This window comes from Tumebacillus avium, assembly GCF_002162355.1.
In the GTDB taxonomy this organism is placed as follows: Bacteria; Bacillota; Bacilli; order Tumebacillales; family Tumebacillaceae; genus Tumebacillus_A; species Tumebacillus_A avium.
On the sequence record NZ_CP021434.1, the window covers coordinates 4,432,914 to 4,544,281 of the forward strand.

At 56.1% G+C, this 111,368-nt stretch carries 121 protein-coding genes, 8 tRNA genes and 3 riboswitches (2 of these 132 cut by a window edge); of the genes, 24 read left to right on the top strand and 105 right to left on the bottom strand.

What is annotated here, in order from left to right; translation table 11 throughout:
- From CBW65_RS20400 to CBW65_RS20435, 8 genes are all read right to left on the bottom strand, one after another.
- Window positions 1-432 carry the 5' end (the start) of an aminopeptidase gene (locus CBW65_RS20400; protein WP_087459314.1) on the bottom strand. It extends 792 nt beyond the left edge of the window, so only the first 432 of its 1,224 coding nucleotides appear in the window; the start codon lies at window positions 430-432; its stop codon lies off the left edge, out of view.
- An 89-nt stretch (window positions 433-521) separates the two neighbouring features.
- Window positions 522-2,750: an ATP-dependent helicase gene (locus CBW65_RS20405; RefSeq protein WP_087458416.1), complete on the bottom strand. Its 2,229-nt coding sequence runs from the start codon at window positions 2,748-2,750 to the stop codon at window positions 522-524.
- A gap of 43 nt (window positions 2,751-2,793) precedes the next feature.
- Complete coding sequence (locus tag CBW65_RS20410) at window positions 2,794-3,030, bottom strand: hypothetical protein (protein WP_087458417.1); 237 nt, start codon at window positions 3,028-3,030, stop codon at window positions 2,794-2,796.
- A 25-nt stretch (window positions 3,031-3,055) separates the two neighbouring features.
- Window positions 3,056-4,006: a hypothetical protein gene (locus CBW65_RS20415; RefSeq protein ID WP_087458418.1), complete on the bottom strand. Its 951-nt coding sequence runs from the start codon at window positions 4,004-4,006 to the stop codon at window positions 3,056-3,058.
- Window positions 4,007-4,092: 86 nt separating this feature from the next.
- Entirely contained in the window at window positions 4,093-4,551 is a 459-nt protein-coding gene (locus tag CBW65_RS20420) for a SprT family protein (protein WP_087458419.1), read from the bottom strand.
- 17 nt (window positions 4,552-4,568) lie between these two features.
- Window positions 4,569-5,054 (bottom strand): NUDIX hydrolase, encoded by a 486-nt coding sequence (locus CBW65_RS20425; protein ID WP_087458420.1) that lies wholly within the window; start codon window positions 5,052-5,054, stop codon window positions 4,569-4,571.
- Window positions 5,055-5,163: 109 nt separating this feature from the next.
- Window positions 5,164-6,858 carry a methyl-accepting chemotaxis protein gene (locus tag CBW65_RS20430; protein ID WP_087458421.1) on the bottom strand — a complete coding sequence of 565 codons (1,695 nt, stop codon included), beginning with the start codon at window positions 6,856-6,858 and terminating at the stop codon, window positions 5,164-5,166.
- 151 nt (window positions 6,859-7,009) lie between these two features.
- Entirely contained in the window at window positions 7,010-8,284 is a 1,275-nt protein-coding gene (locus CBW65_RS20435) for a rhomboid family intramembrane serine protease (RefSeq protein ID WP_157722088.1), read from the bottom strand.
- 34 nt (window positions 8,285-8,318) lie between these two features.
- Between CBW65_RS20435 and CBW65_RS20440 the strand changes: the two genes are divergently transcribed.
- Window positions 8,319-9,011: a metallophosphoesterase gene (locus CBW65_RS20440; RefSeq protein WP_087458423.1), complete on the top strand. Its 693-nt coding sequence runs from the start codon at window positions 8,319-8,321 to the stop codon at window positions 9,009-9,011.
- 36 nt (window positions 9,012-9,047) lie between these two features.
- On the opposite strand, the gene CBW65_RS20445 is transcribed toward CBW65_RS20440, so the two are convergent.
- From CBW65_RS20445 to CBW65_RS20470, 6 genes are all read right to left on the bottom strand, one after another.
- Entirely contained in the window at window positions 9,048-10,001 is a 954-nt protein-coding gene (locus CBW65_RS20445; RefSeq protein ID WP_087458424.1) for an NAD(P)H-dependent flavin oxidoreductase, read from the bottom strand.
- A gap of 88 nt (window positions 10,002-10,089) precedes the next feature.
- Complete coding sequence (folE, locus tag CBW65_RS20450; RefSeq protein ID WP_087458425.1) at window positions 10,090-10,653, bottom strand: GTP cyclohydrolase I FolE; 564 nt, start codon at window positions 10,651-10,653, stop codon at window positions 10,090-10,092.
- 209 nt (window positions 10,654-10,862) lie between these two features.
- Window positions 10,863-13,355 carry a transglycosylase domain-containing protein gene (locus tag CBW65_RS20455; RefSeq protein WP_087458426.1) on the bottom strand — a complete coding sequence of 831 codons (2,493 nt, stop codon included), beginning with the start codon at window positions 13,353-13,355 and terminating at the stop codon, window positions 10,863-10,865.
- Between the two features lie 217 nt (window positions 13,356-13,572).
- Complete coding sequence (locus CBW65_RS20460) at window positions 13,573-14,028, bottom strand: hypothetical protein (RefSeq protein WP_087458427.1); 456 nt, start codon at window positions 14,026-14,028, stop codon at window positions 13,573-13,575.
- A 33-nt stretch (window positions 14,029-14,061) separates the two neighbouring features.
- Entirely contained in the window at window positions 14,062-14,655 is a 594-nt protein-coding gene (locus CBW65_RS20465) for a YkoP family protein (protein WP_087458428.1), read from the bottom strand.
- Between the two features lie 142 nt (window positions 14,656-14,797).
- Window positions 14,798-14,995: a cold shock domain-containing protein gene (locus tag CBW65_RS20470; RefSeq protein WP_087458429.1), complete on the bottom strand. Its 198-nt coding sequence runs from the start codon at window positions 14,993-14,995 to the stop codon at window positions 14,798-14,800.
- Window positions 14,996-15,147: 152 nt separating this feature from the next.
- Here CBW65_RS20470 and CBW65_RS20475 point away from each other — a divergent pair, with 152 nt between their 5' ends.
- Window positions 15,148-15,528, top strand: coding sequence for a hypothetical protein (locus tag CBW65_RS20475; RefSeq protein WP_087458430.1), 381 nt, complete (start codon window positions 15,148-15,150; stop codon window positions 15,526-15,528).
- 35 nt (window positions 15,529-15,563) lie between these two features.
- Here the strand turns inward: CBW65_RS20475 and CBW65_RS20480 are convergent, their stop codons facing one another.
- From CBW65_RS20480 to CBW65_RS20500, 5 genes are all read right to left on the bottom strand, one after another.
- A complete protein-coding gene (locus tag CBW65_RS20480; protein ID WP_232463382.1) occupies window positions 15,564-16,331 on the bottom strand; it encodes an SDR family NAD(P)-dependent oxidoreductase in 768 nt (255 codons plus the stop codon).
- 5 nt (window positions 16,332-16,336) lie between these two features.
- Window positions 16,337-16,678, bottom strand: a complete 342-nt coding sequence (locus CBW65_RS20485; RefSeq protein ID WP_087458431.1) for a rhodanese-like domain-containing protein — start codon at window positions 16,676-16,678, stop codon at window positions 16,337-16,339.
- Between the two features lie 5 nt (window positions 16,679-16,683).
- Window positions 16,684-17,616, bottom strand: coding sequence for a cysteine synthase A (cysK, locus tag CBW65_RS20490; RefSeq protein ID WP_087458432.1), 933 nt, complete (start codon window positions 17,614-17,616; stop codon window positions 16,684-16,686).
- Between the two features lie 64 nt (window positions 17,617-17,680).
- Entirely contained in the window at window positions 17,681-18,388 is a 708-nt protein-coding gene (locus CBW65_RS20495) for a C40 family peptidase (protein WP_157722089.1), read from the bottom strand.
- Between the two features lie 97 nt (window positions 18,389-18,485).
- On the bottom strand, window positions 18,486-18,842 hold the full coding sequence (locus CBW65_RS20500; RefSeq protein WP_087458434.1) for a Lin0512 family protein: 357 nt from the start codon (window positions 18,840-18,842) through the stop codon (window positions 18,486-18,488).
- Window positions 18,843-18,988: 146 nt separating this feature from the next.
- Here CBW65_RS20500 and CBW65_RS20505 point away from each other — a divergent pair, with 146 nt between their 5' ends.
- Window positions 18,989-19,747 (top strand): TRM11 family SAM-dependent methyltransferase, encoded by a 759-nt coding sequence (locus CBW65_RS20505; RefSeq protein ID WP_087458435.1) that lies wholly within the window; start codon window positions 18,989-18,991, stop codon window positions 19,745-19,747.
- A 3-nt stretch (window positions 19,748-19,750) separates the two neighbouring features.
- Here the strand turns inward: CBW65_RS20505 and nth are convergent, their stop codons facing one another.
- Window positions 19,751-20,422: an endonuclease III gene (gene nth / locus CBW65_RS20510; RefSeq protein ID WP_087458436.1), complete on the bottom strand. Its 672-nt coding sequence runs from the start codon at window positions 20,420-20,422 to the stop codon at window positions 19,751-19,753.
- 347 nt (window positions 20,423-20,769) lie between these two features.
- Here nth and CBW65_RS20515 point away from each other — a divergent pair, with 347 nt between their 5' ends.
- Window positions 20,770-21,228 carry a hypothetical protein gene (locus CBW65_RS20515; RefSeq protein WP_087458437.1) on the top strand — a complete coding sequence of 153 codons (459 nt, stop codon included), beginning with the start codon at window positions 20,770-20,772 and terminating at the stop codon, window positions 21,226-21,228.
- Between the two features lie 50 nt (window positions 21,229-21,278).
- Here the strand turns inward: CBW65_RS20515 and CBW65_RS20520 are convergent, their stop codons facing one another.
- Window positions 21,279-22,073, bottom strand: coding sequence for an MmgE/PrpD family protein (locus CBW65_RS20520; protein WP_087458438.1), 795 nt, complete (start codon window positions 22,071-22,073; stop codon window positions 21,279-21,281).
- 148 nt (window positions 22,074-22,221) lie between these two features.
- Here CBW65_RS20520 and CBW65_RS20525 point away from each other — a divergent pair, with 148 nt between their 5' ends.
- Window positions 22,222-23,448 carry an MDR family MFS transporter gene (locus tag CBW65_RS20525; protein WP_157722090.1) on the top strand — a complete coding sequence of 409 codons (1,227 nt, stop codon included), beginning with the start codon at window positions 22,222-22,224 and terminating at the stop codon, window positions 23,446-23,448.
- A gap of 23 nt (window positions 23,449-23,471) precedes the next feature.
- On the opposite strand, the gene CBW65_RS20530 is transcribed toward CBW65_RS20525, so the two are convergent.
- From CBW65_RS20530 to CBW65_RS20545, 4 genes are all read right to left on the bottom strand, one after another.
- Window positions 23,472-24,833, bottom strand: a complete 1,362-nt coding sequence (locus CBW65_RS20530; protein ID WP_087458440.1) for a TldD/PmbA family protein — start codon at window positions 24,831-24,833, stop codon at window positions 23,472-23,474.
- A gap of 7 nt (window positions 24,834-24,840) precedes the next feature.
- Window positions 24,841-26,229, bottom strand: a complete 1,389-nt coding sequence (locus CBW65_RS20535; protein ID WP_087458441.1) for a TldD/PmbA family protein — start codon at window positions 26,227-26,229, stop codon at window positions 24,841-24,843.
- A 113-nt stretch (window positions 26,230-26,342) separates the two neighbouring features.
- Window positions 26,343-26,531: a S1C family serine protease gene (locus CBW65_RS24970; protein WP_087458442.1), complete on the bottom strand. Its 189-nt coding sequence runs from the start codon at window positions 26,529-26,531 to the stop codon at window positions 26,343-26,345.
- A gap of 104 nt (window positions 26,532-26,635) precedes the next feature.
- Complete coding sequence (locus tag CBW65_RS20545) at window positions 26,636-28,069, bottom strand: P-loop ATPase, Sll1717 family (RefSeq protein WP_087458443.1); 1,434 nt, start codon at window positions 28,067-28,069, stop codon at window positions 26,636-26,638.
- A gap of 877 nt (window positions 28,070-28,946) precedes the next feature.
- On the opposite strand from CBW65_RS20545, the gene CBW65_RS20550 reads away from it, so the two are divergent.
- Complete coding sequence (locus CBW65_RS20550) at window positions 28,947-29,855, top strand: AbiTii domain-containing protein (protein WP_232463561.1); 909 nt, start codon at window positions 28,947-28,949, stop codon at window positions 29,853-29,855.
- 500 nt (window positions 29,856-30,355) lie between these two features.
- Here the strand turns inward: CBW65_RS20550 and CBW65_RS20555 are convergent, their stop codons facing one another.
- From CBW65_RS20555 to CBW65_RS20560, 3 genes are all read right to left on the bottom strand, one after another.
- The gene (locus CBW65_RS20555; RefSeq protein ID WP_087458445.1) at window positions 30,356-31,651 is read right to left on the bottom strand and encodes a helix-turn-helix domain-containing protein; all 1,296 of its coding nucleotides are present in this window, start codon (window positions 31,649-31,651) and stop codon (window positions 30,356-30,358) included.
- A gap of 234 nt (window positions 31,652-31,885) precedes the next feature.
- Window positions 31,886-32,053: a hypothetical protein gene (locus CBW65_RS24400; RefSeq protein WP_157722091.1), complete on the bottom strand. Its 168-nt coding sequence runs from the start codon at window positions 32,051-32,053 to the stop codon at window positions 31,886-31,888.
- Between the two features lie 3 nt (window positions 32,054-32,056).
- Window positions 32,057-33,388: a tetratricopeptide repeat protein gene (locus CBW65_RS20560; protein WP_087458446.1), complete on the bottom strand. Its 1,332-nt coding sequence runs from the start codon at window positions 33,386-33,388 to the stop codon at window positions 32,057-32,059.
- A gap of 450 nt (window positions 33,389-33,838) precedes the next feature.
- Between CBW65_RS20560 and CBW65_RS20565 the strand changes: the two genes are divergently transcribed.
- The gene (locus tag CBW65_RS20565; RefSeq protein ID WP_087458447.1) at window positions 33,839-34,678 is read left to right on the top strand and encodes an RES family NAD+ phosphorylase; all 840 of its coding nucleotides are present in this window, start codon (window positions 33,839-33,841) and stop codon (window positions 34,676-34,678) included.
- Window positions 34,679-34,936: 258 nt separating this feature from the next.
- Here CBW65_RS20565 and CBW65_RS20570 read toward each other — a convergent pair whose 3' ends face one another.
- Window positions 34,937-35,683 carry a S1C family serine protease gene (locus tag CBW65_RS20570; RefSeq protein WP_087458448.1) on the bottom strand — a complete coding sequence of 249 codons (747 nt, stop codon included), beginning with the start codon at window positions 35,681-35,683 and terminating at the stop codon, window positions 34,937-34,939.
- 138 nt (window positions 35,684-35,821) lie between these two features.
- Between CBW65_RS20570 and CBW65_RS20575 the strand changes: the two genes are divergently transcribed.
- On the top strand, window positions 35,822-36,667 hold the full coding sequence (locus CBW65_RS20575; protein WP_087458449.1) for a HoxN/HupN/NixA family nickel/cobalt transporter: 846 nt from the start codon (window positions 35,822-35,824) through the stop codon (window positions 36,665-36,667).
- A gap of 47 nt (window positions 36,668-36,714) precedes the next feature.
- Here CBW65_RS20575 and CBW65_RS20580 read toward each other — a convergent pair whose 3' ends face one another.
- The 7 genes from CBW65_RS20580 to CBW65_RS20610 all read right to left on the bottom strand — a co-directional run bounded on the left by CBW65_RS20580 (window position 36,715) and on the right by CBW65_RS20610 (window position 40,520).
- Window positions 36,715-38,214, bottom strand: coding sequence for a leucyl aminopeptidase (locus tag CBW65_RS20580; RefSeq protein WP_087458450.1), 1,500 nt, complete (start codon window positions 38,212-38,214; stop codon window positions 36,715-36,717).
- Between the two features lie 97 nt (window positions 38,215-38,311).
- Window positions 38,312-38,644, bottom strand: coding sequence for a DUF1450 domain-containing protein (locus tag CBW65_RS20585; RefSeq protein ID WP_157722092.1), 333 nt, complete (start codon window positions 38,642-38,644; stop codon window positions 38,312-38,314).
- Window positions 38,645-38,758: 114 nt separating this feature from the next.
- The gene (locus CBW65_RS20590; protein WP_087458452.1) at window positions 38,759-38,992 is read right to left on the bottom strand and encodes a hypothetical protein; all 234 of its coding nucleotides are present in this window, start codon (window positions 38,990-38,992) and stop codon (window positions 38,759-38,761) included.
- A gap of 96 nt (window positions 38,993-39,088) precedes the next feature.
- The gene (gene iscX, locus CBW65_RS20595; protein WP_087458453.1) at window positions 39,089-39,283 is read right to left on the bottom strand and encodes a Fe-S cluster assembly protein IscX; all 195 of its coding nucleotides are present in this window, start codon (window positions 39,281-39,283) and stop codon (window positions 39,089-39,091) included.
- Window positions 39,284-39,295: 12 nt separating this feature from the next.
- Complete coding sequence (locus CBW65_RS20600) at window positions 39,296-39,538, bottom strand: hypothetical protein (RefSeq protein WP_087458454.1); 243 nt, start codon at window positions 39,536-39,538, stop codon at window positions 39,296-39,298.
- Window positions 39,539-39,570: 32 nt separating this feature from the next.
- Window positions 39,571-39,945: a sirohydrochlorin chelatase gene (locus CBW65_RS20605; protein WP_157722093.1), complete on the bottom strand. Its 375-nt coding sequence runs from the start codon at window positions 39,943-39,945 to the stop codon at window positions 39,571-39,573.
- A 23-nt stretch (window positions 39,946-39,968) separates the two neighbouring features.
- Window positions 39,969-40,520 (bottom strand): NADPH-dependent FMN reductase, encoded by a 552-nt coding sequence (locus tag CBW65_RS20610; protein WP_157722094.1) that lies wholly within the window; start codon window positions 40,518-40,520, stop codon window positions 39,969-39,971.
- 127 nt (window positions 40,521-40,647) lie between these two features.
- Between CBW65_RS20610 and CBW65_RS24405 the strand changes: the two genes are divergently transcribed.
- The 4 genes from CBW65_RS24405 to CBW65_RS20625 all read left to right on the top strand — a co-directional run bounded on the left by CBW65_RS24405 (window position 40,648) and on the right by CBW65_RS20625 (window position 44,424).
- Window positions 40,648-40,812 carry a hypothetical protein gene (locus CBW65_RS24405; protein WP_157722095.1) on the top strand — a complete coding sequence of 55 codons (165 nt, stop codon included), beginning with the start codon at window positions 40,648-40,650 and terminating at the stop codon, window positions 40,810-40,812.
- A gap of 128 nt (window positions 40,813-40,940) precedes the next feature.
- On the top strand, window positions 40,941-41,477 hold the full coding sequence (gene lepB / locus CBW65_RS20615) for a signal peptidase I (protein ID WP_087458457.1): 537 nt from the start codon (window positions 40,941-40,943) through the stop codon (window positions 41,475-41,477).
- Between the two features lie 113 nt (window positions 41,478-41,590).
- Entirely contained in the window at window positions 41,591-43,399 is a 1,809-nt protein-coding gene (locus CBW65_RS20620; protein ID WP_198299676.1) for an HSP90 family protein, read from the top strand.
- A gap of 11 nt (window positions 43,400-43,410) precedes the next feature.
- Window positions 43,411-44,424: a hypothetical protein gene (locus CBW65_RS20625; RefSeq protein WP_087458458.1), complete on the top strand. Its 1,014-nt coding sequence runs from the start codon at window positions 43,411-43,413 to the stop codon at window positions 44,422-44,424.
- Between the two features lie 32 nt (window positions 44,425-44,456).
- On the opposite strand, the gene CBW65_RS20630 is transcribed toward CBW65_RS20625, so the two are convergent.
- Together CBW65_RS20630 and CBW65_RS20635 are read right to left on the bottom strand one after the other, a co-directional pair.
- Window positions 44,457-45,737 carry a helix-turn-helix domain-containing protein gene (locus CBW65_RS20630; RefSeq protein ID WP_269767971.1) on the bottom strand — a complete coding sequence of 427 codons (1,281 nt, stop codon included), beginning with the start codon at window positions 45,735-45,737 and terminating at the stop codon, window positions 44,457-44,459.
- A gap of 2 nt (window positions 45,738-45,739) precedes the next feature.
- On the bottom strand, window positions 45,740-46,057 hold the full coding sequence (locus CBW65_RS20635) for a hypothetical protein (protein WP_157722097.1): 318 nt from the start codon (window positions 46,055-46,057) through the stop codon (window positions 45,740-45,742).
- Between the two features lie 136 nt (window positions 46,058-46,193).
- On the opposite strand from CBW65_RS20635, the gene CBW65_RS20640 reads away from it, so the two are divergent.
- Window positions 46,194-46,436 (top strand): YuzB family protein, encoded by a 243-nt coding sequence (locus CBW65_RS20640; RefSeq protein ID WP_087458461.1) that lies wholly within the window; start codon window positions 46,194-46,196, stop codon window positions 46,434-46,436.
- A gap of 74 nt (window positions 46,437-46,510) precedes the next feature.
- Here the strand turns inward: CBW65_RS20640 and CBW65_RS20645 are convergent, their stop codons facing one another.
- Window positions 46,511-47,329 carry a DUF2797 domain-containing protein gene (locus tag CBW65_RS20645; RefSeq protein WP_087458462.1) on the bottom strand — a complete coding sequence of 273 codons (819 nt, stop codon included), beginning with the start codon at window positions 47,327-47,329 and terminating at the stop codon, window positions 46,511-46,513.
- A 53-nt stretch (window positions 47,330-47,382) separates the two neighbouring features.
- Entirely contained in the window at window positions 47,383-48,336 is a 954-nt protein-coding gene (locus CBW65_RS20650; protein ID WP_157722098.1) for a GNAT family N-acetyltransferase, read from the bottom strand.
- Window positions 48,337-48,411: 75 nt separating this feature from the next.
- Between CBW65_RS20650 and CBW65_RS20655 the strand changes: the two genes are divergently transcribed.
- Together CBW65_RS20655 and CBW65_RS20660 are read left to right on the top strand one after the other, a co-directional pair.
- A complete protein-coding gene (locus CBW65_RS20655; protein WP_087458464.1) occupies window positions 48,412-49,404 on the top strand; it encodes a DNA-3-methyladenine glycosylase family protein in 993 nt (330 codons plus the stop codon).
- Window positions 49,405-49,409: 5 nt separating this feature from the next.
- Window positions 49,410-50,642 (top strand): S-layer homology domain-containing protein, encoded by a 1,233-nt coding sequence (locus CBW65_RS20660; protein WP_087458465.1) that lies wholly within the window; start codon window positions 49,410-49,412, stop codon window positions 50,640-50,642.
- A gap of 60 nt (window positions 50,643-50,702) precedes the next feature.
- Here CBW65_RS20660 and CBW65_RS20665 read toward each other — a convergent pair whose 3' ends face one another.
- The 4 genes from CBW65_RS20665 to glpK all read right to left on the bottom strand — a co-directional run bounded on the left by CBW65_RS20665 (window position 50,703) and on the right by glpK (window position 54,450).
- The gene (locus CBW65_RS20665; protein WP_087458466.1) at window positions 50,703-51,062 is read right to left on the bottom strand and encodes a hypothetical protein; all 360 of its coding nucleotides are present in this window, start codon (window positions 51,060-51,062) and stop codon (window positions 50,703-50,705) included.
- 24 nt (window positions 51,063-51,086) lie between these two features.
- A complete protein-coding gene (locus CBW65_RS20670) occupies window positions 51,087-51,392 on the bottom strand; it encodes a hypothetical protein (protein WP_087458467.1) in 306 nt (101 codons plus the stop codon).
- A gap of 29 nt (window positions 51,393-51,421) precedes the next feature.
- Window positions 51,422-52,837, bottom strand: coding sequence for a leucyl aminopeptidase family protein (locus tag CBW65_RS20675; protein ID WP_198299677.1), 1,416 nt, complete (start codon window positions 52,835-52,837; stop codon window positions 51,422-51,424).
- A gap of 104 nt (window positions 52,838-52,941) precedes the next feature.
- Window positions 52,942-54,450 (bottom strand): glycerol kinase GlpK, encoded by a 1,509-nt coding sequence (glpK, locus tag CBW65_RS20680; protein ID WP_087458469.1) that lies wholly within the window; start codon window positions 54,448-54,450, stop codon window positions 52,942-52,944.
- A 193-nt stretch (window positions 54,451-54,643) separates the two neighbouring features.
- On the opposite strand from glpK, the gene CBW65_RS24625 reads away from it, so the two are divergent.
- Window positions 54,644-54,808: a hypothetical protein gene (locus tag CBW65_RS24625; protein ID WP_165898202.1), complete on the top strand. Its 165-nt coding sequence runs from the start codon at window positions 54,644-54,646 to the stop codon at window positions 54,806-54,808.
- Window positions 54,809-54,874: 66 nt separating this feature from the next.
- Here the strand turns inward: CBW65_RS24625 and CBW65_RS20685 are convergent, their stop codons facing one another.
- Entirely contained in the window at window positions 54,875-55,525 is a 651-nt protein-coding gene (locus tag CBW65_RS20685) for an SIR2 family NAD-dependent protein deacylase (RefSeq protein ID WP_087458470.1), read from the bottom strand.
- 78 nt (window positions 55,526-55,603) lie between these two features.
- Here CBW65_RS20685 and CBW65_RS20690 point away from each other — a divergent pair, with 78 nt between their 5' ends.
- Together CBW65_RS20690 and CBW65_RS20695 are read left to right on the top strand one after the other, a co-directional pair.
- Entirely contained in the window at window positions 55,604-56,524 is a 921-nt protein-coding gene (locus tag CBW65_RS20690; RefSeq protein WP_087458471.1) for a YIEGIA domain-containing protein, read from the top strand.
- A 3-nt stretch (window positions 56,525-56,527) separates the two neighbouring features.
- Complete coding sequence (locus tag CBW65_RS20695) at window positions 56,528-56,719, top strand: capping complex subunit for YIEGIA (RefSeq protein WP_087458472.1); 192 nt, start codon at window positions 56,528-56,530, stop codon at window positions 56,717-56,719.
- A 56-nt stretch (window positions 56,720-56,775) separates the two neighbouring features.
- On the opposite strand, the gene CBW65_RS20700 is transcribed toward CBW65_RS20695, so the two are convergent.
- The 4 genes from CBW65_RS20700 to CBW65_RS20715 all read right to left on the bottom strand — a co-directional run bounded on the left by CBW65_RS20700 (window position 56,776) and on the right by CBW65_RS20715 (window position 59,447).
- On the bottom strand, window positions 56,776-57,066 hold the full coding sequence (locus CBW65_RS20700; RefSeq protein WP_087458473.1) for a tetratricopeptide repeat protein: 291 nt from the start codon (window positions 57,064-57,066) through the stop codon (window positions 56,776-56,778).
- Window positions 57,067-57,198: 132 nt separating this feature from the next.
- The gene (locus CBW65_RS20705; protein WP_087458474.1) at window positions 57,199-58,371 is read right to left on the bottom strand and encodes a tetratricopeptide repeat protein; all 1,173 of its coding nucleotides are present in this window, start codon (window positions 58,369-58,371) and stop codon (window positions 57,199-57,201) included.
- 68 nt (window positions 58,372-58,439) lie between these two features.
- Window positions 58,440-59,117 (bottom strand): MBL fold metallo-hydrolase, encoded by a 678-nt coding sequence (locus tag CBW65_RS20710; protein WP_232463383.1) that lies wholly within the window; start codon window positions 59,115-59,117, stop codon window positions 58,440-58,442.
- A 117-nt stretch (window positions 59,118-59,234) separates the two neighbouring features.
- Complete coding sequence (locus CBW65_RS20715; RefSeq protein ID WP_087458475.1) at window positions 59,235-59,447, bottom strand: helix-turn-helix domain-containing protein; 213 nt, start codon at window positions 59,445-59,447, stop codon at window positions 59,235-59,237.
- A 239-nt stretch (window positions 59,448-59,686) separates the two neighbouring features.
- On the opposite strand from CBW65_RS20715, the gene CBW65_RS20720 reads away from it, so the two are divergent.
- Together CBW65_RS20720 and CBW65_RS24410 are read left to right on the top strand one after the other, a co-directional pair.
- Complete coding sequence (locus CBW65_RS20720) at window positions 59,687-61,003, top strand: tetratricopeptide repeat protein (RefSeq protein WP_087458476.1); 1,317 nt, start codon at window positions 59,687-59,689, stop codon at window positions 61,001-61,003.
- Between the two features lie 14 nt (window positions 61,004-61,017).
- Window positions 61,018-61,170, top strand: coding sequence for a hypothetical protein (locus CBW65_RS24410; RefSeq protein WP_157722099.1), 153 nt, complete (start codon window positions 61,018-61,020; stop codon window positions 61,168-61,170).
- A 48-nt stretch (window positions 61,171-61,218) separates the two neighbouring features.
- Here the strand turns inward: CBW65_RS24410 and CBW65_RS20725 are convergent, their stop codons facing one another.
- The 6 genes from CBW65_RS20725 to CBW65_RS20750 form a co-directional block, all read right to left on the bottom strand.
- Window positions 61,219-62,031: a histidinol-phosphatase HisJ family protein gene (locus CBW65_RS20725; protein WP_087458477.1), complete on the bottom strand. Its 813-nt coding sequence runs from the start codon at window positions 62,029-62,031 to the stop codon at window positions 61,219-61,221.
- 48 nt (window positions 62,032-62,079) lie between these two features.
- Entirely contained in the window at window positions 62,080-62,859 is a 780-nt protein-coding gene (locus CBW65_RS20730; RefSeq protein WP_087458478.1) for a thiazole synthase, read from the bottom strand.
- A 31-nt stretch (window positions 62,860-62,890) separates the two neighbouring features.
- The gene (gene thiS / locus CBW65_RS20735) at window positions 62,891-63,094 is read right to left on the bottom strand and encodes a sulfur carrier protein ThiS (protein ID WP_087458479.1); all 204 of its coding nucleotides are present in this window, start codon (window positions 63,092-63,094) and stop codon (window positions 62,891-62,893) included.
- On the bottom strand, window positions 63,091-63,726 hold the full coding sequence (thiE, locus tag CBW65_RS20740) for a thiamine phosphate synthase (protein ID WP_087458480.1): 636 nt from the start codon (window positions 63,724-63,726) through the stop codon (window positions 63,091-63,093). Before thiE ends, thiS begins: the two co-directional genes overlap by 4 nt.
- Before the next feature lie 73 nt (window positions 63,727-63,799).
- Window positions 63,800-63,918, bottom strand: a riboswitch (TPP riboswitch).
- A gap of 49 nt (window positions 63,919-63,967) precedes the next feature.
- Complete coding sequence (locus tag CBW65_RS20745; protein ID WP_087458481.1) at window positions 63,968-64,450, bottom strand: hypothetical protein; 483 nt, start codon at window positions 64,448-64,450, stop codon at window positions 63,968-63,970.
- Window positions 64,451-64,673: 223 nt separating this feature from the next.
- Complete coding sequence (locus CBW65_RS20750; protein ID WP_087458482.1) at window positions 64,674-65,099, bottom strand: CoA-binding protein; 426 nt, start codon at window positions 65,097-65,099, stop codon at window positions 64,674-64,676.
- Between the two features lie 389 nt (window positions 65,100-65,488).
- Between CBW65_RS20750 and CBW65_RS20755 the strand changes: the two genes are divergently transcribed.
- Window positions 65,489-66,052 (top strand): YhcN/YlaJ family sporulation lipoprotein, encoded by a 564-nt coding sequence (locus CBW65_RS20755; RefSeq protein WP_087458483.1) that lies wholly within the window; start codon window positions 65,489-65,491, stop codon window positions 66,050-66,052.
- 32 nt (window positions 66,053-66,084) lie between these two features.
- On the opposite strand, the gene CBW65_RS20760 is transcribed toward CBW65_RS20755, so the two are convergent.
- The 24 genes from CBW65_RS20760 to CBW65_RS20870 all read right to left on the bottom strand — a co-directional run bounded on the left by CBW65_RS20760 (window position 66,085) and on the right by CBW65_RS20870 (window position 88,353).
- On the bottom strand, window positions 66,085-67,833 hold the full coding sequence (locus tag CBW65_RS20760) for an ATP-binding protein (RefSeq protein ID WP_087458484.1): 1,749 nt from the start codon (window positions 67,831-67,833) through the stop codon (window positions 66,085-66,087).
- Window positions 67,830-68,552, bottom strand: coding sequence for a response regulator transcription factor (locus CBW65_RS20765; protein WP_198299678.1), 723 nt, complete (start codon window positions 68,550-68,552; stop codon window positions 67,830-67,832). The genes CBW65_RS20760 and CBW65_RS20765 overlap by 4 nt, the downstream gene beginning before the upstream one ends.
- A 70-nt stretch (window positions 68,553-68,622) precedes the next feature.
- On the bottom strand, window positions 68,623-69,816 hold the full coding sequence (ccsB, locus tag CBW65_RS20770) for a c-type cytochrome biogenesis protein CcsB (RefSeq protein ID WP_232463384.1): 1,194 nt from the start codon (window positions 69,814-69,816) through the stop codon (window positions 68,623-68,625).
- Entirely contained in the window at window positions 69,813-71,366 is a 1,554-nt protein-coding gene (resB, locus tag CBW65_RS20775) for a cytochrome c biogenesis protein ResB (protein WP_198299679.1), read from the bottom strand. The genes ccsB and resB overlap by 4 nt, the downstream gene beginning before the upstream one ends.
- 5 nt (window positions 71,367-71,371) lie before the next feature.
- A complete protein-coding gene (locus CBW65_RS20780) occupies window positions 71,372-71,917 on the bottom strand; it encodes a TlpA disulfide reductase family protein (protein ID WP_087458486.1) in 546 nt (181 codons plus the stop codon).
- A gap of 158 nt (window positions 71,918-72,075) precedes the next feature.
- On the bottom strand, window positions 72,076-72,654 hold the full coding sequence (locus tag CBW65_RS20785; protein WP_087458487.1) for a YhcN/YlaJ family sporulation lipoprotein: 579 nt from the start codon (window positions 72,652-72,654) through the stop codon (window positions 72,076-72,078).
- A 51-nt stretch (window positions 72,655-72,705) separates the two neighbouring features.
- A complete protein-coding gene (locus CBW65_RS20790) occupies window positions 72,706-73,434 on the bottom strand; it encodes a pseudouridine synthase (RefSeq protein ID WP_087458488.1) in 729 nt (242 codons plus the stop codon).
- Window positions 73,435-73,519: 85 nt separating this feature from the next.
- Window positions 73,520-73,861, bottom strand: coding sequence for a hypothetical protein (locus tag CBW65_RS20795; protein WP_087458489.1), 342 nt, complete (start codon window positions 73,859-73,861; stop codon window positions 73,520-73,522).
- A gap of 108 nt (window positions 73,862-73,969) precedes the next feature.
- Window positions 73,970-74,506 carry a spore maturation protein gene (locus CBW65_RS20800; protein WP_087458490.1) on the bottom strand — a complete coding sequence of 179 codons (537 nt, stop codon included), beginning with the start codon at window positions 74,504-74,506 and terminating at the stop codon, window positions 73,970-73,972.
- The gene (locus CBW65_RS20805; protein WP_087458491.1) at window positions 74,503-75,102 is read right to left on the bottom strand and encodes a nucleoside recognition domain-containing protein; all 600 of its coding nucleotides are present in this window, start codon (window positions 75,100-75,102) and stop codon (window positions 74,503-74,505) included. Before CBW65_RS20805 ends, CBW65_RS20800 begins: the two co-directional genes overlap by 4 nt.
- Before the next feature lie 19 nt (window positions 75,103-75,121).
- Window positions 75,122-76,312: a D-alanyl-D-alanine carboxypeptidase family protein gene (locus CBW65_RS20810; RefSeq protein WP_232463385.1), complete on the bottom strand. Its 1,191-nt coding sequence runs from the start codon at window positions 76,310-76,312 to the stop codon at window positions 75,122-75,124.
- A 121-nt stretch (window positions 76,313-76,433) separates the two neighbouring features.
- Window positions 76,434-76,904 carry a GerW family sporulation protein gene (gene ytfJ, locus CBW65_RS20815; RefSeq protein ID WP_087458492.1) on the bottom strand — a complete coding sequence of 157 codons (471 nt, stop codon included), beginning with the start codon at window positions 76,902-76,904 and terminating at the stop codon, window positions 76,434-76,436.
- Window positions 76,877-77,614, bottom strand: coding sequence for a DUF2953 domain-containing protein (locus tag CBW65_RS20820; protein ID WP_157722100.1), 738 nt, complete (start codon window positions 77,612-77,614; stop codon window positions 76,877-76,879). Before CBW65_RS20820 ends, ytfJ begins: the two co-directional genes overlap by 28 nt.
- A gap of 91 nt (window positions 77,615-77,705) precedes the next feature.
- On the bottom strand, window positions 77,706-78,296 hold the full coding sequence (gene scpB, locus CBW65_RS20825; RefSeq protein ID WP_087458494.1) for an SMC-Scp complex subunit ScpB: 591 nt from the start codon (window positions 78,294-78,296) through the stop codon (window positions 77,706-77,708).
- A 17-nt stretch (window positions 78,297-78,313) separates the two neighbouring features.
- The gene (locus tag CBW65_RS20830; RefSeq protein WP_087458495.1) at window positions 78,314-79,078 is read right to left on the bottom strand and encodes a segregation and condensation protein A; all 765 of its coding nucleotides are present in this window, start codon (window positions 79,076-79,078) and stop codon (window positions 78,314-78,316) included.
- The gene (locus CBW65_RS20835; RefSeq protein ID WP_087458496.1) at window positions 79,079-79,723 is read right to left on the bottom strand and encodes a site-2 protease family protein; all 645 of its coding nucleotides are present in this window, start codon (window positions 79,721-79,723) and stop codon (window positions 79,079-79,081) included.
- A 108-nt stretch (window positions 79,724-79,831) separates the two neighbouring features.
- On the bottom strand, window positions 79,832-81,310 hold the full coding sequence (locus tag CBW65_RS20840; protein WP_232463386.1) for an MDR family MFS transporter: 1,479 nt from the start codon (window positions 81,308-81,310) through the stop codon (window positions 79,832-79,834).
- A 169-nt stretch (window positions 81,311-81,479) separates the two neighbouring features.
- On the bottom strand, window positions 81,480-81,644 hold the full coding sequence (locus CBW65_RS24415) for a hypothetical protein (protein WP_157722101.1): 165 nt from the start codon (window positions 81,642-81,644) through the stop codon (window positions 81,480-81,482).
- A gap of 126 nt (window positions 81,645-81,770) precedes the next feature.
- Complete coding sequence (gene ribH / locus CBW65_RS20845; protein WP_087458497.1) at window positions 81,771-82,238, bottom strand: 6,7-dimethyl-8-ribityllumazine synthase; 468 nt, start codon at window positions 82,236-82,238, stop codon at window positions 81,771-81,773.
- A gap of 34 nt (window positions 82,239-82,272) precedes the next feature.
- Complete coding sequence (gene ribB, locus CBW65_RS20850) at window positions 82,273-83,415, bottom strand: 3,4-dihydroxy-2-butanone-4-phosphate synthase (protein WP_087458498.1); 1,143 nt, start codon at window positions 83,413-83,415, stop codon at window positions 82,273-82,275.
- A gap of 15 nt (window positions 83,416-83,430) precedes the next feature.
- A complete protein-coding gene (locus tag CBW65_RS20855) occupies window positions 83,431-84,087 on the bottom strand; it encodes a riboflavin synthase (RefSeq protein ID WP_087458499.1) in 657 nt (218 codons plus the stop codon).
- Between the two features lie 3 nt (window positions 84,088-84,090).
- The gene (gene ribD / locus CBW65_RS20860) at window positions 84,091-85,191 is read right to left on the bottom strand and encodes a bifunctional diaminohydroxyphosphoribosylaminopyrimidine deaminase/5-amino-6-(5-phosphoribosylamino)uracil reductase RibD (protein ID WP_408646513.1); all 1,101 of its coding nucleotides are present in this window, start codon (window positions 85,189-85,191) and stop codon (window positions 84,091-84,093) included.
- A gap of 155 nt (window positions 85,192-85,346) precedes the next feature.
- A riboswitch (FMN riboswitch) is annotated at window positions 85,347-85,510 on the bottom strand.
- A gap of 61 nt (window positions 85,511-85,571) precedes the next feature.
- A complete protein-coding gene (locus CBW65_RS20865; RefSeq protein ID WP_087458500.1) occupies window positions 85,572-86,942 on the bottom strand; it encodes a TrkH family potassium uptake protein in 1,371 nt (456 codons plus the stop codon).
- Window positions 86,943-86,982: 40 nt separating this feature from the next.
- Window positions 86,983-88,353, bottom strand: a complete 1,371-nt coding sequence (locus CBW65_RS20870; protein WP_087458501.1) for a TrkH family potassium uptake protein — start codon at window positions 88,351-88,353, stop codon at window positions 86,983-86,985.
- 133 nt (window positions 88,354-88,486) lie between these two features.
- On the opposite strand from CBW65_RS20870, the gene CBW65_RS20875 reads away from it, so the two are divergent.
- Window positions 88,487-89,701 carry a D-alanyl-D-alanine carboxypeptidase family protein gene (locus CBW65_RS20875; RefSeq protein WP_198299680.1) on the top strand — a complete coding sequence of 405 codons (1,215 nt, stop codon included), beginning with the start codon at window positions 88,487-88,489 and terminating at the stop codon, window positions 89,699-89,701.
- A gap of 183 nt (window positions 89,702-89,884) precedes the next feature.
- A complete protein-coding gene (locus tag CBW65_RS20880; RefSeq protein ID WP_087458503.1) occupies window positions 89,885-92,176 on the top strand; it encodes a lamin tail domain-containing protein in 2,292 nt (763 codons plus the stop codon).
- A 50-nt stretch (window positions 92,177-92,226) separates the two neighbouring features.
- Here CBW65_RS20880 and CBW65_RS20885 read toward each other — a convergent pair whose 3' ends face one another.
- The 14 genes from CBW65_RS20885 to CBW65_RS20945 form a co-directional block, all read right to left on the bottom strand.
- A complete protein-coding gene (locus CBW65_RS20885; RefSeq protein ID WP_232463387.1) occupies window positions 92,227-92,700 on the bottom strand; it encodes a cell wall hydrolase in 474 nt (157 codons plus the stop codon).
- Between the two features lie 138 nt (window positions 92,701-92,838).
- Complete coding sequence (locus tag CBW65_RS25195; protein WP_269767972.1) at window positions 92,839-92,967, bottom strand: hypothetical protein; 129 nt, start codon at window positions 92,965-92,967, stop codon at window positions 92,839-92,841.
- A gap of 66 nt (window positions 92,968-93,033) precedes the next feature.
- Window positions 93,034-94,371: a diaminopimelate decarboxylase gene (lysA, locus tag CBW65_RS20890; protein WP_087458504.1), complete on the bottom strand. Its 1,338-nt coding sequence runs from the start codon at window positions 94,369-94,371 to the stop codon at window positions 93,034-93,036.
- 150 nt (window positions 94,372-94,521) lie between these two features.
- Window positions 94,522-94,711: riboswitch (Lysine riboswitch) on the bottom strand.
- A 77-nt stretch (window positions 94,712-94,788) separates the two neighbouring features.
- Complete coding sequence (locus CBW65_RS20895; RefSeq protein ID WP_087458505.1) at window positions 94,789-96,294, bottom strand: spore germination protein; 1,506 nt, start codon at window positions 96,292-96,294, stop codon at window positions 94,789-94,791.
- Window positions 96,278-96,859: a stage V sporulation protein SpoVABEA gene (locus CBW65_RS20900; RefSeq protein ID WP_087458506.1), complete on the bottom strand. Its 582-nt coding sequence runs from the start codon at window positions 96,857-96,859 to the stop codon at window positions 96,278-96,280. The genes CBW65_RS20895 and CBW65_RS20900 overlap by 17 nt, the downstream gene beginning before the upstream one ends.
- A 38-nt stretch (window positions 96,860-96,897) precedes the next feature.
- Window positions 96,898-97,248: a stage V sporulation protein AE gene (spoVAE, locus tag CBW65_RS20905; protein WP_087459324.1), complete on the bottom strand. Its 351-nt coding sequence runs from the start codon at window positions 97,246-97,248 to the stop codon at window positions 96,898-96,900.
- A gap of 13 nt (window positions 97,249-97,261) precedes the next feature.
- Entirely contained in the window at window positions 97,262-98,281 is a 1,020-nt protein-coding gene (spoVAD, locus tag CBW65_RS20910) for a stage V sporulation protein AD (protein ID WP_087458507.1), read from the bottom strand.
- A gap of 31 nt (window positions 98,282-98,312) precedes the next feature.
- The gene (gene spoVAC / locus CBW65_RS20915) at window positions 98,313-98,771 is read right to left on the bottom strand and encodes a stage V sporulation protein AC (RefSeq protein WP_087458508.1); all 459 of its coding nucleotides are present in this window, start codon (window positions 98,769-98,771) and stop codon (window positions 98,313-98,315) included.
- A 313-nt stretch (window positions 98,772-99,084) separates the two neighbouring features.
- Complete coding sequence (gene sigF / locus CBW65_RS20920; protein WP_087458509.1) at window positions 99,085-99,834, bottom strand: RNA polymerase sporulation sigma factor SigF; 750 nt, start codon at window positions 99,832-99,834, stop codon at window positions 99,085-99,087.
- An 11-nt stretch (window positions 99,835-99,845) separates the two neighbouring features.
- A complete protein-coding gene (gene spoIIAB / locus CBW65_RS20925) occupies window positions 99,846-100,283 on the bottom strand; it encodes an anti-sigma F factor (RefSeq protein ID WP_087458510.1) in 438 nt (145 codons plus the stop codon).
- A complete protein-coding gene (spoIIAA, locus tag CBW65_RS20930; RefSeq protein ID WP_087458511.1) occupies window positions 100,284-100,631 on the bottom strand; it encodes an anti-sigma F factor antagonist in 348 nt (115 codons plus the stop codon).
- A gap of 136 nt (window positions 100,632-100,767) precedes the next feature.
- On the bottom strand, window positions 100,768-102,105 hold the full coding sequence (locus CBW65_RS20935; RefSeq protein ID WP_087458512.1) for an FAD-dependent oxidoreductase: 1,338 nt from the start codon (window positions 102,103-102,105) through the stop codon (window positions 100,768-100,770).
- A 93-nt stretch (window positions 102,106-102,198) separates the two neighbouring features.
- Window positions 102,199-102,732 (bottom strand): TlpA family protein disulfide reductase, encoded by a 534-nt coding sequence (locus CBW65_RS20940; RefSeq protein WP_157722103.1) that lies wholly within the window; start codon window positions 102,730-102,732, stop codon window positions 102,199-102,201.
- Between the two features lie 69 nt (window positions 102,733-102,801).
- The gene (locus CBW65_RS20945) at window positions 102,802-103,830 is read right to left on the bottom strand and encodes a cell wall-binding repeat-containing protein (protein WP_087458514.1); all 1,029 of its coding nucleotides are present in this window, start codon (window positions 103,828-103,830) and stop codon (window positions 102,802-102,804) included.
- Window positions 103,831-104,088: 258 nt separating this feature from the next.
- On the opposite strand from CBW65_RS20945, the gene CBW65_RS20950 reads away from it, so the two are divergent.
- Entirely contained in the window at window positions 104,089-105,381 is a 1,293-nt protein-coding gene (locus CBW65_RS20950) for a helix-turn-helix domain-containing protein (RefSeq protein ID WP_087458515.1), read from the top strand.
- Between the two features lie 82 nt (window positions 105,382-105,463).
- On the opposite strand, the gene CBW65_RS20955 is transcribed toward CBW65_RS20950, so the two are convergent.
- The 12 genes from CBW65_RS20955 to CBW65_RS21010 all read right to left on the bottom strand — a co-directional run.
- Complete coding sequence (locus CBW65_RS20955) at window positions 105,464-106,258, bottom strand: endonuclease/exonuclease/phosphatase family protein (protein WP_087458516.1); 795 nt, start codon at window positions 106,256-106,258, stop codon at window positions 105,464-105,466.
- A 116-nt stretch (window positions 106,259-106,374) separates the two neighbouring features.
- Window positions 106,375-106,449 (bottom strand) — tRNA-Gly (locus CBW65_RS20960).
- A 113-nt stretch (window positions 106,450-106,562) separates the two neighbouring features.
- A tRNA-Thr gene (locus CBW65_RS20965) sits at window positions 106,563-106,638 on the bottom strand.
- 5 nt (window positions 106,639-106,643) lie between these two features.
- Window positions 106,644-106,719 (bottom strand) — tRNA-Asn (locus CBW65_RS20970).
- A gap of 4 nt (window positions 106,720-106,723) precedes the next feature.
- Window positions 106,724-106,799 (bottom strand) — tRNA-Ala (locus tag CBW65_RS20975).
- A gap of 19 nt (window positions 106,800-106,818) precedes the next feature.
- Window positions 106,819-106,895 (bottom strand) — tRNA-Leu (locus CBW65_RS20980).
- A gap of 7 nt (window positions 106,896-106,902) precedes the next feature.
- A tRNA-Tyr gene (locus CBW65_RS20985) sits at window positions 106,903-106,986 on the bottom strand.
- Window positions 106,987-106,995: 9 nt separating this feature from the next.
- Window positions 106,996-107,072, bottom strand: a tRNA-Met gene (locus CBW65_RS20990).
- A gap of 19 nt (window positions 107,073-107,091) precedes the next feature.
- Window positions 107,092-107,184, bottom strand: a tRNA-Ser gene (locus tag CBW65_RS20995).
- A gap of 205 nt (window positions 107,185-107,389) precedes the next feature.
- Window positions 107,390-107,593, bottom strand: a complete 204-nt coding sequence (locus tag CBW65_RS21000) for a cation transporter (protein ID WP_087458517.1) — start codon at window positions 107,591-107,593, stop codon at window positions 107,390-107,392.
- A 14-nt stretch (window positions 107,594-107,607) separates the two neighbouring features.
- Window positions 107,608-109,809 (bottom strand): heavy metal translocating P-type ATPase, encoded by a 2,202-nt coding sequence (locus CBW65_RS21005; RefSeq protein WP_087458518.1) that lies wholly within the window; start codon window positions 109,807-109,809, stop codon window positions 107,608-107,610.
- Window positions 109,810-109,979: 170 nt separating this feature from the next.
- Window positions 109,980-111,368, bottom strand: partial view of a methyl-accepting chemotaxis protein gene (locus CBW65_RS21010; protein WP_087458519.1) — the 3' portion only. It continues 75 nt past the right edge of the window; 1,389 of the gene's 1,464 nt are visible here — the last part of the coding sequence; its start codon lies beyond the right edge, outside the window — the gene reads right to left on this strand; it ends in the stop codon at window positions 109,980-109,982.

Here is a 111,368-nt window from a genome sequence, read left to right on the forward strand (position 1 = left end):
CATCACCATCGACCAGCTGGTTTTGCTCGCTTGCTGCAAGTCGCGCTGGCGGCGCATCGCTTTGCCCAGCGCCTGGAAGTACTTGCCGATCCGCGCAGCATCGATGCCGGTCAGATGACCCGGCTTCGGCGCGTAGATGCCGAGCATCGCGCCGCCCTCTTCCATCGTGCCGATAAAATCATCGACATACCCTTGCGGCACGAAATCAATCGACTCCTCCGGCGCGTTTGCCATGCGGATGCGCAGCAAGTCATCGTCCGTCCAGTCGATCATCACGTGCGCGGCTCCTGCCTCGTACGCTTTTTCGACCGCCTTGCGCACAAACGGCGCCGCGTCGACCGGACCGCGCACGATCACCTTTTGCCCCGGCTGCACGTTGATCCCCTGGCGGACGGCCAGTTCTGCATAAATGTTCAATTGTTCTGGTGTCATCGTCATTTTCTATCTCCTCCTGCTTGTCCCCATGTTTAGAGTAAGCATAATCGAAATAGACAAAAAAGACCAGCAGGATTGCCTGCCGGTCACACTTTTACAGGAGAGCTTAACAGCCCGAGATACAAACACAGCTCCAGATGCAAGTCGTGCACTTTCTCCTGCCCTGGGAACTTGAGCAGCACACGGCGTCCGCTGTCGCCGGAGAGGATTTTCAACTCTTGGATCAGTCCGGGGCCCAAGTCCTTGTGGTGCAGCGTGTCGCCGACCTCGAATGCGGTGCCGCCGTGTTGTTCCATCGCGGCTTTCATCCGATCACTGGCCGGGACTTTCAGCACCACAGGCTCTTTTTTAACCGACGATTGCTGCCCTTTTGCAGGCGGGGTGATCGCTGTGCGTTTCGGGCGCGGCAAGAGTCCCGTTTCATAGAGGAACGGGGACGGCTCCGCGCGGCGGCCGTGGTAGCGCAGCGGGGCAGACAGCGTAAGATAGCGTTTGGCGCGGGTCATGCCGACGTAGAACAATCGGCGTTCCTCTTCGACCGCCGCCGACTGCTTGTCCCCTTCTGCCTGTAAGGCTTTCGGGTGCGGCAGCATGTCCTCGACCAGCCCGATGCAGTAGACATGCTTAAATTCCAGCCCTTTTGACTTGTGCATCGTCATCAGCTGGATGCCTTCGCCTTTGCCTCGTGAACGGCGCACCGTCTCTTTGACCTCTTCGACATGCGCGAGGAAATCAAGCAGCGTGCGGTGGCCGATCACCGCCTGTTCCAGTTCGTCGAGCGGCTCGCTGACCTGATTCACATCGTTGCCCGTCTTCGCCGCGAACTCTTCCAGATAGCGGTCGTAGCCGATCTCTTTGCGAATCTTGTGCAGAGCCTGCACCGGTGTGGACAGGCGCAGCGCAAGCAGGTCTTTGATCAGCAGTTCGACTTTCGTGCGCTGATACGGTTCCAAGCCTTCCACCTGGGCCAGCGCTTCCAGATAGGTGATGTTTTTCGTGCGGCGCAGCATGTGCACCTCATCGACAAATCGGTCCGGATAGAGGTAGCGCTTGGGGCGGTTGATGATCTGCACGATGCCGTCGAGATCGTCCGGGTTGTAGGCGAGCTTGAAATAGGTCAACACATCGCGCACCTGCCAGCGTCCGTAAAAATCGCCGTCCGCGTCGTGCAGCGTAAACGGCAGCCCTTTTTGCACCAGCCCGTCGATCATCGCCCGCACCTGAATGTTCGTGCGGTACAAAATCACGATCTCCTGCGGCTCCAGCTCCGCATCGGACTCCAGCAGCTCCGCCACTTGGGACAAGATCTGTTCCGCCTCGTCCTTCTCCCCTTCCGGCCGCAGCACGACCGGCTTGTCACCTTGCCTGCCCGTACCGCGAATCAGCTTGCTCTGGCGCACCCGGTTGTGCAGGATCACGCGCGACGCCGTGTCGATCACATCGTCTGTCGAGCGGTAGTTCACCGCCAAGATCACTTTTTTCGCGCCGGGGAAGGTCGTTTCAAAATCGAGCAAAAATTCGACCCGCGAGCCTCGGAAGCGGTAGATCGACTGGTCATCATCGCCGACGATGCAGAGGTTGCCGTGCCCGGCCAGCATCTTGATCACTTCGTACTGGGCGAGGTTGGTGTCTTGAAACTCGTCGACCAAAAGATACTCGAATCGACGCTGGTAGTATTCGCGCACAGACGGGTTGTGTTTGAGCATCGCATGGGCGGCGACCAGAATGTCGTCATAATCCCAGCGGTCTTCCTGCTGTTTCACCCGCTCGTAGCCGGCAAACAGGTCGCGGAACTTTTGGTTCTCCGGCTTGCTGGCTTTGATGCGGTCGGGCATGATCAGGTTGTTTTTGCACAGCCCGATCTTGGACAGCACATCGGCCACCTGTTCGTCATCGCCGTCTTCCCCTTGTTCTCGCAGGAGCGCCTTGATGATCGTGCGCTGCTGGTACTCTTCCATCAGCTGGGGCAGTTGCCCGCCGTTTTGCTGCATCAGCATGCGCATAAACACCGAGTGAAACGTGCCGATCTCGGCTGCGCGGATGCTCTGCTGCCCGATGCCCGGCATCGCCGCCAAACGGGCCTGCATTTCGGCCGCTGCGGCGCGGGTGAAGGTAACGATCAGCATCTTCGCTGCCGGAACCTGTTCGACTTGTAACAGATAAGCAGCCCGGCAGGTCAAGACGGTTGTCTTGCCGCTGCCAGGCCCCGCAAATACGACGAGAGGCCCTGCCATATGGCAGACCGCCTCTCGCTGTTCGTCATTTAATGCAATGCCATATTGGCTGATGTTCGCCATGAAATCGCTTGCTAACATTGAACAACCTCCTAGGAATCTACAGAGGTTTGCTTACTCCTCATCACCTGCCAAGCGTGTTTGCAACCGGCTCCCAGCGTTCAATAAATTCCTTGGTGTCGGGAATCAAACGCGCCAATTGACGCTTCTCCTCAAGCAGCTCGCGGATCGAGCCGAGGTCTTGCGCGTCAAACAGAGCCACAACTTGGTCAGGCAATTGATTATAGCGAATCTCCCACGCGGTGACAATCTCCCGCAAGCGGTCAAATCGCAGATCCAGACGCTCTGGCGGTACCAACATCACTCAGGCTGTCCCGACCGTACTTCTATTCTTCGCTCCATTTAGTAACAAACAGAGCCAAGTCGTCCGCCAGCGCCCCGACGCGCTTGCGCTCGCTCATCAGCGTTTCGATCCCGGCCAGGTCTTCCGAATTGAACAGGTTCAGCACCTCATTCGGGATCCCCTGATTGCGGCGCGTGAGTTCCGCGCTGACATCGGACAGCTGTTGCAAAACGGCAGCGACCAGTTCAGAGGTCGCAATCTTCGAAAGGTCGGCAGCGGGTGCGGTTACAATGGTTTGTTCAGCAGTCGTCATGGTTTCTTCCTCCAATTTCATACCAGTATCAAGAGTCGTCGCCGCCGCTTCCGGCTCGACGAGCAGACATTCAACAACAGTTCCGGCCAAAGCAAACCGCGGGTCGTATTCCGGGTAAAAAATGCGGCTTTGCTCAAGCCCGGACTCGTCTTCCGCATGTTCCTTCACCAGTTGAAGCAGTTCGGCGATCTCCGCCCGGCGCCGCCCCTGTTCGACCATCAGTCTGGCGATGGTGTCATTGGCAGGCTGCCACTCGGTCAGGAGCCATTCGCCCCCGTCGAGGCGGGCAAAGCGCGGGTCGCAGTCCAGATCGACGCGGGACATCAGTTCCCCGCGTCCGCGCCCGGTCACCTGCTGCAGATGGCGCAGGATGTCACCGTGCTTTTGCGGACGGCCCGTCGCTTTCAAAAACTCATACGCATGATTCTGCAAATCGTCGCCCGCCGTCTGGCGCAGCGTATATTTATCGCCGCCGACGGAGGAAAACGCTCCGTTTGCCGCTTTCAGCGAGGCGCGAACGCGAGCGGCGATCGATTCGCGAGAATGCTCCGGCCCGGCCCAGTCGGACAGAACGGCCTCGACGAGTCCTTCTTCTGTCAGCGGGCATGGCGCACAGTGCAACACACGCTTCAAAAATCCTTCCAAACTGTAGCGAAACGTCCAAGAGCTTTGTTGCAGCATGTTGCCTTCATCCCCTTTTCTTTCAAAAAAAACTGCCGCTACTCTACTTTATAGAGTTCGACAGCATGCGGATTATTCCTGTCTTGCTAAGAAAAGGATTGTATCAATTTTAGCTTGCCCCGGCAGCGTCCGCAGCCGTAGCGTCTGACGTCGATTTTGCGCTTGCGCTCATAGCGCTGCTCACAGCTGGCACAGGCGTAGACGTAACGCGTTTTAACTTCGCGTCGCAGCCCTGTGTCCGGGCAGTAGCGCGACCCGCCGACTTTTTGAAGCAGTTCTTTGAAGTCTTTGTCCTGATGCCGGTAGCCGCGCTTTTGCAGGTGCAAGTGGTAGTGGCAGAGCTCGTGCTTGATCGTGCCGATCATCGACTCCAGGCCATGTTTTTCATAGTGGTGCGGGTTGATCTCGATGTCATGCGTGCGCAGCAGATAGCGCCCGCCCGTCGTGCGCAGCCGCCCGTTGAACGTCACGCGGTGCACAAACGGCCAGCCGAAAAATTGCTGCGAGATCTGCTCGGTCAGCGCCTGCAGTTCCTGGTTGTCCACTGCTGGTGTTCACCTCGCTATTCTTCATCGTCCTCGTCCCGATGGATCACATGCTCCGGATGTTCCGGGAGCTGTTGCAGCTTTTCTTTTAAAAACGTCGGGAACAAGCGCAGACTCGGCAAGTCTTCCAGACGGAACCATTGATAGATCAAAGGCTTGCCAAACTCCGTCCCCTGATGCACCTTGTCTTTCACATAGATGGGCTGAGTTTTGTCGGCTTCCAGCAAGTAATAGAAGCCGATTTCATGATACTGATGCTCATCATTTGCAAAGTAGACCTCCGCAACAAACAGCAGGCGCTCCACCGTCACATCAAGGCTGATCTCTTCTTGCATCTCGCGGATGAGCGCCTGCTCCGTATTCTCCATAAACTCAACGCGTCCGCCGGGCAGCGCCCAAAAATCATCAGAAGCCAAGCGGTGCAGGAGCACATATCCTTCATCGACAAACACCCCGGCCGTCCGGTGGTTGAAGCGTTTGTTCCCAGTGTCAAACGTGATCATCACAAGCCTCTCCCCCTCGCCAAATCAGTATTCCTACTCTATCCAATAACCTTCCCGAATGCAAGACAAAAAGAAGAGGCGTTACGCCCCTTCTTTTCTGTGCACTGCGCTAGATTTTAAATTGACCTATCGTATCATGCAAATCCTGCGAGACATCGGTCAGCACCGCCATCGAGGTGGTGATCTCCTGAATCAGCGCCAACTGCTCCTGCGAAGAAGCGGCGACGTTGTTCGAAGATGCGGCCGACTGGCGCGCGATGCGCGTCAGCTCTTCCACCGTGGTGGTCACCTGCACCGAACCGGCCGACATTTCTTCTGAAGCGGAGGAGATGTCAGCGACCTGATCGGCAACGTGCTGGGCAGCGGAGAGGATCTTTTGGAACGCCTCCCCTGCTTCATCAACGATGCAGATCCCGGCCTGCACTTCGGACGAGCCTTTTTCCATCGCCTGCACCGCACGGGCGGTGTCGGTGCGGATGTGCTCGATCAGCTTGGCGATCTGCCCGGCTGACTGTTGCGATTGTTCCGCCAATTTGCGAACCTCGGTGGCCACGACGGCAAACCCTTTACCATGCTCGCCCGCGCGGGCTGCTTCGATCGCCGCGTTGAGCGAAAGCAGGTTGGTCTGCGAAGCGATGTCGGTGATCACTTCCACAATTTTGCCGATCTGCTGCGAGTGTTCGTTGAGTTGCTGAATCACGACGCCGACATTGCTGGTCTCGGCGTGAATCGTGTCCATCTGGCGGACCGCTTTTTGAATCGATTCGTTGCCGTGCACCGCTTCCTGCTCGGTGATCTGCGAAGCTTCCGCGACCACGCCGGTCGTTTCGGCGATGCGCTTGATGCCTTCTGCCATCTCTTCCATCGACGCGAGGCTGTCTTCCGCGCCGCGCATCTGCGTTTCCGCGCCGCTGGCCACCTCTTGGATCGCTGCGGCGATCTGTTCCGTGCTCTGGGAAGTTCGTTCCGCATGAACCAACAGCTGTTGCGAAGACGCCGCCACCTGAATCGTCGTGTCGTTCGCCTGCCGGATGATCTGGCGCAGACTGGCTGCCATCGTGTTGACCGCCTTCGCCGTCACGCCGACCTCGTCGTCGTGCTGGACATGGATCTCTTCGATGCGCAAGTCGCCCGCGGCGATCTTTTCGGCCGCTTCCATCACTTCCTGCAGCGGCTTGGTGATGCGCCGGTTCAGCATGTAGCCGGTGGCGACCGCCGCAACCAGCGTCAAGCCTACCACGACGTTGATCCAGTTCAAGATGTTGGCCGTCTTGCGGGAAGCCACATACGCTTCCTCAGCCGAACGCTCGTTCATCTTGGTCTCAAACGTCAGCAGCGTGTCGGAAATCTGCTGCTTCTCGCGCTCGTACTCTTCCCCAAAGAGCGCGGCGCGCGCCCCGTCAAACTTCTGTTCATCGGCAAGACGGAGCGCCGTTTCTTCCCGTGTGCCAAGCGTTTCTTGTGCCTGCAACACCTGTTTGATCAAGTCCAGTTCTCCTTGCGGAGCTCCCATTTCCACCAGACGTCCCATGACCTTTTGCCCCGTTTTCACGGTGTTGGCTTCGCGGAGGTACGCGTCCTTATGCGCCGTTTCCCCAAACTGCACATACGCGCGCGCCTCATTCGTCAACCGGTCGGACGCCTCCATGAGTTCAACTCCCAACTGCTTGAACTCGAACTTGCGGTCGACCATCTTCAGTTCCGCCTGGTACGACACATACAGCCAGAACAGGCTGGCTGCGTTGACCAGTGACAGGATCAGGACGATCGCGCACATTCCCTTGATCAGTTTTGACAACTTCATAGTCCCCTTTTTCCCCCTTGTGTAGTGTTAAACTACTGTTTCCCCCAGCGTAAATCATGCAAAAATATACTCCCCACTATATAATAATAGATTGATATTAGTTAATCAACAGCGAAAGAGTTTCACTATAACTTAAAAACCCCTTCCGCTGTTAGCGAAAAGGGGTTGTCAGACCGATCCATAAGGCCAGCGCTGCAAACGCCGCATAGAGCAGTGCAAACAGCCAGCGTTTCGTATTGGGCGTGTTCGGCACGCCCAGCGCCATCGCCGTTAAAAAGCCGCCGATCAGCCCGCCGATGTGGGCGAAGTTGTTGACGTTAGGCATGATGAAGCCAAAGATCAAGTTGATCGCGAGCAGCGCGTACACCGAGGTGCCGATCGTCATCGCAAACGCTTTGCGGTTGAACTGGCCAAAAGCGAGCAAAGCGCCAAACAGGCCAAACACCGCGCCGGATGCGCCCAGCGAATTGTGCGGGCTAAACGCGACTGACAGCAGACTGCCGGCGATGCCGGCCAGCACGTAAATGACAAAAAAGCGCGGCATGCCGAAGATCCGCTCGGCGATGCGGCCGAAGAAGTACAAGGTCACCATGTTAAACATGATGTGCGTCAGGTCGTAGTGCAGGAACACCGACGTCAACAGCCGCCACCATTCCCCGATCCGCACCGCTTCCGGGATCAACAGAAACGCGCCAAGCACCGTTTCCGGGAACTGCACGCCAAACAGCCAGACGAGGATGGTCAGCACAAGAATCGTGGTCACGGCGGGCGTCTTTTGGTTCGGCTTGAGCGTTTCCGCCACTTCTTCGCGCTTCGCCTGCGAGAGCACCAACATCTGCTCCATCCATTCGTCCTGCGTGCGCAGGGGCTGTTCGGGCTCTTCCACGCCTTGTGCTGCGTTCTCTTCCGCCTCGGCATATTGCTTGACCAGTTCAGCCAGTCCTGCAAGGTTGATGTCTTCAGCGGCCGGCCCCCACGGAGCAGGTCCAAACACGCCGCGCGCCAGATCGACGCCGACGGCGACCGCGCCGGTCGTTTTGCCCATCCCGGCATAAGCGCCGGTGCGGGCGATCGCGTTCAGATTGTCATCGGAGCGCCAGTGGGTGAAGATAAACAAGGTCAGCGAGTACATTTTGCGCACGCCGTTTTGCCGTTTGGCCTGGCGCAGGTACAACGCTTCCTGCACCAGCATCTGCTCGATCTGTCCGGTGCCGATCCGGTCGGCCGGCAGCAGGCGCACAACTTGCGCCGTGTTCCATTTGCGGCGCACCAGCACCAGCGGACGAATCCCGCTGTCTGCGAATGTTTCTTGCTCCGCTTGGGAAACTTGTGGCAGAATAGAAAAATCATCATGTTCGATCAGCTTCTGTGCCATCTGGTATAACAAGGAAGTCTGACGTGCCAATGCTAGATCCGGAGTTTCCACGCTCCCGTTCACCCCCTGAAAGGATGTGTCCTACATGAACATATTCGCCATCGGCGATTTGCATCTCTCTTTTGCCAACCCCAAGCCGATGGATGTCTTCGGCGACAACTGGTCGGATCATCCGGAGAAGATACGCGCGGCTTGGGAAAGCGCCGTCGCTCCCGATGATCTGGTGTTGATACCCGGCGATATCTCGTGGGCGATGTATTTAGAGGAAGCGAAGCAAGATCTCGACTATGTCGCTTCCCTGCCCGGCAGGAAAGTGATGATCCGCGGCAACCACGACTATTGGTGGGCTTCCGTGTCCAAAGTTCGCAAAGCGGTAGACCCGTCGATACACGTCCTGCAAAATGACGCGATCACGATCGGTGACGTGACGATCGCCGGCGCGCGCGGCTGGGATTGCCCGGGCGGGTACATGTTCGACGAACATGACCGCAAAGTCTATGAACGGGAAGTGCTGCGCCTGCAGATGTCGCTCGACGCCGCGATGAAGCAAAAAGCCAAACAGCTGTATGTAATGCTGCACTATCCGCCGACCAATGAAAAACACCAGTCCTCCGGCTTTTTGGATGTGCTGGCTCAATATCCGGTCGACAAGGTGATCTACGGCCACCTGCATGGAAAAGAAGGACACCGCCACGCCTTGCAAGGCGTACATCACGGCATCGAGTTCCATCTGACCGCCTGTGATTATCTCGATTTTGCCCCGCTCAAGCTCACGTAGGACTGTCACGTGAGCGGCGGGGCTTTTTTTATATAGCTACAGAGAAGGCAGCGCCGCGATCGTTGCGCGCGCTTCGGCGATCAGGTTGCGGATGACCTGCTCCACGGGGAGAATCTCGCGGATCAGGCCAACGCCTTGGCCGCTGTACGCATATCCCTGCTCCATCTGGCCTTCAAGCACGGCGAGGCGATTTTTCTCACCCTTGATGTACGGGTACAACGTCTCGCGTGTCGGACGCGTTTTTTCAAAAGCCAGCACTTCGTCGATGTACGGGCCGCGCAGCACGCGGGTCACACCGCCGACGCTGCGCTCCATCATCGTTGTGTCTTCGCCGCGCGCGGCGAGCAGCGCCTGCTTGTAGTTGTCATGAGCGGGTGACTCTTCTGTTGCGATCAGCACCGTGCCCAGCTGCACGCCAGCCGCGCCAAGCGCCAGCGCTGCCGCCACCCCGCGTCCATCCGCCACGCCGCCCGCTGCGATCACCGGAACGGTCACCGCGCTCACCGCTTGCGGGATCAAGGCAAACGTGGTCAACTCGGCCGGGCCGTTGTGTCCGCCCGCTTCTGTGCCTTCTGCGATCAGGATATCCGCGCCAGCCTGCTCTGCCTTGGCTGCATGCATCGCCGTTGAGACGACGACCATCACCGGCAGTCCCGCTTCTTTAAAGACCGGGATAAACGGCCGCGGATTGCCGGCCGAGATCGACACAGCTCGGATCTTGTCCTTATATTTTAAAATGGTCTCCACTCGTTCACGCGGGTCGCTGTGCTCCCCGATCGGCAGGTTGACGCCAAACGGCTTGGTCGTCAGTTCGGCTGCCAGCCGGATCTGCTCTTCAAAATCTGCAAGCGGCCGCCCGGCCGAACCGACCTGGCCAAACGCGCCTGCGTTGGAAACGGCTGCTGCCAGTTTCCCGTCACCGATGTAGGCCATGCCGCCTTCGATGATCGGGTACTCAATGCCCAGCAGGTCCAGTAAACGCTGTTTCATCAACATTCCCCTCCTGATTTTCATCATACCAGAACTTGCAAAAAAGGATGCCGCAAAACGGCACCCTTTTCCTGAGATTCTGTACAAATTAGCCGCGCATCAGCGAAAACACTTCGGCACGCGCTTCGGAAGACGCTTGATAGATGCCGCGCACCGACGTGGTGATCGTCGAAGCGCCCGGCTTCTTGACGCCGCGCATCGTCATGCACATGTGCTCGGCTTCCACGATGACAGCCACGCCGTGCGGGTTGAGCTTGTTGACCAGCGTGTCGGCCACCGTCGAGGTGATGCGCTCTTGCAGCTGCGGCTGGCGAGCGACCGTTTCCACGACGCGAGCGAGCTTGGACAGACCGGTCACTTGACCGTTGCGGGGGATGTAAGCAACGTGTGCTTTGCCATAGAACGGCACGAGGTGGTGTTCGCACATCGAGAAGAACGGAATGTCTTTTACGATGACTACTTCTTCGTGCATTTCATTAAAGATCGCCGAAAGTTCGTCTTCCGGATTCTTGCCGAGCCCTTCAAAAACTTCTGCGTACATCTTCGCGACGCGCTTCGGCGTGTCGAGCAGACCTTCGCGATCCGGGTCTTCCCCGACCGCTTCCAACAGCATGCGGACTGCCGTTTGCGCTTTATCGAAATCAAATGCCATTGCGAGAACCTCCCAGCGAATTCAATAGCTTCATCTATTGTTGATAGAATGGAGTTGATAGTGTCATAGAAATGCAATCCCTACTATATACAAAAGCAACCTCTTTTGTCAAATAGCCTCTTCCTAGTTTTCCACCAGTTTCCGAAATCATGCTGAGGATAAGAAACGGACTCCTCCATCCTGAGATGAAGAAGTCCATGGAGTCAGGATCAGGTGCCAGTGCCCGGATTGGAAGGCTGTGTCGTGTCTCCGCCACCGCCGTTTTCGCCGCCTGTGCCCGGCTGTGTCGGAGTGGTGGTGCCACCGCCCGGCTGCGTCGGCGTATCAGGATTGGTCGGCGGAACGGTTGGTGTGGTCGGTGTGCCGCCAGGAGTCCCTGGCGTGCCCGGTGTTGTCGGCGTGGTGGTGCCACCACCCGGCTGTTGTCCATTGCCGCCTTGTTCGCCCGGCGTTTCCGGTTCGGTCGGGGTATCCGGCTCTTGCGGATCGGCAGGCTCCTGCCCCGGCACCGTCAGTTGGGCGAAGTTGGAGTCGGACAGCTTCTCACTGCCCTTCATCACGACAACCGAGTAGAGATAGGTCTTGCCCGGCTGAATGTTCGTATCCGTATAGCCCGGTTTGGTCAACTCGCCGATCCCGCCCGAGTTGGACACCGTGCCGTTCGGATTCTTTTCGGCGCGGAACAAGAAGTATTTCGCGTCTTTCACGTCGACCGGCGACCAGGTCAACACCGCCTTGTTGCCTTGCAGTTTTACAGACAGGTCGCTGATGATCGCCTTGTCTTTGTCGTCCTTTTCTTCCTCGACCGGCTTGTTGGAGACGTTTAAGTCAAAGCGCGGCGCAGGACGGCCCTGCAGGCCTTCAGACATGACTTTCGAGAACAGGGCGGACGGAATCTCCGAACCTTGGCTGGCGAGGTAGTGCTGTTCGTCCGATTGGTCGAAGCCCATCCACGTCACCATCACATAGCCCGGCGTGTACCCGGCAAACCAAGCGTCGCGGTTGCCGCCGGTCTGGCCCATTTCGGTCGTGCCGGTCTTGCCGGCCACGTCGCGGCCGGAGATGCGGGCGCTGGTGCCGGTGCCCTGCTCGACCGCTGCTTTCAGCATGCGGGTGATCGTCTTCGCCGTATCCGGCTTGATCGCTTCGTGCGACTTCACTTCGATCGCAGCGAGGACGTCGCCTTCCGCATTTTGAATCTCGCGGATCGCAAACGGCTCGGTGCGCACGCCGTTGTTGGCAAATGCGGTGTAAGCGCCGGCCAGATCAAGCGGCGTGACATCGACGTCGCCCAGTGCAACGCCGAGGCGCTGGGAGTCCTCTTGTTTCAGCGGAATCCCAAAGTTTTTCGTCGTGTATTCATAACCGACATCCACGCCCATGTCATTGAGCAGAGAGACGGCCGGGATGTTCAGCGACCAGATGACCGCTTCATTCATCGTGACTTTGTCTTTCGGCCACAGCTTCCAGTTGTTCGGCTTATAGCCGCCCGCGAACTCGGTGCCCGCCTTGTTGTTCAAGATGGTAGACGGCGAGTATTTGCCGGTGTCGATCGCCGGGCCGTAGACCATGATCGGCTTAAACGACGAGCCCGGACGGACTTTCGCCATCGAAGCGCGGTTGAGCACCGCCTGCGGGGTGTGCTCCAGCTCCGGCTTGTCGCGTCCGCCGACCAGCGCCAGCACGCCGCCCGTCTCCGGGTCCACGATGACAGACGCCGATTGTGCCCAAGTGCCGTCTCCCGCGTTGTTCGGGAAGTTGGCCGGGTCTTTGTAGGCATTTTGCAGCGAATCCTGCAGTTTCGGGTCGAGGTTGGTGTAGACCTTCACCCCGCCGCGCAGCACCTGCTCCGCTTCGATGCCCATTTTCTCCGACGCCTCTTCCAGCACGTAGTCGAGGTAGTACGGATATTTGACTTCCTGATCCATGCCTTTGATGTCATCGCCCGGCTTCTCAGAGAGCTGCAGCGGCTCGGTGATCGCCGCGTCATATTTTTCTTTGGTGATGTACTCGTATTTGAGCATCTGGTCGAGCACGATGTTGCGGCGCTCGATCGACAGCTCCGGGTTGGCGCGCGGGTTGTACGCGCTCGGCGCGTTGGGAAGACCTGCCAGCAGGGCGCTTTCGGCCAGCGTCAGTTCCTCCATGCGGTCGCCTTTGTCAAAATACACTTCCGCTGCGTATTTCACACCGGTCACGTTGCCTGCGAACGTGATGCGGTTAAAGTACATTTCCAAAATATCGTCTTTGGAATAATTGCGTTCGATCTGTGCCGCCAGCGAGATCTCTTTGACCTTGCGCGTAAACGTCTTCTCATGCGAGAGGTAGACGTTTTTGGCGAGCTGCTGCGTGATCGTCGAACCGCCTTCCGCTTTCGATCCGGTGATGATGTCGCGGTACACCGCGCGTCCGATCGCCCGGAAGTCGATGCCGTTGTGATTCTTAAAGCGATTGTCCTCAACGGCCACGATCGCATCTTGCAGATCTTTTGGAATCTCGCTTAACTTCGCCCCTTCACCGGCGACCGATTGGAACTGCATGATCTCATTTCCGTCCCGGTCATAGATGTACGAGGTCTTGTACTCGATCTCCAGCTTCGATTTATCAAATGTCGGGAGCGCGATGCTGCATCCGATGAGAATGACAGCGATACCGGTTACCAAAAAGGCAATCAAAATGCTCCGTAAGATTTTTTTCCCCACAACCTATCACCTCTTTTGCACATTCTACTGTACGTCCCGTCAACAGACAAACGGTAGATTCGTACAGGAATCGCGGTTTGCACCTTCTTACTCCTATTCGCAAGAGCAATCGTTTTTCTGTCCACACAAAACCCCTTACCCTGTTATAGACGGCCGACACAGGGAAGGGGTTTCACTTTTCATCATAGATGCAATTTTCAGACACGGCAGACTGCGATCAGGCGCTCAGGATGTAGCCGCCGACCATGATCAGACTGCCGCCGATGACGATTTTGCCAAGGTCGGCGCCGTTTTGCAGCTCGTTAAAGAAAATCAGGCCGAGCACGACCGCGACCAGCGTGTTGGCGTTGACCAGCGGGATCAGTTGCGCCACGTTGGTCGCCGGATCGCGAAACGCGCCGGTCACCGTCAGCGTCCCGATCAGCCAGACCGAGCCCGCCGCCGCCCCGATCAAGAGATAGGTCCAGACGTTTGGCGCGCTGAACATCGCCGTTCCTCCGCCGCGCAGCCAGGCAAAACCGGCCGCCGTGACGACCACGCCGAGCGCCAGGCCCAGCGCGATCAGCTCCAGCGGCGCTTTGAGATATTTGTCCGAACTCAGGTATTTCAACGGGATGCTGTACACCCCGTACGCAAACGCGGCGATGATGCCGGCGATCACCCATGTTTTCAAGCCTTCCACCTCTGCTGTCAGATCGATTTGGGTCTAGCCCTTGTCTATGTCTATGACAGCTCGGGACGGGACTTTCCCATACCTGCGAATCAAATCTTCCACCGGGATCAAAACGCGCTTCAGCGGCAGGCGTTTGCCTTGCGATACGCGCCGCTTGCCTTCAGGATGGCAAAACAGCATCATCAGCCGCATGTACCAGGCTTTAAAGCGAAACCAGCGCGTGACGGGCACATCCTGCACCGTGAAGCCGAGCGGTTCCACGCCGCGGTTGAGCAGCGTGACGCCGATCAGCGCCTTGATCCGTTCGCCGCGCGGATGTTTGCAGAGGAACTCGACCAGTTCCGGCAGCGAGCGCTGGGTCTCGCGCAGCACGATCACCCCGCGCCGGTTGTCCGACGTGACGCCGTGCAGCATTTGTTGAAGACGAAGATTGTAAAAGTGCAAAAATCCTACCCAGTCGCCGCTGTGAATCTCCTTGCCGTCCGGCAGCCGGATCACAGGACCGGTATAATGCCGGACACGAATGCGGAATATATTTTTGCCCTGACGGTCCTCATAGTCGAACCGTCGGACCATCCTGTACAGGATGTCTCCCCATTTCCACAGGGTTAACTCGATTCGGTTCATCTTGGTCTCCCCTTACAGAGCTTCTAAGGACTGCCTACCTAGTATGGGCGTCACATATCAAGTGTATGCTGGAAGGGTCCGCGCTGTGTAAAAACAAAAATCCTCCGGGAAAGGAATCCCGGAGGCTTTGTTCGCAGTTAGATTACAGCTTCGTTACGTTTGCTGCTTGCGGACCGCGAGCGCCTTCCACGATGTCGAAGGAAACGGATTGACCTTCTTCGAGGGTTTTGAAGCCATCGGTTTGGATCGCGGAGAAATGAACAAATACGTCGTCACCGTCTTCGCGCTCGATGAAACCGTAACCTTTTTCAGCGTTGAACCATTTCACTTTACCTTGCATGGGAATCCTCCTAACGGTACATTAAAGATAAAGGCAAAACTAGTATTCCCAATCTTACCTTTGTGTAATATTTTACCTTGTCTGAAATTCGAAGTCAATAATCCTATGTTGCGTAAACGAAGATTAACGATCCAAACAGGAGCGATTTCCAAATGAGAAAAAAGCCAACTCACATCACTAAGGTTTACACTTTAAACGTTGAAGATCCGGGAGATTATTACTACAAGCCGGAAGGGGTGCTCTTCATCGACGAACAAGGCAATTACACGCTGTTCGCCGCCGATTCGCGGCACAATTTCCTGCGCACCGCCGTCCACAAGTTCCCGTACAAGGACCTCGAGGAAGGCGTCGAATACCGCAATCATCATTTACAGTTAAATGATGTGACCCTGCAATACGCACCCCGCTTCGACATGGTCGTCGACGAGATGCTGGACATCCTCCAAGCGGTGTTCACCGGGTCGCCGCGACAGTTCTTCTTCCTCGAGCGGTTCTTCCTGCCGGGCAGTCCGCACAACCATTTTACGCCGTAAAAAAGAGCCCCTCTCGCCATGAGAGGAGGCTCTTTTTATTTTGCGCTGCTCATCGCCCAGTCGTACAGGCGCGGGAGCAGATGGCGCAGCTTGACCGGAATGTAGCCGGACTTGGGCAGCACGTAGAGCGGCTTTTTCTGCACCGCCGCTTTCAGCGCCGTCTCCGCCACCTCTTCCGGCTTCAGGAAGCCCACGATGCTCGGCACGCTCTTGCGGTCCGCCTTGTCGAAAAACGGAGTTTCCACCGGGCCCGGGTTGATCGTGGACAGGGTCACCCCGGTGCCGCGCATCTCGTAGCGCAGGGCGTCCGAGAAGCCCATCACCGCATGTTTGGTCGCCGCATACGCCCCGTGCTTCTTGCCGGCCATGAAAGAGGCAAGCGAAGCGAGGTTGATGATGTGCCCGCTGCCCCGCTGCCGCATCGACGGCAACACCGCTTTCGTCATGCGCACGAGGCCGAAGTAGTTGACATTCATCATCCCTTCGACCTCTTCCATCGTGATGTCTTCCGTCGATTTGAAGAATCCATAGCCGGAGTTGTTCATCAGGATGTCGATCCGGGTGAAGCGCTTCAGCACATCGTCCACTACCCGGTTCACATTTTCCTCATCGGTGACATCGAGGGCATAAAAAGGCGCCTCGATGTTATAGCGGTCCTTGATCTCTTCCGACAAAGACTGCAGTTTGTCGATCGAGCGCGCAGCCAGCACCGGGACCGCGCCGTGCTTGGCAAACAAGAGCGCTGCGTCCCGGCCGATGCCGCTGGAGGCGCCGGTGATCAGGACGATTTGATTTTGCAGCATCAGCATTATTCGTCCATTCCCTGCTTCGTCGGGCCGCTCCACGAGAGCATGCCGCCATAGAAATTGGTCACCTTGTCAAAACCGTTCATCTTCAAATAACGGGATACCTGGTGGCTGCGGTTGCCGCTGCGGCAGATGAAGACATACTCTTCCTCTTTGTTCAGTTCGGACATCTTGCCGGGGATGTCATTCATCGGGATCAGCGGCACGCCCGGAATGTGGCCCGAATTGTACTCATGCGGCTCCCGCACGTCGATCAGCTTGATCTTGCCTTCCTTTGCCTGTTCCAAAATTCCCTGCAGTTCAGCAGCATCCAGTTGACGGATGCCATCGATTTCCTTTGCCATCGTGCTTACTCCTCCTTACAAGCTTCGAACAGATCACTCGTCAAATAACGCTCGCCCGTGTCCGGCGCAATGCACAGCACCCGCTTGCCGGGCCCGAGCATTTGCGCCACTTTCATCGCCGTATGGACAGCAGCGCCCGCCGAGGTGCCGACGAGGATGCCTTCCTGCCGGGCGAGGGCTCGTGTCGTCTCCTGCGCATCAACGCAGGAGATCCGGAAAATTTCATCATAGACGCTCCGATTTAAGATCGGCGGCACAAAGCCGGGCGACGTGCCCACGATCTTGTGCGGACCCGGAGGCTGGCCTGATAAGACGGCCGAAGACTCCGGCTCCACGACATACACCTTGATCCCCGGAATCAGTTCTTTGAGCGTCTCGCCCGTTCCGGTGATCGTGCCGCCCGTTCCGGCCGTGGCGACAAAAGCGTCGAGTCGGCCTTCCATCTGCTGATAGATCTCCCGGGCGGTCGTCTTGCGGTGCACGTTCGGATTGGAAAGATTCTCAAACTGCATCGGGATGAAGCTGTTCGGAATCTGCGCGGCGAGTTGCTCCGCCTTGGCCACCGCGCCGGTCATCCGCTCAGCGCCCGGCGTCAGCACCACATCTGCGCCGTACGCCTTGAGGATCGCAATGCGCTCCTTGGTTGCAGTATCGGGCATGATCATGATCGCCCGGTACCCTTTTGCTGCTGCCACCATCGCGAGACCGATTCCCGTATTCCCGCTGGTCGGCTCGATGATCGTGGCGCCAGGCTGCAAGAGCCCGGCCGCTTCCGCCTCTGCGATCATATTGGACGCCGCGCGGTCTTTGACGCTGCGGCTGGGATTAAACATCTCCAATTTGACATACACGTCGGCCATCTCGCCTTGAGCGAGGCGGGACAGCTTGACCACCGGCGTTTCGCCAATTAATTCTGCCATGTTATGTACGATTTTCATTGCCCCAACTCCTGATCAGTGATACAGGTATCTGTACTAATCGTGGCATGTTTTTCCGTAGCTGTCAAATGACCCGCTTGCCGCCGAGGAAGCGGTTTTTATAGTAGTCATTGTCGAGCGTCGACGTGATGACGCCCGTATCATTATTGAGGGCATGGACGAATTTGCCTTCCCCGACGTAAATGCCCAAGTGTGAAGGGCCGGGGGCATAGGTGGTAAAGAAGACGAGATCGCCCGGCTGCAACTCCTGCTGCTGCACAGGCTTGCCCACATCAAATTGATCATAGGAATTGCGCGGCACCGCCACGCCGTGCTGCGCATAGACATACTGCGTGAACCCCGAGCAGTCAAACCCCTGCGGGGTCGTGCCGCCCCAGACGTAAGGCGAGCCGACAAAGCTCTCGGCGGCGCGGGCCACGCTGAGCCCTTGCTGCGCCTTCACCCATTTGGCGTATTGCGTGAGGTGGACGGAGCGCGAGGCGAGCAATTTCTGCATGCGGATCTTCTCTTCGCGCGCGTGGCGCTTTCGCTCCGCCAGTTGACGGTCTTCCACCTGCAGCTCATCATGTCCGGTCCCTTGGACCCCATTATATGTAACGCCGAACTGTCCCTGTTCGGTGCGCAAGACTAACGTGTGTTCTGCCTGGCCGACGGGCTGTTTTGACACGCCTTCCGCCAGTGTAGGGATGCTCCCCTGCGGCCCGGAGAGGGCGAGCGCGCAGATGAGGAGGGTGCAAAGCCAAACGGAAATGAAATGCTGACTCTTGTTCATCATTCGACTCCTTCCGTAGTTGAGAAAAAAGGAAAATCACCCTGCAACAGAGTGATCTTCTATGTTCATCATATGTAGGCTTATCCACCTTTTAGACTTAGTAGCCGACTTCCACCGCCGCGTTGACGACGATCACTTCATCGTTTACATCTCCTTTGTCGGGCAGCACGACGCCGCTCGAACAGATCAGGCCGCCTTGCACGATCTCCACGGAGACCTGGCCGTAAGGAAATGTTGCTTTTACCTTGTCAATGTCCACCTCTTCAGCCGGAACGGGAACGCCGAGCTTGACCCGCACTTTCATGTTGTTGATGTCGCCCTCCGGCAAGATGCTGCGGATGCCCGGCATCGAGTTGGTGCCGATCGCGTTTTTGCAGGCGCGCACAGCAGCAGACGTCGCATCCTGCCCGTGCAGGTCGACACCCATTCCGATTTCGATAAAGACCACGTTCATAACAATTCCCCTCTCTTGGTGTTCTTATCCAAGTATGATCATATAAAAAATGCGGGCTATAAACAAAACAGAACATATGTTCTTGTCAAATCAAACCTTTCATAGTACAATCTTCTTACAGAGACTTTGAAAGGAGTGAAGGTTCCATGGCAACTCCCGCAATTTTGAACCAATCCCCCATTCGTTCACATGAGGTATTTCACGGTGCACAGCTCGATCTGCTGCATCCGGACTGGAATTCCCCCCAACCCGGGCGGGAGGAGGCAGGAGCCTTCGCTCTCTCCTTTTCCCCCGCTCTGGTACAATATCTGATCAATATGTACTCTCGTCCCGGCGACACGGTGCTCGATGCATTCGCAGGTTCCGGCTGCACGATCCTGGAGTCGCTGATGATGGGGCGCGAGGCGGTTGGCGTCGACTGCAACCAACACATGCTCGACGCGGCTTTGCGGCGTTTGGATGTCTTCGCAGGGAACGTTTCCCCCACTTTGCTCTGCGGAGACGCCCGCAAGCTCAGCCAGTTTATCGCCGAAGAGTCGGTCGACCTCGTCGTCACGCAGCCGCCTTATGGCAGCACGTATCGTTTTTCCTCAAGCAATCCGACCGATCTGTCCCTGCTCTCTTCCCGCGACTTTCTGCTCGCGATCGAACAGGTTGTATCTGAGCTGTACACCGTTTTGAAGCCGGGTGGCACTTGCGCCTTGCTGATCGGTGACATCAAAGAACGCGGCCGCATGATGCCGCTCGGCTTCCAGTTCATCCACCGCTTCCTCTCCCGCGGCTTCTCCGTCAAAGACATCTACGATTCCCGCACTCCTGTCTACAAGTTACCCGTCCCGCTGCACAATCATGAATATCTCTTCATTTTCCAGAAAAAACAAAAAGCGCCGAAGCACTTCCGCTAAGGCTTATACTCCTGCCTTTTTACGGGTTTGCTTCGCCGCTTTCTTGGTTTCCTTTTTATAATAGTCACAGATCGGCTGCAGAGGACAGATCTCACACTTCGGGCTTCTGGCCGCGCAAACGCGTCTGCCGTGCAAGATCAGCGCGTGATGGGTAAATGTCCACTCTTCCTTCGGAAGTTTCTTCATCAAGTCGTGTTCTGTCTGCAACACATTTTCCGCTTTGGTCAGACCCAGCCGGTGGGACAGGCGGTCCACATGTGTATCAACCGCAATCGCCGGCACGCCAAACGCCGTGCTGAGCACCACATTGGCCGTCTTGCGCCCAACTCCCGGCAAACTGACGAGATAGTCATAGTCATTCGGTACTTGTCCACCCTGCTCTTCGACCAGTCTGCGGCAGGTCTCGAGGATGTTCTTCGCCTTGTTGCGAAACAATCCAATCCGCCGAATCGCGTCTTCCATCTCCGCTTGGGTGACATTCAGAAAGTCTTGTGGCTGCGGGTACTTGGCAAACAGGCCCGGCGTCACTTCATTGACCAGTTTGTCGGTGCACTGTGCAGACAGCACCACCGCGATCAAAAGTTCAAACGGGTTGTTATGCACCAGCTCACAATGGGCATCCGGATACATATCTTTTAAATGTTCGATCAAAACGGGCACTTCTGCTTTTTTCATCACGAGTCGTTCCCCCCAAAATACACCTTTCGACAACGACCCGTTTTTTCCTGTTAGAAATAGTGGGAAAGAAAGAGGATACTCATTCCAATCGACCATGCGGCGCGCAACCCGAGCTCCATCTGCTTCCGGTGTTTGCGTATCCATTCGGGCACTTCCATGTTTGACACCTCTTTTTTTGTACTGCTTTATCTTTATTTTATGGCTTTTTGCACCGCTCGGAACGGCAGTTGCACACGGGAGGACAAAAACAGGCATCATCCCTATTTTCTTTAAATACTATATAATCTATAATAAAAGATACAAAAGATATAAAATTCAAACAGTAGCGAGAGGGAGGTTTCATCGTGGCAACTTTGACCCAGGAACAGATCGATACGATGCGCAAAGTGTGGGAGGAGCATCTGCCGGCTCTTGGCACGGCAGGCGAACCTTTTTATACGCTGATGAAGTTTGAAGGAGAGCAGAACGCCGGCGAGATTTTTGCTTATCCGGGCATCGAGCTGCCGTTTGGCCGTCAAGGGATGGTCATTCCTTTGTTCCCAACCGTAGAGATCGCTCAGGAGTGCGAATCGGCGATTCGCATCAGCAACCCGGAATGGCGGGTCGTCGGCGTGAGCGAAACGTTCTTGGGAGCGGTGCTGAACCTTGTCACCTTCCAAGAGATCAAGCTCGTCATCGGCACGTCACCGACGAAGAGCATCGTCTGTGACACCGAGAAAGTCCCGGAGCTGGTGGAGAAGATCCGCGAACACGGCTTTAGCGAAGAACTGCTGGCAGTCGCTGCCGCAGATAGCGAGCAGTAATCCAGCAAACGAAAGAGCAGGCTTCCTCAGGAAGCCTGCTCTCTTATCTTCTAGCGTCTGAAAAACAGCGGGACACAGCAGATGTCTTCCATCCCCATCACCGCGTCGATGTAATATTCGATATGAGGTGCCGGAATCTTGCCTTCCGCCTGTTCGCGGAAGTTGACTATGATCTCGTCGGCGTTCAGATCGAGCGCTTTTAAAAATGTGTTCAGTCCCGGCTCCGCTGTCTGCTCCTGCATCGCCTGCAGCCACTCGTCCGGCACCTCGCCGCGCTCCGCCATGTCCTCGCTCCACTCATCGCGGGCCAGCGACCCGGCGAGCAGCAGATCGTGGGCGAGCAGCGCCCGCGCCATGCCGGTCGCAGCGTGCAGATTGCGATGGTTTAATACCGTGCCGACCAGCACGCTCCACCCGTCTTCATCCAGTTCAAATGCATTGGCGACTCCAACCAGCGCGCCGAGCAGCTGTGCCTGCGGATGGTCGCCCATGCGGTATGTAACTTCCAGACCGGCGCCAAGCGCAGCTGTCAGCTCTTTGCCGCCTTTGTTTTGCAATTCAATCGCCGCGAGCACCGTCGGATACAACAGCGGCGCATCGCTCACCGCCGCATTGCCCAGCACCGCCTGCGCCGCCGTCACCATGTTGCCGGTGGCAAACAGCATCGCCTGCTCTTCCCCGCCAAACGCCTCCAGATGCTCCGCCAGCCGCACGCCTTCTTCCGTATCTTTCAGTGCAAACCCTGTTCCCAAGTATTCAAGGAAGCAGAGCTTGATCTTCATCATCTCTTCATAACTCCACTCCGGCCACACCGCTTGACGGGCCCGTTCCAGCCACCCTTGCATGCTTTTTCTCCTCCTGCCGACATAAGGTTTCTGTATCCACTATAAAGAAAAGTCGGTGGGAGGGCAAACCATTGTCGCTCTTACTCTAGTTTGATAGAATAGGCAGGTCATAGACGAACGATATGGAGATGATCATAGAATGGGCATCATGACCCGACTTCGAGATGCGGTGAATACTTATCCGAAAATCTTATGGTTTCTGGCATTCGGCGGCTTTTTGAACGTAGCCGGATTGTCTTTTATCTGGCCCTTGAACTCACTTTACATTTCAGGTGAACTGGGCCGCCCGCTCACCGTCGCCGGGATCGTGCTGCTGTTGCACTCGGCGGGCGCGTCGATCGGGCAGCTGACCGGGGGCACCTTGTTTGACAAGATCGGCGGCCGGCCCGTGCTGCTGCTTGGATTGTTCTCGTCTGCCACCCTGATGAGTTTGATCGGCTTGTTTGACTCTTGGCCGCTCTATGTCACGGTGATGTTCCTGTACGGCTTTACCGCGTCCCTCACTTTCCCGGCACTGAACGCCTTTGCTGCCAAGTCGTGGCCGGAAGGAGGACGCCGCGCGTTTAACTTCATCTACGTGGCGAACAACATCGGCGTGGCAGTCGGCACGGCGGCAGGCGGCCTCGTCGCTTCCTACTCATTCCAACTGGCCTTTTTCTCGGCAGCATTTACGTTTTTGCTGTTTGCCGTGTTTGTGCTGTTCAAGATTCACGACCGTCCGGTTTCCCCGGAAGCGCAAGCCGCGCGGGCCGCACAGGCTGCCTCTGCTAACGAAACGGCTGCAGCAGGCGTGCTGATCGAACGAAAGATTCCATGGGTGCCGGTGATGTCCCTCTTTGTCGGCTTTCTGACGATCTGGGTTGTCTACGTGCAATGGCAGACCTCGATCTCCGTACACATGCAGGAAAACGGCATCGCGCTGTCGATGTACAGCTTGCTGTGGACGATCAACGGGGTGCTGATCTTTGCCGGACAGCCGCTGCTCGCTTATGTCGTCAAATACTTCAAGACCTTATCGTCGCAGATGTACCTCGGCACGGCCCTGTTCCTGCTCTGCTATGCGATTCTGCTGACGGCCGACTCCTACTGGGTCTTCATGATCGGCATGATCATCCTCACCTTTGGCGAAATGCTGCTCTGGCCGGGCATTCCGGCTGCGGTCGCGCAGCTGTCACCGCCATCCAGAGCCGGGTTCCTGCAAGGGCTGATCGGCAGCGCGTCCACCGCCGGACGAATGCTCGGGCCGATGCTGGGCGGACTGCTCTACGACAACACGTCGTTCTCCACCTTGCTGATGGTGATGGTGTTCCTGCATGCACTTCCTACCGCCGCCTTTATCCTGTACGCGCGGACACACAAAAAAGAACGGACCTGATGGTCCGTTCTATTTGCGTTCTTTTACTTGCCGGAGATGGTCAGCGACTTGATCTTCAGCGACGGAGCGCCGCATGCGCCGCGACCCGTGCCTTGGAAACGCAGGTCACTGCCGACCGCCTCCACGTCTTGCAGCATCTTGATGAAGTTGCCCGACACGGTGATCTGGTTGACCGGACGAACGATCTTGCCGTCTTCGATGTAGTGGCCAAGCGCAGCCAGCGAGAAGTCGCCGGAGATCTGATCGGTGCCCGCATGCAAGCCTTGCATCTCGATGATCATGATCCCGCGCTTCGTGCCGGCGATCAGCTCATCGAGCGACTGGCTGCCAGGCTCGATGAACAGGTTGTTCGGCAACGTCGTCAGGTCGCCGCGATAGCCTGCTTTAAACGCATTGCCAGTCGATGCCACGCCTGCTTTCTTCGCGCTTTTCAGGTTGTGCAGGTAGGAGACGAGCTTGCCGTCCTTGATCACTTCGGTCCGGCCTGTTGCCACCCCTTCCGAGTCAAACGGGGTGTTGCCCGGAGCGCCTGGGAACTGCGCGTCGTCGATCATCGTGATGTTGCTGCCGGCCACCGCTTCGCCGAGGCGTCCCTGGAGCACAGACAGGCCTTTGTCCGCATTGGAGCCGGAGAAGATCGACGAATAGGTGTGCAGCAGCGTCGCGATCGCGTTGTTGCGGAAAATGATCTCATAGTTATCCGATTCGATCGTCTGCGCGCCCAGCTTGGCAGCCGCATCGCGGCCAACACGCTCGCCAAACGCCTTCACGTCCAGATCGGCGATGCTCGTGACGCTGTAGGCATTGTCATACGCAGTCGCTACCTCATCGCCATCTTTAGCCAGCGCCGACACTTGGCAGACCGCCATCGTGCTGGCCGTGCTGCAGTCGAGGCCTTTCGTGTTGACGATCATCACTTCGCTGTTCGTGTTGACCACCGAGCAGGAGTTCAACAACTCGATGCGCGGGTCGGCCGCCAGCCCGGCTGCTTCCATCTCAAGCGCGGTTTGGATCAGCGTGGCCGCGTCGGTGTTGTACAGCTCATCGGAGCACTCGCGCACTTCCTGGTACTGTTCCGATCCGGCAAACAGCTCGGCTTTTTCCTCGCTTTGCGTCACTTCAGCGTTTTCCTTTGCCGCCTGCAGCATGCGAACGATCGATTCTTCGTCGAGCTTTTCCGTAAACGCCGTGCCCATCGTGCCTTGATATTCGCCGCGGAAGGACACGCCGGCCCGTTCCACGATGTTAAAGGCGTCGATGTCGCCTTTGAAGATGCGAACGGTGGAAGCGCGGTCCGCCTGGTAGTAGATTTCCATTTCCGCAAACCCGAGAGCACGCCCTTTTTCAAACACGACCTGCTTTAATTGGTTGAGATCCATCGTCATCGCCCCGTCACTCCCCTTTCCGTCCGCCAACCGTCAATTCGGACACACGAATCATCGGCTGCCCGACATCGGCCGGGATGCTGCCGGAGATCGAGCCGCACATGCCTTGGCCAAAGCCGAGGTTGCTGCCGACCATGTCGATCTTTTGCAGCACGTCGATGCCTTTGCCGATCAAAGTCGCGCCGCGCACCGGCTTCTCGATCTTGCCGTTTTTGACGATGTAGCCTTCTTTTACGACAAAGTTAAAGTCACCCGTCGCCGTGTTTACCGAGCCGCCGCCGAGGTATTTTGCGTACAGCGCGTATTCGGTGTTAGCGATGATCTCTTCCGGCGGGGTGCTGCCGGCCGCGATGTAAGTGTTGTTCATCCGCGACGCCGGAGCGAATTTGTACGACTCGCGGCGCGCCGACCCCGTCGATTCTGTACCCATGCGCTTGGCGCCAAGCTTGTCGATCAGGTAGCCTTTGAGGATGCCGTTTTCGATCAGCAGATTGCGCTGCGTCGGAGTGCCTTCATCGTCGATCGTCGAAGAGCCCCAGGCGTTCGGAATCGTGCCGTCGTCGATCGCGGTGACGAGCGGTGATGCGACCAGTTCACCAACCTTGTCGGAGAACACCGAGACTTTTTTTGCGACAGACGTCGATTCCAGACCGTGTCCGCACGCCTCATGGAAAATGACGCCGCCAAATTCATTGTCGATGATGACCGGCATTTTCCCGCTGGGGGCAAATTCCGCGTTGACCATCGTCTTCGCCGTATGCGCGGCGAGGCGAGCATGGTCTTCGATGTTCAGGTTCTCCATAAATTCAAACCCGCGATGCGCGCCCGGCGCGGAGCTGCCCATCGATTTTTCATTGCCGACCGTTGCCACCGCTTCCATGTACATGCGATGGCGCGTGCGGCGGTCCTCCACAAACAGGCCGTCGGAGTTGGCGATGAGCACCTTTTGATCCTCATCTTTATAGGAAATCGAAGTCTGGGAGATCACTGGATCATATGCTTTCGCCGCTTCGTGCGCACGGCGCATGTATTCGATCTTCTTCGCCTTGCTGACCGATTCCGGCAAAATCAAAATCGGGTGCGCCGGCTGCAAGATGGAGCGGCGCAGGTCGAGCGTCAAGTCCCGCTTGGTGCCGCGGATCGCTTGCGCCGCCTGGCGCGCCACTTTCAGCAGATTGTCGCGGCGGAAGTCATTCGTATAAGCGTAAACGGCAAACAGCCCGGAAATCACGCGAATCCCGATGCCAAAATCACGACCGGACAGGGCCGAATCGACGCTGCCTCCGATCATGCTGATCGTGTTAATCGTCTTATCTTCCACGAACACGTCCGCAAAGTCGCCTCCGGTCTCCAGAGCCGCCGTTAATACGTCTTCGATCAATGCTTGAGACAGCATGTGCTTACCCCCTTGTATACAAAACCTTTATCTTATAATCGTATCACAAATATCAGACTTTTTGCCTGAAAATTTTCGTGTAACGAAGAAAAACCACCCGGCAAAGGGTGGTTTTACGCTTTCTTACGTTTCGCTTTGCGCTTCGGCACCGACTCCATCAGGTCGTCGATGGCGTCTTTGATCACATCGATGGAGATGGCAAAGCCGATCCCTTGCGAGGAAGCGCTGACGGCGGTGTTCATGCCGATCACTTCGCCGCGCATGTTGATCAGCGGGCAACCGAAATAAGCATTAAGACACATAGGAGTCAGCGTGGAACACATTTAAAGAAATAACATTTTAATTCAAAATAATTCACTTCTCTGCCCTGAGTATATTACACGCCTATTACAACCACTACAATAACTCAATTTACATTTAGCGATTTAAAAAGTCCTCTATGGATCAAGAAAGAGTTGTTGTAGTTTATTCTGATATGTAAGTCTCTATACTTGAAATTGACAAACGTTTTGCTTCCACGATTAGATAATTGCCCAATATACCCAGAGTCGAACAACAGCGCAAGGATTATGCGGGGATTTTCTTCTAAATCGTAATTTTTACAAGCATCCTTCCACATATCAGAAGTAAAACTCCCACCTTCCATTTCAGCAAGCAATCCGGGCAAACTTCGAATAGTACGGTCATGTAAAAATCCTACTAATTCATTCAGAAGTTCCCCCAAAAAATACCCTTCAGAGTAATTGGCCAATACAGCTTTTGTTTCTTGTTCACTCAGACTCGTATGATCCGGATAGAGACTCTTACACTCAATCAAGAATTGGAGAACGTCTCGAGGTCGTAGAAGTGTGTGTTCTAAAACAAACTGCCATGAGTCATTTCCATTTACAATTTTAGGAAAAAAATCATACCATGAGATTGCTTCGATTTCTCTATTTCCAGCATTAGCAAATCGCAATTTCACAAGTTGCATCAAGTCTGAATTTAATGGATTTCTCACATCTCGATACCATTTCAAATCAAGTTTTGAGTCTCTTAGGATTTTATTCAAGTCAGTATCGGTACATAGAGCAAGTACATCTGGACGAACTAGTACAATAAATTTCACATTAATTTCATTCCGTGAGAAATGTTTGTTGAGAAGGTTCGCTGCTCTTATAAGTCCAGAAACAGTATCTAATTGCCTATCCTTTCCACGCAGTGAATCATCAAGGCCATCAATGACAATCAAGATTTTAGACTCATTTAATTCCAACGTACTGATTACATCTAACATTGTATCAACAATGCTGTCCAAAGAAGTTAACACAGTTTCTTGTTCATATGAACCATTTATAAGCTCCCCAAGTTTAGGAATTGGAATTCTAAACCCCTTCTTTGATACGGTACGAACAACCCTTGAAATGTCGTCTGTACCGAGTAATCCATAATTCTTTAATGATGTGTATAATTTATCAAAATCCGGATTATAACCTATTTCAATATCTCGGATCTCCGACATAACTTCTAGGAGCAGCATCAACTTCCAAGGAGTCAAAAATCGACTCCCACCAGTAAGATCTACACTACCTAATTTATAAAAAATTTTAAACTGAAATTCATTTAGGTTTCTATATTTACAATTTACCAAAGGGTCAGAGTCGGAAATTAACCTCAATTTACTTGCGAAAGCTGTTTTTCCAGTACCTTTGCGACCACTCAAAAGAAACTTGTACCCATTTATCAGTTGATCAATAATATTTGTAGGGTCATAAAAAGCTGATTCAAGTAAATGTGGTGTAAGATCGTACTCTGTCTCAGAATCTGCAAATCCAAAGTCATAATCCTTGAATTTGTACATGAGAAAATCAGTCCTTCCCGCGTTTGGGGTTCTTATCTCTTTTCAATACTATGTGTAGAGGCTTATTAAGGTTAATTATAATATAATGCAATTGTCACGTCACGTAAACACCACATGGAAATACAAGAGGCACGATACCCTACCCTTTTCTTACATCCCAACCCTTCAAACCTAAATCGCACATCCTACTGGACCGCCGCCCTCGTTGACCCTGATACATTCGATCAGATCACGTAGAATTGCTCTCCCACCAACACTCTTTTCCTAAACATGAATATCGGTTGCAAATAGCTTTATTATTGACTCACCCAACCCTCGTTTACTCAACTCGGCCTGCTCCAGAGTTTGTTGTAGGTAAAGTTCCTTCTTACTACGTAGCTAACATAGACGTCATCTCCGGCGAATCCTGGTTCGTCCGATTGTCTTAGAGTAAGCGTATAATACTCCCCATCTACTCCCAAAACGATGGAGCTTGAGATGGTCCTCGATAGAAGGAAGCGAGGAGGCGCTGACGGCGGTGTTCGTACCGATCACTTCGCCGCGCAAGTTGATCAAGGGACCTCCTCTGTTACCGCTGTTGCTCGCGGTGTCCGTCTGGATCGGCGGGCAACTTGGAGGTCGCCGATGGTGATCGGGCGTTCATTGGCGGAGATGATGCCGACGGTGACGCTGTGGTCGAGGCCCAGAGGACAGCCGATGCACGCGATAAAGACACACTTGGCTGTCTTCTCAGTTAGTTTGAAATTTGAAAAATTATATTGAAGATTGATATTGCAGACTCCTGAGTTTTTCCGATAAAATTATATCCACAGCACTCAAACCAGAATAAGTATAAGATTTCAGCTTCAATTTAGGAGGAACATATAACGTGGCATCAATGGTGTTAGAGTTACAACGTGAAGCATTAGAGCAAAGCACTTCTGTATCAATATTACTTCGAAAGGCGTTTACCTTGGCAAAGAAGCTGCAGGTGAAGGAATTTGTAAAGTGGTCTCAATTTGAACTAAACGGATATGATGACCCCACTCACCCGTCTCCCAACTATAGGGTGGTTCATGGAGAAATAAAGGCGTTAAATCCGTATCATGGTTACATTCCAGTGTATCTTGACCAAAAAACAGCTGAACTTCTCTCTAAACGAAATCTACCTAGTCCTATTACCGAGATCGAGGAGCACATTAAAACAGGCGAAAAAAATAGTAAAGGAACGCTTATGTACAAGTTTCCTGCAAACGTACAAAGAGCGCTTATGCAAATGATGGAATATGACCTCGAAGTATCACTACATATTCCTGCAACGCAGTTTCAACGAATTGTCGATAGGGTAAGGAACATTATCTTAGAGTGGACTCTTAAGCTGGAAGAAGAAGGAATATTAGGGGAAGGGATGACTTTTAGCGATATGGAAAAAGAAAAGGCTCCAAACACAGCCGGAATCATCTTAAATGTTATTGGAAGTATGACGAACTCGCAGTTACAGCAGAATGCGGACAACTCTACTCAAACATCAACAGTTAATTCAGACTCAGTGAAAAAAGAAGAAATTATATCGCTTATTGGTGAAGTAAAGAAACTCCTTGAGGAGATCGGGGACCAAGATAAAAAAGATGAGCTAGCGGCTGAAATTAGTGTATTAGAATCACAGGCTAACTCTCCCAAACCCAAAAAAGGCATTATCGGGGAGGCAATGAAGTCAATCCGAAATATTGCAGAAGGCACAACTGGAAGTCTAGCTGCCACTGCAATATTAAACAAATTAGCTGCACTTCTCCCACACTTTCAGTGACAATATTTCGCAAGTTTTCCTTATTGGCTACTTGTCAAGTAATATGACTCATAGCCCTGCCTCGGAGTATTTTCCGAGGCTTTTTTCGATTAATTGGAACAGGCAGATTCATTTCAAGTAAGCCGACAGATTGCGTTGTAAGGGGCTCAATCTACTTTTAACTGATGCGATCCTTTGCCTGATCCTTCATGCTGCCTAGTAGATTCTCCGTCACGGCGAGCCGCAACACCCGCAGCGAATACGACCGCTTAGAAGGTACACCTACTCGCCAATATCTCGCTATTTCCTCTTGTTGAATTCGATTTTTTGAGCCTTCTTAAACTATTCACGATAAATGATCGCAAGATGGGCATTTCCCATGACTATAAGATTTCGCTCCTCCGGGTCGATCACTGACCTCTTTCGGTGGCGGCTCTATACGTCTCCGCTTAGATATGCACACAAGGTACAAGAAAAGACGACCACTATGCGGTCGCCTTTCGTTTCGTAAACTTCCAGTTTTAAAGAACGAGTCCCCGATCAGACAGTTGCTGCATCATGAATTCGTGGAACTGCTCTCGTCTTTTTAGTGCTTCTGAGTATTCGCCTTGTTCCGCGAGGTATAGGCAAAATTCCTGTATTATTCCTTCCAGTTCAGAAAGCAGTTTGTTGTGTACAAAAATCTTGATCGCATTTTCGAGATATTTGAACCCTTTTTCACGCCGGTCCGTTCGCGTGAACACATTCCCGAGGATTCGATATGCCCTGCCGGTTGATTCGTGGAACTGCGGCAGGAGGGCTTTGGCTTTTTCCGCGAATGCCCAGGCCGCTTCCATGTCACCGTTTTCTAGGTAGATGGTCGCGATGTCTGTATACACCCGACCCGCTTGTTCCATCTGCCCTCTATGTTCGAAGAGCTTCACCAGATCAAGCAGTTCATCAATAGATCGCTGTGAATCAACGTTGGGACGTTTTAGCATGATTAACTGACGCTGGCATTCGCGCTGGGCTTCCTCATCTGCAAGTACATCAACAATGGCGAGTGCCTTGGTTGCGTATTCATCAGCCTTTGCAAAATCCCTTTTTCTGTAATACGTATCAGCGAGTTGGAGATACAAGCTTTTGCAGGATTCGAGATCACAGCTGAGATATGTTACGGCTTCCTCATAATATCGAATTGCCTCCGCTACCTTGCCGATCTCACGATTTACAGAGGCAATTTGAGTAAGAATCTCAGCATAGATTTGGGAATTCTGGAGATCCAGTTTCTCATACTCCGCCAAAGCATGGTGAGAATAATGCAAGGCTATCGGAAAATCTCTTTGTTTCCAAGCAACCTGACCCAACATTATCAACGCAGCGACGACAGAATGCTGGTCTACTTTTAAAGCCGCAACTTCCGCCACTTCGGAAAAGATTTTTGCCGCCTGCTTAAAACGGCCACTTTCAAAATGGCATCTGCCCAAGTTGAGCCGAATGACCTCCTCCGTGACACCAGTGAGTTGCGTCTCAAGAAGTCCCTCGAAAATCGGGAGAGCCGATTTGTATTCGCTCGACTGCATCATCGTCAAGGCCATTTTATATTTGGCCGCGTTTTCCATGCCTAAGTCAACATCTCTCAGCAAAGATTCGAGTGGTACGTCCAGTCTGACTGCTAATGCGGCGAGGACTGCATAAGATGGGTATGCCTTGTCCGATTCGATTTGACTTATCATGCTTGCAGTGACAAGACCTTTGCCTAATTCTCCTTGCGTGAGTCCTTTCTTTAAACGAAGTTCTCTAATGCGTGAGCCAAAAGACAGCGGATACGAAGACATCTATAAATCACCTCACTTTTTCAGAATTGTATGGGTTGTAAATAAGCCGCATCAAACATTAAGGAATTTACTCTTACAATGCGATTCTATTAGATTGGACTTTGCCAAGGAATAAAAAATAATCTGGAAATGCAGAGATACACGTTAGCAAAATCAAGACAAAATAAAAAACCCCTCAGTTCCCTGAGCGGTCAATGTGTGGCCAAATAAGGTATGACTATTCCTGGTCCCGAGTCAAATTTGAAAATACTTCTGCGACATCGGGTCGCCGCCCTTTTCAACTGCAACAAGTGTCGATGCCATCGGATCGCCGCCTTCTTCAACTGCAACCACAGAAGAACTACTCATGAAAATGCCACCGAAAAACGCGGAAAGTGCAACCATTGCCATCCATTTCTTCATTACTTATTCCCCCCCTTTAGATAAGCGAAATTGGTCATGGAAACGGCATAGCAATTCGTTGACTTTCTCCGAAACGTCCAATGCCTCCTCCAACATTCCAAGTTCGCGATATGCTTTCACAGATAATTTAAGCGAGTCAGCCGCATCCCTGTCGAAGCCCATTTTACCAAAAAACTCAGATGCTTTAAAGGAGAACGCGATACAGTCATCCATCATTTTAATATTGAGTGAATATTCCGCATAACCCTGATAGACAGTGGCAAATTCGAAATTGTGCTCAGCCTCATTCTCCGTAAACAGCCTCAAAGCAGAACGCAATAGGTTACCCGCTTCCTCAGTCTCCCCCTGCCTTAGATGCAATTTCGACATTCTCGCATAGGAATATGCCAACTGAACAGTATCTCCAGCGTTCTCAAACTCATTCACACACTCTCGTAGTTCTTCAATTGCCCGTTTAGGATCTTTTTGAGCTAATATCGTGTAGGCGTAAGACTCTCTGACTCGCCGTGCTAACCCCATCACATTCAGTGCCTTGAACAAAGCCTGGGACTCGTTGAGGTACTCCTCTGCCTGCTCGATCTCGTTTCGGTCCCGGCTCGCAATTCCCAATTCAAACAAAGTGAGGGCCAACCGTTTGGTGTCGGAAATGTTGTCAAAAAATGCTTTTGCTCTCGAAAGCAGTTCCACCGCTTCCGCATGACGTTCAATCATTCGACAAGCCTTACCAAAGTTGTATGTGATGCGAGCAGCCGTAAGATTAAACTCCGAAAATCGTTGAGACAATTGATATGCCCGCATGTAATGGGCATGGGCTGTAGCGATTTGAGATAAAAAGTAGTAAGCGGTGCCTAACTTGTCATATAGCGTCGCCATGAAATAATCGTCCGATTCTCGCTGTTGCTCTAAAGATTGCTGCAATCCGGTCAATATCTTCACCGATTGCTCGGCCTTTCCCGTTCGCATCAGGCATTCAGCCTGCAACAGTGCAAGTTCACGCTTTTGATAAATCAGCAGGTCGTCGCGGCTTTCGAGTTCATCAAAAATAGAGAACGCTTCACTGTATTCCCCACGCTCAATGTAGACCTGCATAATTTCGAGTTGTACTTTGACATCGAGTTCCTTGGCTGCATCAACCATGATCTCATGCAACGGTATGGAGAGCCTTTCTGCGATCTTTTGCATAAAATCAACGGACGGAAAGTGTTGGCCGTTTTCAAGCAAACTGATCGTCTGACGAGAACAGATGCCGTCTGCAAGTTCATCCTGAGACAGATCACGCTCTTTCCGATACGCCTTAACCCTTTGTCCGATCCTTGCATATGTATCTGTAAGCATAATGCCCACCACCCTAAGCGATATATAAAATTAACGAGAATAATTATAACAAAAATCATTCGTATCTTGTACGTACTTTTCAAAAAATAAGTTTTTCTCGAAATACTAATAAAAGAGGCAAGTGAAATAGAACTTCACTTCGTCCTGTTCTTGACAGTCCAGGTTACTTTTCGTAAATAAGAATGCAAACTCTACAAGACTCGGACTACAGGCAGATCGCCTCGTAGACATCTCTACTTTAGTCCTACGTAAGGCAAATATAGCGGAGTGTCTCTGTTTCGCTATTATAAGCATGGTAGACAAATGTCTTTCGGAGTGAATGCGTCCCCGATCTCAAATTGAGAACTGGCCACATCTATATTTTTTAAACTCAGCAAGTTTACATCAATCCTAATATAAAATTAGTTATGGTATGATGAGTTCTAAGACTATTGATTGGAGGAACAGGATATGGAAGTTAATAACGAAGAGTTTAAAAAAGCATATGATATGTGGACTAGCTTCAAAGAAGAAGTGCTTTATAAGAATAGATTTTTTGTGAGGCACGAAGCCCTTGATTTCCTCAAACTTTTTGCTGAAAAAAACCGAAAAATTATCGAAAAGGGTACTATCCTTTACCGAGCAAGGCTATACTCAGCACACCCTTTTCTTGAATTTTATAATAAGCAATTAAATGATGGAGGAGAGTTAACACCAGGTCAAAAAGAAGGATTTTGGGGATATGACGAAAGTAATTCTTTCATTCCTCCTTATAATGATAAAGTAAGTGATGGGAGAGCAAATCCTGCATATATAAGATATTTGTACACCGCAGAAACCCCTTATACTGCACTTGTAGAAGTAAGACCTTACCTTAGCAGCAGAGTGAGCATCGCAGAAATAAAAGTCAACGAAACGTTGAACGTCGCCGACTTCTCCTACGTATCTTTTCCTGATTACGACGGTTTTGAAAAATATCTTATGTACTTGATAATGAGCGATTTCTCAATTCCAACTGCTTCTGATAATAAAAGTTACATACCGACCCAATACATTTCTGAATACATCAAGACTCTTGGATTTGACGGAATTAGATTCACCAGTTCCCTAAACAGTTCAGGAAGAAACATAACAATTTTCAACTTCGAAAAGTGTAAGGCAATAGGTTCAAAATTATATCAGGTAGGCAATATTTATTTTGAAGCAAATTGTATTGAACCCAAAAATGAGAAGCGTTTGACTCAGCTTGGATCGTACATCGGTGAAAATATATTCAATATGCTACAGGACCTCAATAAACAGAAAGAATAAGCTGTTACAGCCTATTTCTTTATGGCCAAAAGCTGACACTATTCCCTGTCCAAAGATTGATGGATAAAATAACCACCCTACATATCTTAAAAATGAAAAAAGACGACGACTCTGTATGATGTGCCGCCGCGCTAACACTGGGCCAGAGTCGTCCTACGAAAATCACATGATCATTGTATCAAATCATCAGAGAAACAAAATGAATCGCGAAAAACCACCCGAATTGAGATAATCGGGTGGTTTTGCTTTACTTTCCCTTCACGCTTTCTTACGTTTCGCCTTGCGCTTCGGCACCGACTCCATCAGGTCGTCGATGGCGTCTTTGATCACATCGATGGAGATGGCAAAGCCGATCCCTTGCGAGGAAGCGCTGACGGCGGTGTTCATGCCGATCACTTCGCCGCGCATGTTGATCAGCGGGCCGCCGCTGTTGCCGCGGTTGATCGCGGCATCCGTCTGGATCAGGCGGGCATAGTGGCGGTCGCCGATGGTGATTGGCCGTTCTTTGGCGGAGATGATGCCGACGGTGACGCTGTGGTCTAAACCAAGCGGGCAACCGATGGCGAGGACCCATTCGCCGACTTGAATGTTCTTGGAAGCGCCAAGCGGCAGGGTGCGTGCGTTTTTGGGCGGTCTGACTTTCAGGACGGCCAGGTCGAGATCATAGGAAGCGCCGACGACTTCAGCCCGGACATCTTCGTCTTGGTCAAAAAAGCGGACATACACTTCTTCAGCTTCGTGAATCACGTGCTCGTTGGTCAGGATGTATCCGCGCGGGTCAAAAAAGAAGCCCGTCCCGATGTTTGTTGTCTTCCGCGATACCTCATCCGAGTCGCGGCGGCGGGAACCGGTGCGACGTTCGGGCTTGACGACCTCGATGTTGACGACCGCGTCTTTGTAACGGTTCGCGATGTTCACAAAATTCGGGCTGGCGAGCTTAGCTGATGTGCGGCGGCGGCGACCTGACGCCGAAGGGTTGCCAATCTTCGATACGCGCTTTTTCATTCCACTCACCTCGTATCATCATCGTATGTGCTTGCCCGCCCTCGCGGTGAGCCTAAGTCTGTCCCCGATGGCAAAAAGGGCGCTTGTCTCGCATAGACATAAGATGACAAGCCTTGCTTGAAACTGGAGGTGACCGTTTTGGATCTATTTGTTGCCATCCCGATGGCTCTCGGCCTTGGCGCGCTGCATTCGCTGGAACCGGGGCATGGCAAAGGGGTGATGACCGCTTATCTCATCTCATCGCGGGCCAGGCTGCGCGATGCGGTGTTTCTTGGCTTTACGTCGGCCGTCTCGCATACGCTGTCGATCCTGTTTCTGGCGTTTGTAGCGACGACGGCGCTGCAGTTCTGGATGCCGGAGCAGATCGAAGCATGGCTTGGCCTGATCTCCGGGGCTGTGATCACCGGCATCGGCCTGCGCATGGTCTACCTGCGCATGAATCCGCCCGTCGTGTCGCTGGGCAGGATCGGATCTGCTGCGGAGGATACGTATGTGTGCGGCCATGGTCATGTGCACCACATTTCGGAACTGGCGACGGAAGGCGGACATGCGCATGGGCATGGACACTCCCACGGGCATTCGCACTCGCATGCACACAGCCACTCACACGGCCACTCGCACGCGCACGACCATTCCGGCGCACTGGCGGTGGTGGCAACGCAGGAGCGATCGGCCAAACGCCTGCTGACCATCGGCGTGCTGACCGGGCTGATCCCCTGCCCCAGCGCTTTGGTGATGCTGCTGGCGGCGATCTCAGCCGGGCAGATCACGATGGGCGTGGGCTTGGTCATCGCTTTTTCGCTCGGCGGGGCGCTGGCTTTGTCCCTGCTCGGCATCCTGCTCCTGAAAGCGGAACACAAAGTCCGCTTCCTCGAACGCCGCCGCTTTGGCGAGGCGATGGCGACGCTCAGCGCCGGGATCATCGTGCTGATCGGTTTCCTTGTCACCTACGAGTCGATATCCAGCCTCGGCCTGTTGTCGTAACAAAAAAGCCTCCGACAGCATTGTCGGAGGCTTTTGCGTTATTAAAATTAGTTTTGACCAAGCGCCAACTCAACCAGCGTGCGCACGCCGAAGCCGGTTGCGCCTTTCGGGTTGAGATCGCCATGGCCGTCCTGATCGCGGGCAACGCCGGCCACGTCGAGGTGCACCCACGGCGTGTTGTCGACAAACTCGCGCAGGATCAGCGCTGCGGTGATCGAGCCGCCGTCACGGCCGCCCGTGTTTTTCATGTCGGCGACGTTCGAGGAGAACGATGCCTTGTAATCTTCGACCAGCGGCATTTCCCAGACGCGCTCACCGGAGCGGTGGAACGCATCTTTGACTTCCGAAGCGAACTCGGAGTCGTTGGAGAACATCCCCGCCAGCTTGCGGCCCAGCGCGATCGAGATCGCACCGGTCAAGGTGGCAGCGTTGACGACTTTGGTCACGCCGCATTTTTCGATCGCATAGGTCAGAGCATCAGCCAGCACCACGCGGCCTTCTGCGTCGGTGTTGACGATTTCGATCGACTTGCCGTTCATCGCCACAACGACATCGCCCGGCTTGATCGCGTTGCCGGACACCATGTTTTCCACGGCGCCGATCACGGCCACGATGTTTGCTTTCGGCTTCAGACGGCCGATCGCCTGCATCGCGCCAATCACGGCACCTGCACCGCCCATGTCGGTCTTCATGTTTTCCATGCCTGCCATCGGCTTCAAAGAGTAGCCGCCGGTGTCAAACGTAACGCCTTTGCCGACGAGACCAAGGATCTCTTCGGAATCCGGGTTGCCGTGGTAGGACATGACGATCAGCTTCGACTCTTCGTCGGAGCCTTGGCCGATCGACAGCAGAGCGTTCATGCCCAGTTCGCGCATTTCCGCTTCCTCAAGCACCGAGATGCCCATGCCGGTCTGCACCGCCACATCGGTCGCCAGTTCAGCGAGGCGGGTCGGGGTGAGGATGTTCGCCGGCTCGTTGATCAGATCGCGGGCATAGTTGGTGCCTTCCGCGTAGATGCGGCCGATTTCCAGACCTTTTTCAATCGCTGCCTGTTTCGATTCATCCGACTCCACGACGATCAGATCGGTCAGTTTGGAGACGGCTTGGTGTTTTTTCAAGTTCTTCACGGTGTACAAGCCAAGCAAGGTGCCTTCTGCCAGCGCTTGTGCCGCATGTTCAACTTCCATGCCGCCGTGTCCTGCGCCATGCACGATGGTCGCCAGGGTCGCAGCGCCATGTTCACGGGCAAATTTCGCCGCGACTGCCGCTGCCGAGCGGGCGCGGTTGGCGGAGAACTCTTCCGCTTCGCCCAGACCGACGATCAGGACGCGCTTCGCTTGCAGTTTGCCGAAGGTGTAGAGGAGTCTGGTTTCTTTGAACTTGCCTGTCAGGTCGCCCGCTTCGATCAGCGCGGCGATCTGGCCGCCCAGCGCTTCGTTGACAGCGCCGGTCGCGCCGTCGGGTGCGGTCACCCCTTCAAACAAGTTGACTACGAGGACATCCGCTTCTACATTGGTAATGGATTGCAGTTGGAGATTGATGTTCAATTTTCCTCTCTCCCTTCAAAATAGTTACGCTCTGATAACTTACAGCTTATGTAGGGTGTCCTAAGAAAAAGAACCGACCAATTGCGGTCGGTGACTCTTAGTCCAACTTAGGTGTCTCGTCTGCTTTCGTTTCCGGTTTCTTTTCCGCAGCCGGAGGTGCCGGCGGGAGCGGAACGAGACGCTCACGGCTCAGGAACTGCATCGAGCTGTCGATTTTGAAGTACAGGTCGCGCTCATCTTTAGCATGCACAATCGAGCCGTTGCGAAGCACAAACGGCACATCCATGCACAGCGAGCACAAGTCTGTACCGGCGCAATCCTTAATGTCTACTTTTTCTTCCGGATATTTAGAGAGCAACGCATCGTAAACTCGCTGGGAATGCTTCTCAAGGTTTTGCTTACAGAACACCCATTTCACAGATGAAGCCACGACAGACATCTCCTTTAGAAAAAAACTTGACGCAACACTTCTTTTATTCTACATCAAATTGTAGATGAAATTCCATAAAAAGTACGCGTTTTCATCCCTATTCTATCATCCTGATCAGATGAAGTCACTCTGAATGATCGCATACGCCTCGTTCCCGCACTGCGGACAATGCAAATAATGCGTGCATTGCCCCCCGTTTTCCTGCTTCACATGCGCGGTCAGCTCATACGGGGAGTAGGGCCCGACATAGTCGCTCCACATCCCGCCGTCTGCCATCGCCGCTCCACAATTCTTGCATTTGATCCCTGCATCTCTCAACCCGTTGCACAGCGGACACACCTGTTCCATCAGAGCAACCTCCCTGCCTTACACATGATTGTAAGGATAGGATGCCCCTGTCAAAACGAAAAAACGCCTCCCGCGCAAAACGGGCGGCGTTTTTGCTTACGAAACCAGGTCGTACCAGGCCATCTGGATCTCCTCGAGGATCTTCTCGTTCGTATCCTCGGCAGCTCCTTCAAACCCTTCCAGCTCCAACACCCAGCGGCGCAGCGTCGCAAAGCGCAGCGACAACACGTCTTCATCCGGGTGCAGTTCATGCAACGCTTCAGCGATATCTTGTGCATCTTCCCAGTTCATCGTATGTACCCCCTACTCACAATCGTACGCGTCGGTGCCAAATGCGGTCTTGTAGTAGGAACAGGCGACGCGTCCCGTCTCCGTGTTCCGCCACAGGCCGAGCACCCACTCGTCTTCATAGCGGCCGTACGTCCGCGAATACTTCGCGCCGCATTTCAAACAGACCGCGTCCTGATGGCCCCGCTCTCCGGTCAGCGCGTCCGGTACTACATCGTGCCCGCACGACGGGCACTCAAACGGCTCTCTCGTATCCATTGACGTTCGCCTCTTTCAAGCAGACTCTGTCTCTATTGTAGCATACCTGCTTCGCGAATTCTGCGCAGCACCGCCTGTCCCGTCCGCTCTGAGAAGCGCAAATAGTCACCCAGAACAAACTTCACTTGCGGATAGCGCTCTCGTGCCTCCGCCAAAAAACGCGGCAGATCTTCCGACACATGCCGGCCGGGCAACAAAAAATAGGGGATGACGACAACTTTGTCCGCCCCTTGCCTCACACACGCGGCCAGCCCTTCCGGAATCGAAGGCGACGCCCCTTCCAAAAAAGCCGGTTCGACCCCCTCATAGAGACCGCGCGCCCGGACGCCTTCCACCAGATCGAACAGCTCCTGGTTGGCAGCAAGCACCGGACTGCCGTGTGCGACAAAAAGAACTCCTGTTGTCATCATACCCCTCCATAGATTCCCAACTATTTTACTTCAGCAGACTGTTTCATCGCTTTCACGAGGTTGACGACCGACAGGCCGATCTGCTCAAAGCGCTGCTGCGACTTCTCGTTGGTGAACTTGCCTTCTTCGGTAAAGGAATCGGTGTAGCCGACCGAACCGAACTGCGGCACCACATACGCGTGCAGGGAGCGCAGGATGGTCAGCATCTGGTTCAACGTGTTGGTCGCCACAGCGCCGCCTGCCGATGCGACAAGACCAACCGGCTTGCCCGCAAATTGGTTGTAGCCGACAAAGTCCAGCGCGTTCTTGAAGACGCCGCTGATGCCGTTGTGGTATTCCGGCGAGCCGAGGATGAAGCCGTCCGCGTTGTTCATCAGCTCCACGAAATATTTCACGTTCTCGTCTTCGTATTTGTTCTCATCGTCCGGATCATACATCGGAAGCGGACGTTCACGCAGGTCAAAAATTTCCACTTCTGCGCCTGCAGCTACTGCTGCGTCGATTGCTACCTTTGCTGCTTTCATCGTCGTCGAGCCGGTGCGCAAGCTGCCGATCAATGCTACGATTTTCATTTGTGAAAAACCTCCTATGTAGTTCATCTCTAATAATACTTAATATACTCCAATGTCTGGAAACTGGCAACACTTTTTCCAAAAAATCTTCGTTTTGGGCATGCTAACAAGCAGGAGGTGAAGAACCATGCGCAAAGGCTTTTTCACTGCGCTCAGCATCCTGCTGGCCGGCTCCCTGTTGGCTGGCTGCGGAGGAGGAGACGCGCAGCGCAACCCTGGCGACACCGGTTCCGGCGGCGGCGCGCGGGGCAGCGGAGGCACGTCGAGCGGAACTTCGGGCAGCTCGCACTAAACCAGCAGCTAAGATGTTAAAAATTTAGACATTTTTTGGCACCCATTCTGTAGGAATCCTCCTTCTAAATCGCGAATAGTACGATAGTACAGAATTGAGCGAATGATCTGAAGGAGGTTCTCGTAAAAATGTTCTCAAAAATCAAAAACAAATGGCTGCGCGAAGGGCTCAGCTGGACAGCCGTGCTGGTCATTGCATTTGTCATCAACATTCTGATTCGCGAGCACGTCTTCGCCATCACCAAAATTGAAGGCCAATCGATGCAGCCGACTTTGGAAAACCACGAGCGCGTGTACCTCAACCGCCTCGCTTATGACCTGGAAGACCCGCAGCGCGGCGACATCGTAGTGTTTCCGGCTCCGCATGACACCCGCGACTATATCAAGCGCATCATCGGCCTGCCGGGCGATGTGGTGGAAATCCGTCAAGGCGTGCTGTATCTGAACAGTGAGGAGCAAAAGGAAGAATACATCGACGCGGTCACCAATGACTTCCCGCCGACCACCGTGCCGGACGACCACGTCTTCGTGATGGGCGACAACCGCCACCCCGGCGCATCGCTCGACTCCCGCGACCCGCGCGTCGGCTTCCTCCCGGCCGAAATTTTAAAAGGGCGCGTCGACTTTGTGCTCTACCCGTCGCCGCACTGGCTGGATGCCGAATAAACCAAGAATTGCGCAAAGAGCACCTGCTCCAGGTGCTCTTTTTTATGATATGATGGGGTCTGATAAAGCAAAATTAATTCGACCGTTTAACGATACAGGATGGTGAAAATAACTTGCCACACCAAGAACAAAACTACCGTTTCAAAGTCAACCTGCAAGGCATGATCGAGCTTTTGTCGGGACATTTATACAGTTCCCCCCGCGTTTACATCCGCGAACTGCTGCAAAACGGCACCGATGCGATTCGGGCGCGCGCCAAGCAGCAACCTGATTTTGCCGGCGAGATTACATTGGAAGTGTTTGCGTCCGGAGACGGCTCCCGCACGCTGATTTTTGAAGATAACGGCGTCGGGCTGACCGAAGCGGAAGTGCATCAATTTTTGGCGATCATCGGTGAGTCCTCCAAGCGCGCCGACGAGATGCGCAACACCGATTTTATTGGACGATTTGGCATTGGCCTGCTCTCCTGCTTTGTCGTCAGTGACGAGATCGTGGTGATCTCCCGTTCCGTGCACAGCGACAAAGCGGTCGAATGGCGCGGCAAGCCGGACGGCACTTATACGATCCGCCTGTTGGACGGCGAATTTACGCCGGGCACGCGCATCTATCTGCGCAGCAAACTCGGCTACGAAGAATATTTTGAGCTCGCCACCGTCAAGGACCTCTGTCGCCACTACGGCGCCTTGCTCCCCTACCCGGTCACCGTCTCGGACGGCAGCCGCAGCCAGACGATCAATGAAGGCAAGCCGCCGTGGCTGTTGCCGAACTGGCAGCAGACCGTCTCCCGCGACGCGATGCTCGACTACGGACGCCGCTTTTTCGGCGAGAATTTTATCGACTTCATCCCTTTGCACTCCGAAGTCGGCGATGTGCAAGGCATCGCCTTTGTCCTGCCGCACCGCGCTTCGATCGCAGCGAAGACGAACCACCAAGTCTATCTGAAACAGATGCTCCTGTCAGAAAATGTGGAGAACATCCTGCCGGAATGGGCCTTTTTCGTCAAATGCATCATCAACACCAACGACCTGTTGCCAACCGCCTCGCGCGAAGAATTTTATGAAGACAGCAAGCTGGCCGCCGTGCGCGACGCGCTGGGCAACTGCCTGCGCGACTACCTGATCTATCTCGCCGAGCACGACCTGCCCCGCCTGCACAAGCTGATCGCGATCCACTTTCTGTCGATCAAAGCATTGGCCGTGCAGGACGACCAGCTCTACCGTCTGTTCATTAAATGGCTGCCGTTCGAAACGTCGCAGGGCCGCCTGACGATGGAGCAGATTTTGGAGCACAACGCGGTGATCCGCTTTACGCCGTCCCTCGATGAGTTCCGGCAGATCTCCCGCGTTTCGGCCGCGCAGTCGATGTGCGTGATCAACGGCGGCTATGTGTTTGATGCGGAGCTGATCGAACGTCTGAGCGACTTTTTCCCGGAGTACAGCGTGGAGCGCGTCGATCCGCTCGATATCACCGAGTCGTTTGAAGATCTGAATACTGCCGAGCAGCAACTGGTCTTCCAGTTCCTGCAGACGGCCGACGCCGCGCTGCAGTCGTTTGGCTGCAAAGCGGAGATCAAAAAGTTCCTGCCCCTCGAACTCCCTGCGCTCTATTCGACCAGCGAGGAAGCGACGTTCCTGCGCTCGGTGGAGCGCACGCAAGAGGATGCCAATCCGCTGTTCGCTTCGGTGCTCGGGACGCTTGGCGCCGCGTTTGGCGTGCCGGCCGCGCACGGGCAGCTCTGCTTTAACTTCCACAACCCGGTCATCGCTAAACTGGTGCAATCGGGCGATCCGGCCTTGCAGCGCATGGCGGTGGAGATGATCTACGTGCAGGCGCTCTTGATGGGACACCATCCGCTCAACCACCGCGAGATGAAGCTCTTGAACAACGGCCTGTTCAACCTGATCGAACTGGGCATGAGATAAGGAGTGGGACGATGAACTACCAGGAACAGCTCTACATGCTGGAACATCAGGCCGACCTGCTGCCCGACGGCGATGCCAAAACCGCCCTGCTCGAACAGGCGATCCAGCTGGCCGACCGGCACAACGAGCTGATCGATTCGTTCGAACTGCGCGAAAAGCTGATCAGCGCAGCGCTTGGCGCAGGCGACCCGCGGCGCATGCTCGTCGCTTTCTCGTGGTGCCTGAACCAAGTGGACAAGCACCCCGACACGTTCGAAGCGGACCGCATGCTCTGGCAATACAAATGGGTGGTCGGCCACATCGACACCTTCCCGCAGATCTCCCGGGCGCAGATCGACGCGATGATGGACGACCTGAAATCCCGCTACGAGGCGCAAGGGCTTTCCCTGCGCCCATACTACCGCCAACTGCACGCCCATGCGATGTTTGCCGGCGAGCAGGAGCGGGCGGATGTCTTTTACCGCCAATGGCTGTCCGCAGCGGTCGATGATTTCTGCGACTGCATCGCCTGTGAGCGGGCACACCAAGTGGAATATCTGGTCTGGCTTGGCGAAGACGACAAAGCGCTGGCGCTGGCCGAGCCGATCTTAAACGGACAGCTCGCCTGCTCCACCGTGCCGCACAACACCTTGCACGACCTGCTCGATGCGCTGATCCGCCTCGGGCGGATCGACGAAGCGGAGGAACTGCACAAGCGCGGTTATCCGAAGATCGAAAACGAGCTGTCGTTCGTGCATGGCTTCGGCAACCACATCCGCTATCTCACCTTGACCGATCCCGACCGCGCCTTGGCTTTGTTTCACAAGCACCTGCGTCAAGCGCAGAAGACCACCGACCAGCGCAACCAGTTCCGCTTTTACCTTTCCGGCTGGTTTCTGTTCGAACGCCTGCGCCGCTCCGGGCACGAGCATGAGGAACTGCAGTGGCTGTCAGCCAAAACACGCGAGCTCGCCGACGCGTTTGACCAGCGCAATGGCAACACGCATCACGCCGCGCTGATCGAAAAAACGCTGGCCCGGCTCTAGAAACATCAACGTATACAAAAAACCCTCGACACTCACCGGTCGAGGGTTTTTTCTGCAAGCAGCTCATCGGCCCGCTCCGCCCAGAGGCTGGCTTGGCGGTAGTCTTCCTGCCCTTTGTAAAATTCGGTCAGCAGCCGATAGACGGCCAAGAGCTCTTCTTTCGTCCCCTGCAGCAGTTCCATCGCCTGCTCCGCCGCCGCCAGCGCGTCTCCAAAACGATCGGCCTCCCGATACAGCCCGGCCAATGCCAAACAGATCCGTCCCCGCTCAATCCGGCATTCGCACGGCACCTTCAGCCCAGCCTGCAGCATGGCGACTCCCTGCTCCCTATCGCCCATCTGGCGGTACACCTGCCCAAGCTCGCCGTACACCTGCACCAGCAGCTCTGTGCCGGGGACGCTGTCCGCTTCCTGCACACATTCGGTCAGCAGCGACACCGCATCTTGATACCGCCCCGTCTTGCCCAGCAGCCGCCCGCGGGCGATTCGGGTCTGCAAGGCCGGCCGACGGTCTTTGGTGCTGTGAAACAGCGTTTCGGCGGCGGAAAGACAATCTTCCGCTTCCCCGTACTGCTCCATCAGCTCCAACACCAGCCCGATGCCTTGCAGCACGTCTGCCCGCCGTTTCGTCTGTTCCGGCACTTCTTCCAACAACTGCTCCGCGCGGCGGTACACCTGCAGCGCCTCTTCGACAGCTCCCAGCGTCCGCAAGCCCCCGGCGAGGTACAGGCAGACATCGAGCGGCAGCATCGGCTCGTCTTCGGGAGCCGGGTGCCGTTCTAATTCCCGCATCGCCCGCTGCCATTCGATCACCGCCAGTTCCAGATGCCCGAGCCCTTGCGCCACTTCGCCGAGCCGCATATAGATGCGCAGCGCCGCGACCGCATCCTCCTCGCAGATCGCCAGACGCAGCGCCTTGTCATACAGCTTGCGCGCCTCTTCATAAGCCCCCAACTGCTGCTGGCAAAAGGCGGTCTGGCAGGCTAGCATCCGCTCCGGCCACGCCGGATGGGGCGCCTCCATGCACTCCTGCAACAAGGGCAGAGCTTCCGCGTAATGGCCCAGCGACAAAAACGCCTGCGCCTGCTTATAGCAAGCCAGACGTTCCTGGTCTTCATGCTTGGCCGGCATCAGTTGCTGCGGCGTCACGCGAAGTTTGGCGGCGATCCGCTTGAGCAGATCGGCGGAAGGCTGGATGCGATCCGTTTCGATCTGCGAGATCATGCTTTTCGTGACCAGCCCGTCGGCCAACTCGCGCTGCGACAGACCGGCCGCTTTGCGCAAGGAACGGATTTTCCTGCCGAGCGTAGACACGATTAGAAAATGATGTGCGGCGTGTGACCTGCGCCCGGCATCTCCATAAAGGCGGTGGTCAGCATCACCGACAGGCGCACGCCTTCTTCCCGGCTCGGCAGGTTGAAACGCGTCTGCACTTCTTCAGCCGTCACGCCCGCCTGGAACAGCGCGGTGCCTTCATACGGCGCCGACAGAATGACCAGCTTCGAGCCCATCGCCATGCCGAGCAGATATTGCGGCGGCAGCGGAATCACGGCAAATTCCACCTGGCCTTGCTCATCCTTCATCGCAAAGTGTGTGATCTCAGCAAAACCCAGCGAACTTTTTTGAACGTCCATCTTCACAAACAGCTCCTCTTGTACCTTCATTTGTTTATATGTATGTGCTAGTGTCTGCAAGCGTCCTTCTAGTAAACCCTGCCCATTCTTGGTACACTAAAAAGCAAAACAGCGTCAACAGGAGAAGGAGCCAAACATGGGAATCGTGATCGTTGAAGTCTGCGATGTCAACCCGGCTTCCGGACTTGATCTGGAGAGTCTGGAATCAACATATCCCGGCACGAGCGTCATCCGCACGCCTTGCCTCAGCAACTGTTCGGAATGCGCCTTGCATCCCTACGCTTACGTCAACGGCGAGATTCACTGGGCCGATACGACAGACGAACTGTGGAACACGATCAAAACGGCGGTGGAAGCAGAACTCGCCGGATTGCTGTAAGACAAACTGCAAGACCAGCTGTTATAAAAATCGGGCCTGGCCGCAATCGGTCAGGCCCTTTTTGATGTGCAGCGTTACGCGGTCATTTCATCCGCTTCCGCAAACTCCACCTGCACCTTGTACCCGGCATGCTTCCTGATGTTCAGCACGCCGCAGTCGAGGATCAGGTATTGCCCTTTGATCCCGAGCAGTTTGCCGGTGATCAGCGGGGCTTTGTCAAAGCCGATCGACTTGATCTTCTCCAGCGTCTCGAGAATCGGGTAGGTGAACTCGTACAGCTCCTCCACGTCAAACAGGTACTGCTGGAACTCTTCCGGTACGACTTCTTTGATCTTGGCGCGCATTTCGAACAGATCGACATCGTCGATCACGCCCTTGAGCATCTTGCGCCAGTCGGTCTTGTCGGCCACATGCTGCGCGATCGCCATCTCCAGCTCCCCGGCCATCTTGCGCGTCGGCAGCTCGGCGATCGGGATCGCCTTGATTGCGCCCTGGTCGACCCAGCGCGTCAATTCGCGATTCTTGCGGGTCAGGCCGACCTTCACGCCGGACGACAGCGCGAGGTAGACGTAGTGCGGAATCATGCAGTGCGTCTTGGCGAACTCTTCATCGCGGCAGGTGCCTTTGTCAAAATGGCACTCGTGCGGCTTGACGATGCACAGGTCGGTCTCGGCCAGCGTCGTCACGCACGGGTAGCAGTAGCCGCCGCCGTAAAGCTTTTTCACTTTGCGGCCGCAGGTGCAGCAGGCCATTTCATTGAGGAACGAAAAGCGGATCTCCGACCCGATCATCTCGTTCAGCGGAATTTTATGTTCACCGATCTCCAGTGTATAGCTCACCGGGGCCTGCGGTTGATGTGTCAATGAGTTCAGAAAACCTTGGTACGTCGTCATAACCCACTTCCTCTCCAGCCTTCTCTTTATCTCTACAAGTGTACCAAAAATAGTTACGAGTTTCGACCCTCAACCTTGTCCAATTTATACACGGAAAACGCCTCGATCGGGCGGAACCCCAACTTGCGGTAGTTGTCTTCGGCCGGCTTGTTGGCCCGCGTCACGCTGAGCGACACGGAATGATGCGGCCCGCGTTTGGCCCGCACCCGCCGCAGTCCTTCGCGCACGATCTCGCCGCCGTACCCTTTGCCCCGCGCTTGCGGCGATACGCCGGTATACAGAAGCACCGTGTCGCCCGCATAGCGACCGGTCGCAAAATCATGGAAGATCGCAAACCCGACATCCTGTCCGTCCGCATTGGTCGCCAGCACCCAAAAGTCCGGGTCAAACGCGCCAAACCGCGTCTGAAACATCACAAAACTCTGTTCCGGGTAGTCGGCGCTCCACTGCATCATCGGATCGAGCGTGCCGGTAAACGACGACTGGTAGACGTTGTAAAAACGCTCCCTGACCTCTTCCGAATAGCCTTGGAACGTCATGTCTTCCCGTGCCGGTCCCACCTCTTCGGTCAATTTCAGGCGCATGTCCAGCCGGTCGACCCAGCGGGAAAAACCGGCCTCCAGAAACACATCGCCGATATTGCCGGAGTGGGTCGCGTAATCCACATACGTTGCTTTGGTGATCGCCGGACCGGTAAACGACCAGATCGCCCCGATCAGAGCGCGGGTCACCGCCCGCTCGTCATAGGCGGGATCAACATCGGGGCGGTTCAACTGCAGCTCATTTTCAAATTCCCCGTAGCGCAAAATGCCCGCAAACGTCTCGCCATCCAAGGCGATCAACGTATTCGATTCCAACTGGTGCACAACACCCTGCTCCTGAAAGCGCGCCACATCCAGTTCGACTTGCTGGTCGAGCAAAGGACCGTCCAGTCCGCGTGATCTGTGCACCACGCGGGCGATGTTCCACACGTCGCCGCGCTCTACCAAACGAATCTGAAATTTCATCAAAATACCTCCGATCATTTGACTCTGGGCTTAAACCTACTATACAGTAAAATTACCAAAAGGGGGAAACTCAACATGTCGTTCCGCAAGTCGTACACGCTGGCGCCGCCTGCGCCGTACCGGTTTGATTTTTTTCGCAAACGGGTGGAGAGTTCCTCGAACACCTACCTGTATTCGATCGGCGACAACCGCCTGTCGCGAGCCCATATCATCGGCGACCGCCCGGTGCTGGTGCACGTTACTTCAGATGAGTCGCATGACGCGCCCCGCATCATGCTCGATGTGCAAGGCGCCCAAGATGAACAGCAAGCGGACGCAGCAGCCGGCATTTGGCGGCATATGCTGTCTGTAGACCGTCCCCTGCTCCCGTTTTATGAAAAAGTGGCCGCTGACCCGGTGATGCGCACGATCACCGAAGACCTGTCCGGGCTGCACCTGCTGCTCGACTCCGGCCCGTTTGAATCGATGATCCTCTCGATCATCGGGCAACAGGTCAACCTGACCTTCGCCGAGAATCTCAAACGCTCGCTGGTCGAACTGTGCGCCTCTTCGATCGACGTGGAAGGCGCAACGCATTTTGCTTTTCCGTCTCCGGAGCAGATCGCCCGCCTCGACTATGCGCAACTGCGCGAGCTGAAGTTTTCCCAGCGCAAGGCGGAGTATGTGATCGATTTCTCGCGCGGCGTGGCGGATGGCAGCATCGACCTGCAGTCCTTGCACGGCATGAGCAACGAAGAAGCGATCGCGACGCTGGTCAAGTTGCGCGGCATCGGACGCTGGACGGCGGAGTGCGTGCTGCTGTTCGGGCTCGGCCGCCCCGACCTCTTGCCGGCTGCCGACATCGGCCTGCGCAACGCCATCCAGCATTTCTGGGGCTGGGAGCACCAGCCGACCGAACAGGAAGTGCGCGAGTTTGCCCAGGGCTGGCAAGGTTATGAATCGTACGCCACCTATTATCTGTGGACAGCGCTGGGACTTGCCCGCGCCGCGATGAAAGAACAAAAAGAGGCAACCCCCAAAGGACGACGCAAAAATACGAAAATTATGGCAGAACAAGACAAGGAGTGATTGGAATGAAGAAAAAGTTATCTCTTCTGCTTGCTGCTACACTGATCACCACGCTCGGCACCACTTCGGCGATGGCGACGATGCCGGCGAAAAACGATTCGCCGACACCGTTCAAACTGTCCGGCTCCTACAAGGCCAGCCTGCGCTTCTCCGACGTGCTGAGCAGCGACTGGTCCTTGCGCTTTGTCACCGAAGCCTCGACGAAAGGCATCATCAGCGGCGACGGCTACGGTAAGTTCCGCCCCAGCGCCAACGTTTCCAATGAAGAAGCGATCATCATGACCGTCCGCGCGATGGGCTTGGCCGATGAAGCGTTGCAGTTGAAAGATGCAACTCTGCAATTGAAAGACGCGGCAACAGTGTCCGCCTGGGCGCGCCCGTTCGTCGCACTGGCCATTCAAAACGGCTTCCTCGACCAAGACATCGCCTTGAACCCGCAAGCCAACGCTGACCGCGAATGGGTGACCGAGCTGGTCGTGCGCGCGATGGGTCTCGATGCGGATGCCAAAGCGCATATGACAGACAAATTGACCTTCAAAGACGCGTCGGAAATCGAAGCGGACGCAGTTGGATACATAGCGGTAGCAGTTGATAAAGGCGTGATCACCGGCTACCCGAACCAAACGTTCCAGCCGAACAAGCCGGTCAAACGCAATGAGATGGCGGTCATCCTCTGCAACGCGGAGAACCGTTTCGAATACGATGACGACCGCCAAGTGCAGACCCAGGGCCAACTGAACGGCACGATCAGCGCGGTCACATCCGTTGGTTTGACGTTTAGCAGCCGCACGCATCAAGACCTGAACCTGAAGTTCGCCAGCACGTATTTTGTCTTTGTTGGCGAAAAGATGGCTGCCAAGAGCGCCCTGCAGGCGGGCATGAGCGTCCGCGTGTTCCTGAACGCGCAAGGCGAGATCGTATTTGTCCACGCCAAAAAAGAAGCGCCGCAGCGCGAGCAGATCGAAACGTTCGCACACGGCCAGGTGCTCGCCTACACTGCGCCGCAAGCGGGCAAAAAAGGCTCGATCACCTTGCTTCTGCAGTCGAAAACAGCCTTGAAGCAGGCAGACAAGAAGCTGACCCTCGACATCGCGGCCGATGCGGCGGTGAAGCTCAACACGCAGCCGAAAACGTTCTCCGACGTAAAAGTCGGCGACCGCGTCGGCCTGACCATCCTCAACAACACAGTCGTCGGCATCGACGTGATCCCAGGCACCCTGCAAAAGCTCCCGGAGTAACACGAACACAGAACAAAAACACCATCCCCAAAGGGATGGTGTTTTCTTATGCGCTCGTCGCTACCGCAGATCGAAACCATTTTGTCCAAACGGCTTCGGCTGGGCCTGAATGCCTTCAAAGACGAGCATCCAGCCACTTTCTGCACGATAGATCTTCGTTTCGGTCTTGTCGTCGATCATCAGCAGATGGAACAAGGAGGCGTTCGATTTCAAATAAGGGCTGAGATGCTCATCGTGCAGGCGCAGGTTGAGCACGCGGTGCTTATCCTGCTGCGGCACCGCCACACCGTCTGTCAGTGGAAAATCGGCGATGGTGACCGGCGGCAAAAGCGGCGATTTCGTATGCGACTTGCAATGCTCGTAGGCGCTGCGCGTCGCTTTTGCTTTTCGGCTCTGTTCGAGAACATAAGCGTAATACATTTCCAGGCTCCTCGCTTCCAGAGGTTAACGCTCGTCCGCTTCTTCCACATCCTCGTCGTCTTCCTCTTCCTCATCATCTCCGCGCTCCCACTCCCGCAATTTCTGCTGGTAGCGGAGTTTGCGCTTGATCTCCTCTTCAGGCGACCACATCGAGCGGTCGACGCGGGAGAAGACAAAGATGAACGGCAGGATCAGCAGCAAGCCGATCACAGCGACGCCAAGCCCCGACAGGAGCGAGTAAAGCAGCGAGACCCCGCTGAGGTAGAGAATCAAAAAGACGGCCGGACAGAAGATGAGGCACGTGCGCCACCAAAAACGATAATAGGACATGCAGGTTCTCCCGACAGGTTACTCAGCGCTTAGCGCTGAGCGAACTCTGCCAGCAGGCGTGCGCCGTAACCGGTAGCGCCTTCGTTGCTGAAGGAGTGCGAACGGTTGACCGCCATCGGGCCCGCCATGTCGACGTGCGCCCACTTTTGGTTCTCGCCAACAAAGTTGCGCAAGAACAGAGCTGCGGTGATCGCGCCGCCGAGGTCGCCCGACGAGATGTTTGCGATGTCAGCGATCGGGGAGTACAGCAGGTCTTCATACTCGTCGAACAGCGGGAGTTCCCACACTTTTTCGCCGGTGAAGTTCGCCGCTTGTTTCACAGTGTCGCCAACGCTTTCGTCGTTTGCCCACAGGCCGGACATCTTGGAGCCCAGTGCGCGCATGCAAGCGCCGGTCAGGGTCGCGATGTCGATGACGCGGGTTGCACCAAGCTCTTGGGACAGGATCAGCGCATCAGCCAGCACGAGGCGGCCTTCCGCGTCGGTGTTGCCAACGCTAACGGTCTTGCCGTTGCGGTATTCGATGATCTCGCCCGGCAGCATCGCGTTGTTGTCGATCAGGTTCTCACAGGTGCCGATGATGCCAATCACGTTGACCGGAGCGTTCAGACGGGTCAGGATGTACATCGCGCCGACAGTCGCAGCCGCGCCGCCCATGTCCATCCGCATGTCGGACAGGTCGCGGGACAACTTCAGCGAGTAACCGCCCACGTCAAAGGTCAGACCTTTGCCGACCAGCGCGGTCAGTTCTTTGGACTTGTCGTTTTGGAAGTTGATCTTGATCATCGCCGGCTTGTGCGCGGAACCGCGGCCAACTGCGATCAGGCCGTTGTACTGGAGCTTTTCCAGCTCTTCGCCTTTGAAGATCTCAACGGTTGCGCCGGAGTCTTTGAACAGGTTCTCAACGAAGTCTGCCAGGTCGTACGGGCGCATTTTGTTGGTCGGCTCGTTGTTCAGCTCGCGTGCGATCACGGTGCCTTCCCCGTAGATCTTGCCGCGGTTGAGCGCATCTTCCAGACCTGCAATGTCGCCGTCGAGGGAAGCGATGGTGATGTTTTTCACCGTGCTCTCTTCCTTCTTCGCCTTGTATTTGTTAAATTGGTACTCGCCCATCACATAGCCTTCTGCTGCGGTGTGCACGAGGTCTTCTTTGCTGTAAGCGGTGCCTTCCGGAAGCAGCACGGTCACGTCGTTTACGCCTTCTTTGCGGGCTGCGCGCGCGCCGAACGCCACTGCGTCACGGTATTTGTTCAGTTCGAATTTCTTGACATCGCCAAGGCCAACAACAACAAAACGGGTGCCGTTGTGGTCGAACCATACAACATGGTCTTTCTTCTTGCCGTGATAATCGCTGAGCTTCAGGCCCAGCTGATCCACGTTTTGACCGATAAATACGGGCAGAACGGTCGTCTTGCCCGCTTGATATGTACCGAGTGTAAAGTTCATCTCAAGGTCCTCCTTTTGTCGCTTACAAAACTTTCGCATATGGAAATATTTCTTCCCTGTCATTATACCTTTTTCACCTGAAAACACCAAGGAAAGTTTTCCCGTTAAGGAGAAATCCATCCCCCGGATCGCCTCACCGCCCGCTTCCATCCCGCATAGCGCGCCTCGCGCTCCGCCGCCGCCATCTGCGGCGCAAATGAGGTCCGCTCCAGCAGTGCAGCTTGCAGCGCGTCCAGGCTGTCCCAGAACCCGGATCCGAGCCCGGCCAGAAAGGCGGCGCCGCGTGCGGTCGACTCGTGATGCGCGGGGCGCACCACTTCCGTCCCGAGCAGGTCGGCTTGAAACTGCATCAAGAATCCGTTCTGCGTCGCCCCGCCGTCGACGAGCAGGCGGGTGATCGGCAGCCCGGAGTCGGCCTGCATCGCGTCGAGCACGTCGCGGGTCTGGTAGGCGATCGCCTCCAGCATCGCCCGCGAGATATGCGCCCGTGACGTGTCGCGGGTCAAGCCGAAGATCGAGCCCCGCGCATAGGCGTCCCAATACGGTGCGCCAAGCCCGGTGAACGCCGGCACGATGTACACGCCGCCGCTGTCCGGCACCGAGTTCGCCAGCCGCTCCGACTCGGCCGCATCCTCTAAGATGCGCAGTTCATCGCGCAGCCATTGCACCCCGGCCCCGGCGATGAAAACGCTTCCTTCCAGCGCGTACTGCACCTCGTCCCCGACCTTCCAGGCAATGGTGGTCAAGAGCCCGTGCTCCGACTTCGTCGGTTTCGCACCGGTGTTCATCAGCAGGAAGCAGCCGGTGCCGTATGTGTTTTTCGCCATGCCTTTCTCGAAGCAGCCTTGCCCGAACAACGCGGCCTGCTGGTCGCCGGCGATGCCTGCGATCGGCACCGCTGCGCCAAACACGTCCCTGTCGGTCATGCCGTACACTTCGCTCGACCCGCGCACTTCCGGCAGCATCGCGCGCGGAATGCCAAACAAGGCGAGCAGCTCATCATCCCAATCGAGCGTATGGATGTTAAAGAGCATCGTGCGCGAGGCGTTGCTCACATCGGTGATGTGCAGCTTCCCGCCGGACAGCTTCCAGACCAGCCACGTGTCGATCGTGCCGAACAGCAGCTCGCCGCGCTCCGCCCGCTTCCGCAAATCTGGCGATCCTTCCAACATCCACTCCGCCTTGGTCGCAGAAAAATAGGCGTCGATCACCAGCCCCGTCTTCTCGCGAATGAGGTCGGCATGGTCAGCCTGGCGCAGTTGATCACAGCGCCCTGCCGTCCGGCGGCATTGCCAGACGATCGCGTTGTGCACCGGAACTCCTGTCGATTTGTCCCAGATCACCGTCGTCTCGCGCTGGTTGGTGATGCCGATCGCGCGCACTTGATCAGGAGCTGCGCCAGCCTTTTGCAGCGCACGCTGCAGCGCTTGCAGCTGTGTGCTCCAGATCTCCAGCGCGTCATGTTCGACATGGCCCGGCTCCGGATAATGTTGGGCAAACGGCAGATGGTCCGCTGCCACCGCTCGGGCGCTGCTGTCATACACAATCGCCCGCGAAGAGGTCGTGCCCTGATCGAGCGCCACCACGAAGCCCCGCTTCTTGTTGTCTGTCACTCTGAGCGCCCCCTTTCTCTTCACCTACTATTTTAATTGAATTTAGAAAATTACACCAGAACCAGCGCTCTCTTTCTGCCAAATCTTACGACTTTGTGAAAGCATGATTCGCGGTATGTGAAATCTGTTGCATAGCTTTGAAAAATAGTGGTATCATGACTAATAGAAATTCAGAGCGTAGGGAGGGACTCCTGTGTACCGTTATTATATGGGTATTGCACTTATGTGTTTGGTTATGGCAGTATTCGGTCTGTTGCTGTCGGTGAACGCTGCGGCTTTCGCGACCATCCTCGTCGGTTTTGCCGGTGCATTCTTGGCGATCGCATTCATCACCGCAGGTCCGGAATCACGCTGGTAACCCGCACCGTATAAGCAGTTGCATGTACACATAACATGGCCCCTGTGGAGATTCCACAGGGGTTTCTTATGCGTTCAGATAGCCGCACAATTCCGGAAGCAGCACTTCCGATTTTTTGTTGCATGGTATGACCGGCACCCCGTTCTGCCCGGCGATCTTCGGCAGCATGCAGACCGGCTCCATCTCGAGTTTCGTCCCGATCACCAGCAGCAGGTCGGCCTGCCCCACCCAATCGGCCGCCACGGCGATGTGGCGGACATCTTCACCCTCCAGCACGATGTTCGGCTTGAGCAGCTCGGCACAGGTCGGGCAATGCGGCTGTGGATTGATTTCCGCCACATGCGACGGATACAAGGCATGGCACCGCTCACAGATCAGTTCGCGCAGGTTGCCGTGCAGTTCCAGCACGTCGCTGCTGCCCGCCTTTTGATGCAGCCCGTCCATATTTTGCGTGATGATCCGCACGTTTGACTTCGCCAGCGCCTGATGCGCCGGATTGGGCGCCGCCTCCCGCCAGTCGAGCAGCATGTCCCGGTAGCAGTCGTAAAAGGTCAGCGGGTCGCGGCGGTAGAACCCGATCGTAAAAATTTCCTTCAGCGTCAAGCCCCGCCAGGTCTTGCTGACCGTCGGCAGGCCGCTGGGCACGGAGATCCCGGCGCCGGTGACCGCCACCGGACGCCGCGCCTGGCTGGCCCAGGTGATCCATTGCCTGTCCATCTTCCCGCCTCCTTTTGATTACAGTATGACCCAGATTCGCATACTACTCACAAAGCAGGTCAAGATGGAGGTGGAACGTTGGCACAAGAACTGTTGTCTCCGGAGCATTTGGCGATGATCACAACCGGTTTTGTGGTCGGGACGTTCGCCCGCATCATCACGCTGAAAGAAGATTACCGGCAGTATCCCAGCTACCCGAACGGATTTGTCATCCATATCGTGACCGGAGCGGTCGCGGCGGCGATCGGCGCTGTGGCGATCCCGGCCCTGGTCACCAAGAATTTTGTCGGGGTCTCATTTCTCGCCCTCGCCATCCAGCAGTTTCGCGATGTGCGCCGGATGGAGAAAGTCTCCTTGCAGGAACTGGAGAAATCGGAGTTCACGCCGCGCGGCTCCGCTTACATCGACGGGATCGCCAAGACGTTCGAAGCGCGCAACTACGTGGCGTTACTCAGCGCCTTTCTGTGCGTGCTGGCGATGCTGCTCCTCCCCGGTCACCGCCTCCTGCCCGACGTGACCGCAGGCGTCGTGGCCGGGCTGCTCTCGATCTGGCTCTTGCGCCGCTATACGAAAGGCAAGAAAGTCGGCGACATCGCCGATATCCACATCGCCAAGATCACGTTTGACGAAAAAGACAAGCTGTATGTTGACGATATTCCGGTGCAAAATGTCGGGCTTCCTGCGGCCAGGGAGCGGTTTCAACAAGAAGGGATTGCTGTGATGATCACGCCGCGCTATGCGGACGGGGGGATCGTGCTGGCCAATTACGGGCAGCGCCAGGCGATCGTCCACGAAGCGGCCCGCACGTTTGGTTTGAAGCGCTACATCTATATGCGGCGCGACTTTAACACAGGGCGCATCTGTTTTGCGATGATCCCGATTCGCCAAGACGAAGCGGCGCTTTTGAAACTGGTCGCTCAAGTGCCGCTGCTCGAATCAACGAAAAAAAGCGCCCGGATGCGCAACCCGCAGCTCCTACCCTCCGAAAAAGGAGAATGACCGATGCAAAAGCGTTCCCGTGACATTCTCGCCGTGATCGCTCCCGACAAAAAACATCTCGCCGGCGGCAAAGCGCAAGCCTTTCTCGCCGACTCCAAAGAAGCCTGCCAAAGCTTGTCGGAAGAGCTCGCCCAAGCCCTGCACGGCGAAGTCATCTCCCTCTCCAACGGCGTCTATCTGATCCTTGACGCCTAAGCTGCATACAAAAAAAGCGCCTCTGCACAGAGGCGCTTTCGTATCTATTTCGCGTGTTATGCCTGGTCGATCGCCTGCAGCGCCAATTCAAAATACTGCACGGCGTCCTCATACAGCTTGTTGCGGGTGGCGATCAGTCCGAGATGCTCCAGCACCGACACTTTGGTCTCGGTGTGCACATCCAGTTCCGGATGAGCCAGCGCCTGCAGAAACAGCTGCTCAGCCTGCTGAAGTTTCCCTTTCTGGTACAACCGCTCCGCCAAACAATGCAATCCGTCAAGATCGGGATGCGCACAGACCAGAGCCGGTTCAACATCAAACAAGAAGTGATACGTGGTAGAAAGCATCGCCGACACTCCTCTCTGCCTGTTCCTGCTCTTTTCATCATAACAGGATTCGAGGAAATTCGACATTCTCTGCCGCATCTTCTGTGACACTTTAGGATTCTCTGCGAAATGTCACAGAAATGCGCCGGATGTTTAGAAATGGGAGAACCAGCGCTCCCGCTTGAAGTCGTTGCTTTCGGCAGGCAAGGACGCTTTGACGATGCGATAGTAGACCAGCGCCTGCTGACTGTCGCCTTTTTGCAGATAAAAGTCGGTCAGGCGGTCGGCGATCATGCAGCGCAGTTCCGGCGCGTCCGCATTGCCTAGATAGGTCACCACCGGGCGGATATCGCCGTTCACTTCGGCGCGGATCATCATCAAATCGAGCACGCGCACGCCCCACACGCCGGGCTGCTCCGCGTCAAGCTTGCTGACGGCGGGCAGCAGCTCGTCGGCGATGCCGAGCGCCTCTGCCCTGCGTCCGGCCTTCAGATAAGCCTGCGCCAACTGTTTGAGCCCGACCGCCCGCAGATGCAGGCTGTCTTTGAGCCAATACTCCCGCGCTTCTTCCAGATAGGAGATCGCAGCTTCGTAATTGCCTTGCAGATATTCATCGCTGCCAAGGTTGTTCAGCACCCGTCCAACCCCGGCATCATGTCCGATCTGCCGGTAAGAGTCCAGGCTCTTCAGAAAATGCGTCCGGGTGAGCGTATAATCCCGCGCCAGGCTGGCGATCTGCCCTCGGCAATGCGCGATGACGCCATGCGGATACAGCTCTTCTTCACCAAAGATCGGCTCGACCTCGTCGAGCAATGCTTGGAGCGCCATGTAGTTATGCCGCTCCAGATAGATCACGAGCAGGTTGTTGATCGTCCGGAACAGCAGATCGTGATCTGCGGTGTCTTTGATCAGCAGATAGGCCCGCTCCCACAGATCCTGCGCCAGATCGAGATTGCGCAGCAGATAATGGGCGGTGCCAAGCTTCGTCAAAGCGTCGCGCTTCTCCGTGCGCCCGATCGCCGCCTCAGCCAGTTGCTCGGCGATCTGCACGCCGCGCTGGCCGAGCTGATTGTTGTCCAGCTGGTCGGCATATTCTTTTTCGAGGTCAGCAACGTCGGTGCGTTTCAGCCGCTCCACCGCGATGCCAAGGCCGCCGGCGATCTTTTCCAGTTCTTCTGCGGTCGCATAGCGGCCATCAAGGATTCGCTCCAGCGTCATCCGACCTAGATCGATCTCTTTGGCAAACCCCCGCACTTTTACTTTTTTCTCCGCCATGATCTCCCGAATCCGCTTGCCGAGCCACACATTATAATCCTGCTCCGCCATACGACCACCCCCTTTCCGATCAGAAAGCCAGCGGGCAAGCCTCGCTGGCTTTGATGCTGGCAATTAAATTAGGTCCATTGCACGTTCGATCCGCCGGACAGCAGATCGCTTTGGTCGTTGACCGCCCAGTTTGATTTGCGTTCGCGGCCGATGGTCGTTGTCGGGCCGTGGCCGGAATAGACGACGGTGTCTTCCGGCAGCGTGTAGAGCTGCTCGCGGATGCTCTGGATCAGCTGCGGCATATCGCCGCCCGGCAGGTCGGTGCGTCCGATGCCGTTGTTGAACAGCGTATCGCCCGCCAGCACGAATCCATCGCCGACAAACACGACATGGCCCGGCGAATGACCTGGCGCAAAGCGGACTTCCAGCTTGTGTTCGCCGATCGCAAGGAGATCGCCATGCGCAATCAGCCCGTCTGCGCCCGGGCCGTCGATCGGGTCGATGTACTCCGGGTAGCGCTCCGAGCCATTCAGCGCCGGGTCGGTCAGCCAGTCTTGCTCCACCTCATGGATCAGGACTTTGGCGTTAGGAGCTGCTGCTTTCACTTCCCCCAGCCCGGCGATGTGATCCAAGTGGGCGTGCGTGATCCAAATGCCGACCACGTCCAGCCCTTCGATCGCTTCGATCACTTCGTCCGGGTCTTGACCCGGATCGATAATCACCGCCTGCTTGGTCGCGTCATCGACGACCAGGTAGCAGTTTTCTTGAAACATGCCCAGCACAAACGTATGTATGTTCAGACTCATCTTGTTCCCTCCTGATGGAAGTTGTTTCTTCTTTTATACCATACAGACATGCAAAAGGACATCTGCCGGGTCGGCGATGCCCTGTTTTGTTTGTCAGTTTAGAATGATTTATTAAAGTTAGAGACTCCAAACATCGTACAGATCGGCAACCGGGATTCCCAGCGCACTTGCGATGCTCGACAGCTTGGTCGCGTTCGCGCCGCGATTTCCCGACTCGATTGCGTAGATATAAGATTGCGAAACGCCGGCGCGGTCAGCCAGCTCTTTTACCGACAAACCCGTTTGTTTTCTGATCTTTTTCAGCTGCATGCCAATCGTCAAATCGCTCATTTTATCTGACTCCCCATCTTTTTCATTATTGTTTCCCCCCTACCAAAGCTAAACAATAACGATTTGATATTTACTTACTTTATAACATAATTTTTCGCAGAAAAAACATATTTGCTTTAATTAAAGCACCGTCGACAATTTTCGACAAAATATTACTTTAAAATTTCGTCATCTATGGTTTTTCTTCGCCAATTTTGATAAAATACAGATACAACCATTTGAATTGTTGGAGGTTGGAGATGAATCAGGCTTGGAAGAAGCAGCAGTCCATTCAGATTGGTCAGAATATTCGTGATCGTCGTAAGGCGATCGGCTTGACCCAGACCCATTTGGCCGAGGGTCTCTTTTCTGTGCAGGCGATCTCCCTGATCGAGCGCGGCAAGTTAAACGTGTCGCCGGAGACCTTGGAGGTTTTTGCTGTGCGCTTGAACTGCAGTGTGCAGGACCTGTTACAGATGCACGACCTCCAGGAAGCATGGTTGGAAGAACTCCTCCAAACGGCACTCCGCTACCAAGAATCAAACCAACCGGCCGAGGCGATGGAAGTCCTCCATACTCTTTATTCAGAAGCACTCTCGAAGAACAACATGCTCTACTTACAGGAAAGTTCCTACCTGCTTTGCCTCCTTTACCATTCAATTGCCAAATACAGCACATCGACGGACTGGGGTCAGCAGGCTTTGCGCGTGCTCGACCCCGAGCCGCATTTGGACCGTGTGCTCAACACCTACATCACTTTGAGCCGCAATTCTTATATGGTCGGCAAGATGTGGGAAGCTTTCGACTTGCTGCGGGAAGCGGAACAACTCGTCGAAGATCCGTCCGCGACCACCGAAGCGGGCAATCTTTATTTCAGCATGGCGCTGATCAAACAAATGCTGCAAAACTGGGAAGGCTGCATCTGGTATTCGGAGCAGGCCCTTGCCCAGTACGAACTTCGGGACGAAATCATCAAAATTGGGCGCACTTTGATGATGATGGGCACTGCGTATAAAAACCAGGGCCGGGTCAACATCGCCCGGCAGCACATCGAACGCTCGATCCGGATCTTGAGCCAAACCAACGATGCCCGTTCTCTGGCGCGCTGCTATCACAATCTCGGCGAAGTCGAGATCAAGATCGGCGCCTCTGACAAAGCGCGCAAACACTTTTTGCGCTCGCTGAAGCTGAAACGGCAGTCGGGGGACACGGCCAGCATCCAAAACACGCTGCATGCCCTTGCAAAAGTCGAAATGAGTAACGGCAATCTGGAGGAAGCGCGCAACATCCTCCAAGACTGCCTCACACGTGCCGAACAGATGAACAATCCCCTGCAATTGGCGGTCACCAAACGACACTTTGGTGATCTTTCCCTCATGCAAAATCAGGAAGAGGAATTTGTCCTCTTTTACAAACAAGCGATCGAAGCCTTTGAAAAATTGGAGTTTTCCACCGAATTGGCCGAAGCTGCGGAGAAACTTGGCGAGTACTACATCGAGAAAGGGAGGGAACGCCTGGCTGTCCCCTATGTGCGTTTGGCGAACTATCACTATCGGAAATTGCTAAAAAAATCGTAGAGGAGCAAAGTCGTATGAAAAAGTTCGCTTTGGTTTTATCGATTGCATCCGCTCTCTTTCTTGGACTAACTCTGGTGCACAACGGCACTGCGCTGGCCGATGATCCGCCGATCTGGGACAGCTGCACGGGCAGCGTCGTCCCAAGTGCTTGTGTGAAAACGCCATAATTCATCATACAAAAAGGAGACTCCGGCCAGCGGAGTCTCCTTTTTTGTCTATTTGAGCGGCACTGAGGTGCGTTTCCGATTCTGGAAGGTGCAGATGCGTTCATAGCCCGCATCACGAATGTAGGCAATCGCCGTCTCGTAGTCGGCGCCGACATCTTCCGGACGATGCGCGTCGGACGACAGCGCGATCGGCACGCCTTTCTCAAAGCAGGTTTTCAAAAAGTCGGGCGCCGGGTACATCTTCTGCACCGGCTTGCGCAGACCGGCCGTCGAGACTTCGATGCACTGGTCATGCTTTTTGAAATGATCCGCCAATTTGGTGTACCAGTTTTGCAGGAATGCTGCATCATCCGGCTCATGGCCAAACACTTTGATCACATCAGGATGGCCGATGATCTGGAACAGCTTCGACTCGGCGAGCTGCATCAGGATCGCAAAGTATTCGTTGTAAACTTCTTTGATGTCCCGCTCATCCCAGACCGGGCGGTACTCCAGCAGGTCAAAGCCAAAATCGCCAAGCCAATGCACCGATCCGATCACATAGTCGAACGGATAGGAATCGAGAAACGCCCGCATCTCTTCATCACGGCCCGGCACGTAATCGAGCTCGATGCCGAATTTGACATCATGCCCCGCCTTCCGCGCATCCATCACCATCTTCATGTATTCATTGAGATCTTCGGTGCGTTTCTTGTCTGTCCATTCGTTATCAAACAACGGCCGGGTTTGCAAAAAACGATAGCCGTGCTCCGAAATGCCGAGCTCGGTCACACCGCGCTCCTTGGCGGTCGCAAGAAACTGCTCCAGCCACTTGACGGTGTAAGGCCCGCGTTCGGTGTGGACATGATAATCGGTTCTCATCCTCGTCACCCCATTCTGCTAGTTACGACCTATTCTAGCAGAAAAATGCTATTCGATCATCATGTCCATCGGCGAAGAAGCATTGGCATAGCGCTTTTTCGGAATGCGTCCGGCCACAAAGCCTTTGCGGCCGGCATGAACGGCCAGCTTCATCGCTTCGGCCATCAGCACCGGGTCGTTCGCCCCGGCGACCGCCGTGTTCAGAAGCACCGCGTCTGCGCCCAGCTCCATCGCCTGCGCCACATCGGCCGGAGAGCCGATGCCCGCGTCGATGATCACCGGCACTTTGCCTGCGCACTCTTCGATGATGAACGACAGGTAATGCGGGTTGAGCAGGCCGAGACCGGAGCCGATCGGCGATGCGCCCGGCATGACCGCATGTGCGCCAACTTCAACCAGATGGCGTGCCAGAAGTGGATCATCAGACGTGTAGGTCAGCACGGTGAAGCCTTCTTTGACCAGCTGCTCGGTCGCTTTCAGCGTGCCGATCGGGTCGGGCAACAGTGTGCGCATGTCGCCGATCACTTCGACTTTGATCATGTCGCACAGGCCGGATGCTTTGGCAAGGCGGGCGATGCGGACCGCTTCGTCTGCCGTCTGCGCGCCTGCGGTGTTCGGCAGCAACGTATATTTTTTCAGGTCGAGGCGTTCCAGAAAGTTCGGATTGTTTGGATTGTCGATGTTCAGACGGCGGATTGCAAAAGTCAGGATCTCCGTTTCTGAAGCGTCAACCGCCTGCTGCTGAATGTCGAGATCCGGGAATTTGCCTGTGCCAAGCAGCAGGCGGGAGTGAAACTCATAAGTACCGATTTTCAAAGTGTCTGCCATGTTCTTGCACCTCTCTTTATGTAGTTGCCGCTTAATAGCCGCCGCCGACAAAATGCACGATCTCGATCTTGTCGCCGTCTTGGACAGCCGTCCCGGCGTACAGGTCGCGGGGCACGATGTTCAGGTTGTGCTCGATGACGATGATCCGTTCGTTCAAGCCGAAATGGGTAACCACATCGGCGAGCGTCTGCACGCTGTCTACCACCCGTTCTTGTCCGTTGATGAGCAGGGTCATACCCGCGCCCCCCTTTCCAGATCGACGATGCTGCGAATGCGCTTGGCGGCCGCTTCCACATCGTCTGCCGCGATGACAGCCGTTACGACCGCCACGCTGTTCGCACCGCTCTGAATGATCTCCGCCACATCTTCCGCTTTGATCCCGCCGATCGCCACGATCGGCAAGCGGACATGCCGCCGCACTTCTTGAACGCCGGCCGGGCCCACGACCGGCTCGGTGTCGAGCTTGGTCGCTGTTGGCTTCATCGGGCCAAGTCCGATGTAATCGGCGCCCATGCGCTCCGCTTCGACCGCTTCCTGCACGTTATGCGTGGAGATGCCGACGATTTTGCCAGGCGCGAGCATTTCCCTGGCCGCTTGCAGCGGCAAGTCGCTTTGCCCGAGATGCACGCCGTCAGCGTCGACCGCGCGCGCCACGTCGATGCGGTCGTTGACGATCAGCCGCACACCCGCTTCGGCCGTGATGCGGCGCAGGAGCAGGCCCGCTTCGAGCAGTTGGCGGCCGGTATAGTCTTTTTCACGCAGCTGAATGCAGTCAGCGCCGCCCTTGATCGCGGCACGGATCACGCTTTCCAGCGTCCGGCCTTTTAAAAACGCGTCGCCGGTCACCACATACAATCTCGAATCCATAACCCACCTCCTGAAAAAAAGAAAAGCCGTCTCTGGCAAGCAGAGACGGCTCCATCACACGATCCATATGTGCGTGTTCGCCATCCCGCTTCCCTACGCTGGCATTACCCAGTCGAATCAGGTTCCAAGGGTTAAAGGCAGACTCGCCTTCTCTCAGCCTCCGCGATTCCGGAAGCACCCCTAGGGGATTACACGCTTTTCATGATACCATCCGTTCCCTGAACTGACAAGAAGTTTTGCGCTAGTGCAGTTTGGGAATCGAGGTCAAACTAAAGCCGATCACCTGATCGGCAAACAAGGTCAGCTGCGGCAGGTGTTGCTCCTGCCCGGCGCCTTGCAAGATCACATCGCGCAAGGAAAGGATCGGAGCGGTGTCGAGCAGTTGCAGATTCTTCTCCTCCTGCTCGAGGACGGTCAGCAGGTCGCTGCGGATATGCGTGACCATCGACGCCACATCCGGGCGCAGCGCGCCGTTCTCCTCTTCCGAATAGCTTTCCGCGTAAGAAGGTTGAATTTCGCACAAGGTCCCTTCCAGCTTCCCAAAAGCGGTGAGCAGCACCACGCGCGGTCGCGCTCCTTCGATCTCAAAACGCTTGATCAGCTTGGACAAAGCTTCCAGCGTCAGCCATTTCATCGAAAGGCGGTGTTCCATCGCTTTGGGGACGGTCGGGAAAGAAGCGTTTGCTCCTTTTTTCTTGTCTTGCTGTTTTTGTTCGTTCGCCATAAGCGCCTCCATCTTGTCCGCATTTCACAAGATAGTATGTCCGAACTCGATCCAAACTAGTGCGCGATGGCTGCCACTGTGGAAAAATCAATTTTCACAGGCTTTTGGTAGGCGCCCAGAAACATGACGCCAATCACGCCGATACAACATAAAATAAGTGCTACACGCTTCACAGGTCACACCTCCACCATTCAATTTTACTGATGGCTTCGGTTTTGTAAAGCTAGATTTTTTCTTTTCCGAGCAGGCGGAAATGCTCCACTTTCAGACACATGTCCATCACAACGATCAGACCGGCCTCCTGCGCTTTTTTCGCCGCCGCTTCATCGACGATCTCCAGTTGCGTCCAGACCGCTTTGGCTCCGATCTGGATCGCTTGGTCGACGACGCCGGCAACTTCATGGCTGCGGCGGAACACGTTGACGATGTCGATGGGGCCTTCGACTTCTAACAGCGACGGGTGCGATTTGCGGCCAAGCACCGAATTCACCGTCGGGTTGACCGGCACGATCTCATAGCCTTGAGACTGTTCATACGCAGCCACCTTATAACTCGCTTTCGCCGGGTCGTTGGACAAGCCGACGACGGCGATTCTTTTGCTGTTTTTCAAAAGCTCCACCAACTGCTCATCCGAAGGGTTTTGGAACATGGAATTGCCTCCTCGTTTTACGTCGATTTATGTGTGCGATCATCCGACACCGTTCAACAATTTTCTATAATATTTTGAATTGTTCCACGTGAAAACACAATTTACTCGATGTATTTCACACCGTACCGTCCCTTGCTGGTCCTGTAAATTCCAACATGGGACGGGCTTCTGTATCCGTTCGACCACCAATCCTCACGAAACCTGGCCGCGAGACACCCTGCTTGAAACTTACTGTCGAATAATTTTCCGTAGTACACCCAGCTCATGATCGTTGCCCGCTCCCCTTTGCTCCAGTTTTGCCTTAACAGTATTCCCCACCCTCCCTATTATTTTCAAGGTAAAGGGAGTTTCTTGTTCGGGCAGACTATCGCAAAAGGAGGGAGTAGACGATGAACATGTTCTCGAAAACCAAAGGCTTGCTAGCCATCCTCACCGCTGTCACCCTCGTTGGGTGCGGGAATCAAGGAGCGGCTCCCAATCAGCCGCAAAGAGGCGATCAGGTGAACATCAAATCGTCGCCTGCTGAGCAGAATCCGGACCGCAAACAGGTCTCCGAGATTCACACTCCGAAATACAAGGTGCGCGCGCCAAAGATTGACGTGGCCGACAGCACGCAGAAAAAAAGCGCCGAACAGCAGGCGGATGACATTGCCAACATGGTATCCCGGCTGCCCGGCGTTGAGCGCGCCGCTGTGGTGATCGCCGGCAAGACGGCGCTGGTCGGCCTCGACCTCAGCGCCAACATCACCGGCTCGCAGATCGACTCGATCAAATTCTCGGCGAAAGAAGCGGTCGAGCGCAGCGGCAAAGGCTATAACGCGCTGGTCTCGGCCGACCTCGACACGGTGACCCGTTCCCGCGCCTTGATCCGCGACATACGCAATGGTCAGCCGCTCGATGCGATCTCCGATGAAATTGCCGACATCCTCTCCCGTCTGATCCCGGAGATGTAAAAAAAGTGGTGTTCCAATTGGAACACCACTTTTTATGCGGACGCTTGCGGCAGCAGCACGTCAAAGGAAGTGCCTTGCCCCACCACCGAGTCGACGACGATGTCGCCATGGTGGTTTTTGACGATGTTATAGGTGATGGCAAGCCCAAGCCCCGTGCCGCCTTTGCTGCGGGTGCGGGCTTTGTCCACCTTGTAGAAGCGGTCCCAGACATAGGGCAGGTCTTCCGGCGGAATCCCTTCCCCGGTGTCTTTCACGCAGACGCGAAGCACGCTGTCTTCACGCGCCATCGACAAGGTGATCTTGCCGCCTTGCGGGGTGTGGCGAAACGCATTGTCCAGCAGGTTGGTAAACACCTGCTCCAATCGGTCGCTGTCCCCAAGCAATGTCGCCGGGCGGTCATCCTCGGCGATGAGTATCTGCAATGTGACTTCACGCTCGTGAGCGACGGTGGTGAACTTGCGGCCGATGCGGCGGATCAGATGCTCCATGTCGACCTGTTCCTCGTGCATCTGGAATTGACCCGTTTCGAGCTGGGCCAGATCCAGCAGGTCATTGACGAGGCGGCGCATGCGGTGCGTTTCGTCGAGGATGATGTTGGTCAACTCCTGACGCTGTTCCGGATCATCGCCAAACTCGTCGAGCAGCGCCTCGGAGTAGCCTTGCATCATCGCCAGCGGCGTGCGCAGTTCGTGTGAGACATTGGCGACAAAGTCGCGGCGCATCTTGTCGAGCATCCGCTCATCGGTGATGTCGCGCAGCACGGCCACAACGCCGCGCAGGGAATCTCCGTCTTTTTCGTAGAGCGGGGCCATCGTCACGATCAGCACGCGACCTTGCCAGTTCAGTTCGTCGACCAGGGTCTGCCCGGTCTGCATCACCTGCTGTTCACAGGCGAACAGATCGCGAGGCAGTTGCTTGTCGGACGGGTTGCCGATCTCAGCGAGCTGCTGCGCGCGGATGAAGCGGCGCGCCGGCGGGTTGGCCAGCGTGATCGCCCCGTTGAGATCGGCGGAGATCACGCCGTCCGACATCGAGGTGATGATCGAGGCCAACTGCTCTTTTTCCCGTTCCAGATCGTCGATGTTTTCTTCGAGCTTGTGCGCGAGCGTGTTCAAGGTCAGGCCCAGCCGCCCGACTTCGTCGCCGGTGACAACTTGGACTTTGCCGCTGAAATCGCCCTGCATCATCCGCTCGGCGACTTTGTTCATCTGCACGATCGGGATCGACAGGTTGCGCGAGACGACAAACGCCAGCCCCGTGGCGAGAATGATGCCAAGCCCGGCCGAGAAGAACAGCAGATCCTGCACTTTCTCCATCGCCGTCGATGCGGCGACCGGCTGGATGACGTAGAGCAGTCCGGAGATCTCGCCGCGGGTGATCAAAGGCTGGAGCACCCAGAAGCTCAGCTCCTTTTGCGAAGCATCCGGGTCCCACGTTGGCGTGTATCCCCGCTCGATCACCGTGTTGCCGGTGCGGAGCAGTTCCAACTGCTCCGAGGTGACGTTGGCGATCACGTAGTCGCTTTGCGGCGGCTGCACCAGCATGACGGAAGCGTTTTCTTCCAACGCCAGCTCCTGCAGGATGATCAGCGCCACTTCCTGCGAATAGTTGACGATAACATCGGCCATGTGGTGGGTGCGGATCTGCAGGCGGTCTTGCTCGGCCTGATAGAAGTAGGAGTCAAACAACTGCTCTAAAAAGATCGAGAGAAGAAGCAAAACGACGGTGAAGAGTCCGATGATGGTCAGCCAAAGCTTGCCGGTAACGCTGTTGCGAATCACTCGCCCACCTCAAATTTATACCCGACACCCCAGACGGTCACGATCATCGTCGCCGCCTGCTCCGACGCTTTGCCGAGTTTTTCACGCAAGCGTTTGATGTGCGTATCGACGGTGCGCTGATCGCCGTAGAACTGGTAGTTCCAGACGTCGCGCAACAGTTCTTCGCGCGAGAACACTTTTTCCGGACGCTGGGCCAGGTAACAGAGCAACTCGTACTCTTTGGGCGTCAGGGACACCTCTTCCCCGTCGCAGAGCACGCGGCGCGAATCCATGTTGATCGTCAGCGTCTGGAACGTCAAAACGGAGGAGACGGACGCCGGCGCTTCTTTGTCGGTCGTCGTGATCGCCCGCTTGAGCAAAGCTTTGACGCGCATGACCAGCTCGCGGGGCGAAAACGGTTTGACCACATAGTCGTCAGCGCCCAGCTCAAAGCCGTGGATGCGGCTCATCTCATCGCCAGCCGCCGTCAGCATGATGATCGGCACTTCATTGTTCTGCTGGCGAAGCGCGGCGCAGACATCGCGTCCGTCCATCCCCGGCAGCATCAAGTCGAGCACGATCAGGTCATAGTGGTTCTCCAGCGCTTTGTCCAGCGCCTCCTGCCCGTCTTCCGCCTCTTCGACGTCAAACGCGTTGCGCTCCAGGTACATGCGCACCAGCCGGCGGATGCGCTCCTCGTCGTCGACCACCAAAATCTTCGGATTCTTCAATTGCTCCATCTCTTTCACTCTCCCCTTTATAGAACGACAAGCCACCAAAAAGCTCGGTGACTTGTCCATGATGTTTGTATTAGGCGTATGCGTGCATGCCTTGGATCAGCAGGTTGACCCCGACGAGCAGGAACAGGATGACCACAAAGCCCGCGACCGCCATCCAAGCGGTGCGTGTGCTTTCCCAGCCCTGACGCAAACGCAGGTGCAGGTAGGCGGTGTAGTACAGCCAGGTGATCAATGCCCAAGTCTCTTTCGGGTCCCAGCTCCAGTAGGAGCCCCAGGCTTCCTGAGCCCAGATCATCGCGAAGACCAGCGCCCCGAGCGTAAAGACCGGGTAGCCGATCGCAACGGCACGGTAGGACAGCTCATCGAGCATGTCCGCATCGAGACCGCGCACCCAGCGCGAGATGGTCACGACCAGCGGCTTTCTGGCGATCAGGCGCAGCAGGCCGTACAAGACCAGCGAGCCGGCGATCGTCCAGAGGATCGTGTTGAACTGCACGGACGCGTTGGCGCCTTCCATCCAGGACGGTGCGTTAAACAGCGGCAAGGCGATGCCGAGGAACGTGGTCAAGGAGCCAAGTTCGGTGCCCGGAGGCCCCGCAAACGGCGGCATCTTGTACAAGAAGGCATGTTCTGCGGTCTGTGCGATCACTTCGTAGCCGCCGATGCGGAACGACAGCGAGATCGCGATAAACGACACCAGCGCGAAGAACAGATAGACGACAAATTCCAAGAACTTCGCTGCGCGCGACGCTTTCGTCACGTCGGTGACGACAAGCAGGTACATCAGACCTGCCGCAAAGGAGATCGTCAAGATCCCTTCGCCAAGCGCCGCGGTGGTGACGTGGATGCTGAGCCAGTACGACTGCAGCGCCGGGATCAGCGGCTTGACTTCGCGCGGGAACACCGACGCGTAGGCGAGGATGGTCAGGCCGACCGGCACGACAAACGCGCCAAGGCCCGGAACCTTATAAAAGAAGTTGATAACGACAAAGGCCAGCATGATCGTAAAGGCCCAGAAGCTCATGTACTCAAACATATTGGAGACAGGTGTGAATCCGGCCGAAACGCCGCGGGTGATCATCGCAGAGATCTGCAGCAACACCCCGGCCACCGCCAGGATATACCCCCATTTGGTCCATACGTTCGCTTTCCCTGCAGTTGTGCCTCTCATCTTGCTGCCTGTGACGCCTACGACGTACAGAATCGCGGAGATGAAGTATGCTGCCAGGGTCGAGCCGAAGAAGATGCTCGAAGCTGTCATCATTGCTCAGTTCCCTCCTTCCCTTGGGAAACATCAGATTGTGGTGTTTCTTCTTGTTGCGGTTCTTGTTGAAGTTCTTGTTGCGGTTCTTGCTTGGGCGCTACTTTCGGCGCTTTCGCTTTTGGCTTGGACTTTGGCTTGGCGGTGACCGCTTCGATGCCCAGCGGCGCGGTCGCCTTGTTGAACTCTTTGCTCATGCCGAGCCAGTTTTTGCTTGTGTTGGCGCCAATGTGCAGCACTCCATCTTCAAGTCTAGCCCAAATGCGGCGATGTTGGAAGTAGAAACAGAGCACGAGGCCCCACAATACCACCGCACACCCGGTGTAGACGACCGGAATCCCGAGGTCTTTTTGCAGGCGCAGGCCGGTCATGTTGAACAGCTCAACCTGCACAAGCTGGAGTTTGAACTGATAGTCCTGGCCGAGCATCTCTTCGACAAACGGCGCCAGCGGCATCATCCACTGCGTCTGCGGCTCCATGCCCGGCTTGGAGATCGCCAACTGCAGGCCCGGGTTGTACGGGTCGCGCGAGTTGGTGAACACCCCGCCTTTGTCCGGGTCGACCTTGATGTCCGGGTAGTAGTTGACCATGGTCAGCGTGTACTCCCCCGCTTTGTAACTCTGCTGCGGATCATTAAAGTCGATGTCGAACGTGCCAAACGACTTTCCGGTCTTCTTGTCGGTCAGCTCGACCTTGCCCTTTTTGAACATCGGGTTGGGGTCATAAGAGTTCTGGAAGATCAGCGTGTGATTGAATTTCAACGGTTCGTTGACGATCAGGTGCTGAGTCGCTTTGACCTCGTCCCCAACATAGACCGCCACGTCCGTCTCATATTTTTTCACGCGCGTTTGCGCTTTGTCGTAAAACTCCAGTTCGAAACCGTTGTTCTCTACGCCAAACCCAACTTCATCGACGTATTTGCGCTCGCCTTCTTTCAGCCAGACCATATCCGAGAAGTACGCGCCCGGGATCAGGCGGACAAAGACCCCGGCGATGATGATCAAAAGTCCGATGTGAATGATATAAGCGCCAAAGCGCGGCAGCCGCCCTTTTTCGGCGAGCAGCGCACCGCTCTCGCGGCGCAGCTTGTAGCGCTTTTTCTTCAGCTGTGCCGCCAGCAGGTCGATGTCCGCTTCCTCCGCGCCGTCTTTGGAAGCGTACAGGCGGTCGGAGCGGATCGCGATGACTTTGCGCGCGACCGGCTGATTTTTCAGCGACTTGTACAAGGGCACCACGCGCTCGATCGAGCAGATGATCAGCGAGATCGCCAGCATCAGCACGAGCGTGAGGAACCACCACGAGTTGTACATGTCGGACAAACCGAGGCGATAGTAGAGATCACCCGTTTTGCCGTAGGTGTCCATGTAGTAAAACTCCGGGTTGGGACTTGGGATCGCATTTTCCTGCGGATAGATCGTCCCGAGGATCGCCGTCAGAGCGAGCGAAACGATGATGACGATCGCCACTCTGACGGAAGCGAAGAAGTCCCAGACGTGATCGAAGAGGCTCTTTTGCTTTTGCTTCTTCTGCTTCTGTGTCTCAGCTTGTTGCACCTGCTTCATCTCCCAGCTTCAAGGAGCGGCTTCACGATGTTTTCGATGTAGGCAAAAGGCATCGGCATCTCCGCTTGATGGCGCAGCACGCCCTCGCGGTCGACGAAGAATGTGGTGGGAATCGGCTTCACCTGGTACAGGTCCCGCCCCACATTGCCTGTTTCATCTAACAAAATCGGGAAGGTCAAGCCGTAGGTATCGGCAAAACCTTGAATCGGTACCCGCTTTTCCTCCAGATTGACACCGAGAACGACCAGTCCTTGGTCTTGATAAGTCTCATATGCGTGTTGAATCGAAGGCATCTCCTCGCGGCACGGCTCGCACCACGAAGCCCAGACGTTGACCATGACGACTTGCCCCTTGTAGTCGGACAGCGAGACTTGCTTGCCGTCCAGCGTCGTCAGCGTAAAGTCGGGAGCCGGCTGGCCCGTCTCTAAGGAAACCGCGTTGTCCCTCTGATTGAAGTTGACCACGGCAGCCAGGATGCCAAGCGCCGCGATGAACAGGACCACGATGGTGATGACCTTGGTTCGGTTCGATTGATTGGACATTTCGCTTACACCTCAATACCAGAAAAAGACTAGATTCGACATACACCCACCGCTTATTATACAGGAACGTTTCGAAATGCTGGTGGTCCAGATGGTGACAACTTTATGAATAAAGAAGCCTGTCCGCAGCGGAAAGGCTTCTTTCTCCGTTTCCTTCTTCAGGAGCCGGTCATCCACGAGGCGGAGTTCTTCACCTCAGGGAAGCGGTTTTCAAAGCGCTGCAGAGGCTGTCCTTGTTCCAACGCCTCCGAATAGCTGCTCAGAAACTCGACCGCTTCCGGGTCTGCGGTGACATACACCTGGCCGATCGACCGGTCCATTTTTCGAATTTTTGCCACGATCGCCGCGGGCACATCGGCAGGCAGATTGCCGTCGAACGCATTGCGGATGCCGACATACGCGTCCTTGCCTGCGATGATCACCGCAGCTCCTTTGACCGCTTCCATCGACTCCAGTTCATACGCCATGCCGTGAGCGGAATACGCCTGGCGCTGCTTCGAGCGCACCGCCGAATTGCGTTCATCGGTGACGATCTGGCGGTCCTCCGCCGGCGGGCGATACCCTCCGTACGATTCCATGCCCTGCTCAGCGCGGGTGTCTTGCGTCGAGCGCACCTGCGCCTGCTGCTGCCCTTGCCGCTGCGGGCCCGGATCGGCCGACTGGTTGCAGCCGGCGAGCGTCCCTCCAAGCGCAGTTATAAGAAGCGAAAGCGTTACGTTGCGTGCCAGTTTGTCCATGATATCGGGTCTCCTTTGGAGCAGATTCTCTGCCCATAGAATGCCCCGTTTTTACCGATTGATTCCAGCGACCGCATACAGCCGCTCCACTTCCTGCGCGGTCAGTTCGCGCATCTCGCCATAGCGCAGACGCCCCAGTTTCAAAAAGGCGACCTGGGTGCGGTGCAGCGACTTGACTGGATGGCCAACCGCCTCGCACATCCGGCGCACTTGGCGGTTGCGCCCTTCGTGAATCGTGATCTCAAGCAAAGTTTCCCCTTTGCCCGACTCGACGATCTTGATTTTGGCCGGAGCGGTCGGGCCGTCTTCCAGCTCCACGCCAATGGCCAACTGTTTAGCCGTCTCGGCGCTGACATTGCCTCTGACCCAGGCCCGGTACGTCTTGTCGATCTCATGGCGGGGATGCATCATGCCATTGGCGAGCTCGCCGTCATTGGTCATCAGCAACAGGCCGGACGTATCGAGGTCAAGGCGTCCGACCGGGTAGACGCGCTGCTCGGAGCCGACAACGTCGACGACCGTTTTGCGGCCTTGCGGGTCGGAGGCGGTGGAGACCACGCCAATCGGCTTGTTCAGCATGATGTAGACTTTTTGTTCCGAATGAATCCCTTTGCCGTTCACTTCGATGCGGTCGTGATCCGGGTCCACCTTGGTGCCAAGCTCGGTGACCACCACGCCGTTGACGGTAACTTGTCCCGCCGTGATGATCTCTTCGCATTTGCGCCGGGACGCTACGCCCGCTTGGGCCAGCACCTTTTGCAGCCGTTCCGTTCTTTCCATGATCTTGTCACTCTCCCACGCTTTGGTTCCTCTGCTCACTCATTCTAATCAACCTCCCGTGCAAAATCAAATCCCCCGCATCGGGTCAATGCGGGGGACGGTCGATCCGTATTTTCAGTTCATGCCAGGGAAATTCAACGCCGGGACAGAGGTCGCCGTGCGCCATCAGCTTTTCCGGGTCGAATTTGAATGCAGAGGACAGCCGAAGCACCAGTTTGACCAGCACAAACATCTGCTCGCGCACCAGCCCCATATTTTCAATCGGTTCGGAGAAATCTCCTTCCACACACACATGAACGTGGTCATCATCAAGAAAATCCTGGGACGTCACGACCGTCCCATCTTTGCAGACATAAAAGTCAAACCCGGCCCGAGTCCGCGCGGGACAGGCAGAATCGTGCAACACAATTCCTGCAAATTCTCCCATACCTGACATCCCGCCCCTTCTGGATTCGTCATCAACCGAAAGCGTGGTAGTATCAGCATCATATGCACGGGAGGCTTGCCAAAGTGAACACGATTTTGCTGTAAAGTTTTAGTGAAAAATGAGATGCACAACGGCCAGCGACGCGATGACCGACGCGAGGTCGGCGAGCAGGCCGACTTTGACCGCATAGCGGGCGTTGCGGATGCCGACCGAGCCAAAATAGACGGTCAGCACGTACAAGGTGGTGTCGGACGCGCCTTGCATCGTCGAAGCCAGCTTGCCGAGATACGAGTCCGGCCCGTGCGCCTGAAAGATGTCGGTCATGATCGCCATCGAGCCGGAGCCGGAGATCGAGCGAAGCAAGGCCATCGGCAGGAACTCAGGCGGCACGCCAAGCGGGATCAGCAAAGGGTTCAGCGCGGAGATGAGCAGATCGAGCGCCCCCGATTCGCGAAACACGCTGACGGCGACCAGCATCCCGACCAGATGCGGCATCAGCTTGATCACCGTCGGCAAGCCGCCTTTGGCGCCGTCGATAAACGTTTCATAAACGGGAATCTTGCGAAAGATGTAGGCATAAGCCGGTATGAAGGCGATGATGACAGGCAGCGTCCACGCCGCGATGATCTGCACCAGTTCCATCATGCGCCGCCACCCCATTTCTTGCGTTCCCGGCTGCGGTACCAGCGGTCGAGGAACACGGCGGTCGTCGTCGCCAAGAAGGTGGCAAGCACGGTGCTGACCACGATCTCCGTCGGGTTGGTCGACCCGTATTGCAGACGCAGGCCGATGACGGTCGCCGGAATGATCGTCAGGCCCGACGTGTTGATCGCAAGCAACGTGCACATCGCGTCAGACGCCGTCTGTTTGTCCGGATTCAGATCCTGCAGTTCGCGCATCGCTTTCAGGCCAAGCGGGGTCGCCGCATTGCCAAGTCCCAGCATGTTGGCGCTCATGTTGGCAACGATCGAGCCCATCGCCGGATGATCCTTGGGCACCGACGGATACAAAAAGCGGGCCAGCGGATAGAGCACTTTGGCAAACGACTGCACCAGCCCCGCCGCTTCGGCGATCTTCATCAACCCTAGCCAAAACACCATGATCGAGAGCAGGCCGAAACACACGACCACGCCTTGCTTCGCCCCGTTTAACACCGCGTTGGTCACCAGATCCATCCGCCCGTTCAGCGCCGCGACGACAACGCCGGCCAGTATCATAAACACCCAGATCGCGTTGATCATCCCGTCACCCTCCTTTCCGTCAGCGGCTGATCATACTGGTGAACAGACCCTTCATTTTTTGCCAAAACGTCTCTTCCATCACATCGTGCCCAGCGAGGATCGGCACTGCACCGACCAGGCGTTCATCGAAGTAGATCTTCATCTCGCCGACTTTTTGCCCGGCGGCGATCGGCGCATCGAGGCTGTCATCGAGCTCGATTTTCCGGGTCAGCTTCTCCTGCTCACTTTCGCGCAAGGGGAAGTTGAACTCGTGTCCGATCACGACATCCACTTCTTTTTTCATGCCGTCTTCGACCGGCACGGTCTGCAGCACGTCATGCTCTTTGACGACCGGCATGAACTTGTACTTCTCGAAGCCGTAGTTGAGCAGGTTCGCATGGTCGTTCCAGTCGCTCGACGCATCGAGGGTCAGCACGGCGATCTGGCGTCCGTCTTTCGTCGCCGACGATGCCAGGCAGCGCCCCGCCGCTTTCGTGTAGCCGGTCTTGACGCCGTCCGCGCCGTCGTAGCGGTTGAGCATCTTGTTTTTGTTGTACATCTTGCGGTCCCACGCTTCGCCGGGCATCGGGATCGACTTGACTTTCGTTTTGACGATCTCAGCAAAGACGGGGTTGCGCAGCGCATACGCCGTCAGCACCGCCATGTCATGGGCGCTCGAATAATGCCCTTCGGCATCAAGTCCGTGCGGGTTGGCAAAATGCGTCTGTTTGAGGCCCAGCTCTTCGACTTTCTTGTTCATCAGCTCCACGAAGCCGGCCTCCGTTTTGCCGACGTGTTCAGCGACGGCGGTCGCTGCATCGTTGCCGGAGCGCAGCATGACGGCGTAGAGCAGGTCGATCAGCTTTTGCTTCTCGCCGACCTTGAGGTAGATCGAGGAGCCCTCTTTCCCGGAAGCGCGGGAGGAGACGGTGACCGTGCTGTTCAGATCGACGCCCGATTCGATGGCGACGATCGCCGTGATGATCTTGGTGAGCGAGGCGATCAGCATTTTCTCATCGCCGTTTTTCTCATAAAGAACGCGCCCGGTCTGCACGTCGATCACGGCAGCAGAATGGGCGCTGACCGATACTTCCTCGGCATACAAGCTGTGGGAAGCTGGGATCGCTTCCAGAAATGCGCTGCTCTTAGGGTCATGGTTAGCGGCTGCCGGCTGTACGGTCATGAACAGCATGGCCAGTGCAGCAGCGGCCGCGAGCGATTTCCGTTTCATCTCTGGTCCTCCACTCCTCACACATAGGTTCTGTCTGTCCTATGTATATGCACAAGCCCTAGGCTTATCCCACAAAGAAAAAGACGCCCCGGATCGGGACGCCTTTTGGACTGATCAAGATCTAGCAGTCGAACTGCGAGCCTTTGCCGTCATCCGCTTTGCGCATGCCGTTTTGGCCCTGGCCCTGACCTTGTCCGTTCTTGTTCTTTTTCATCATCTGATTGACCTTGTCGAACATTTGCGGCGCCAGATCGATCAGCTTTTCATACAACTGGTTGGGCCCTTCGGTCGAAAGCATTTTCACCTGGCCGTTGCCGACAACCAGGAACCCGATCGGCGTAATCGACACCCCGCCGCCGGCACCGCCGCCAAACGGCAGTTCCGCATCGGCGTTGTCGCCTTTCCCCGCTTCCAGCTCCGGGTCAAATTCCGAACCGCCAGCCGCAAAACCGAAGCCCACTTTCGAAATCGGCAAAATCACACTGCCATCCGGCGTTTCAACCGGGTCACCGACAATCGTGTTCACGTCGACCATCTCTTTGATGTTTTCCATGGCCGTTTGCATCAAGCCTTGGATCGGATGTTCCGCCATTTTGCGCCCTCCCTCAACCATAAAAATGCCAATTTGAGTCCTGCAAGTATAGCTTTGCCCGGCCAAAAACGGATTATGCAAGTGAGTTCGGTGCGAAATCCGGTGGCCTGAAAATGCGGTTTCACATCATAGAGCAGACGGGTTTTCACCGAGAAATATTGATGAAGAGCGGCAGCAGAGATCCCTTTTACGCCCCAGACCAGACCTGTGGTGTAGCCGGTCTGCGCCGCATCGCCCGTGCCAAACACCGTCCGCCACTTGAACGACTCGATGTGAAACGCTTTGGTCGTCTGCCGGATTGCACGCTTGTATTTGCCGACGCGCTTGCGGAATTCATTGATCGTCCGCAGGGCCTGTTGTATCTTTTCGACCGTGATCGTCACCCAGCCGCGCTTTTTCTTCGGTACGCCTTCGCCCGGTTCCGCTTTGACGCCGATTTTCCCGCTGCGCTCCATCAAGGCGACGGTCGGCACTTCAAATCCGGCTTTGACCAGCCCAAACAGCGCGCGCACACCGAGGTGCAGCCGATCGTCCCGGCCTTCCCGCTTGTAGTGGATTTCAACCGTGACGGGGAGCACCATCGTGAGCAAAAGAAAGACTGCCAGCGCCAGCAGCACGATCCAATACCACGCCATCCACGTGAACAGCGCGATGAACAGCGCCACCAGCACGATCGCAAACGCCAGCAGGAGTCCCCAAAGCCATTTCATGCGGTCCTCCTCCACATCTTCCAGATTCTTGACTAGCTTGCCCATTTGTTTCCTTTCCATACAAAAAAAGCCCGGGAATTCTCCCGGGCTGTTACTCGTCTTGGAACATGTCGGGCATCTGGAACAGCAGATGCTCTTCTTCTTCCGCCTCCAGATCGTCCATCGGCACGATCGCCGGCGGCGGGGGCAGCTCTTTCAGATCGCGCAGGCCAAAATATTCGAGGAACTCGCGCGTCGTGCCAAACAGGATCGGCCGGCCCGGCCCTTCGGCGCGGCCAACTTCCTTGATCAGCTGCTTGCTGAGCAAAGTGTTCACCGCCCGCTCCGATTTGACCCCGCGCACCTCTTCGATGCCGCCGCGGGTGATCGGTTGCTTGTAGGCGATGATCGCCAGCGTCTCAATCGCCGCCTGCGACAAAGTCGCGCTCTGCGGCTGATGGGCAAAGCGTTCAAAATACAAGGCGTGCTCCGGCCGTGTCGTCAGCTGAAACGCCCCGGCCACCTCGACGATGCGAATGCCCCGTCCGTCGCGGTTGAAGTCGGTCTGGAGGTCGTACAGGTAGTCCCGCGCGTCCTCCGGGTCGATCTCAAGAATGTCGGCGACCTGTTTGGCCTCGATGCCGTCACTGCCCGAGATGAACAGCAAACCTTCGATGACAGATTTGATTTCGTTTGAATCCAAGTGAATCACCTTGCTTGTTACAGAATGTTGTACGATTCAATGATGATTTCATCAAACAAGCCGCTCTGCAGACAACGCACCTTTTTCCCCTTCATCAGTTCGAGCAGGGCGAGAAACGAGACGATCAGCTCCGACCGTCTGCGGTACCCGCCGAGCAGGGCGGAGAATTCAATCCGGCCGCTGTTAAAAGCCAGCAGGCCGAGGATCTCCTCCATCCGCCCTTCGATCGACATCTCATCGCGATGGATGTTGGCCACGTACTCATCCGGCTGCGCTTTCTGCAAAGCTTTGCGAAAGGCATCGAGCAGGTCGAACAAGCTGACGCCTTCGACGGGGTTGGGGTCGACTTCCGGTGCGAACTGCTTGAGATTCTCCGGACGCCGGGTGAAGACCGAGTTGCGCATCTCCTCACGGTCTTTGAGGTCGGAGGCGAGCTGCTTGTATTTCTTGTACTCGATCAAGCGCTCCATCAGCGCCTGGCGCGGGTCGATCATCTCTTCGTCATAATCGATCAGCGGCACATCGAGCTCGATCGGGCGCGGCAGGAGCAGCCCCGACTTCATCGCCAACAGCTGCGAGGCCATGACGAGAAATTCGGAGGCGATCTCCAGATTCAGCTCCTGCATCGTCTGCAGGTACGAGAGATACTGGTCGGTGATCTGCGAGATCGGAATGTCGGTGATCTCCACTTCCGCCTTGTCGATCAAATGCAAGAGCAGATCGAGCGGCCCTTCAAACGACTCCAGCTTCAGCTGCAACAATTCTTTCTTGACGAGTTCCATCTACAGCAGCGCCTCGACCATCCCGAGCAGGAGATCGCCAAGCCGGTAGTAGATCGGCAGAATCACCACCGAGGTGAAGCCGAAAACGACGGCGAGCAGCAACACGAACGGGCCGTATTTTTCCACCGGGTGCAGTTTCAGCGCCAGACGCTGCGGCAGCAGGTCGCGCACGATCCAGTAACCGTCGAGCGGCGGGATCGGCACGAGGTTGAACAAGCCGAGAATCAGGTTCAGCGACACGACCGCTTCTACCAAGCGAATCACAAATCCGGTCCACACTTCGTCTTCGATGCCGAGGTTAAAGAAAAAGACCAGCAGGAAGCAAAAGATGATGGCGGTGATAAAGTTGGCAAGCGGCCCTGCGACCGTGGTCAAAATCTTGCCCACGCGCTTGTTGCCGCGGAAATTATACGGGTTAAACGAGACCGGTTTCGCCCAGCCAAAAGGGCCAAACAAGATCATCAGCGTCCCGAGCAGGTCCATATGTGCGACGGGATTTAAGGTGATGCGGCCTTCACGCTTCGGCGTGGGGTCGCCCAGACGATACGCGACAAACGCGTGTCCGAGCTCATGTACCGTAATGGCGATCAAAAACGCGATAACCCGAAACAGCAGGTCATCCATATCGAATCCGCTTAACAGCATAGGGGCCCTCCTTCGACCGTAGAAAAGTTCAAGCCTATCATATCATAAAAGACAGCAAAAGAGCACCTGCGACGTTTGGCAGGTGCTCTGTGCCGAGCATGGTACGGTTTACGGCTGGTTCGCTTTCATCTTGTCGCGCGGGTAATACAACGTCACGATCAGCGCGCCGATGCCAAACACGGCGACCAGCAAAAAGGCGTAGTGCAAGCCGCTGGCAAACGCATCGGACAGCCGCTCGACGATTGATGGCTCCAGCACCGCCCTTTTTTCCGGGTCGAGCAGGTTGTTCGTCGCTTCCAGCGGCGCCTGAATGTCCGGATCACCCTTCAGCAGGTCGAGGATGCGCGCGTTCATCACAGCGCCCATCACCGCCACGCCGACCGAAGAGCCCAGCGAGCGGATGAACTGCAAGGAGGCGGTCGCAATGCCGCGGCGGTTCCACGTCACCGCCGACTGCACGGAGACGAGGAAGGCAAGCGTGGTCAGCCCCATCCCCATCCCCAGCACGAGCAGCACGGCCATCGCATACCAGTAGGAGATCTCAGGCGTGACGAAGATCAGGAGCAGCGAGGAGATCCCGACCAGCGACGCACCGATCAGCGCCGTGCGCCGATATCCCCACTTGACCATGCGCGGGCCGCCGATGATCGATGCGATCGGCCAGCCGATCGAGATCGGGGTGAGCAAGAGCCCCGCCTCGGTCGCTGTGCCGCCCAGCACCCCTTGCGCGTAGGACGGCATATACGACGTGATGCCCATCAGCACCGCCCCGAGCAGGAAATTGGCGATCGACGCCACGGCGATCAGCGGCGAGCGGAACAGATCGAGCGGCAGCATTGGCTCAGAAGCTTTGCGCTCGTTGAACAGGAACCAGACGAAGACTACCGCCGCCACGCCAAACAGCCCGAGGATCTGCGGGGACAGCCAAGCGTATTGGTTGCCGCCGGTGAGCAGCGCGAACAGCAAAGCGGTCATCGAGACGGTCAGCGTGATCGACCCGAGATAGTCGATCTTGTGCTTCTTGCGCTCGATGTCTTCCTGCAAAGCAAAGCCGAGGATGAGGATGGTCAGCAGCGCGATCGGCACGTTGATGTAAAACACCCACGGCCAGTCGAGGTAGCTGACCATCAGACCGCCCAGCAGCGGGCCGACCACCGCCGACACGCCCCAGACGCCGCTGAACCAGCCCTGGATCTTCCCGCGCTCTTCCGCCGAGAAGATGTCACCGAGAATCGTCTGCGCCACCGCCATGATCCCGCCGGCGCCAAGGCCTTGAATCGTGCGGTAGATGATCAGCTCGACCATCGTATCGGCCAGCCCGCAGAGCACCGACCCGATGATGATCACAATCGAGCCGAGCATAAAGATGATCTTGCGTCCGTACAAATCGGACAGCTTGCCATAGATCGGCACGGTCACTGTCGAAGCGAGCAAAAAGGCGGAGAACACCCATGACATCAAGGGCAGTCCGCCCAGCTCTCCGATGATCGTCGGCATGGCAGTGCCGACGATCGACACGTCGATGGCAGCCAAAAAGTTCGCCATCATCACCGCCACCACAACGGCGGTGCGATTCGTTTTCGCCACAGGAACACGCCCCTTTATCACGAAATGCAAAATATTTATTTATGTACGAATTCGTCCATTCTCTATTGTAGAGGATGATTGGTTTAGTGTGCAATCCTAATCGAAAAATTACCCGTCGGCATAAAGAAACGCTTCCGTCCGCTGCAGCAGGATGGAAGCGTCTCTATGGTTATTTGATGATCTCTGGTTCGCCTTCTTCAAGCGGGCTGCCCGGGAACGGCGGCGTGATTTCATCGGTGGTGATGCCCCCGCCGGTGTTTTCCGGCTCCGGAACCGGGAACGGCGGTGTCACTTCGTCCATGTTCAGCTTGTTATTCGCATCAATATTACTCATGCACCCATTACCCCTTTGCTAATTCTCAACACTTTCTTTTACTGTAAACTCTTGTAAGCTAAAATTCAAGCAAAAAAAAGAGCGGTGTGCGTATTCGCACACCGCTCCCTGCCTGCCGACTTGAGCTTATTTGAATTGTTTGGTCAGGTTCGCCATCTCGATTGCGGTGACGGCAGCTTCCCAGCCTTTGTTGCCCGCTTTCGTGCCGGCGCGCTCGATCGCCTGCTCGATGGTATCGACCGTCAGGACGCCGAAGATCGTCGGCACGCCCGTGTCCAGCGCGACTTTGGAGACGCCTTTTGCCGCTTCGTTGCAGACGAAGTCAAAGTGCGGGGTGGACCCGCGGATGACCGCGCCGACCGTGATCACCGCGTCGTAGCGACCGGATTGCGCCATCTTTTGTGCGACAAGCGGGATTTCAAACGCGCCCGGCACCCATGCCACTTCCACATCGTCTTCTTCGAGGCCGTGGCGCTTGAATGCGTCCAAAGCGCCGCTGAGCAGCTTGCTGCCGATAAACTCGTTAAAACGGCCGACGACGACCCCCATCTTTAAACCGGTGCCAATCAGATTGCCTTCGTAAAACTTTGCCATGCTCAAAAACTCCTCTCAAGGGATCATGAATTGATTAAAGCGGCAGATTCACTTTGGTGCGGTCCTCTTCGCGAACGTGCAGCGGAACCGTTTCGGTGATCGTCAGACCGTAGCCTTCCAGCCCGACGAATTTGCGCGGGTTGTTCGACAAGAGGCGCATTTGCGTCACGCCGAGGTCGCGCAGGATCTGTGCGCCGATGCCGTAGTCAATGGTCTGACCTTTCGCAGGCGAGGCTACCTTGCCGCCTTCTCCGTACGCTTGCACTTTTTCGAGCAGCGAGTTTGCCCCGTCCATCGCCTGGCGCAGATGCAGGAGCACCCCGCTGCCATTTTCTTCGATCTCGCGCAATGCGGCGTGCAGTTGGGTGCCGCAGTTGCATTTGTGCGAGCCGAAGATGTCCCCGAGCGTGCACTCGTTGCGCACGCGGACCAAGGTGGGCTGGGTCGGGTCGATCTCGCCTTTGACCAGCGCCGCATGCTGCGTGCCGTCCAGCGTGTTTTTGTACACGGCGAGCTTAAACGTGCCGTAATCGGTCGGCAGCTCCATCTCCGCCGCGCGCTCGACCAGCTTTTCGCGGTCTTTGCGGTAGGCGATCAGATCGGCGATGGTGATCATCTTGATGTCGTGCTCCTCGGCGATCTTGATCAGATCGGGAACGCGGGCCATCGTGCCGTCCGCGTTCAGGATCTCGCAGATCACCCCGGCCGGATAGGAGCCGGCGAGCACGGCCAGGTCGATCGCCGCTTCAGTGTGCCCGGCGCGGCGCAGCACGCCGCCATCGCGGGCGACCAGCGGGAAGATGTGGCCCGGCTTTTTAAAATCATCCCCGGTCGTGCCGTCTTCGATCATCCGCTGGATCGTCACGGCGCGTTCATACGCGGAAATGCCGGTCGTCGTGCCGTGCTTGGCGTCGATGGAAACGGTAAACGCCGTGCCGTGCTGGTCGGTGTTATGCGACACCATCGGGCGCAGGTTGAGCTTTTCGGCGCGCTCCTCGGTGATCGGCACGCAGACCAGCCCCCGTCCGTGCGTGATCATAAAGTTGATCGTGTCGGACGTCGTTTTATCGGCGAGCGCGATAAAGTCCCCTTCGTTCTCCCGGTCCTCATCATCGACGACGATGACGACTTTGCCTTGTTTTAAATCTTCGACTGCAGCTTCGATTCCATGAAACATCTGCTCCGCCCCCTTTTACGCAAACCCGTTTTCCCGCAGGTAATCAAGCGTGATGCTCTGCTTGCCATTTGCAGCACCCGGCGCATACGGCAGCAACAGGCGCTCCACATATTTGCCGATGATGTCACACTCCAAGTTGACGAGCGATCCGACGCGGCGGTGGCGCAGCACCGTCACCTGCCACGTGTGCGGGATCACCGACACCCGAAACGAATCGCTGGCAACATCCATCACCGTCAGCGACACGCCGTCGATGGTGATCGAGCCCTTTTCCACCAGATAGCGCAACACTTCGGGCGGTGCAAAGAAACGGACGACCTTGGCGATGTCTTCGTCGACGATCTCCATGATCCGGCCGATGCCGTCGACGTGACCGGACACGATATGTCCGCCGAAGCGCTTGCCCATCGCCATCGCCCGCTCAAGATTGACCGGCGAGCCGACCGACAGCTCATGCAGCGTCGTGCGGCGCATCGTCTCCGGCACCACATCGACCGTAAACGAGCCGCCGTCATAATGCGTCACCGTCAAACAGATGCCGTTGACGGCGATCGAATCTCCCAAGGCGACGTCTTCCAAAATCGACGGCGCCCGCAATTTCAAATGAATCGCTTTGCCGGACGTTCGGATCTCCTGAACGCTCCCGACCTCTTCGATTAACCCGGTAAACATGCCTTACACCTCCGTGCGTTTCGGATAGCCGGTCAGACAGAGGTCATCGCCGAAGCGCTCTACAGTCCAATCTGCCAGTTCCACGGCGTCTGCCATCTGGTCAAACCCGGCGCCGCCGTACGGAGTCGGAGCCGCACCGCCGATCAGCTTCGGGGCGATAAACGAGATCACCTTGTTGATCAGCCCGGCCTGCAAAAACGCGCCGTTCACCGCCGCCCCGCCTTCGACGAGCAGATCGGTGATGCCGCGTGCAAACAGCACGTCCAACACCCCGCCCAGATCAAGCCCGTCTGCACCCAGCGGCACCGGGATCACCTCAACGCCTCGTTCGCGCAGCCGCTCTGACTTGGCAGCATCAGCATCCGGCCCGGTCAGAATCCACGTCTTCGCCTGTGCCGTATCGGCGACTTTCGCCGTCTCCGGCGTGCGCAGCGTCCGGTCGAGCACGATGCGCACCGGATTTTTCCCGCCGCCCTCCGGCAGACGGGTGGTCAGCTCCGGGTCATCGGCGAGCACCGTGCCGATGCCGACGAGAATGCCGTCCGCATGGTCGCGCAGCTGGTGCACATATGCGCGCGACTCCGCTCCGGTCACCCAGCGGCTGTCTCCGGTGTGTGCCGCAATCTTGCCGTCCAAAGTCATCGCGGTTTTCACCGTCACAAACGGCCGTTTGGCCAGCATGTTGTGAATAAACCGCTCATTGAGTTTCAGCGCCTCTTGCTCGAGGACGCCGACGTCCACTTTAATGCCTGCTTCCCGTATACGCGTGACACCGCGTCCTGCCACCATGGGATTGGGGTCGAGCATCGCTACGACCACCCGCTGCACTTTCGAGCGGATCACCAGATCCGCGCACGGCGGGGTGCGCCCATGATGGCTGCAGGGCTCCAGCGTCACATACAGCGTGGCGCCTTCCGCCTCATCGCCCGCCATGTGAAACGCATGGACCTCGGCGTGCGGCAGTCCGGCGCGCAGATGTGCGCCTTGCCCGATAATGCGGCCTTCCTTCACAATGACAGCTCCTACCAGGGGATTCGGATTGGTCTTGCCTTTTGCCATCGCAGCCAGCCCAAGCGCCGTTTGCATATAGTGCTTGTCATTCACACGAATCCACCTCCTGTTCACTGCGCAGAAAAAAAGCCCTGAAGTCAACAATCGACTTCAGGGCATGTTTCGCGCGCATACAGACGACAGGCATTTTGTACGCATCAAAAGAAAGCACCCTCAAAAAGGGGCAGCGTACCCTGCCATCCGCTCACTCATTCCTTCTCCCATCCGGACTATACCGTCGGTACTGGATTCGCACCAGTTCCTGCCTGTGAAGGCTCGCGGACTTAGCCTGCCTATGCCGAAGCAAAAGAGTCATCACCGCCGATTAGGAATTGACGGCCAGTTGCCGTCTCACCTTACCCTGAAGGAACTATATCATTGTAAGACCCAGTATAGCTTTCCTCAATGCCTAAGTAAAGTGAAAACTGGAACAATCATCCGACGTACAGATTTCCTTCCGGATACCGCACGTCTCCTTTGTTCCGAGTCGCTCTGGCAGCCAGCGCCAAGGCGATCGTCAGCGGGCCAAGACGGCCGATGAACATCATGATCATGATCACGAGCTGCCCCGCGTCTGACAGCACCGGCGTCAAATTCGTGGAGAGCCCAACCGTCGCAAACGCAGATGTTGATTCAAAGAGCAGGCGCAAGAATTCTTTCCCATCGGTCAGCACCAGCAGCATGGTGGCCAGAATGATCGTCATCGCCGAGATCACGGCGATCGTCAGCGACTTGTAGATGACCCTGGCCGAGACGGAGCGCCGGTAGACGACGGTGTGCTCCTTGTTTGTGATCACCGTCCAGACGAACAGGATGATGACCAGGGTCGTCACCGTCTTGATACCGCCCCCTGTCGAACCGGGAGAAGCTCCGACAAACATCAGCAGCACCGTCCAGAACTGCCCGCCTTCCGACATCGTCTCGTAGTTGACCGATGCATAGCCGGCTGTGCGCGCAGTCGTGGAAGCGAACGCCGAGGCCAGCCATTTGTCCCCATCCGACAAGTTGGCCATCGTGCCGGGGTTGTTGTGCTCCAGTTCATAATACCCAAGCGTGCCGAGCACCAGCAAAGCAAACGACATGATCAACACCAGTTTGGTATGTACCGACAAGCGGTGTTTGCGCGACGCCGTTTTGCGCCCCAGATCGACCATGACCGTAAAGCCCAGGCCGCCGAGGACGATCAGCCCCATCAGCGACAGGTTGACGAGCGGATCGCCCACATAATCGGCGACGCTCTTATAATCGCCAAACAGGTCAAACCCGGCGTTGCAAAACGCGGAGATCGCATGAAAGATCCCGTAGTACAACGCCCGTCCAAACGTAAAATCCTGTGCAAAGCGAATCGTCAGCAACATAGCAAAAAACAGTTCGATCCCCAGCGTAAACAAGACGACATTGCGTGTCAGCCGGATCAGTCCTTCCAGCGACGTGACGTTCAGCGACTCCTGGATCAACAACCGTTCCTTCAGCCCGATCCGCTTGCCGGTAAACATCAGCACAAACGTCGCCACCGTCATGAACCCCAGCGCCCCGACTTGAATCAGCGTGATGATCACGACTTCTCCAAACGTTGAAAAATAGGTAGCCGTATCGACGACGACCAGCCCGGTCACGCACACCGCCGAAGTCGCGGTGAACAGCGCGTCATGAAAAGGCAGCCCCTGGCCGTTTTCCGAAGCGATCGGCAGGGACAGCAAGATCGAGCCCAGCAAGATCAGCGTGGCAAAACCGATCACCAAAATGCGGGCCGGCGTCCAAAATTTTTGCCAGCGCTTTAACTTCCACTTCTTATTGTTTTTCATCGCAACCCCTCATCCCTTTGGGACTGTGCTTCCTCGAACGCTACCCTACATATACATTGCCTTCCGGATAGCGCAGGTTGGCCGGTTTCCCTTGGTGGCGGGCGGCCAGCGCCAACGCCATCGTCAGCGGGCCAAGACGCCCGATGTACATGACAATCAGCACGACGATCTTGCCCGGCTGCGACAGCTCCGGCGTCAGGTTCATCGAGAGGCCGACGGTCGACACCGCAGACACCGCTTCAAACAGCACATGCATGAAGTCCTGATCTTCGGTGAGCGACAGGATCATCGTCGTCAGCACGACCAGCACCGAAGACATCACAGCGATCGTCAGCGACTTATAGATCACGCGCGGCGCAATCGTCCGGTTGAAGACGACCGTCTGCTCCTTGTTCGTCACCACCGTCCAGACGAACAGCAGGATGACCAGCGCCGTCGTCGTTCGAATGCCGCCGCCCGCCGAGCCCGGCGATGCGCCGATGAACATCAGCATGATCGTCCAGAACTGCCCGGTTTGCGACATTTCCTCATAGTTCAGCGTAGCAAAGCCGGACGAGCGGGCTGTCACCGACGCGAAAGAGGCGGCAAGCAGCTTTTCCCCTTCCGACTTGTGGGCGAGCGTGCTGTGATTGTCATGCTCGAGCCCATAATACCCGAGCGTGCCCAGCACTAACAGCACAGCGGTCGCGATCAGCACCAGCTTGGAGTGCAGCATCAGCCGTTCGCGGCGGTTGACCAGTTTGCGCCAGAGGTCGGCCATCACAGCGAGTCCTAAGCCGCCCACTGTGACCAGCGTCATCACCGACACGTTGATCAGCGGATCACCCGCATAGTCGGCGAGGCTCTTGTAATCCCCAAACAAGTCAAAACCTGCATTACAGAAAGCGGCGACCGAGTGGAATACTCCATAGTAGAACGCTTTCCCAAGCGGCATATGCGTCGCAAAGCGCGAGGCAAGGATCACCGCAAACACAAACTCGATGAACAAGGTCATCAGCACCACGTTGCGGGACAGGCGGATCAGCCCTTCCAGCGTGGTGACATTGAGCGACTGCTGCAAGAGCAGCCGTTCCTTCAACCCGATCTTTTTGCCGGTCCAGATCGTCACAAACGTGGCGACGGTCATAAAGCCTAAGCCGCCGATCTGCACCAGCGTGAGAATGACCAGCTCGCCAAATAAAGAAAAATAACTTCCCGTATCAACAACGACGAGCCCTGTCACACAGATGGCCGACGTCGCCATAAACAAAGCATCAACAAAAGGCAGCCCTGCCCCGCTCTCGGTTGCGGCCGGCATCATCAGCAGCAGAGCTCCTGCAACCGCGAACACCGCAAAGCCGATCACCAGGATGCGCGCCGGCGTCAACGCTTTCTGCCAGCCTTTCAGCTGCCAAGCATGTTTTTTCGGCATGAAATCCCCTCAATATTTTCGCAATAGATTTGAATATAACGGAACGAACGCGCTTCTGCAAGCAATGATTTGTAAATTACTAACTTTGCAAACTTGGGCGTATGTATACTACAATGGTGGGTGGGTGAAAATTATGCGAAAACTTAGGCGAATGCTGACGACTTGCTGCATCTTGATTTGCCTCCTGACGTTCACTAGTATTTCCCATGTTCAGGCTGCTCATGATGAAAAAAAGCCGACCGGACTGACAGCCAAAGGCGCGGTGCTGTACGACCGGCAATCCGGCCAGTTTTTGTTCGAACAGCATCCTGACGAACAGCTCTACCCCGCTTCGATCACGAAAGTGCTCACCGCGATTCTCGCGCTGGAAAAAGGCGATTGGAACGCCAAGGTGAAAACATCGAAGCTGGCCCGGGAACAGGAAGGCAACCGCATCTACCTGGAGTATGATGAAGAGCAGACGCTCGGCAATCTGCTCTACGGCCTGATGCTGAATTCCGGCAACGACGCTGCTGTGGCGATCGCCGAACATATCGGCGGTTCTGTGGAGCAATTTGCTGTGATGATGAATGAAAAGGCGAAAGAAATCGGGGCGACACACACTCATTTCGTGACGCCCAGCGGTTTGCACGATGACGATCACTACACCACCGCACGCGATATGGCACTCATCTCTTCTTACGCAATGAACAACGAAACGTTTCGCAAAATCGTCGCAACCGAGACCCTGCCCTGGAAAGGTCAAGTCTGGGAGAGCGTTCTGGTCAACTTAAACCAAATGCTCTTCGAGTACGAAGGCGCCACCGGGATCAAGACCGGCTTCACCGACCAGGCCCAGCAGACGATCACCGTCTCCGCCAAGCGCGGCGACCGTGAACTGATCGCCGTCGTGATGGGAGTGGAGAACCGCCCCAAGATTCGCGAAGAGGCGACGCTTTTGCTCGATTATGGCTTTGACCAGTTTGTCACAAAAAAGGTGGCCGGGAAAGGCGACACGCTGCAGGCGTTCGATATGAACGGCACGCCTGTACACGCCGTGCTGGCCGCCGACATCTACCGCACCGTCCCGCAAGAAAGCAGCACCAAGTTTCAAGCGGTTGCGCACATCAACGTGCCCCAAGCTCCGTTTGCAAAAGGCGACCGGGTCGGCACTGTCGACTATTTTCAAGACGGCGAGAGGATCATCACGGCCGACCTGTTGTCTGACAGCGATGTGGCAGCTTTGCCGTCTACAGAAGCGGCGCTCGTCACGGAAGACAAGTTCCTGCTGCTGAGCGCCTTGATCGCCGTACTGCTGGTTGTCCCGAAACGACTCGGCAAACTCAAAAAAACATCCCGTACGCTCTAAGCGCCTGATCGGTTCCCAACCGGTTGGGCGTTTTTTGCATCCGCATGATTTTCCACAATTTTCGACAAAATTCTACAGTTCTCACATTGAGTTTTTCCGAATAATCATGTACAATTATATCGAAACGTTCGGCTTTTCAGTTGTACTTATTTTATATCTCATTCTTGATAAGGATGGTGTACCATGACGCCACAATCCAAGAAATTTACGTCCGTTCTGCTCAGCGCGATGCTGTCTGCAGGCCTGATCGCGGGGATGCTCCCCGTTCTGCACACCAGCGCGGCAGCTGTAACCTACCCGCTGATCACTGAAGTGTACGCAGACACCAACGTCTCCTATGAACCGGAAGAGTTTATCGCCGTCACCAACCCGACCGCGTCTTCCCTCTCCATCGGCGGCTGGTACCTGCAAGTCGGCTCGAACAAACTGGTCTTTCCGGCCGGCACATCGCTTGCCGCCGGTCAAACGGTGTACGTGACCAAGACGGCCACCACGTTTAACAGCGAAATGTTGTTCCAAGCGAACTTTGAATATGGCAGCAACTCCGACAACGCCGTGCCGCAGATGACGCTCACCGGCTCCGTGCCGAGCCTGGCAAACGCCGGCAGCGCTGTCTACCTCTACAACGCGAGCGGCGTAAACATCGACGCGATTGCGTATGGCACCGGGTCAGCAACCACCGGCTGGACCGGCGCATCTGTACCGAACGTATCGGCAGGCACGCTGTTGGTGCGGGAGAAAGACGAAGTATCCGGCCAATACCCGGACAGCAACGCAGCTTCCGACTGGGAACACCTGCGCGTCTACCAGGCCGGCCAATCGCGCTTTGGCGCACCGACCTACTCCTACGCCGGCACGATCCAGCCGTATTCGTCGCCCGACAACAGTTTTGCGACGCTTGCGAACCTGATCAACTCGGCGACGACAAGCATCGACCTGAACGTGTATGAATTCCAATCCCTGCAACTGCTTGACGTGATCAAAAACGCACTGGCGCGCGGCGTGAATGTCCGCGTCTTCCTCGAAGGGCAGCCGGTCGGCGGATTGGTCGACGACAGCAAATACGTCTCCCAGCAGATCGTAAACGCAGGCGGCCAAGTGCGCTACATCATCTCCGACACGTCCAACGGCATCTACAAGCGCTACCGCTTCGACCACGCCAAATACGCGATCGTCGACGGCAAAAGCGTCTTCACCCAGTCGGAGAACTGGAAATCGACCGGCGTGCCGTACAACCAAAACTACGGCAACCGCGGCTGGGGCATCATCGTCAACGACACGCAGACCGCCCAGTTCTTCAGCGGCATCTTCAACAGCGACTGGAACACCCTGTCTAAAGACTCCTTCCCGTACACGGCGAACAACACCAAATACGGCGCTCCGGCCGGCGGTTTCAAGCCGGACACCAGCACGCCGCCGACGGGCAGCTATGCGGGCGGCTTCAAGAGCAAAGCGGTCAACGGCGAGTTCCGCGTGACGCCGATCTTCGCGCCGGACAGCACCTACCTGCAGCAAAACTCGATCATCGGCCTGGCGCGTCAGGCGCAGGACACCTTGCTCGTGGAGCAGCTCTACATCCACAAGCACTGGGGTACGACCTCCTCCGGCAGCGTGGAGACCACGCCTGACATCTACTTGGAAGAAGTGATCGATGCCGGACGCCGCGGCGTCAAAGTCCGCGTGCTGCTCGACTCGGCGTTCCTCGATGCGAGCGACCCGCGCGACAACCAGTACACCGTGCAATACATCAACGGGATCGCAGCGGCTGAAGGCCTCGACATGCAGGCGAAGCTGATCGACCTCCCGGCGGTTGGCATCGAAAAAATCCACAACAAAGGCATGATCGCCGACAGCAACAAATCGCTGATCTCCTCGATCAACTGGTCGGATAACTCGCCGTCCAACAACCGCGAAGCGGGCGTGATCGTCGAAAACACCGAAGTTGCAGCGTACTACGAGTCCCTGTTCTGGCACGACTGGACGGGCGGCGCGCAGTCCTGGAACCCGGAGACGGCAAAAGGCACCGCGAACATCCAGATCAACGAAGTTATGTACCAGACGGGCGGCTTTGACGCGACTCGCGAATATGTGGAGCTGTACAACCCGAACAATGCATCGTATGACCTGACCGGCTATAAGCTGTCCAACAAATCGGGCAACTACACCTTGCCGTCCGGCACGGTGATCCCGGCGCACTCCTACCTGATGGTCGGCAAAGACAGCACCGGCTTCTCCGCCTACAAAGGCTTTGGCCTCGACGTGTCCGGCATGAGCCTGACCTTGACCAACACCGGCGACAACCTGCTCTTGAAAAACAGCGCAGGCACCACCGTCGACAATGTGGCTTGGAACAATTACGTGACCAACTGGTCCCTGTACACCAATGACGGCCAGGTGCTGTCCCGCAAGTCCCCGACGCTTGATACCAACGCGTCGAGCGACTGGATGGTCACCCTGCCGAACCCGAAAAAATAACATGCACAACACGCAAAAAGAGCATCCCGCTTGGGGATGCTCTTTTTTGCTTAGAGGAACTCGGGGCAATACCCGGGAGTCCCGGTATAGAAACAGTGATTCTTGAAGGCAAATTGAAACTGGGTTTTCGGCGAACGGGGCATCTGCGGCGTACAGGCGATCCGATAGCGTCGGCCCGGAGACGGGTTGAAAAACCACAGGGACCGTCTGGCCAACGCATCAACTCTGCCGTTGGCCAACTGGCGGGCGCGGTTGAGATCTGCCGAAGACGGACGCATCTTGTAGATCTCGCCGTTTTGCACCGGTTCAAACGGCGAGCGCTGCGGACCAAATTTGCCATAGATCGCTTGCGGGATGGTGCGAAGATTATGGAAGTCAGGTCTGCAGTCTGCCACAACCCGATTGACCAACACGCTCCCGACCAACTCCTGCCCGCGGCGTCCTTCCCCGCGCGCTTCCGCCTGCATCAACTGCGCCAACAATCTGATATGTGCACTGTTCGCCTTCACTCTGCGCATCGGCATGTCTTCACCCTCTATCGTCTCAGATACGATCAGGATATTGACCTGCCCCGCAATCGGTTACCATTATTTCCGCGAAAATAAGATTTTCCTCCACCGCTCGACAACTTTTCCCCACAACAAAAAGCCCGCCGGTGCTGCTTACGCAGCGGCCCGACGGGTGAAGAAAGTCGCAATGAAGGGCCAAAGCGGCTGGACGAAACCGATCACGCTTTGGAAGATCCCAAAGAACTGGACAATACGCGGCAGAAAAGAGAACAGCAATGCCATGCAGAACCCCTCCTTTCATCTCTAGCTTATGCAGGAAAGGAGGGACTTGCCTTCCGCGCTTGACCCTTACTTGTTGGACAAGACGCCGCTGGTCAGACGCGCCGGGATCAGGTCGTGCGAGACTAGGTCGTCGTGGCTCTCGCGCTTGACGACGAGGTCCGCCTGCCCGTTTTGCACAAACACCACCGCCGGACGGGCGATGCGGTTGTAGTTGCTCGCCATCGAGTAGCCGTACGCGCCGGTGCAGGAGACGGCTAGGATGTCGTCCGCTTTGACCTGCGGCAATTTCACATCCCAGATCAGCATGTCGCCCGACTCGCACGCTTTGCCCGCCACAGAGACAAGCTCGTCACGCTCTTCATTGGCGCGGTTGGCGAGCATCGCTTCATACACCGCCTGGTACAGCGCCGGACGCGGGTTGTCGGTCATCCCGCCGTTGACGGAGACGTACTTGCGCACGCCCGGGATGTCTTTGGTCGAACCTACCGAGTACAGCGTCGTGCCGGCCGCGCCGACGATCGAACGGCCCGGTTCAATGACGATCTCCGGATAGGTCAGCTGCAAACGGTCAAATGCGGTTGTCACCGCCGCAGTGATCGCCGCGATGTACGCCTCTGCCGTCAGCGGCGTGTCTTCTTCCGTGTAGCGGATGCCAAATCCGCCGCCGACGTTCAGCTTGTGCAGGTCGTTTGCGCCAAGTTCACGCACGCACTTCCCAAAAAACTCCGCGACGATGTCGACCGCAGCCGTGAAGCCGTCCGTTTCAAAAATCTGCGAGCCGATGTGCGAGTGCAGCCCGATCAGGCGCACGCCCGGCGTGGTCAGCGCTGCCACAACGGCGCGCTTGGCCATGTCGCCTTTCATATCAAAGCCAAACTTCGAATCTTCCTGTCCGGTGGAGATGTACTCATGGGTATGAGCTTCCACCCCCGGTGCCAGACGCAGCAAAATGTCGGCGATGACGCCTTTTTCGCTGGCCAAAGCGCCGAGCAGTTTCAGTTCGTGGAAGTTGTCGACCACAAATTCCCCGATGCCGGCGGTCAACGCCAGTTCGATCTCATCCGGGGTCTTGTTGTTGCCGTGGAAATGGATGCGCTCCGCCGGGAAGCCTGCTTGCAGCGCCGTGTAGAGTTCCCCGCTCGACACGACATCGAGAGCCAATCCTTCTTCGTCGATGATGCGGCACATCGCCAGCGTGCAGAACGCTTTCGATGCATAGGCAACTTCGTAGCGCAGACCCGATTTTTCAAACGCCTGCTTATACGCGCGAATCGTCTCGCGCATCATCGCTTCATCGTACACATACAAAGGCGTGCCAAACTGTTTGACCAGCTCGGTGGTGTCCACGCCGCCGATCTCCAAATGTCCTTGCTCGTTGATGCGACTCGTCCCGTGCAGATACATCTCCTGTTAATCTCCTCTCCAACCTCTCAAACCCGTTTTCTTCCAGCCAGACAACAAAAAAACGGCCGGCGTCAAAGGGAGTGCGCCGACCGTTTTTGGATTTATCGAAATAGAGCAGAATGTTCCAAAACCAGATCTGATCCCCTCAACTCATGAAGTAGCGCATCACCAGCAGAACAAAACAGACTCTGTGGTGACAGTCCGACATTTGTTTAATGCCGGCCCAGCAGCGAACCCATGGCAGGCTCTCCGCTTCGGCGGTCAGCCTTTCCCTCATTCATCATCAGTGGGCCACCACTTCCGAACCGGTACTCATCTTACCCGCGCCTCTACCCCACTCGTACGAATGAGGTGTCGTCGTATTTAATTATATTCGATTATAGCAGTATTGTTCTTTGGTTGCAAGGATAGTTGTCCCTAGTTCGGCTGCCTATCTTTGTCCTTCGGCCGAACGATCGCCGGACGCTGGTTCTTGTATTGCATCGGCGTGCGGACGATGATCTCCCAAAGCGCCTTAAAGTTCAGCGGGAACAAAGGCCAGAGGTACGGCCGAGAGATCGACTTGGTGCGGGCGAGCAAAATAAACCACAAGGCGACCGCCGCCACCAGCCCGTACCAGTCCAGAAACGCCACCGCCAAGATGAAAAACATCCGAGTCAGGCGGTTGGCCATCGACAGTTCATAGCTTGGTGTGGCAAACATCCCGATCGCCGCCACCGCCAGATACAAGATTGATTCGGGTGAAAACAGACCGACTTTGACGGCGATGTCGCCGATCAGCACCGCCGCGATCAAGCCCATCGCGGTCGCCAGTGGTGATGGCGTGTGAATGGCGGCCATCCGCATCATGTCGATCCCGACATCGGCCAGCAGGAACTGCAGGATGATCGGGATCGCCCCGACTTCATCCGGCCCGAGGAACTCCAAAGGCAGCGGCAGCCATTCGCGGTGGATCAGCGTAAACAGCACCCAGAGCGGAATCAGGAACAAGGATGCCAAAATCCCCAGGAACCGCACCCAGCGCACATAGGCGCCAACCGCCGGATTTTCGCGAAACTCTTCGGCATGCTGCACGTGGTGAAAAATTGTCGTCGGCGTGATCATCACGCTTGGCGAGGTGTCCACATAGATCAGCACATGCCCTTCGAGAATGTGCATCGCCGCAACGTCCGGACGCTCCGTATAGCGGACGATCGGGTAGGGGTTCCAGTTGTTGCGCTTGGTCAGCCACTCCTCGACCGATTTTTCCGCCATCGGCAGACCGTCGACGTCGATTTGCTGCAAGCGGTTTTTGATCTCGTCGACCAGCGCGTCATCCGCCACGTCCTGCAGGTACGCTACGCAGACGTCCGTCTTCGAGCGTTTGCCGATCTTCATCGTCTCCATGCGAAGTCTCGGGTCACGGATTCTCCGCCGTGTGAGCACCGTGTTTTGCACCAGCGTCTCCACAAATCCGTCACGCGAGCCGCGCACGACCCGCTCCAGCTCCGGCTCGGCCGGCGTGCGGGCCGGATAGCTGCGCGCGTCGATCAGCAACGCTGTATCGAACCCGTCAACCAAGATCGCCGTCTGGCCGGACAAGATCGCCGTGACAATTTCATTGGTTTTGGTCTGCTTCTCGACCTGCGTGTGGGCCAGATACGTCCCGGCCAGCTTCTCGATCGTGTCGACCGCCAGTTGCTCGCGCTTTAATTGCGCGAGCAGCCGCAGCACATCGTCGAGAATCGCGTCTTTCACAAATCCATTGATATACAGCAGGCAAAAATCATGCCCGGCAAACGACATCGGGCGCTTGATCATGTCAAAGCTCTCCCCGATGCCAAGCACTGTGTCAAAAAATTTCAGGTTGCTGTCCAGCCGTTTGTCCAGATTTAGATCCTGGTCGGCCGGCGGAATATCCGTTTTCTCAATGATCCGCGGCATGGTCAAATCCACTCCGTTTCAGAATTTCTAGGATCGCAGCTTTGGTGATCGGCGCGCCTTTGGCAAAATGGTCTCTGCCCTGCATCTTGCCGATGTCGCCGACGCCAACGATCATCGGCACATCGACGTCTGACAGCACGTCGACCGTGTCGCCGTAGAGCACCATGTCGCCGCTGTGCGCAGGCAGGCCGTCTTTGTCGACCGCGTCTTCGATCATCCGGCAGTTCTGGTCGATCGAAAAGTCGACATGCACCCCGTCGACCATCGGCGTGTTCGAAGCGACGGCGATCGCCCCCAGCACTTCGATGTTCGGGTGGTTGCTGACATATTCCAGCGCCCGTTCGCCATAGCCGTAGTCGCCGCTGCCGTTATCATCAAACATCACGAGCACCGGATCATGTTTGGCATGTTCGATCAGCCGCACCAACTGCTGACCGTTCAGCGGGCTCGGGTTGCCGGATGAACGGGAGATGACGCGGCATCCCACTTCAGCCGCCACTTTTTCGACCGCTTTTCTTGCGACCTGATCTCCATCTGTGATCAAAATGACTTTGCGCTTCCCCATTGATCCGTCACCCCTTCGGTCAGATTGTCAGAACGGTATTATCCCTTCGGCCGGAACAGCAGCGCCGCGAAAAAGGAAAACACGATCGCGGCGGAAATGCCGGCCGATGTCACTTCGAAGATCCCGGTGATAATGCCGACGATCCCGTTTTTTTCCGCTTCGGCCATCGCCCCGTGCACCAGCGCGTTGCCAAATGACGTGATCGGAATCGAAGCCCCGGCCCCGGCGAATTTGATCAAGGGCTCGTACAAGCCCAGCCCGTCGAGGATCGCCCCAAACACCACCAGTAAGGTCATCACGTGCGCCGGTGTCAGATTGGTCAAATCCATCATCAACTGGCCGATCACACAGATCAGGCCGCCTACAACAAACGCCCACACAAATGTCATATCGATCTCCATGCTAGACCCACTCTCCCCTTTCGATGACCACCGCGTGCGCCACGCAAGGGATCGATTCCCCCTGCTGTGTGGAGAGTGGAGAGAGCAGCGCCCCGGTGGCGCAGACGAGGATGCGGTTCAATTCCCCGCGCTCCATGCGCTTGAGCAGATGACCGTAGGTGACGACCGCGCAGCAAGCGCAGCCGGACCCGCCGGCAAAGACTTCCGCCTGATCCGGATCGAAGATCAGGATGCCGCAGTCTTTAAATTTGTCGCCAAGAAACAGGCCTTCTTCTTTCTCGAACAGCTCTTCGGCGATCTTGTGCCCGACCCGTGCCAGGTCGCCGGTGACGATCAGGTCGTAATCGTCCGGCGTGCGTCCGGTGTCTTTAAAATGCCGCGCGATCGTATCGACCGCAGCAGGCGCCATCGCCGGCCCCATCTCAAACGGCGACTTGACCCCGAGATCGACCACCTTGCCGATCGTCGCATGGGTAATGCGCGGTCCGTTGCCTTCACGCCCGACGATCGCCGCCCCCGAACCGGTCACCGTGCACTGCGCGGTCGGCGGCTTCTGCCCGCCGTATTCGGTCGGGTAGCGGAACTGCCGCTCCGCCGTCGAGTTGTGTGAAGCGGTCGCCGCCAGCGCATAGGTGGCATACCCTCCGTCCACCGTCATCGCCGCCAGCGCCAGCGACTCCATCGAGGTCGAGCAGGCGCCAAACAGTCCGAGAAACGGTGTGCCCAGCGTCCGCGCTCCGAAGTTGGCCGTCACGATCTGATTGAGCAGGTCGCCCGCGTACAGCACGTCGATCTGCTCCGCTTGCAAGTTCGCTTTTTTCATTGCCGTCTCGCAGGCTTCTTCAAACAGGCGGCGCTCCGCTTTTTCCCAAGACTCCTGCCCGACGTACGCATCCGGATGCACCGCATCAAACTCCTGGCCCAGCGGCCCTTCCCCTTCTTTGGGACCCGCCACCGCGCCGCTTGCGACCAGCACCGGCTTTGACTTGAACTCCCACGTCTGCTTCCCGATCAACCCCATCGCTCCTGTCCACCTCCCGGATTCAGTCTGATTACATCACCATTTTGAAGATCTGCTTGATCAGCGCGACAACAAACGCGGCCACCGTGCCAAACACGATCACCGGCCCGGCGACTTTAAACATCTGGCCGCCTACGCCAAGCACGAAGCCTTCGCTGCGGTGTTCGATCGCAGCCGCCGACATCGCATTGGCAAAACCGGTGACCGGCACAGCCGAACCTGCTCCGGCCCACTGCCCGATGCGGTCGTAGACGCCCAGTCCGGTGAGCAGCACAGCGATGAACACCATCACCGCCACCGTCGGGTTGCCCGCCGTCTTTTGGTCAAAATCAAAATAGGTCATGAAAAAATTCTGCACAAACTGCCCGAGCAAACAGATCGCTCCGCCGACGAGAAATGCCCGGATTGTGTTCGCGAACACAGGACGTTTCGGCACATGCTTCTGGGTCAGCTTTTTATAATCTGCCTTCGCCTTGGGTCCCTGCTTCATGGCGCATGCCTCCCTTGTCACTTGCACACCTGTCGTAATCCTATCTTTCCAAGGCAAAGGCTGTGCTATGAAAGAAAAAAGCAGGCACCTTTTGGAAAAGGTGCCTGCTTGCTTACACTCGTTTGGCGTTTGTGATCCGGTCATATTTGACGGCTGTTTGTTCCCACCAGACATATCCTCCCGCGCTGACGGCGAGAAGAGCCAGCAGAACCGCTACCCAGACCACTCGGCGCTTTGTCGTTGTACCTCTCTCCTCCATCCACCATCACCTCGCATACGCTTCTTTCGGTAGTATGGAGCAGAATGGGAGAACTTAACCGAGCTGGTCGCGAATTATCTGTAAAATCTTCTTTTCAAGGCGCGAGACCTGCACTTGCGAGATGCCGAGCACTTCGGCGACTTCCGCTTGTGTTTTGTCCCGGAAGAACCTCATAAAGACGATCAAACGCTCCCGTTCGGGCAACCGGGACAGCGCGTCATGCAGCGCCAGTTTGTCGAACCACTTGTTTTGCGTCTCGTCGGAGATCTGATCCATCAGGTAGATCGGATCGCCGTCATTTTCAAAGACGGTCTCGTGGATCGAAGCCGGCTGGCGCATCGATTCCAGCGCAAACACCACTTCGGTCGGTTCCATGCCCATCGCCTGCGCGACTTCGTTGATATGCGGCTGCCGGCCCAGCTTTTTGGCCAGCTCGTCGCGGGTGCGGCGCACTTGCCGTGCCGTTTCCTTCAGCGAGCGGGAAACTTTCACCGTCGAGTCGTCGCGCAGGAAGCGCTGGATCTCGCCGATGATCATCGGCACCGCATAGGTGGAGAATCGCACATCGTAGGAGAGATCGAACTTGTCGATCGCTTTCATCAGCCCGATGCAGCCGATCTGAAAGAGATCGTCCGCTTCATAGCCGCGGTTGAGAAAGCGCTGGACCACCGACCAGACCAGCCGCTGGTTGGAGACGATCAGCGACTCGCGGGCACTGTCATCGCCGGCTTGGGAGGACGCGATCAGGCCTTTGACCTGTTCGTCCGAATACTTTTGATGCGGGGCAGTTTTTTCAATTGCCATCCTGCATCCCCCTAGTGGTTCGCAACAGAGTGGCTATTCAGACGTTTGACCAGCCGAACACGGGTGCCCACTCCGGGTCTGCTCGTCACTTCAATCGCATCCATAAAGTTCTCCATGATCGTAAAGCCCATGCCGGAGCGCTCCAGTTCCGGCTTGGAGGTGAACAGCGGCTGGCGCGCTTCTTCCACGTCTTCGATGCCGCGGCCGTTGTCTTCGATCACCAGTTCGATCGTGCCGTCGACGATGGCGCAAGTGATCAGCACCTGGCCGTCCTGCTCTTCATACCCGTGGATGATCGCATTGGTCACCGCTTCCGAGACAACCGTTTTGATCTCCGTCAATTCCTCAAGCGTCGGGTCGAGCTGCGAGATAAACGCGGCGACCGAGACGCGGGCAAACGATTCATTTTGCGAGCGCGAGGCGAATTTCAGCTCCATGAAATTATCCATTTACGCCACCCCCGTCTCAGCAAGTGCCTGCGTTTCGCTCGGGTAGATCCGCAAAATCTTCAGCATCCCCGAAAGTTCGAACAACTTTTTCAACTGATCGTTCACCGAGCAGAGCGCCATGCGCCCGCCCGCTTGTGTCACGCGCTTGTAACGGCCGAGGATCACACCGAGGCCGGAAGAGTCCATAAAGCTCAAGTCTTCTAAATTCAACACGAGGTGCTCGGTCAAGCCGCGGTCCAATTCCGCTTCTACCTGGTTGCGCACCATTTCCGCTGTATGATGGTCAAGTTCACCCGAGAGCCTCACAATCAGCGTATCGCCGCGAACGTCTGTGGAGATTTGCAACATTGTCGTCCTGCCTCCTTGAGGAAAAAATTGCTGTCTTGTCCCCCTATTTCTACTGTGAAGAAAAGGATTCCTGCCCCTCGACAAAACGTCTGTTCAATCCCGAAAAGCCGTCAAAATTCGCAAGACGATCGAGCACTTACAAGCGTCTCGCCGCCTGTTGCACCGGGTCCCAGACCGCATTATGCGGCGGTGCATAGGCCAGATCGAGGTCGAGCAGATCATCTGCTGTCATCCCGTTCCACAAGGCGGTTGCCAGCACGTCGATGCGCTTGTCTGCCCCCGCGCGTCCCACCGCCTGCGCGCCAAGCAGCAAGCCGTCACTTTCGCGCACAATCAGCTTGACGTGCAAGGGCAGAGCGTCAGGATAATACCCGGCATGATGCAGCGTTTTTAACGTCACCGTCTTGTGCGGAATCTTCTCCTGCACGGCTTCCGCTGCTGACAGTCCGGTGCGGGCGGCGGTCAGATCAAACACTTTTAAGATCGCCGTGCCGAGCACCCCTTGGAACTCGCCAACGCCTGCTGCCATCTGCTTGCCCGCGATGCGGCCCATCTTGTTGGCATGGGTGCCAAGCGGGATGTAGTCGTCGCGTTTTTTCACGCGGTGATACTGAGTCGCCGCGTCCCCCGCTGCCCAGATGTTCGGGTGGCTGGTCTCCATTTTCGAGTTGACGTGGATCGCATCACGCACCGAAAGCGTCAGTCCGGCCGCTTTGGCCAGCTCAGAGTTGGGGACGATGCCGACGGCGACCAGCACGAGGTCGGCCGGATACGATGCCGTTTTCGTCTGCACGGCGGTCACCCGTCCGTCTGCGCCGGTTATTCCGGCGATCTCTTCCTCCAGATTGACGGTGACGCCCTTTTGCTGCATCTCTTCGCTCAAGAGGTCGGCCAGCTCTTTGTCCCACGGTCCGGCGACCTGATTGCCGCGATTGATGACGCGCACTGTTTTGCCTAAAGCATGGAAAGCTTCTGCCATTTCCAAACCGATGTAGCCGCCGCCGATGACGACCGCCTGCTGCACGCTGTTTTGTTGCGCATACGCGATGATGCGCTCGGCGTCGGCCAGCGTTTTTAGCGCAAAGACGCCTTCCAGTTGCGCGCCGTCCCAGTCGGGCAGCACAGCGCGGCCGCCGGTGGCGATCAGCAGTTTGTCATAGGGGTGCTCCGTCTCCGTTCCTTGCTGCAAGTCGCGGACGGTCACCGTCTGCCCCTTGGGGTCGATCGCCACCGCTTCGTGGAGGATCGTTGCGTTCATGTTGTATTTTTCTTGAAACGCCTCGCGCGTGCGTGCAATCAGCTTTTCAGCCGACGGGATGTAGCCGCCAATATAATACGGCAGCCCGCACTGGGCATAGGAGTACGTTGTTCCTTTTTCAAATATGGTGATGCCGGCATTCGGATGAGTCCGCCTGATCTGCATGGCGGCGCTCATTCCGGCGGCATCTCCGCCGATCACGACAAAACGGTCCATCGTTGTCACGCTCCCTGTCATGGCATTACGAATTACCATTTTAGCCACAGGATAGCATGAATAAACGATGAACCGTTTCTTTTTTGCACAAAACTAGTTCAGGACTTTTTTGAACAGTTTGTCAATCTCTTCATTAAAGAGTGGTCCTTGCACCATCTGCACGACCTTGCCTTCGCTGTCGATCAAAAAGGAGGTCGGGATGACCAGCACATGATATTTGTCGGCGACTTTGCCTTCCTCATCCAGCACGTTCGGGAACTCGACCCGAAACTTTTTCAAAAACGCTTCCGATACGGACGGCGAATCCTGATCGGCAAGGTTTACACCAAAGAACTGCACCTTGTCGTGATACAACTCCGCCGAATCGGCGAGATCTTCCATCTCCATCCGGCACGGGGTACACCACGACGCCCAGAAATTGAGCAGCACCGGCTTGCCGCGAAACTCGCTCAGCTTGTGTTTGTTTCCTTGATAATCGACCAGTTCAAAATCGGGCGCGTATTGCCCGGCTTTGATCCCGATCGCCGCTTGCGCTTCCTCCGCTCCTGCCGTTACCGGAACGCCTGTCACCCACAGCAGTGACAGCAGACTCAGCAGCAAAAAGGTGCGCTTCCCACCTTTCGTCACATGCATCCGCTCCTTTCCAGTCTTCTCAGGAACAGGATGCCCAAACAAAAGGAAGAAAACGCACCGACTTCAGCTGCCGTCCCTGGCGAGGGCGCGATGCAGCAAGATCTGCACCGGCTGCGAGATTACTTCATAACTGCCGACCACAAACCCATGCGGCCTGACGCCGCCCGACCGCCCCTGCAGCTCCAGCAAAAACTCGCCAACTGCAGCCGGCAGCCGGTCCTGGCGGGTCAAAAGCAGCGGGATCTCCCGACCCCGGTTGGACAAGGCGGCCGCCGCCGCGCCAAACGCCCACTGATCGGCCGGCACCAGCGCCAGTCCCCGGCCGCTCTGTTCCTTTCTGCCAAATCCAAACTTGACCTTGCCTTTGCGCAGCTTTGCCAGCTCCACCGATGTCTCGTAGCCGTCCCGGCCGCCGATCCACGCTTCGATCTTCGAACCCAGCTTCCGCACCTCGCTGCCAAGCGTCGGCGGCAGGTAAGATTCTGGTGCGGCGACGATCAGCTTCTGACGAGGGTGGCTGCGCAAAAAACGGATCGCCATATCGGACAGACCCCGCTCCGATGCAAAGAGGACCGGCGCCCCGGTCGCTGCGGCGAAGCTTCCGGCAGCAATCCCGCCGCCCAGCGGATCGGCAGACACCAGCAAAGCATGGCCGCTGCCGGTGAGCGGTTCAAACGCGGCGATCTTGCCCACCGTGTCCCATTGGTCATGTCCGATCAGATGCGCCGCCGAAAAGCCGAGCTCCGCGAGCTGGTGCAAAACGTTTGCATGCATCGCGCCCAGCACGATCACCTGTCCAGGCAACCCCTTGCCCTGCGGCGACAGGCGGATCAGTTCGCGGGACACGCTCTCTTCCAACTGCTCCCCTTCCGTATAGAGCAGGACCGCATCGAACGGGCGGTGCAAAAGACGTGCGGCGGCGAGCGCCAACGGGTAGGAATCGGGACGCGCGAGCAGCACGGCGTTGGGCCGCCTGGCCGGAAAAACGGTTTGGGCGATGCCAATCGCCGCGCTGACCGGATCGTTGCACAAGATGCGTGTGGTGAAAGTTGTCGAAACTTGTTGTAAAATAGGATGCCAACGTTCGTTCACCAGAAGCCCCCTTTCCGGGCAGTCGGTTCGTCGTTACACATTCTATTCACAATTTATGCAGTGAATTTGGGACTATTGACTAGACAGTTAACGTTGCAGATGGTATATTGTTCAGGAAATATGTATAAGCTGTATAACATTTAAGTCGTGATTTTCTTTCACGAATTGACTTCAGCGGTATTCCTTTCTTTTGTACGCTGTAGTACAATAAAGAGGAAAATAAAGATTAATTTAGCTTTAGGGTGGGAGGGAACCCAAATGCCTACATCTTTAGGACAAAAAATCAAAGAACTTCGAATCATGAAGGGTCTCACTCAAAGTGACCTTGGCTCCGGCATGGTCACCCCGAGTATGATTTCGCAGATCGAAGCGGACAAAGCCAATCCATCTCATAAATTGCTCTGCGCCATCGCAGAAAAGCTTGAGACTTCGGTGGACTACTTCTTGTCTGACATGCAAACCAAGCTCGAACAAACGAGCACTTACAAGCTGGCCAAAGCGTACATGGAATCGGTGGAATACGACAAAGCAATCTCGCTGCTTGAAGAACTCCTCGACAATCCGGCGCCGCACCTGCAGCTGACCAACATATCGTTCGACCTGGCAAACTGCTACCTGCATGTGGAGCAGTTTGAACGTGCAACCGAACTCTTTGAAGACGTTCTGGACAGCGCGATCCGCTCCGGCGAACACAACATCGCAGTGCTTGCGCTGAACAAGCTGGGCGTGATCCAACTGCGCAAAGAAAACCTGCTGCTCGCTCAATTCCACTGGAAGAAAGCGTACCAGGTGCTGTCCCGCACCGAGGGCATCGACGTGTCGACGAAAGCATTCGTCATCACCAACCTCGGGATGGTTAACTTGAAACTCGGTGAGTATAACGATGCACTTAAATATTACACCGAATCCTACCACCTGCTGCAAGGTACTAATTACCTAAAATTAATTGGGGAAACTTACAACGGTTTGGGACACGCAAATAAAGAGTTGAAAAACTACAAAAAAGCCGTTGAACATACACAAGATGCGATTGCAATTTTCAAGTCTTTGAACTTGATTAAAGCTTCTTACGACTGCAAAGTCAACCTCGCGATGATCAAAGGCGACGAAGGTCGAGTGGAAGATGCGCTGGCGCTGCTGGAAGAATGCATGGAAGGCTTCTCCAAGCACGGCAACGACTTCGACAACGCCAACGTGAACAGCGAGATCGCGCGTCTGCTCCTGAAGGAAAGCCGCTTCAAAGATGCAGAATCACACTGCAAGCAAGCGTTGGAACTGCTCGAGCCGGGCATCCGCGAGACCGCTTTCGTGTTCCGCACCTTGGCGGAAGTAGAACTGGGCTTGGAAGAGTTTGACTCTGCGATCGAGTTCGCTGAAAAAGCGATCGAACTGTTCCAGCAGTTCGATATGATCGGCCAAATCACCAAGACCTACGCCCTGCTTGGCGAGATCTACAAGTCCCGCGGCGACTTCCTGGCTGCGACCGAGTCTCTGCAAAAGATGCAGAGCATCGTCGAGTCGAACCTGCGCGAACGCGTACTGATCATGTAACAAGATCACGAAAAATGTTGAACCCCTGTTTCTTTATGAGAGACAGGGGTTCTTTTATGACTACTTTCGGATAATCAGTAAATTACGGCAATTCAAGACGTGCCACCAGCGGGTAATGATCGGACGCTGCACTCTGCACGGTAAACACATTTCCGACTGAAAACTCCTTGGAGACGAGGATCGAGTCGATCTGCTTGCCGGCGGCCGGCAAGGTCACCAGCGGCACACGGGACACGTGTTGCAGCTCCTGAGTCCAAGGGCCCAGCTCATCGCTGTCAGGTGTCGTATTAAAGTCCCCCATGACGATCAAGGGCAGTCCCACGCCGGAAAATTCCTGTTGCAGCAAGTTTACGTGTCCGATGCGCTCGTCATGGTTGAGGCCCAAATGCGTCACCGCCACGGCAACTTGCCGCCCGTGGATGTTTAAGGTGGCGAGGAGTGCGGAACGATTTTCTTTCTCCGAGGAGAGCGGGATCTGTTTGACCGCTTCGATCGGGTATTTGGAGAGCAGCAGGTTGCCGTATTCGAACGGCCCGATCTTCAGCGCCGGTGCAAAGCGGTATTCCAGCCCCAGCGCCTCGCCGATCGCTTTGGCCTGATCTTGCAGCCCGGAGCGCGGGGAGAAACGTTCCACCTCCTGCAGGCCGATGATGTCCGCTTCCAGCTCTTTCAGTTCATCGATCGTCCGCTCCAGGTCGAGATCGCCCTGGGCGCTTTTTCCGATATGAATGTTGTAGGTAACCGCTTTCAGAGAGATCGCGCCGCTGTGGAGATCCTGACTCGGAAACGTCCCCTGCCCTTCGACACCGACTTTATTTGAAAACAGCACCAAGATCCCGACAGCAACCAACGTGAGTTTCTTCCAAAAGCGTTTCATCTCCCCAGCCCCCTCTGCAAGTTACCAACTTGTCCAATTTATTAAAATTATCAGATTATTTTAGTTTTGAAAAAAGGCACCCCGCAATCTCTGCGAGATGCCCTCTCATTTGCTTGTGGAGCGGAAGACGGGATTCGAACCCGCGACCCTCGCCTTGGCAAGGCGATGCTCTACCCCTGAGCCACTTCCGCATACAGGATGTATGCGTCCCACGTTGCGACAGGACGTCGCGTTCTTAGTGGGGCTACCATCGTCCCACGTTGCGACAGGACGTCGCGTTCTTAGTGGGGCTACATTTAAAAAATGGTGCCTTTTACCGGAATCGAACCGATGACCTCATCCTTACCATGGATGCGCTCTACCTACTGAGCTAAAAAGGCGTGTATGGCTCCTCAAACAGGACTCGAACCTGTGACCATCCGATTAACAGTCGGGCGCTCTACCAACTGAGCTATTGAGGAACAATGGTGGAGATAAGCGGATTCGAACCGCTGACCCCCTGCTTGCAAGGCAGGTGCTCTACCAACTGAGCTATACCCCCGCTGGACTGGTTGTCCAAGTGGTGCCGAAGGTGGGACTCGAACCCACAAAATCACGATTTTGAGTCGCGCACGTATGCCAATTCCATCACTTCGGCAAGAAAATGGTGGAGAGAGAAGGATTCGAACCTTCGAAGCTTTCGCAACGGATTTACAGTCCGCCCCATTTGGCCACTTTGGTATCTCTCCATATGAAGATGGTAGCGGCGGAGGGACTTGAACCCCCGACCTACCGGGTATGAACCGGTCGCTCTAGCCAACTGAGCTACACCGCCACGATGTGTGTAAAGTAAGTGGCGGAGAGAGGGGGATTCGAACCCCCGAGACGTTTTAGGCGCCTACACGATTTCCAATCGTGCTCCTTCGACCAAACTCGGACATCTCTCCACTTAATAAGTTTTCGTGTCAGGCGCGCTAGTAGCAGCGGCGACATGACTAAATATATCACGGGTCTCGTCCACACTCAATCGTCAAATTCGGCAGAAATCAGACAAATTATGCACAGGGAACTCAATTATCATTCACTATCTTGTCCGCACTACTTTTTTCGTATGCATGAAAAAACCTCATCCCTAAGGATGAGGTTTGGAGTTTACACCACGTCGTACCCGGCGTCTTCGATCGCATCACGCATCTTGTTCAGATCGTATTTGTCCGAATCGTAGGTGACCGCCACGCGGCCCTCCTCCAAGTCGACGTCGACCGCAACCGCGCCGACTTCTTTCAATGCGCCTTCCACCGCGCTTTTGCAGTGTCCGCAAGACATGCCTTTGACATTAAACGTGAATGAAGTCATCTTGGTGATCCTCCTTATTGTCCAGCGTCAATTTTGACGCGTTTTAACCGCAGTGCATTGGTGACGACCGACACCGAGCTGAACGCCATCGCTGCACCCGCCACCCACGGCAGGAGCAGACCCGATGCGGCAATCGGGATGCCGATCACGTTGTAGGCCAGCGCCCAGAACAGATTTTGCCGGATGTTGCGAATGGTGGCGCGCGACAGGCGCACCGCTTTGGCTACACCTTCCAGCTCTGCCCCCATCAAGGTCACGTCGGCCGCTTCGATCGCCACATCGGCGCCGGTGCCAACCGCAATCCCGACATCGGCCATCGCCAGGGCAGGCGCATCATTGATGCCGTCCCCGACCATCGCAACGACGTGGCCGGCGCTCTTGTAGCGTTTGACCGCGTTGGCCTTGTCTTCCGGCAGCACTTCCGCCTGCACCTCATCGACACCGACTTGGGCTGCGATCGCCTGCGCGGTTTTGCGGTTGTCACCGGTGATCATCACCACTTTCAGGCCCAACGCTTTCAGTTCGGCAATCGCCGCTCTGGACGTTTCTTTGACGGTGTCGGCCACAGCGATCAGACCTGCGACCACTCCGTCTGCCGCGACGATCATCGCCGTCTTCCCGTCCCCTTCCAGACGCTCCAGCTCCGCTTCTGCCGGGCTGTAGTCGATGCCCGACTCCAACATCAGGCGGCGGGTGCCGATCAGCAGGAGACGGCCGTCTACGACGGCACGCACGCCGCGCCCGGTGATCGCTTCAAACTGCTCAGGGTCGTCCAGCGCGCCCTCCTCATCGATGCCCGCCCGGACGATCGCCGTCGCCAGCGGATGTTCGGAATGCTTCTCGGCGCGTCCGGCCAGATGCAACAGCTCCGTTTCCGAGCGGAACGCATCGCCGAGCAGCACCGCATCGGTGACGGCCGGCTGCCCTTTGGTGATCGTGCCCGTCTTGTCGAGCAGGATCACGCTCACCTTTTGTAGGTTCTCCAGATGTTCGCCGCCTTTAAACAGAATTCCGTTTTCCGCACCCTTGCCTGTGCCAACCATGATCGAGGTCGGCGTGGCGAGACCCAAGGCGCACGGGCAGGCGATGACCAGCACAGCCGTTGCGTTCATCAGGGCCACCGTCAGCGCCTCATTAAAGCCGGCATCGACGAGGAAGAACCAGATCAGGAACGTCAAGAGCGCGATGCCGACGACGATCGGGACGAAAATGCCGGAGATGACATCCGCCATGCGCTGGATCGGCGCTTTTGAGCCTTGCGCCTCTTCGACGACGCGGATGATCTGAGCCAGCGCCGTGTCTTTGCCGACCTTGTCGGCGGTGAAGCGCAGCGCGCCGTTTTTGTTCAGCGTGGCGCCAAAGACGGCGTCGCCCGGCTTTTTGTCGACCGGGATCGATTCGCCGGTCAGCATCGACTCATCGACAGACGACAAGCCGTCGAGCACCGTGCCGTCGACCGGAATCTTTTCGCCCGGCCGCACCAGCACGACATCGCCTTGCACGACGTCTTCGATCTTCACTTCCACCTCACGACCGTCGCGCAGCACCGTCGCCGTTTTCGCCTGCAGGTTCATCAGCTTTTTGATCGCGTCTGATGTGCGCGTCTTGGCGAGATGCTCGAAAATCTTGCCGAGCTGGATCAGCGTGATGATGATCACGCTCGTTTCGAAGTAGACGTGTTGTTCACCGCGCGCCATCATCCAAACGGAGTAAAAATAGGCGGCCGATGTGCCCAGCACCACCAGCACGTCCATGTTGGCGCTTTTGTTGCGCAGCGCCTTGAAGGCGCCGACATAGAATCTGAAGCCGGCCACAAACTGAATCGGCGTGGCCAGGATCAGCTGCACCCACGGTTCCATCAGGAGTCCGGGCGCGATGTTGATGCCGATCATCGCCAGCATCCCGTGCAGGAACGGCAGCGACAGGACGGCGGAGAAGATAAACAGGCCGATCTGCCGTCGCCACGCTTTCTCGCCATCCTCCGGATTGGCTTCCTCCTCCATCGGGGCGGCTCCGTAACCAAGCTTCTCGATGCGTTTGATGATGTCTTGCGCCTGCAATTTATCTTCGTCAAAAGTGACGGTCGCGCGCTCCATCGTCAAGTTGACGTTGGCCGCATCGACACCGTCCATTTTGCCCACGACTTTTTCAATCCGGGCGGAGCAGGCCGCACATGTCATGCCGGTCACTTGCAGCGTTACTTTTTGTTCGCTCATCTGAACCATACCCCCCTATGGTATGTATCATATCCTTCTATGCAGAGATTGTCAACACGCGGCAAGCAGAAAAATAGATAAAAAGCCAAGGAGAGTATCCCCTTGGCCTACGTACAAGATGTACCGTATCCCGCGTTGTGACATGACGTCACGATCTTAGCGGGTTTCCCTTATGCTTTGAACTGCTCCATCATCGCGTCGAGTTTCGAAGAGATCTTCTCCAGTTCCTCGGCGACCTGCACCACTTCTTCCGAAGCGGAGATCGCTTTATCCGTTTCGACCGACATTTCGGCCGCTGCGGAGGACTGCTCCGACGCCGCTTCTTCCACGATGCGCACGATCTCGCTCATCGAAGAGACGCTGGTCGAGATCATGTCAAATTCTTCGGAGACCTGCTCGCCTTTCGTGCGGATCTTTTCGGTGGTGTCTTTGAGCAGGTGCGACTTCTCAGCGACCGCATCCGACTCATCGCGGATCTTATCGAGGATCTGCGCGATCTTCGATGTCGCCGACGCCGTCTCATCGGCCAGGGAGCGGATCTCGCTGGTCACCACGGCAAAGCCGCGGCCCGCTTCCCCCGCCCGTGCCGACTCGATCGCCGCGTTGAGCGCCAGCAGGTTGGTCTGCTGGGAGATGTTGACGATGATGTCGATGATCTGGGCGATGTTTTTCGTTTCGTCCTGCAGGCTTTTGACTTTCTGCGCGTTGTCGTTGGCGGTAACCAATGCTTCCTTGGTCACATCCAGAATCTCGCGCACCCGGTCGGTGCCGGTGTCAACCGACTGCTGGACTTCGGTGTTCTTATCGGACAGCGAAGAGGAATACGCGCTGACCTGCTGGGCCAGCCCGGCCACGTTCTGAATGCCGACCGCCGTCTCCTGCAGCGCAGCCGAAGCGTGCGTGGAGGAGGAAGCGACCGTCTTGGCTTCCTTCAGGACTTCTTCTGCCGTCAACTGCAGCTTCTTGGACAAGGAGCGCATCGTTTCGGTTGCAGAGGACAGCTCCTCGTTGCGCACGGAGATGTCGGCGACGAGCTCTTCCGTCTTGTCGCGCTCTGCTTTGAGCAGACCGCGCTGGGTGAACTCTTTGCGCAGTTCGCTCTCCTGCATGAAGCAGGTGAACATCCCGGCAAAGTTGGTCGAGAACAGGAAAAACGCATCGGTCAAAAGGTTCATTGTCGATGTGGAGGTCATAAACGCCATGCCGAACCACGCGGCGAAAATCGCCGTGCCCAACACGCTTGCATAGCGGAAACGCAGCCGCGACATCGTGTAGATGAAAATAAACAACATCATCATGCCATAATACAAAAACGATGCGTGCGGCGCGAGATACATCATGTACACCACGCCAAAACCGGACACGGTCGGGAACAGCAGCAACAAGGGCTGCATCAGGCGCTCAAAATACTTCGTGTACGACAGAATGAACGCAAGCAAGGTCAGCGGAATGGTCAAAGCAAACCGGATCAACCAAAACTGATCTTTCACTTCCGGCACCAGCCATACGTCAAGTGCGGCAAAAACGAGCGACAATCCCAAGCCCATCAATAGCCCCAT

Coding starts and splice junctions, on each gene's coding strand:
- CBW65_RS20635 (WP_157722097.1), bottom strand. CDS start 46,057: ATGGACGTTCAAAAAAGTTCGCTGGGTTTTGCTGAGATCACACACTTT.
- CBW65_RS20565 (WP_087458447.1), top strand. CDS start 33,839: ATGGAAGTTAATAACGAAGAGTTTAAAAAAGCATATGATATGTGGACT.
- CBW65_RS20475 (WP_087458430.1), top strand. CDS start 15,148: ATGAGAAAAAAGCCAACTCACATCACTAAGGTTTACACTTTAAACGTT.
- CBW65_RS20465 (WP_087458428.1), bottom strand. CDS start 14,655: ATGAACCGAATCGAGTTAACCCTGTGGAAATGGGGAGACATCCTGTAC.
- CBW65_RS20670 (WP_087458467.1), bottom strand. CDS start 51,392: ATGTCCTATTATCGTTTTTGGTGGCGCACGTGCCTCATCTTCTGTCCG.
- CBW65_RS21000 (WP_087458517.1), bottom strand. CDS start 107,593: ATGACTTCATTCACGTTTAATGTCAAAGGCATGTCTTGCGGACACTGC.
- nth (WP_087458436.1), bottom strand. CDS start 20,422: ATGAAAAAAGCAGAAGTGCCCGTTTTGATCGAACATTTAAAAGATATG.
- CBW65_RS20530 (WP_087458440.1), bottom strand. CDS start 24,833: ATGACGATGGATCTCAACCAATTAAAGCAGGTCGTGTTTGAAAAAGGG.
- CBW65_RS20785 (WP_087458487.1), bottom strand. CDS start 72,654: ATGGACAAACTGGCACGCAACGTAACGCTTTCGCTTCTTATAACTGCG.
- spoVAC (WP_087458508.1), bottom strand. CDS start 98,771: ATGAAGCAGGGACCCAAGGCGAAGGCAGATTATAAAAAGCTGACCCAG.
- thiS (WP_087458479.1), bottom strand. CDS start 63,094: ATGACCCTGCTCATCAACGGACAAGAACGGGTGGTAGACAGCGTGCAG.
- CBW65_RS20445 (WP_087458424.1), bottom strand. CDS start 10,001: ATGAAACAGCGTTTACTGGACCTGCTGGGCATTGAGTACCCGATCATC.
- spoIIAA (WP_087458511.1), bottom strand. CDS start 100,631: ATGTTGCAAATCTCCACAGACGTTCGCGGCGATACGCTGATTGTGAGG.
- CBW65_RS20855 (WP_087458499.1), bottom strand. CDS start 84,087: ATGTTTACCGGGTTAATCGAAGAGGTCGGGAGCGTTCAGGAGATCCGA.
- CBW65_RS20525 (WP_157722090.1), top strand. CDS start 22,222: ATGACCCGACTTCGAGATGCGGTGAATACTTATCCGAAAATCTTATGG.
- CBW65_RS20820 (WP_157722100.1), bottom strand. CDS start 77,614: ATGAAATGGCTTTGGGGACTCCTGCTGGCGTTTGCGATCGTGCTGGTG.
- spoVAD (WP_087458507.1), bottom strand. CDS start 98,281: ATGGGGTTGATCGGGAAGCAGACGTGGGAGTTCAAGTCAAAGCCGGTG.
- CBW65_RS20550 (WP_232463561.1), top strand. CDS start 28,947: ATGGTGTTAGAGTTACAACGTGAAGCATTAGAGCAAAGCACTTCTGTA.
- CBW65_RS20440 (WP_087458423.1), top strand. CDS start 8,319: ATGAACATATTCGCCATCGGCGATTTGCATCTCTCTTTTGCCAACCCC.
- CBW65_RS20415 (WP_087458418.1), bottom strand. CDS start 4,006: ATGCTGCAACAAAGCTCTTGGACGTTTCGCTACAGTTTGGAAGGATTT.
- ribB (WP_087458498.1), bottom strand. CDS start 83,415: ATGTTTCATGGAATCGAAGCTGCAGTCGAAGATTTAAAACAAGGCAAA.
- CBW65_RS20655 (WP_087458464.1), top strand. CDS start 48,412: ATGTCGTTCCGCAAGTCGTACACGCTGGCGCCGCCTGCGCCGTACCGG.
- CBW65_RS20715 (WP_087458475.1), bottom strand. CDS start 59,447: ATGAGCGATTTGACGATTGGCATGCAGCTGAAAAAGATCAGAAAACAA.
- CBW65_RS20645 (WP_087458462.1), bottom strand. CDS start 47,329: ATGACGACGTACCAAGGTTTTCTGAACTCATTGACACATCAACCGCAG.
- CBW65_RS20660 (WP_087458465.1), top strand. CDS start 49,410: ATGAAGAAAAAGTTATCTCTTCTGCTTGCTGCTACACTGATCACCACG.
- CBW65_RS20885 (WP_232463387.1), bottom strand. CDS start 92,700: ATGCCGATGCGCAGAGTGAAGGCGAACAGTGCACATATCAGATTGTTG.
- CBW65_RS24415 (WP_157722101.1), bottom strand. CDS start 81,644: ATGAGTAATATTGATGCGAATAACAAGCTGAACATGGACGAAGTGACA.
- CBW65_RS20870 (WP_087458501.1), bottom strand. CDS start 88,353: ATGCCGAAAAAACATGCTTGGCAGCTGAAAGGCTGGCAGAAAGCGTTG.
- CBW65_RS20675 (WP_198299677.1), bottom strand. CDS start 52,837: ATGAACTTTACACTCGGTACATATCAAGCGGGCAAGACGACCGTTCTG.
- CBW65_RS21005 (WP_087458518.1), bottom strand. CDS start 109,809: ATGAGCGAACAAAAAGTAACGCTGCAAGTGACCGGCATGACATGTGCG.
- CBW65_RS20830 (WP_087458495.1), bottom strand. CDS start 79,078: ATGGAACTCGTCAAGAAAGAATTGTTGCAGCTGAAGCTGGAGTCGTTT.
- CBW65_RS20835 (WP_087458496.1), bottom strand. CDS start 79,723: ATGCTGTTAAGCGGATTCGATATGGATGACCTGCTGTTTCGGGTTATC.
- CBW65_RS20710 (WP_232463383.1), bottom strand. CDS start 59,117: ATGAGTCTGAACATACATACGTTTGTGCTGGGCATGTTTCAAGAAAAC.
- CBW65_RS20480 (WP_232463382.1), bottom strand. CDS start 16,331: ATGCTGCAAAATCAAATCGTCCTGATCACCGGCGCCTCCAGCGGCATC.
- CBW65_RS20545 (WP_087458443.1), bottom strand. CDS start 28,069: ATGTACAAATTCAAGGATTATGACTTTGGATTTGCAGATTCTGAGACA.
- CBW65_RS20720 (WP_087458476.1), top strand. CDS start 59,687: ATGAATCAGGCTTGGAAGAAGCAGCAGTCCATTCAGATTGGTCAGAAT.
- CBW65_RS20725 (WP_087458477.1), bottom strand. CDS start 62,031: ATGAGAACCGATTATCATGTCCACACCGAACGCGGGCCTTACACCGTC.
- CBW65_RS20950 (WP_087458515.1), top strand. CDS start 104,089: ATGCCTACATCTTTAGGACAAAAAATCAAAGAACTTCGAATCATGAAG.
- CBW65_RS20485 (WP_087458431.1), bottom strand. CDS start 16,678: ATGGCAAAGGAAATCGATGGCATCCGTCAACTGGATGCTGCTGAACTG.
- CBW65_RS20780 (WP_087458486.1), bottom strand. CDS start 71,917: ATGTCCAATCAATCGAACCGAACCAAGGTCATCACCATCGTGGTCCTG.
- CBW65_RS20880 (WP_087458503.1), top strand. CDS start 89,885: ATGACGCCACAATCCAAGAAATTTACGTCCGTTCTGCTCAGCGCGATG.
- cysK (WP_087458432.1), bottom strand. CDS start 17,616: ATGAAAATCGTACATAACATGGCAGAATTAATTGGCGAAACGCCGGTG.
- CBW65_RS20605 (WP_157722093.1), bottom strand. CDS start 39,945: ATGACAACAGGAGTTCTTTTTGTCGCACACGGCAGTCCGGTGCTTGCT.
- CBW65_RS20730 (WP_087458478.1), bottom strand. CDS start 62,859: ATGGCAGACACTTTGAAAATCGGTACTTATGAGTTTCACTCCCGCCTG.
- CBW65_RS20425 (WP_087458420.1), bottom strand. CDS start 5,054: ATGATCACGTTTGACACTGGGAACAAACGCTTCAACCACCGGACGGCC.
- iscX (WP_087458453.1), bottom strand. CDS start 39,283: ATGAACTGGGAAGATGCACAAGATATCGCTGAAGCGTTGCATGAACTG.
- CBW65_RS24400 (WP_157722091.1), bottom strand. CDS start 32,053: ATGAAGAAATGGATGGCAATGGTTGCACTTTCCGCGTTTTTCGGTGGC.
- CBW65_RS20570 (WP_087458448.1), bottom strand. CDS start 35,683: ATGAAAAAGCGCGTATCGAAGATTGGCAACCCTTCGGCGTCAGGTCGC.
- CBW65_RS20895 (WP_087458505.1), bottom strand. CDS start 96,294: ATGCCGCGGATCATTGAGAAAACGGATATTCCGCCGGCCGACCAGGAT.
- CBW65_RS20560 (WP_087458446.1), bottom strand. CDS start 33,388: ATGCTTACAGATACATATGCAAGGATCGGACAAAGGGTTAAGGCGTAT.
- CBW65_RS20555 (WP_087458445.1), bottom strand. CDS start 31,651: ATGTCTTCGTATCCGCTGTCTTTTGGCTCACGCATTAGAGAACTTCGT.
- CBW65_RS20600 (WP_087458454.1), bottom strand. CDS start 39,538: ATGGATACGAGAGAGCCGTTTGAGTGCCCGTCGTGCGGGCACGATGTA.
- CBW65_RS24405 (WP_157722095.1), top strand. CDS start 40,648: ATGCGCAAAGGCTTTTTCACTGCGCTCAGCATCCTGCTGGCCGGCTCC.
- folE (WP_087458425.1), bottom strand. CDS start 10,653: ATGGCATTTGATTTCGATAAAGCGCAAACGGCAGTCCGCATGCTGTTG.
- CBW65_RS20800 (WP_087458490.1), bottom strand. CDS start 74,506: ATGATGGAACTGGTGCAGATCATCGCGGCGTGGACGCTGCCTGTCATC.
- CBW65_RS20865 (WP_087458500.1), bottom strand. CDS start 86,942: ATGAAAAACAATAAGAAGTGGAAGTTAAAGCGCTGGCAAAAATTTTGG.
- CBW65_RS20935 (WP_087458512.1), bottom strand. CDS start 102,105: ATGGACCGTTTTGTCGTGATCGGCGGAGATGCCGCCGGAATGAGCGCC.
- CBW65_RS20495 (WP_157722089.1), bottom strand. CDS start 18,388: ATGAACAAGAGTCAGCATTTCATTTCCGTTTGGCTTTGCACCCTCCTC.
- CBW65_RS20625 (WP_087458458.1), top strand. CDS start 43,411: ATGAACTACCAGGAACAGCTCTACATGCTGGAACATCAGGCCGACCTG.
- thiE (WP_087458480.1), bottom strand. CDS start 63,726: ATGGATTCGAGATTGTATGTGGTGACCGGCGACGCGTTTTTAAAAGGC.
- CBW65_RS24410 (WP_157722099.1), top strand. CDS start 61,018: ATGAAAAAGTTCGCTTTGGTTTTATCGATTGCATCCGCTCTCTTTCTT.
- CBW65_RS20755 (WP_087458483.1), top strand. CDS start 65,489: ATGAACATGTTCTCGAAAACCAAAGGCTTGCTAGCCATCCTCACCGCT.
- CBW65_RS20665 (WP_087458466.1), bottom strand. CDS start 51,062: ATGTATTACGCTTATGTTCTCGAACAGAGCCGAAAAGCAAAAGCGACG.
- CBW65_RS20410 (WP_087458417.1), bottom strand. CDS start 3,030: ATGTTGGTACCGCCAGAGCGTCTGGATCTGCGATTTGACCGCTTGCGG.
- lysA (WP_087458504.1), bottom strand. CDS start 94,371: ATGTATCTGCACGGGACGAGTCGCATCAACGAGCAAGGACATTTGGAG.
- CBW65_RS20750 (WP_087458482.1), bottom strand. CDS start 65,099: ATGTTCCAAAACCCTTCGGATGAGCAGTTGGTGGAGCTTTTGAAAAAC.
- CBW65_RS20745 (WP_087458481.1), bottom strand. CDS start 64,450: ATGGCGAACGAACAAAAACAGCAAGACAAGAAAAAAGGAGCAAACGCT.
- CBW65_RS20610 (WP_157722094.1), bottom strand. CDS start 40,520: ATGAAAATCGTAGCATTGATCGGCAGCTTGCGCACCGGCTCGACGACG.
- CBW65_RS20700 (WP_087458473.1), bottom strand. CDS start 57,066: ATGCTTTCTACCACGTATCACTTCTTGTTTGATGTTGAACCGGCTCTG.
- CBW65_RS20900 (WP_087458506.1), bottom strand. CDS start 96,859: ATGGGGAAGCGCAAAGTCATTTTGATCACAGATGGAGATCAGGTCGCA.
- CBW65_RS20405 (WP_087458416.1), bottom strand. CDS start 2,750: ATGTTAGCAAGCGATTTCATGGCGAACATCAGCCAATATGGCATTGCA.
- CBW65_RS20470 (WP_087458429.1), bottom strand. CDS start 14,995: ATGCAAGGTAAAGTGAAATGGTTCAACGCTGAAAAAGGTTACGGTTTC.
- CBW65_RS20535 (WP_087458441.1), bottom strand. CDS start 26,229: ATGCTGTCTCAAGCATTGATCGAAGACGTATTAACGGCGGCTCTGGAG.
- CBW65_RS20955 (WP_087458516.1), bottom strand. CDS start 106,258: ATGAAACGCTTTTGGAAGAAACTCACGTTGGTTGCTGTCGGGATCTTG.
- CBW65_RS20505 (WP_087458435.1), top strand. CDS start 18,989: ATGGCAACTCCCGCAATTTTGAACCAATCCCCCATTCGTTCACATGAG.
- CBW65_RS20695 (WP_087458472.1), top strand. CDS start 56,528: ATGCAAAAGCGTTCCCGTGACATTCTCGCCGTGATCGCTCCCGACAAA.
- ribH (WP_087458497.1), bottom strand. CDS start 82,238: ATGGCAAAGTTTTACGAAGGCAATCTGATTGGCACCGGTTTAAAGATG.
- CBW65_RS20810 (WP_232463385.1), bottom strand. CDS start 76,312: ATGAAACGGAAATCGCTCGCGGCCGCTGCTGCACTGGCCATGCTGTTC.
- spoVAE (WP_087459324.1), bottom strand. CDS start 97,248: ATGACATTTGTGTGGGCGTTTGTTGTAGGCGGCCTGATCTGTGTGATC.
- sigF (WP_087458509.1), bottom strand. CDS start 99,834: ATGGCAATTGAAAAAACTGCCCCGCATCAAAAGTATTCGGACGAACAG.
- CBW65_RS20650 (WP_157722098.1), bottom strand. CDS start 48,336: ATGAAATTTCAGATTCGTTTGGTAGAGCGCGGCGACGTGTGGAACATC.
- CBW65_RS20500 (WP_087458434.1), bottom strand. CDS start 18,842: ATGAACGTGGTCTTTATCGAAATCGGAATGGGTGTCGACCTGCACGGG.
- CBW65_RS20805 (WP_087458491.1), bottom strand. CDS start 75,102: ATGATCAACGCGATCTGGGTGTTTATGATACTGGCCGGCGTTGTCGTC.
- CBW65_RS25195 (WP_269767972.1), bottom strand. CDS start 92,967: ATGGCATTGCTGTTCTCTTTTCTGCCGCGTATTGTCCAGTTCTTTGGG.
- CBW65_RS24970 (WP_087458442.1), bottom strand. CDS start 26,531: ATGTGTCTTAATGCTTATTTCGGTTGCCCGCTGATCAACATGCGCGGC.
- ccsB (WP_232463384.1), bottom strand. CDS start 69,816: ATGATGACAGCTTCGAGCATCTTCTTCGGCTCGACCCTGGCAGCATAC.
- CBW65_RS20875 (WP_198299680.1), top strand. CDS start 88,487: ATGCGAAAACTTAGGCGAATGCTGACGACTTGCTGCATCTTGATTTGC.
- CBW65_RS20430 (WP_087458421.1), bottom strand. CDS start 6,858: ATGAAGTTGTCAAAACTGATCAAGGGAATGTGCGCGATCGTCCTGATC.
- CBW65_RS20640 (WP_087458461.1), top strand. CDS start 46,194: ATGGGAATCGTGATCGTTGAAGTCTGCGATGTCAACCCGGCTTCCGGA.
- CBW65_RS20685 (WP_087458470.1), bottom strand. CDS start 55,525: ATGGACAGGCAATGGATCACCTGGGCCAGCCAGGCGCGGCGTCCGGTG.
- ytfJ (WP_087458492.1), bottom strand. CDS start 76,904: ATGGCGGAACATCCGATCCAAGGCTTGATGCAAACGGCCATGGAAAAC.
- CBW65_RS20765 (WP_198299678.1), bottom strand. CDS start 68,552: ATGGAGCAATTGAAGAATCCGAAGATTTTGGTGGTCGACGACGAGGAG.
- CBW65_RS20590 (WP_087458452.1), bottom strand. CDS start 38,992: ATGGAACAGGTGTGTCCGCTGTGCAACGGGTTGAGAGATGCAGGGATC.
- CBW65_RS20520 (WP_087458438.1), bottom strand. CDS start 22,073: ATGCAAGGGTGGCTGGAACGGGCCCGTCAAGCGGTGTGGCCGGAGTGG.
- CBW65_RS20790 (WP_087458488.1), bottom strand. CDS start 73,434: ATGGAAAGAACGGAACGGCTGCAAAAGGTGCTGGCCCAAGCGGGCGTA.
- CBW65_RS20705 (WP_087458474.1), bottom strand. CDS start 58,371: ATGGCGGAGCAGGATTATAATGTGTGGCTCGGCAAGCGGATTCGGGAG.
- lepB (WP_087458457.1), top strand. CDS start 40,941: ATGTTCTCAAAAATCAAAAACAAATGGCTGCGCGAAGGGCTCAGCTGG.
- spoIIAB (WP_087458510.1), bottom strand. CDS start 100,283: ATGGATAATTTCATGGAGCTGAAATTCGCCTCGCGCTCGCAAAATGAA.
- CBW65_RS20795 (WP_087458489.1), bottom strand. CDS start 73,861: ATGGGAGAATTTGCAGGAATTGTGTTGCACGATTCTGCCTGTCCCGCG.